The organism is Paenibacillus sp. Lou8.1 (assembly GCF_024213565.1).
Classification (GTDB): Bacteria; Bacillota; Bacilli; order Paenibacillales; family Paenibacillaceae; genus Paenibacillus; species Paenibacillus polymyxa_B.
Genome location: NZ_JANAVN010000012.1, coordinates 115,343 through 215,255, shown reverse-complemented (window position 1 = coordinate 215,255; position 99,913 = coordinate 115,343). Strand labels below are relative to the sequence as shown.

At 45.8% G+C, this 99,913-nt stretch carries 97 protein-coding genes, 2 pseudogenes and 2 riboswitches (1 of these 101 only partly in view); of the genes and pseudogenes, 73 read left to right on the top strand and 26 right to left on the bottom strand.

All coding sequences use genetic code 11. The annotated features are described in order from the left end of the window. The first annotated feature begins 286 nt into the window (after positions 1-286). The 3 genes from NLX78_RS18320 (at position 287) to NLX78_RS18310 (ending at position 3,792) form a co-directional block, all read left to right on the top strand. Positions 287-1,279, top strand: coding sequence for a ketoacyl-ACP synthase III (locus NLX78_RS18320; RefSeq protein WP_254351192.1), 993 nt, complete (start codon positions 287-289; stop codon positions 1,277-1,279). 130 nt (positions 1,280-1,409) lie between these two features. After that, entirely contained in the window at positions 1,410-3,545 is a 2,136-nt protein-coding gene (locus NLX78_RS18315; protein ID WP_061832067.1) for a DNA topoisomerase III, read from the top strand. A gap of 109 nt (positions 3,546-3,654) precedes the next feature. Continuing rightward, positions 3,655-3,792: a hypothetical protein gene (locus NLX78_RS18310; protein WP_016819760.1), complete on the top strand. Its 138-nt coding sequence runs from the start codon at positions 3,655-3,657 to the stop codon at positions 3,790-3,792. Between the two features lie 181 nt (positions 3,793-3,973). Here the strand turns inward: NLX78_RS18310 and NLX78_RS18305 are convergent, their stop codons facing one another. Then, positions 3,974-5,140, bottom strand: coding sequence for a type II asparaginase (locus NLX78_RS18305; protein ID WP_254351191.1), 1,167 nt, complete (start codon positions 5,138-5,140; stop codon positions 3,974-3,976). A 351-nt stretch (positions 5,141-5,491) separates the two neighbouring features. Beyond that, complete coding sequence (locus NLX78_RS18300) at positions 5,492-5,620, bottom strand: DUF4023 family protein (RefSeq protein ID WP_081112528.1); 129 nt, start codon at positions 5,618-5,620, stop codon at positions 5,492-5,494. Positions 5,621-5,814: 194 nt separating this feature from the next. Between NLX78_RS18300 and NLX78_RS18295 the strand changes: the two genes are divergently transcribed. The 11 genes from NLX78_RS18295 to NLX78_RS18245 all read left to right on the top strand — a co-directional run bounded on the left by NLX78_RS18295 (position 5,815) and on the right by NLX78_RS18245 (position 16,758). After that, positions 5,815-6,078, top strand: coding sequence for a DUF1294 domain-containing protein (locus NLX78_RS18295; RefSeq protein ID WP_025719814.1), 264 nt, complete (start codon positions 5,815-5,817; stop codon positions 6,076-6,078). Positions 6,079-6,223: 145 nt separating this feature from the next. Further along, positions 6,224-6,658: a universal stress protein gene (locus tag NLX78_RS18290; protein ID WP_061832065.1), complete on the top strand. Its 435-nt coding sequence runs from the start codon at positions 6,224-6,226 to the stop codon at positions 6,656-6,658. 351 nt (positions 6,659-7,009) lie between these two features. Further along, positions 7,010-7,111: riboswitch (purine riboswitch) on the top strand. 148 nt (positions 7,112-7,259) lie between these two features. Beyond that, positions 7,260-7,745: a 5-(carboxyamino)imidazole ribonucleotide mutase gene (gene purE / locus NLX78_RS18285; protein ID WP_013308792.1), complete on the top strand. Its 486-nt coding sequence runs from the start codon at positions 7,260-7,262 to the stop codon at positions 7,743-7,745. Beyond that, positions 7,742-8,917, top strand: coding sequence for a 5-(carboxyamino)imidazole ribonucleotide synthase (purK, locus tag NLX78_RS18280; protein ID WP_254351190.1), 1,176 nt, complete (start codon positions 7,742-7,744; stop codon positions 8,915-8,917). Before purE ends, purK begins: the two co-directional genes overlap by 4 nt. Before the next feature lie 2 nt (positions 8,918-8,919). Then, positions 8,920-10,218, top strand: coding sequence for an adenylosuccinate lyase (gene purB, locus NLX78_RS18275; RefSeq protein ID WP_013308794.1), 1,299 nt, complete (start codon positions 8,920-8,922; stop codon positions 10,216-10,218). Positions 10,219-10,925: 707 nt separating this feature from the next. Beyond that, positions 10,926-11,807, top strand: a complete 882-nt coding sequence (locus tag NLX78_RS18270; RefSeq protein ID WP_025719826.1) for a phosphoribosylaminoimidazolesuccinocarboxamide synthase — start codon at positions 10,926-10,928, stop codon at positions 11,805-11,807. A 58-nt stretch (positions 11,808-11,865) separates the two neighbouring features. Next, positions 11,866-12,111 carry a phosphoribosylformylglycinamidine synthase subunit PurS gene (purS, locus tag NLX78_RS18265; protein WP_013308797.1) on the top strand — a complete coding sequence of 82 codons (246 nt, stop codon included), beginning with the start codon at positions 11,866-11,868 and terminating at the stop codon, positions 12,109-12,111. A 4-nt stretch (positions 12,112-12,115) separates the two neighbouring features. Then, a complete protein-coding gene (gene purQ / locus NLX78_RS18260) occupies positions 12,116-12,805 on the top strand; it encodes a phosphoribosylformylglycinamidine synthase subunit PurQ (RefSeq protein ID WP_069291119.1) in 690 nt (229 codons plus the stop codon). Then, positions 12,783-15,026 carry a phosphoribosylformylglycinamidine synthase subunit PurL gene (gene purL, locus NLX78_RS18255; protein WP_254351189.1) on the top strand — a complete coding sequence of 748 codons (2,244 nt, stop codon included), beginning with the start codon at positions 12,783-12,785 and terminating at the stop codon, positions 15,024-15,026. The genes purQ and purL overlap by 23 nt, the downstream gene beginning before the upstream one ends. After that, positions 15,011-16,492: an amidophosphoribosyltransferase gene (gene purF, locus NLX78_RS18250; protein WP_254351188.1), complete on the top strand. Its 1,482-nt coding sequence runs from the start codon at positions 15,011-15,013 to the stop codon at positions 16,490-16,492. The genes purL and purF overlap by 16 nt, the downstream gene beginning before the upstream one ends. After that, entirely contained in the window at positions 16,489-16,758 is a 270-nt protein-coding gene (locus NLX78_RS18245) for a hypothetical protein (RefSeq protein ID WP_254351187.1), read from the top strand. Before purF ends, NLX78_RS18245 begins: the two co-directional genes overlap by 4 nt. Before the next feature lie 70 nt (positions 16,759-16,828). Here NLX78_RS18245 and NLX78_RS18240 read toward each other — a convergent pair whose 3' ends face one another. Continuing rightward, complete coding sequence (locus tag NLX78_RS18240; RefSeq protein ID WP_254351186.1) at positions 16,829-17,152, bottom strand: hypothetical protein; 324 nt, start codon at positions 17,150-17,152, stop codon at positions 16,829-16,831. A gap of 59 nt (positions 17,153-17,211) precedes the next feature. Between NLX78_RS18240 and purM the strand changes: the two genes are divergently transcribed. From purM to NLX78_RS18160, 16 genes are all read left to right on the top strand, one after another. After that, entirely contained in the window at positions 17,212-18,252 is a 1,041-nt protein-coding gene (gene purM / locus NLX78_RS18235; protein WP_068938538.1) for a phosphoribosylformylglycinamidine cyclo-ligase, read from the top strand. Beyond that, positions 18,252-18,866, top strand: a complete 615-nt coding sequence (gene purN / locus NLX78_RS18230) for a phosphoribosylglycinamide formyltransferase (protein ID WP_069012413.1) — start codon at positions 18,252-18,254, stop codon at positions 18,864-18,866. Before purM ends, purN begins: the two co-directional genes overlap by 1 nt. A 130-nt stretch (positions 18,867-18,996) precedes the next feature. Beyond that, positions 18,997-20,544: a bifunctional phosphoribosylaminoimidazolecarboxamide formyltransferase/IMP cyclohydrolase gene (gene purH, locus NLX78_RS18225; RefSeq protein ID WP_013308804.1), complete on the top strand. Its 1,548-nt coding sequence runs from the start codon at positions 18,997-18,999 to the stop codon at positions 20,542-20,544. Between the two features lie 70 nt (positions 20,545-20,614). Beyond that, entirely contained in the window at positions 20,615-21,880 is a 1,266-nt protein-coding gene (gene purD / locus NLX78_RS18220) for a phosphoribosylamine--glycine ligase (protein ID WP_250267466.1), read from the top strand. A gap of 216 nt (positions 21,881-22,096) precedes the next feature. Beyond that, entirely contained in the window at positions 22,097-22,558 is a 462-nt protein-coding gene (locus NLX78_RS18215) for a DinB family protein (RefSeq protein ID WP_250259394.1), read from the top strand. Positions 22,559-22,960: 402 nt separating this feature from the next. After that, positions 22,961-23,539 (top strand): TetR/AcrR family transcriptional regulator, encoded by a 579-nt coding sequence (locus NLX78_RS18210; RefSeq protein WP_254351185.1) that lies wholly within the window; start codon positions 22,961-22,963, stop codon positions 23,537-23,539. Positions 23,540-23,900: 361 nt separating this feature from the next. Next, complete coding sequence (locus tag NLX78_RS18205; protein ID WP_250259391.1) at positions 23,901-24,602, top strand: SDR family oxidoreductase; 702 nt, start codon at positions 23,901-23,903, stop codon at positions 24,600-24,602. Then, positions 24,599-25,384 carry an SDR family NAD(P)-dependent oxidoreductase gene (locus tag NLX78_RS18200; protein WP_250259389.1) on the top strand — a complete coding sequence of 262 codons (786 nt, stop codon included), beginning with the start codon at positions 24,599-24,601 and terminating at the stop codon, positions 25,382-25,384. Before NLX78_RS18205 ends, NLX78_RS18200 begins: the two co-directional genes overlap by 4 nt. Positions 25,385-25,433: 49 nt before the next feature. Beyond that, on the top strand, positions 25,434-26,516 hold the full coding sequence (locus NLX78_RS18195; RefSeq protein ID WP_250259388.1) for an alkene reductase: 1,083 nt from the start codon (positions 25,434-25,436) through the stop codon (positions 26,514-26,516). Positions 26,517-26,602: 86 nt separating this feature from the next. After that, positions 26,603-27,625, top strand: coding sequence for an NADP-dependent oxidoreductase (locus NLX78_RS18190; protein ID WP_254351184.1), 1,023 nt, complete (start codon positions 26,603-26,605; stop codon positions 27,623-27,625). A gap of 189 nt (positions 27,626-27,814) precedes the next feature. Continuing rightward, the gene (locus tag NLX78_RS18185) at positions 27,815-28,492 is read left to right on the top strand and encodes a TetR/AcrR family transcriptional regulator (protein WP_254351183.1); all 678 of its coding nucleotides are present in this window, start codon (positions 27,815-27,817) and stop codon (positions 28,490-28,492) included. Between the two features lie 99 nt (positions 28,493-28,591). Continuing rightward, the gene (locus tag NLX78_RS18180) at positions 28,592-29,449 is read left to right on the top strand and encodes a substrate-binding periplasmic protein (RefSeq protein ID WP_254351182.1); all 858 of its coding nucleotides are present in this window, start codon (positions 28,592-28,594) and stop codon (positions 29,447-29,449) included. A gap of 85 nt (positions 29,450-29,534) precedes the next feature. After that, complete coding sequence (locus NLX78_RS18175) at positions 29,535-30,182, top strand: amino acid ABC transporter permease (protein ID WP_039272371.1); 648 nt, start codon at positions 29,535-29,537, stop codon at positions 30,180-30,182. A 14-nt stretch (positions 30,183-30,196) separates the two neighbouring features. After that, positions 30,197-30,946: an amino acid ABC transporter ATP-binding protein gene (locus NLX78_RS18170; RefSeq protein ID WP_013308809.1), complete on the top strand. Its 750-nt coding sequence runs from the start codon at positions 30,197-30,199 to the stop codon at positions 30,944-30,946. 54 nt (positions 30,947-31,000) lie between these two features. Next, a complete protein-coding gene (locus tag NLX78_RS18165; RefSeq protein WP_023987060.1) occupies positions 31,001-31,426 on the top strand; it encodes an OsmC family protein in 426 nt (141 codons plus the stop codon). Between the two features lie 183 nt (positions 31,427-31,609). Next, positions 31,610-32,848, top strand: a complete 1,239-nt coding sequence (locus tag NLX78_RS18160) for a serine hydrolase (protein ID WP_254351181.1) — start codon at positions 31,610-31,612, stop codon at positions 32,846-32,848. A 63-nt stretch (positions 32,849-32,911) separates the two neighbouring features. Here the strand turns inward: NLX78_RS18160 and NLX78_RS18155 are convergent, their stop codons facing one another. The 5 genes from NLX78_RS18155 to NLX78_RS18135 all read right to left on the bottom strand — a co-directional run bounded on the left by NLX78_RS18155 (position 32,912) and on the right by NLX78_RS18135 (position 38,442). After that, positions 32,912-33,889 carry a FecCD family ABC transporter permease gene (locus tag NLX78_RS18155; RefSeq protein ID WP_254351180.1) on the bottom strand — a complete coding sequence of 326 codons (978 nt, stop codon included), beginning with the start codon at positions 33,887-33,889 and terminating at the stop codon, positions 32,912-32,914. Beyond that, entirely contained in the window at positions 33,886-34,890 is a 1,005-nt protein-coding gene (locus NLX78_RS18150; RefSeq protein WP_069012865.1) for a FecCD family ABC transporter permease, read from the bottom strand. The genes NLX78_RS18155 and NLX78_RS18150 overlap by 4 nt, the downstream gene beginning before the upstream one ends. Then, positions 34,887-35,867: an ABC transporter substrate-binding protein gene (locus NLX78_RS18145; RefSeq protein ID WP_069291128.1), complete on the bottom strand. Its 981-nt coding sequence runs from the start codon at positions 35,865-35,867 to the stop codon at positions 34,887-34,889. The genes NLX78_RS18150 and NLX78_RS18145 overlap by 4 nt, the downstream gene beginning before the upstream one ends. A 201-nt stretch (positions 35,868-36,068) precedes the next feature. After that, positions 36,069-36,797, bottom strand: coding sequence for a response regulator (locus tag NLX78_RS18140; RefSeq protein WP_254351179.1), 729 nt, complete (start codon positions 36,795-36,797; stop codon positions 36,069-36,071). Beyond that, on the bottom strand, positions 36,790-38,442 hold the full coding sequence (locus NLX78_RS18135) for an ATP-binding protein (RefSeq protein WP_483311686.1): 1,653 nt from the start codon (positions 38,440-38,442) through the stop codon (positions 36,790-36,792). Before NLX78_RS18135 ends, NLX78_RS18140 begins: the two co-directional genes overlap by 8 nt. 182 nt (positions 38,443-38,624) lie before the next feature. On the opposite strand from NLX78_RS18135, the gene NLX78_RS18130 reads away from it, so the two are divergent. Both NLX78_RS18130 and NLX78_RS18125 read left to right on the top strand, forming a co-directional pair. Next, the gene (locus NLX78_RS18130; RefSeq protein WP_250259376.1) at positions 38,625-38,918 is read left to right on the top strand and encodes a putative quinol monooxygenase; all 294 of its coding nucleotides are present in this window, start codon (positions 38,625-38,627) and stop codon (positions 38,916-38,918) included. Between the two features lie 44 nt (positions 38,919-38,962). Beyond that, positions 38,963-39,787 (top strand): aldo/keto reductase, encoded by an 825-nt coding sequence (locus NLX78_RS18125; protein WP_235307288.1) that lies wholly within the window; start codon positions 38,963-38,965, stop codon positions 39,785-39,787. A 132-nt stretch (positions 39,788-39,919) separates the two neighbouring features. On the opposite strand, the gene NLX78_RS18120 is transcribed toward NLX78_RS18125, so the two are convergent. After that, on the bottom strand, positions 39,920-40,576 hold the full coding sequence (locus NLX78_RS18120; RefSeq protein WP_254351178.1) for an SdpI family protein: 657 nt from the start codon (positions 40,574-40,576) through the stop codon (positions 39,920-39,922). Next, on the bottom strand, positions 40,573-40,884 hold the full coding sequence (locus NLX78_RS18115) for an autorepressor SdpR family transcription factor (RefSeq protein WP_061830867.1): 312 nt from the start codon (positions 40,882-40,884) through the stop codon (positions 40,573-40,575). Before NLX78_RS18115 ends, NLX78_RS18120 begins: the two co-directional genes overlap by 4 nt. A gap of 216 nt (positions 40,885-41,100) precedes the next feature. Between NLX78_RS18115 and NLX78_RS18110 the strand changes: the two genes are divergently transcribed. From NLX78_RS18110 to NLX78_RS18065, 10 genes are all read left to right on the top strand, one after another. Then, the gene (locus tag NLX78_RS18110) at positions 41,101-41,712 is read left to right on the top strand and encodes an alpha/beta hydrolase (protein ID WP_061830865.1); all 612 of its coding nucleotides are present in this window, start codon (positions 41,101-41,103) and stop codon (positions 41,710-41,712) included. A gap of 73 nt (positions 41,713-41,785) precedes the next feature. Continuing rightward, positions 41,786-42,010: a small acid-soluble spore protein Tlp gene (gene tlp, locus NLX78_RS18105; RefSeq protein WP_013308822.1), complete on the top strand. Its 225-nt coding sequence runs from the start codon at positions 41,786-41,788 to the stop codon at positions 42,008-42,010. A 240-nt stretch (positions 42,011-42,250) separates the two neighbouring features. Then, on the top strand, positions 42,251-43,543 hold the full coding sequence (locus tag NLX78_RS18100) for an ABC transporter substrate-binding protein (RefSeq protein ID WP_061830863.1): 1,293 nt from the start codon (positions 42,251-42,253) through the stop codon (positions 43,541-43,543). Positions 43,544-43,570: 27 nt separating this feature from the next. Next, positions 43,571-44,533 carry a carbohydrate ABC transporter permease gene (locus NLX78_RS18095; RefSeq protein WP_023987071.1) on the top strand — a complete coding sequence of 321 codons (963 nt, stop codon included), beginning with the start codon at positions 43,571-43,573 and terminating at the stop codon, positions 44,531-44,533. Between the two features lie 3 nt (positions 44,534-44,536). Next, on the top strand, positions 44,537-45,376 hold the full coding sequence (locus NLX78_RS18090; protein WP_029517136.1) for a carbohydrate ABC transporter permease: 840 nt from the start codon (positions 44,537-44,539) through the stop codon (positions 45,374-45,376). A gap of 211 nt (positions 45,377-45,587) precedes the next feature. Continuing rightward, positions 45,588-46,874, top strand: coding sequence for a threonine ammonia-lyase IlvA (gene ilvA / locus NLX78_RS18085; RefSeq protein WP_254351177.1), 1,287 nt, complete (start codon positions 45,588-45,590; stop codon positions 46,872-46,874). Between the two features lie 188 nt (positions 46,875-47,062). Then, the gene (gene abnA, locus NLX78_RS18080) at positions 47,063-48,037 is read left to right on the top strand and encodes an arabinan endo-1,5-alpha-L-arabinosidase AbnA (protein WP_250259370.1); all 975 of its coding nucleotides are present in this window, start codon (positions 47,063-47,065) and stop codon (positions 48,035-48,037) included. A 259-nt stretch (positions 48,038-48,296) separates the two neighbouring features. Next, positions 48,297-49,316, top strand: a complete 1,020-nt coding sequence (locus NLX78_RS18075) for a FecCD family ABC transporter permease (protein ID WP_483311687.1) — start codon at positions 48,297-48,299, stop codon at positions 49,314-49,316. Further along, positions 49,316-50,341 carry a FecCD family ABC transporter permease gene (locus tag NLX78_RS18070; protein ID WP_254351175.1) on the top strand — a complete coding sequence of 342 codons (1,026 nt, stop codon included), beginning with the start codon at positions 49,316-49,318 and terminating at the stop codon, positions 50,339-50,341. Before NLX78_RS18075 ends, NLX78_RS18070 begins: the two co-directional genes overlap by 1 nt. Positions 50,342-50,470: 129 nt before the next feature. Next, positions 50,471-51,418, top strand: a complete 948-nt coding sequence (locus NLX78_RS18065; RefSeq protein ID WP_254351174.1) for an ABC transporter substrate-binding protein — start codon at positions 50,471-50,473, stop codon at positions 51,416-51,418. A gap of 161 nt (positions 51,419-51,579) precedes the next feature. Here the strand turns inward: NLX78_RS18065 and NLX78_RS18060 are convergent, their stop codons facing one another. Then, the gene (locus NLX78_RS18060; RefSeq protein ID WP_254351173.1) at positions 51,580-52,011 is read right to left on the bottom strand and encodes a hypothetical protein; all 432 of its coding nucleotides are present in this window, start codon (positions 52,009-52,011) and stop codon (positions 51,580-51,582) included. A 197-nt stretch (positions 52,012-52,208) separates the two neighbouring features. Here NLX78_RS18060 and NLX78_RS18055 point away from each other — a divergent pair, with 197 nt between their 5' ends. From NLX78_RS18055 to NLX78_RS18045, 3 genes are all read left to right on the top strand, one after another. Beyond that, entirely contained in the window at positions 52,209-52,508 is a 300-nt protein-coding gene (locus NLX78_RS18055) for a hypothetical protein (protein WP_250259363.1), read from the top strand. A 273-nt stretch (positions 52,509-52,781) separates the two neighbouring features. Then, positions 52,782-53,606 (top strand): alpha/beta hydrolase, encoded by an 825-nt coding sequence (locus NLX78_RS18050; protein ID WP_068938549.1) that lies wholly within the window; start codon positions 52,782-52,784, stop codon positions 53,604-53,606. A 92-nt stretch (positions 53,607-53,698) separates the two neighbouring features. Continuing rightward, on the top strand, positions 53,699-54,490 hold the full coding sequence (locus tag NLX78_RS18045; RefSeq protein WP_061830852.1) for a dioxygenase family protein: 792 nt from the start codon (positions 53,699-53,701) through the stop codon (positions 54,488-54,490). A gap of 105 nt (positions 54,491-54,595) precedes the next feature. On the opposite strand, the gene NLX78_RS18040 is transcribed toward NLX78_RS18045, so the two are convergent. Continuing rightward, on the bottom strand, positions 54,596-55,114 hold the full coding sequence (locus NLX78_RS18040; RefSeq protein ID WP_023987083.1) for a DoxX family membrane protein: 519 nt from the start codon (positions 55,112-55,114) through the stop codon (positions 54,596-54,598). Between the two features lie 249 nt (positions 55,115-55,363). Here NLX78_RS18040 and NLX78_RS18035 point away from each other — a divergent pair, with 249 nt between their 5' ends. The 7 genes from NLX78_RS18035 to corA all read left to right on the top strand — a co-directional run bounded on the left by NLX78_RS18035 (position 55,364) and on the right by corA (position 62,603). Then, positions 55,364-56,458: a DUF3048 domain-containing protein gene (locus NLX78_RS18035; RefSeq protein WP_250267477.1), complete on the top strand. Its 1,095-nt coding sequence runs from the start codon at positions 55,364-55,366 to the stop codon at positions 56,456-56,458. Positions 56,459-56,646: 188 nt separating this feature from the next. After that, positions 56,647-57,261: a DUF47 domain-containing protein gene (locus tag NLX78_RS18030; RefSeq protein WP_007428879.1), complete on the top strand. Its 615-nt coding sequence runs from the start codon at positions 56,647-56,649 to the stop codon at positions 57,259-57,261. A gap of 14 nt (positions 57,262-57,275) precedes the next feature. Then, on the top strand, positions 57,276-58,265 hold the full coding sequence (locus NLX78_RS18025) for an inorganic phosphate transporter (RefSeq protein ID WP_039272398.1): 990 nt from the start codon (positions 57,276-57,278) through the stop codon (positions 58,263-58,265). A gap of 239 nt (positions 58,266-58,504) precedes the next feature. Beyond that, on the top strand, positions 58,505-59,953 hold the full coding sequence (locus NLX78_RS18020) for an amino acid ABC transporter substrate-binding protein/permease (protein WP_250267478.1): 1,449 nt from the start codon (positions 58,505-58,507) through the stop codon (positions 59,951-59,953). Next, positions 59,946-60,674: an amino acid ABC transporter ATP-binding protein gene (locus NLX78_RS18015; protein ID WP_061830844.1), complete on the top strand. Its 729-nt coding sequence runs from the start codon at positions 59,946-59,948 to the stop codon at positions 60,672-60,674. Before NLX78_RS18020 ends, NLX78_RS18015 begins: the two co-directional genes overlap by 8 nt. Positions 60,675-61,044: 370 nt before the next feature. Then, positions 61,045-61,473, top strand: coding sequence for a GNAT family N-acetyltransferase (locus NLX78_RS18010; RefSeq protein ID WP_254351172.1), 429 nt, complete (start codon positions 61,045-61,047; stop codon positions 61,471-61,473). Positions 61,474-61,643: 170 nt separating this feature from the next. Beyond that, positions 61,644-62,603: a magnesium/cobalt transporter CorA gene (corA, locus tag NLX78_RS18005; RefSeq protein WP_250259358.1), complete on the top strand. Its 960-nt coding sequence runs from the start codon at positions 61,644-61,646 to the stop codon at positions 62,601-62,603. A gap of 6 nt (positions 62,604-62,609) precedes the next feature. Here corA and NLX78_RS18000 read toward each other — a convergent pair whose 3' ends face one another. Continuing rightward, entirely contained in the window at positions 62,610-63,125 is a 516-nt protein-coding gene (locus NLX78_RS18000) for a hypothetical protein (RefSeq protein ID WP_061830840.1), read from the bottom strand. A gap of 228 nt (positions 63,126-63,353) precedes the next feature. On the opposite strand from NLX78_RS18000, the gene NLX78_RS17995 reads away from it, so the two are divergent. From NLX78_RS17995 to NLX78_RS17965, 7 genes and pseudogenes are all read left to right on the top strand, one after another. Then, positions 63,354-63,644, top strand: coding sequence for a YerC/YecD family TrpR-related protein (locus NLX78_RS17995; protein WP_007428885.1), 291 nt, complete (start codon positions 63,354-63,356; stop codon positions 63,642-63,644). Next, positions 63,644-64,432 (top strand): sirohydrochlorin chelatase, encoded by a 789-nt coding sequence (locus NLX78_RS17990; RefSeq protein WP_081112480.1) that lies wholly within the window; start codon positions 63,644-63,646, stop codon positions 64,430-64,432. The genes NLX78_RS17995 and NLX78_RS17990 overlap by 1 nt, the downstream gene beginning before the upstream one ends. Before the next feature lie 173 nt (positions 64,433-64,605). Next, positions 64,606-65,487 carry a diacylglycerol kinase gene (locus NLX78_RS17985; protein WP_013308843.1) on the top strand — a complete coding sequence of 294 codons (882 nt, stop codon included), beginning with the start codon at positions 64,606-64,608 and terminating at the stop codon, positions 65,485-65,487. Positions 65,488-65,695: 208 nt separating this feature from the next. Beyond that, positions 65,696-67,291, top strand: a complete 1,596-nt coding sequence (rlmD, locus tag NLX78_RS17980) for a 23S rRNA (uracil(1939)-C(5))-methyltransferase RlmD (protein ID WP_254351171.1) — start codon at positions 65,696-65,698, stop codon at positions 67,289-67,291. A 16-nt stretch (positions 67,292-67,307) separates the two neighbouring features. Beyond that, positions 67,308-67,570: pseudogene (locus NLX78_RS17975) on the top strand (N-6 DNA methylase); the annotation flags it as partial. A 360-nt stretch (positions 67,571-67,930) separates the two neighbouring features. Then, the gene (locus NLX78_RS17970) at positions 67,931-68,920 is read left to right on the top strand and encodes a tRNA dihydrouridine synthase (protein ID WP_254351170.1); all 990 of its coding nucleotides are present in this window, start codon (positions 67,931-67,933) and stop codon (positions 68,918-68,920) included. Positions 68,921-68,973: 53 nt separating this feature from the next. Next, positions 68,974-69,543: an SF0329 family protein gene (locus NLX78_RS17965; RefSeq protein ID WP_250259340.1), complete on the top strand. Its 570-nt coding sequence runs from the start codon at positions 68,974-68,976 to the stop codon at positions 69,541-69,543. 240 nt (positions 69,544-69,783) lie between these two features. Here NLX78_RS17965 and NLX78_RS17960 read toward each other — a convergent pair whose 3' ends face one another. Both NLX78_RS17960 and NLX78_RS17955 read right to left on the bottom strand, forming a co-directional pair. Further along, complete coding sequence (locus NLX78_RS17960) at positions 69,784-71,223, bottom strand: pyridoxal phosphate-dependent decarboxylase family protein (protein WP_254351169.1); 1,440 nt, start codon at positions 71,221-71,223, stop codon at positions 69,784-69,786. A gap of 305 nt (positions 71,224-71,528) precedes the next feature. After that, the gene (locus tag NLX78_RS17955) at positions 71,529-72,470 is read right to left on the bottom strand and encodes an AraC family transcriptional regulator (RefSeq protein ID WP_254351168.1); all 942 of its coding nucleotides are present in this window, start codon (positions 72,468-72,470) and stop codon (positions 71,529-71,531) included. Positions 72,471-72,787: 317 nt separating this feature from the next. On the opposite strand from NLX78_RS17955, the gene NLX78_RS17950 reads away from it, so the two are divergent. From NLX78_RS17950 to NLX78_RS17940, 3 genes are all read left to right on the top strand, one after another. Next, positions 72,788-73,807 (top strand): glycoside hydrolase family 88/105 protein, encoded by a 1,020-nt coding sequence (locus NLX78_RS17950; RefSeq protein WP_061831614.1) that lies wholly within the window; start codon positions 72,788-72,790, stop codon positions 73,805-73,807. A gap of 12 nt (positions 73,808-73,819) precedes the next feature. Then, the gene (gene gnpA / locus NLX78_RS17945; protein WP_254351167.1) at positions 73,820-75,994 is read left to right on the top strand and encodes a 1,3-beta-galactosyl-N-acetylhexosamine phosphorylase; all 2,175 of its coding nucleotides are present in this window, start codon (positions 73,820-73,822) and stop codon (positions 75,992-75,994) included. 159 nt (positions 75,995-76,153) lie between these two features. Then, positions 76,154-76,525, top strand: coding sequence for a hypothetical protein (locus NLX78_RS17940; RefSeq protein ID WP_231109497.1), 372 nt, complete (start codon positions 76,154-76,156; stop codon positions 76,523-76,525). Positions 76,526-76,616: 91 nt separating this feature from the next. On the opposite strand, the gene NLX78_RS17935 is transcribed toward NLX78_RS17940, so the two are convergent. Beyond that, a complete protein-coding gene (locus tag NLX78_RS17935) occupies positions 76,617-77,555 on the bottom strand; it encodes a helix-turn-helix transcriptional regulator (RefSeq protein WP_254351166.1) in 939 nt (312 codons plus the stop codon). A gap of 112 nt (positions 77,556-77,667) precedes the next feature. On the opposite strand from NLX78_RS17935, the gene NLX78_RS17930 reads away from it, so the two are divergent. Next, entirely contained in the window at positions 77,668-78,114 is a 447-nt protein-coding gene (locus tag NLX78_RS17930; RefSeq protein WP_254351165.1) for a VOC family protein, read from the top strand. A 100-nt stretch (positions 78,115-78,214) separates the two neighbouring features. Continuing rightward, on the top strand, positions 78,215-79,693 hold the full coding sequence (locus tag NLX78_RS17925; protein ID WP_254351164.1) for a protein adenylyltransferase SelO: 1,479 nt from the start codon (positions 78,215-78,217) through the stop codon (positions 79,691-79,693). 104 nt (positions 79,694-79,797) lie between these two features. Here NLX78_RS17925 and NLX78_RS17920 read toward each other — a convergent pair whose 3' ends face one another. The 6 genes from NLX78_RS17920 to NLX78_RS17895 form a co-directional block, all read right to left on the bottom strand. Then, positions 79,798-80,214: a DUF4280 domain-containing protein gene (locus NLX78_RS17920; protein WP_013308879.1), complete on the bottom strand. Its 417-nt coding sequence runs from the start codon at positions 80,212-80,214 to the stop codon at positions 79,798-79,800. Between the two features lie 5 nt (positions 80,215-80,219). Next, the gene (locus tag NLX78_RS17915; RefSeq protein ID WP_196765479.1) at positions 80,220-80,750 is read right to left on the bottom strand and encodes a hypothetical protein; all 531 of its coding nucleotides are present in this window, start codon (positions 80,748-80,750) and stop codon (positions 80,220-80,222) included. Further along, on the bottom strand, positions 80,747-82,009 hold the full coding sequence (locus tag NLX78_RS17910) for a pentapeptide repeat-containing protein (protein WP_254351163.1): 1,263 nt from the start codon (positions 82,007-82,009) through the stop codon (positions 80,747-80,749). The genes NLX78_RS17915 and NLX78_RS17910 overlap by 4 nt, the downstream gene beginning before the upstream one ends. A 12-nt stretch (positions 82,010-82,021) precedes the next feature. Then, positions 82,022-83,437, bottom strand: coding sequence for a phage baseplate assembly protein V (locus NLX78_RS17905; protein ID WP_254351162.1), 1,416 nt, complete (start codon positions 83,435-83,437; stop codon positions 82,022-82,024). After that, entirely contained in the window at positions 83,434-84,114 is a 681-nt protein-coding gene (locus tag NLX78_RS17900; RefSeq protein ID WP_250259333.1) for a hypothetical protein, read from the bottom strand. The genes NLX78_RS17905 and NLX78_RS17900 overlap by 4 nt, the downstream gene beginning before the upstream one ends. 166 nt (positions 84,115-84,280) lie before the next feature. Beyond that, the gene (locus tag NLX78_RS17895; protein ID WP_254351161.1) at positions 84,281-85,156 is read right to left on the bottom strand and encodes an SDR family NAD(P)-dependent oxidoreductase; all 876 of its coding nucleotides are present in this window, start codon (positions 85,154-85,156) and stop codon (positions 84,281-84,283) included. Positions 85,157-85,354: 198 nt separating this feature from the next. Here NLX78_RS17895 and NLX78_RS17890 point away from each other — a divergent pair, with 198 nt between their 5' ends. From NLX78_RS17890 to NLX78_RS17870, 5 genes and pseudogenes are all read left to right on the top strand, one after another. Further along, positions 85,355-85,822, top strand: a complete 468-nt coding sequence (locus tag NLX78_RS17890; protein ID WP_250267494.1) for a MarR family winged helix-turn-helix transcriptional regulator — start codon at positions 85,355-85,357, stop codon at positions 85,820-85,822. 74 nt (positions 85,823-85,896) lie between these two features. After that, a pseudogene (locus tag NLX78_RS17885) lies at positions 85,897-86,040 on the top strand (N-acetyltransferase); the annotation flags it as partial. Positions 86,041-86,575: 535 nt separating this feature from the next. After that, entirely contained in the window at positions 86,576-87,955 is a 1,380-nt protein-coding gene (locus NLX78_RS17880) for an amino acid permease (RefSeq protein WP_235307357.1), read from the top strand. A 622-nt stretch (positions 87,956-88,577) separates the two neighbouring features. Beyond that, complete coding sequence (locus NLX78_RS17875) at positions 88,578-89,297, top strand: hypothetical protein (RefSeq protein ID WP_254351160.1); 720 nt, start codon at positions 88,578-88,580, stop codon at positions 89,295-89,297. Positions 89,298-89,680: 383 nt separating this feature from the next. Next, positions 89,681-92,545 (top strand): S-layer homology domain-containing protein, encoded by a 2,865-nt coding sequence (locus NLX78_RS17870; RefSeq protein WP_254351159.1) that lies wholly within the window; start codon positions 89,681-89,683, stop codon positions 92,543-92,545. A gap of 107 nt (positions 92,546-92,652) precedes the next feature. Here the strand turns inward: NLX78_RS17870 and NLX78_RS17865 are convergent, their stop codons facing one another. Further along, positions 92,653-93,327: an NAD(P)H-dependent oxidoreductase gene (locus NLX78_RS17865; RefSeq protein ID WP_254351158.1), complete on the bottom strand. Its 675-nt coding sequence runs from the start codon at positions 93,325-93,327 to the stop codon at positions 92,653-92,655. 143 nt (positions 93,328-93,470) lie between these two features. On the opposite strand from NLX78_RS17865, the gene NLX78_RS17860 reads away from it, so the two are divergent. Together NLX78_RS17860 and NLX78_RS17855 are read left to right on the top strand one after the other, a co-directional pair. Beyond that, positions 93,471-93,863, top strand: a complete 393-nt coding sequence (locus tag NLX78_RS17860; RefSeq protein WP_165179453.1) for a winged helix-turn-helix transcriptional regulator — start codon at positions 93,471-93,473, stop codon at positions 93,861-93,863. A 193-nt stretch (positions 93,864-94,056) separates the two neighbouring features. Further along, a complete protein-coding gene (locus NLX78_RS17855; RefSeq protein WP_254351157.1) occupies positions 94,057-95,049 on the top strand; it encodes an ABC transporter substrate-binding protein in 993 nt (330 codons plus the stop codon). Positions 95,050-95,169: 120 nt separating this feature from the next. On the opposite strand, the gene NLX78_RS17850 is transcribed toward NLX78_RS17855, so the two are convergent. The 3 genes from NLX78_RS17850 to NLX78_RS17840 all read right to left on the bottom strand — a co-directional run bounded on the left by NLX78_RS17850 (position 95,170) and on the right by NLX78_RS17840 (position 98,364). After that, positions 95,170-96,672, bottom strand: a complete 1,503-nt coding sequence (locus tag NLX78_RS17850) for a stalk domain-containing protein (protein WP_254351156.1) — start codon at positions 96,670-96,672, stop codon at positions 95,170-95,172. Between the two features lie 193 nt (positions 96,673-96,865). Continuing rightward, positions 96,866-97,501 (bottom strand): cyclodeaminase/cyclohydrolase family protein, encoded by a 636-nt coding sequence (locus NLX78_RS17845; RefSeq protein WP_254351155.1) that lies wholly within the window; start codon positions 97,499-97,501, stop codon positions 96,866-96,868. After that, positions 97,498-98,364, bottom strand: coding sequence for a bifunctional 5,10-methylenetetrahydrofolate dehydrogenase/5,10-methenyltetrahydrofolate cyclohydrolase (locus NLX78_RS17840; RefSeq protein WP_069291169.1), 867 nt, complete (start codon positions 98,362-98,364; stop codon positions 97,498-97,500). The genes NLX78_RS17845 and NLX78_RS17840 overlap by 4 nt, the downstream gene beginning before the upstream one ends. 111 nt (positions 98,365-98,475) lie before the next feature. Then, positions 98,476-98,560, bottom strand: a riboswitch (ZMP/ZTP riboswitch). A 213-nt stretch (positions 98,561-98,773) separates the two neighbouring features. Between NLX78_RS17840 and desA the strand changes: the two genes are divergently transcribed. Together desA and NLX78_RS17830 are read left to right on the top strand one after the other, a co-directional pair. Continuing rightward, on the top strand, positions 98,774-99,835 hold the full coding sequence (desA, locus tag NLX78_RS17835) for a Delta(5) desaturase DesA (protein WP_302057425.1): 1,062 nt from the start codon (positions 98,774-98,776) through the stop codon (positions 99,833-99,835). Between the two features lie 67 nt (positions 99,836-99,902). After that, a protein-coding gene (locus tag NLX78_RS17830; protein WP_069291170.1) for a sensor histidine kinase crosses the window boundary here: on the top strand, positions 99,903-99,913 show its beginning. 1,123 nt of this gene lie beyond the right edge of the window; the window shows 11 of its 1,134 coding nt (coding positions 1-11); the start codon lies at positions 99,903-99,905; its stop codon lies beyond the right edge, outside the window.

Sequence of the window (99,913 nt, the reverse complement as noted above, 5' to 3'; positions counted from 1 at the left end):
CGACCGTTAAGCCCTCCAGCGCCGATGGTACTTGGACCGCAGGGTCCTGGGAGAGTAGGACGTCGCCAAGCAACAAGCAAGAGAGACCATGATCTTCTGAAGATCTTGGTCTCTTTTTTTGCGTTAAAAGACAGTGGAATTTTATTTAAAGTGAGTTTGTTATAAGTTCAACTGGATAAGTGGATATTAACTAATAAATAAGAAGACGGTTTTAAAATAATTTAGTACCAGGTATTAGTATCTGGTGTTATAATATGAATAAGGATTACAAAGGAGAGTGATCAGATTGTTGAATTCAAAAGCTAAGCTTACGGCCTTTGGCACTTATGTACCTGAACGGATTTTGACGAACGCTGACTTGGAGAAGCTTGTGGATACGAGCAACGAGTGGATTGTACAGAGAACGGGTATGCATGAAAGACGCATTGCGGCTGAAGATCAATATGTATCTGATTTATGTATACAAGCTATTACTCGTATGATTAACCTGTATGACGTAAATATAAACGATGTTGAGATGATCATTGTAGCGACGAGCACACCTGATTACTATTTTCCAAGCACGGCTTCACGTATTCAGGCTCATTTTGATATTCCAAACACAGGGTCAATAGATGTTAGTGCAGCATGTGCAGGTTTTTCCTATGGACTTCATTTGGCAAATGGCCTTATTACGAGTGGTCTGCATCGTAAGGTGCTGGTAGTAGGAGCCGAAACGTTGTCCAAAATTACAGATTATACGGATCGGACGACGTGCATACTTTTTGGAGATGGTGCAGGAGTTGCACTTGTTGAATATGACGAGGATGAAGGAGCATTTTTAACTTCAGATATAGGTACCTATGGGCAAGGGGGAGCACATCTTTACCGTGTGGGATTATCTGATCATTTGGATGGAGAGAAGCTGCAAGACCATGGATTTATTGCTCAAAATGGACGAGAGGTTTATAAATGGGCTGTTCGCTCTGTCCCAACGGGAATCGAACGATTATTGGATAAGGCAAATATGAAGAAGGCGGGTCTTGATTGGTTTGTACCTCATAGCGCTAATTTGAGAATGATCGAGTCCATATGTGAAAGAAGTACAGTACCTTTGGAAAAAACGCTGACAAGCGTAGAATTGTATGGTAATACATCTGCGGCATCCATCCCGTTGGCTTTGCAGTGTGGTTTGGATGATGGGCGTTTACGGTATGGACAACATGTGTTGTTATATGGATTTGGGGGAGGCCTCACCTATGCGGGTCTGCTATTAAAATGGAGTGTGCCTGATTTGTAAGTTATTCTAACCCATGTAGAAGCAATAGCACTAGTATGTACGATCATGTTAATTAAGAGCCGTTGGCATTAGAATTTATCGTAAGTTGGCAGGATGGTATAATTAACACTATGAGAGAAAGGAGCGTAACATGAAGGTACTGGTATTGGCAGAAAAACCGTCCGTGGCCAGAGAGATTGCACGTGTGATGGGTAGCCGCGAGAAGCATAAAAGTTATATAGAAGGACCCCAGTACGTGGTGACGTGGGCACTGGGACATTTGGTCGGCTTAGCAGAGCCAGAGGATTACGATTCTAAGTATGCGACCTGGAATTTGGAGGACCTGCCTATTCTTCCGAAGAGTTCAAAGTTAAAGGTGCTGCGCGAAAGTAATCATCAGTTCAAAGCTGTGCAGCAGCTCATGAAGCGGCAGGACATTGGAGAGCTTATCGTGGCAACAGATGCTGCCCGCGAAGGAGAATTGTTGGCACGCTGGATCATCCAAATGGCAAACTGGAAAAAGCCCTTCCGGCGCTTATGGATCTCCTCGCAGACGGACAAGGCGATTAAGGCAGGTTTCGCAAAGCTATTGCCTGGTCAGCAGTTTGATCGTTTATATGAATCGGCTCGCTGTAGAGCTGAAGCAGACTGGATGATTGGTCTCAATGTAACTCGCGCGTTGACTTGTCGTTATAACGCCCAACTTTCGGCTGGAAGAGTGCAGACACCAACACTGGGGATGATTATGGAGCGTGAGAAGGAGATTACCGAATTCCGTTCTCAGGAATATGATACTCTGACGGCGGATTTTGGCGATTTTCAGGCAACTTGGCGGGCAGAAAGCGGGGATTCACGCATGTTTGACCGCACTCAAGCAGAGGCTTTGCGCCGTAGACTTGAGGGGGCCAAAGGCACAGTTGCCAGTGTTAAAAAGAGCGAAAAGAACGAGCCTCACCCGCTAGCGTATGATTTAACGGAACTGCAAAGAGATGCTAATCAGCGCTATGGCTTTTCGGCTAAACAGACGTCTAATCTGCTTCAGCGTCTGTATGAGCAGCATAAGCTGGTGACGTATCCACGTACAGACAGCCGTTATTTGACATCCGATATGGTGGATACACTTAAGGAAAGGCTCAGTAGTGTAGCAGTAGGTCCGTATGCTTCCTTGGCACGTCCGCTATTGCGTAACAACTTACCAATCACAAAGCGAATTGTGGATGACAGTAAAGTCACGGATCATCATGCGATTATTCCTACTGAGCAGACATTATTGCTTAATCAGTTGAGCCCTGAGGAACGGAAGCTGTATGATCTGATTGCACGACGTTTTATCAGTCTATTCTATCCACCTGCACGTTATGATGCTGTAGCCGTATCAATAACGGTGGAGCAGGAGACGTTTCAGGTAAAAGGCACAACGGTAAAAGATAGCGGATGGCGTGCTGTATATGACGCGAACCATTATGATATGGATGATGAAGAAGCAGAGGATCGGGAAAACAATGGACGAGGCGTTATTTTACCTGAGCTGCAAAAAGGAGATTCCGTCCGGTTACAGCGTTGCCTTGTACGAGCTGGGCGAACGATGCCGCCGAAGCGGTATACAGAAGCAGCCCTGCTCGCTCAGATGGAAAAGCATGGACTGGGTACTCCTGCTACCCGTGCAGATCTGATTGAGAAGCTTGTCAGCTCGGATACGATTGAGCGTCAGGGGAACGTGATGCATCCAACCGGGAAAGGTAAGCAATTGATTGAACTGGCGGCTCCACAGCTTCGAACGCCCGAATTGACGGCACGTTGGGAAGCGGAGCTGGAACGGATTGCTCGTGGTCAAGGACAACCGGAACCGTTTTTGAATTCTATTCGTGCTATGGCGAAAGAGCTGGTTTCCACTGTGAAAAATAGCAGTGCGGAGTACAAGCCCCATAATGTGACGAATAGTCATTGCCCAGATTGTGGTACAAAGCTATTGGAGAAGAAGGGCAAGAAAGGCAAGTTCCTTGTATGTCCAAGTGCGGATTGCGGTTACCGTCGTTCAGGGGAAAAACGTTTGTCCAATCGACGTTGCCCGCAGTGTCATAAGAAAATGGAAATGAAAGAGGGCAAAGCAGGATTGTATGTAAGATGCCTGCCCTGTGGCATTACCGAGACGTTGGATAAGGACAAGCAGCGGGTAAACAAACGGGAACAGCAAAAGCTAGTAAGACAATTTGAAAAGCAGGAATCTTTTGGCTCCAGTTTGGGTGATTTGCTTAAAGCAGCGATGGAACAAAAGCAGGGCAAATAGCAGGGCAAATAACGGATGACCAAAAGTGCTACAGTCACATAATCAGCAGGTATACGTCGGTATAAAAACGATCACTCCTTGGCATGGTAAGCCGAGGAGGTGAGTATTTATGCCCAAACATAAACCGCTTAAAATCAATAATCAGCAAAATAAATCAAGCATACTGGAGGAGGAAATTGCAGCTCACCCAGAGAAGCAAGCGAAATATCCTCCAAGCTTGAATGGGATTCCCAAACAGCAGTCTTGATGCTGCGTGGGAGGGACAACGAATTACTGTATAGAACCAAGACGATTGATCGTCAGATGAAGTAGTTACTATGCTAGACCTGTCTCGCAAAAAAAAGAAGCAGCAGTTACGGTGGTTAACCGTAATCGCTGCTTCTTTTTCATAATAGAATGTTGATTTATTTGATTTGAGATAACTACTTTTAGTATTCATTAAAAAAAGATTGAATTTGGTTAACATCGTGTGTTTGGGTCAAAGCAAGCATGAGCAAAATCCGTGCTTTTTGCGGATTAAGCGAATCGGTCGATACAAAGTTCGATGCCGCGTCTTTTGTTGACGGGGACACCACTCCACTTCCCACGCGGCTGGAGCGGGCAATGATCACTCCTTTTTTACCAGCGGCCTCTGCGCCTTCTGAGGAGGTCTTGGACAAGGAGCCATTACCGGAACCAGCTACGACAATACCCTTGGCACCAGCTGCTACGGCTGCATCATACAGATAGCGACCATTGTTTTGATATTCGTATAAAATATCTACTTGTGGCAGTTGAGTCAGGTTAGAGATGTCGAATACAGAAGAAGTCGTATGCTTGTGTGTGGATTTGTTGTAGTAGTACACTTGATCGCCCACAACAGCTCCAAGGTATCCCTGCTCCACAGACTTGAACGTATCGACTGCTGTTGTGTTCGTTTTGGTGATGTATCTTGCTGCACCGATACGGTCGTTCAACAGGACGAGTACACCCTGACCTTTAGAGGCCGAAGCCCCAGCGACTTTCACTGCATTATAAAGGTTGAAGGGACCATCGGCACTGATGGCAGTAGCTGGACGCATAGAGCCAACGACAACTACTGGCTTATCGCTTTTGATAACAAGATTGAGGAAATAAGCTGTTTCTTCTAATGTATCTGTACCATGTGTAATGACAATGCCATCTACATCGTCTCTGACAAGCAGTTCATTGGTGCGTTTGGCAAGTTTTAAGAGGATCTCATTATTAACGTCGGGGCTACCTACATTAACAACTTGCTCACCACTGACATTTGCAATACTTTTCATCTCAGGAACGGCATTGATCAGAGTTTCCACACCCAACGCGCCTGCTTTGTAGCCGGTTGTATCCGTATTGACGGAAGATGATCCTGCGATGGTCCCTCCTGTGGCAAGTATTTTAATATTGGGTAAATGATTGGTTTGAGGATTTTCGGATTTGTCCGACGTTGTAGTGGTAGAAGCAGGTGCAGTTGTGCTGGTTGTAGCTGCTGCCGCAGCCGCAGCGTTGGCGGTAAATCCACCACTCCATAAGGTACTACCGAGAATAAAGCTAGCCAACAGGGGAATCATCGTCATTTTTTTCATGTTAGTCATATAAAGCTCCTCTCCAATCTTAAACCTCAAATATAAATGATAGATTAACTGACAAATATTTTGTCGAATTACGTTAATATCACGAATTATAGGGTGTAAAATTACTTTTAGTCAACACTTATGTTAGGAAATATGACTTTAGAACTTATTTATTATAAATGTAATCGATTTCAAAAAAGACATTTGCAAAACAAAACAACAAGCAGATATCTCATAAGGAGTCTGCTTGCTGTTATTGTGGAAGCTAAACAATAGAGTTTACCCCGTAATCAATTCGCATAAAAGGCTGCAGGGTTAAGTTGATACTTTAGGTTAATAACGCGGCTATACAGCTTAATGCAGATTCGTTGATCAAGGATTGTTGGAATGCTGTTTTGTCGGCAAGCTGGCGCTGGGAGTTCCTTTTCCTCGTTTACGGTTGCGTTCTGCCTTTTTTGCATTTTCTCGCAGCTTTTCAACGTATTCATGGGTGCTTTCCATCGCAGTTCCTCCTTTAAGACGAAATAGATGCACTCGGGGATCGCCCTTATGCCACCTTACTATTTCCGCAAAAGCGCTATCCAAGTCAGAAGAGGCGTTGTTTCTGTAAAAGGGGTGGGGTTATAATGAGGGGGAGAGCGCTATATAAGGCCTAATACCTGAACTTGGTACGGTGTGCAAAAGGAGGAGAGACATTGCAGACAGGCTTGTTGGTATGGCTGCTGTTTATCAATGCAGTAGGCTATCTGGTAATGTCGGAGGATAAAAAGAGAGCACGTAAACATCGTGATCGTGTACCTGAACGGACGTTGTTTTTCCTGGCCCTGATCGGGGGAGCATTAGGCGTTCTAATTGCCATGTACCGTAAACGCCATAAAACACGGCATATGAGCTTCAGACTAGGTATTCCTGCGTTGCTATTCATGAACGCATTGCTGTATGGGTATTTTTTACGGTAAAGGGGAGGAGTTTAGGTTCTCATAGGGAAGTTTAATGATGAGTGAGAAGACTATTCCAGCCATCCGGTGACATGGAATGAACAACCACAGGAATACATATTTCAGGCTTTGAATCAATAAACTGAATGAGGAAGAGGTGCAAATTATGATATTTTCAAAAGTATTGCTTGCTTATGACGGTTCGGATGCATCCAACAAGGCTTTGTTAAAGGCGGCTGAATTGGTCAAGGCATCACCGTCCTCGAAGCTTGAGGTGGTAACGGCATTCGATTTTCCTCGGATCTTTATGGGCGAAGGTTTGGCTCCAATTCCGGCTTCAATAAATAAAGAATATTACGATTTGGCCGAACAAACTACGGATGAAGTTAAAAAACGACTTGCTGAGCAGGGTGTAGATGCCAAGGTGGAACTGATTCAAGGTTCTCCAGCCGAAGTCATTTTGGATTATGCCAATGAGAATGGCTTCGATGCGATCGTGATCGGTAGCCGAGGTTTAGGTGGTATCCGTGAATTTGTATTGGGTAGCGTAAGTCACAATGTGGTGCAGCATGCGCGTATTCCTGTGCTGGTCGTAAAATAACTGAATAAAAAAGTAAAAGTCGGTTTACTGCCTGTATAGGGAGTGCCGACTTTTATTTTTTTTCAGAGGGATGCGTTGCGGTCGCTGTTATCAGGGGAGGGGAGCGATAGCTAAATATAATACAATAGTCCTGACCTGTGGGTATATAAGGGTACTGATTTCACTAAACACGAACATTCTATTGTATGATTATTCTAATGTTCGTTTTCAAGTTGACATAAGGTGTAGGGAATTGTTAAACTAGGAAGTGTATTGTCGATAAAAAATGAACTTAAGGTACAATTTAATAAGGTACACATGTTTGAGCCGAAACAAACCACGATCATACTTGTAAAGAATATCGATTGGGATGGAATAGGCACAATGCTAACTCGTATAATGCCGGGGATATGGCCCGGAAGTTTCTACCTGGAAACCTTAAATTTCCGGACTACGGGAGACATACGGCTGAAGCCGCATTGGATGCGGTGGAAGAGGCTTGCTTTTGGCATGCCTTTAAGAAGCTCTGTCGTTTGTTTTTTCGTAGTCCGGTGTCTTGAAAATAACGTTATTTTCGAGTGCCGGATTTTTGGCGCTTATTGATAAACAGGGAGTGAAGGACATGTCAGTGCAGGTCGCTGTCATTATGGGCAGCACATCAGACTGGGACACCATGCAGCATGCATGTGCTGTGCTGGACGAGCTTGAAATCGGATATGAGAAAAAAGTAGTTTCAGCCCATCGTACACCGGATTTAATGTTTCGTTTTGCAGAAGAGGCCGCTGGGCGTGGACTAAAGGTCATTATTGCTGGAGCGGGTGGGGCTGCGCATCTGCCAGGAATGGTGGCTGCGAAGACAGCATTGCCGGTCATTGGTGTGCCTGTTCAGTCGAAGGCTCTGAACGGTCTGGACTCCCTGCTCTCCATTGTGCAGATGCCGGGTGGTATTCCGGTTGCCACTGTGGCAATTGGTAAGGCAGGCGCTACAAATGCAGGGCTGCTGGCAGCACAAATATTAGGCGCTTTTGACGAAAAGATAAGCCAGCGGGTTTTGGCGAGACGCGACCGTATTCGTGATGAGGTGCTGGAAGGCAGTGACTCGCTATGAATGGGGCATGTGAATCCGCAGGCCGTATCCGACCTCCTGGTACAACGATTGGACTTTTAGGAGGCGGGCAATTAGGAAGAATGCTTGTACTGGCTGGAACCAATCTAGGATATCGCTTTGTGACACTGGACCCTGCACCGGATAGCCCTTGTGGACAGGTGTCAGAACAAATCCGCGCTGCCTATGATGATGAGCATGCGGCCAGAGAGCTGGCTGAGCGGTGCGATGTGATCACGTATGAGTTTGAAAATGTGGACGCAGGTGTGGCTGCACTTTTGGAACAGGAATCCAGCGTGCCGCAAGGCAGCAGTCTTTTGTACACAACACAGCACCGTCTGAGAGAAAAGCGTTCTATTGAAGCTGCTGGTGTCCCTGTCGCTCCGTATCGTGAAATCAGCAGTCTTGCGGATATGGTGCAAGCGGTAGCTGAACTGGGTGTACCGTGTGTGCTTAAGACAGCAGTCGGTGGTTATGATGGCAAGGGACAAGTGGTCATTCGCCAACCGGAGCAAGCCACGGCTGCCTACGAACAACTGGCAGGAGGCGGTGCGGAACTGGTATTGGAACAGTTCATCCGTTTTCGCTGCGAAATCTCGGTGATTGTAGCTCGCAGTACGAACGGTGAAGCCAAAGCCTTTCCACCTGCCGAAAACATTCACGTGAACAATATTTTGCATACGTCGATTGTGCCTGCACGTGTGCCAGAACCTGTCCAGGAGGAAGCACGCAAGTTGGCGCTGGCTGTGGCAGAGTCGCTGGGTGCGGTGGGACTGCTCGCTGTAGAGATGTTTGTCACCGAAGACGGACAATTGTACGTTAATGAGTTAGCACCACGACCGCATAACTCCGGTCATTACACGATGGAGGGGTGCGCGACGTCGCAATTCGAGCAGCACATACGTGCGATTTGCGGTTTACCCTTGGGCAGCACGAAGCTGCTGACTTCCGTCGTGATGGTCAATGTGCTAGGTGAGCATTTGGAGGATGTGGTTCGGCGGTTTGCGCAAGCGGATGTTGAAGCTGAAAGATTGGATGTTGTACCCAAGCTGCATTTGTATGGAAAAAGTGAAGCCAAGCCAGGCCGAAAGATGGGACATATTAATCTATTGTGCCAGGATGCGGAACAAGCGCTGGAATGGATTGAACAAACCAATATTTGGGGGAATAAATAGTCATGATCGAACGCTATAGCAGACCGGAAATGAGAGCGATTTGGACGGAAGAAAATAAATTTAAAGCATGGCTGGAAGTAGAACTGTGTGCCTGTGAAGCTTGGGCGGAATTAGGGGTTATTCCAAAAGAGGATACCGTGGCTCTGCGTAAGAATGCAAGTTTTGATATTGAACGGATCTATGAAATTGAGCAGGAGACAAGACATGATGTCATTGCATTTACCCGCACGGTATCCGAAAGTCTTGGAGACGAGCGCAAATGGGTACATTACGGTCTGACCTCCACAGATGTAGTTGATACGGCACTGGGCTACCTGTTAAAGCAGGCGAATGAAATCCTGGAGCGCGATATCTTGAATTTTATTGAAATTTTGAAGGAAAAGGCATTGGCTTACAAGCACACACCGATGATGGGACGTACACACGGAGTACATGCTGAGCCAACTACGTTTGGACTGAAGATGGGATTGTGGTACGAGGAAATGAAGCGCAATCTGGAACGCTTTCGTTTTGCGGCTGACCAAGTACAATACGGTAAAATGTCCGGTGCAGTTGGGACATATGCCAACATTGACCCGGCTGTAGAAGAATTTGTATGCCGCAAGCTGGGCACCAAGCCTGCACCCATTTCTACACAGACGCTTCAGCGCGACCGTCATGCCGAATACATGGCAACATTAGCGTTGATCGCCACATCGTTGGACAAATTTGCTACAGAAGTCCGTGCTCTGCAAAAGAGTGAGTTCCGTGAGGTGGAAGAAGCTTTTGCCAAAGGTCAAAAAGGTTCTTCCGCGATGCCGCATAAACGCAATCCGATCGGCAGTGAAAACATCTCCGGTCTGGCGCGTGTGATTCGTGGGCATATGGTATCTGCGTATGAGAACGTAACCCTGTGGCATGAACGCGACATCTCGCATTCTTCTGTGGAACGTATTATCCTGCCGGATGCAACCATGCTGTTGAACTACATGCTGAACCGTTTTGGCAATATCGTGAAAAATCTGACGGTCTTCCCTGAAAATATGAAGCGCAATATGGCACGTACGTATGGTGTACCATTCTCCGGCCGTATTATGACGAAGCTGATCGACAAAGGCTTTAGTCGTGAAAAAGCCTACGATACCGTGCAGCCGCGTGCTATGCAGGCGTGGGAAGAGCAACGCCAGTTCCGCGAAATCGTCGAGGCGACCCCGGAAATTACTGCCGTGCTCAGCGCAGACGAAATCGAGGATGCGTTCAACCCAGCCTGGCATCTGAAGAACGTGGATACGATCTTCAAAAAGCTGGGATTAGGGGAGTAGGAGGGAAGGTTGCTGCGTGGTGAGGCCGCTGCGCGAACGGATCATTCTTCCGATTGCTGTTGCCCCTGGATTCCTATGATTGTATAAGACCAGATATTGGTTGGAATCCAGAGGCAAAGGCAAGCGCTGACGCTTCTCCAGAACGATTCCGTCCGCTCCGCTGCACCCAGCATCAACCCTCATGTGGGAGCAGAACTATGGGAAGGTGCGGCACATAAGATGCCGCACCTCCCCAAAGGCGATGGAAAAGCGTGTTCCACTGCTTTCTATCACAGGCCACGTTCTCGGGAGGGCTGCCGAATTTGCGCAGCAAACAGCCCGCTGCCCTCCCGAGAACGCGCAGGCTCAAGAAGCGAAGCCTTGAGCCACCGTATCCGTGCGCAGCGTAGCACATGTGCACAACAGGGCGAAGCCAGAATGCTCGCTGCACGGCATGCCGTGCTACGGCCACGGGCCGAATGGTATTGCGGCGACATGCACGTAAAAACGTTTTTTTGTACCAACGTAAAAGCGTTGCTGGATGAGAGTTTGTACCAACAAGCCTTTATCCAGCAAAACGCGCTCACATCACTCTAGCCACATAATAAACGCCCCCATCCCGCTCACCAGCCAACCCTTGCGGGAGTCCCGAGGGCAGCAGCCCTGGGGGTCCTCCCCGAGGGGAGGATTTAGGAGGGGGAATACTCTTTTGAAAGAGGTGTAATGAAATGTCATTGTCTACTGCCGAAGGTCTGATCCATGCGCCGCTCTTGTATAAAGGCAAGGTGCGTGAACTGTATGATCTCGGAGAGCATTTTCTGATTGTGGTGACAGACCGAATTTCGGCTTTTGATTATGTGTTAGAGCCACCCGTGCCCGAAAAGGGGAATGTGCTGAATAAGCTCAGCGCTTTCTGGTTTGAGCAGACGAAAGACTTGTTGGAAAACCATGTCGTGCACACTGATGTGAACAAGCTCGGGCATGTGATCGACGAACAGAATAAAGAGTTGCTGAAGGACCGGATCATGGTCACGCTGAAGGCTGAACGCATCGACATTGAGTGTGTGGTGCGCGGATATATTACCGGAGGCGGCTGGCGTCAGTATGAGCAGAACGGTGAGGTGAACGGCATTCCATTGCCAGAGGGGCTGCGTAAAAACGAGCGTTTTCCCAAGCCATTATTTACACCAGCTGCAAAAAATGATGTTGGACACGACGAGGACATTTCCCTTCACCAAATGAAAGAACTGGTCGGGGTTGAACTAACAGGTGAGCTTGAGGAAAAGAGCTTGGCGTTGTACGAATTTGCACGTGCTTTCTGCGAGAAGCGGGGGATTATTTTAGCCGATTGCAAGTTTGAGTTTGGTCTTGTTAACGGTAAGGTGATTTTGATTGACGAAATTTTCACTCCAGATTCATCCCGTTTTTGGGCGCAGGAAAAGTATGAGCTGGATGTTGAGATTGACAGCATGGACAAGGAGCCGGTACGAAGCTATTTGGCATCATCCGGTTGGGACAAGAATAGCAAGCCCGATCCATTGCCTGCTGAGGTCGTAGAAGAAACAACTGCAAGATATACGGATATTTGGCGGCGTCTGACGGCACAGTAAATAGTAATCATAATTCAACCAATAGGATTCACTCATTCGGAGGAGGAACTGAAGGAACATGATGAAAGCAACAGTCTATGTCACGATTAAGCAAAGCGTTTTGGACCCGCAGGGGGTTGCCGTGCAAGGCGCACTACATTCTATGGGTTTCGGAGAAGTGGACAGCGTCAGAATTGGTAAGTATATGGAATTGAATCTGGATACAACAGACCGCGAGAGTGCTGAAAAGCGCATCATTGAGATGTGCGAAAAGCTGTTGGCCAACACGGTCATTGAAGACTACCGCTACGAACTGGAGGGCTGATTCCATGAAATTTGCAGTTCTGGTTTTTCCGGGCTCCAACTGTGATATTGACTGCTATAAGGCGGTAGAGGACACGGTCGGTGAACCTGTCGATTATGTTTGGCATACTGCGACGGATCTGTCGCCTTATGATTGTATTCTTGTTCCAGGAGGCTTCTCCTACGGGGATTACCTGCGTTGCGGTGCGATTTCCCGGTTTGCTCCGGTGATGAAGGAAGTTGCCAAAGCGGCTGCCGAGGGCAAATATATTTTAGGGATTTGCAACGGATTTCAAATTCTGACCGAAGCAGGGTTGTTGCCAGGGGCTTTACGCCGTAATCTGTCGATGAAATTCCTATGCCGGGATACGGTGTTGCAGGTTGCGAATAACCAAACACCTTTTACAAGAGATTATGCTGCTGGTGAAGAGATCATTATTCCGATCGCCCACGGTGAAGGCAACTATTACTGTGATGATGAGACGCTGGCTCGTTTGCAGGCGAACAATCAGATTGTATTTAAGTATAAAGATAATCCTAATGGTTCCATGACGGATATTGCAGGGATTTGTAATGAGCAAGGTAATGTGCTGGGCATGATGCCCCACCCGGAACGCGCGGTGGATGCATTGCTCGGGACGGATGATGGCAAACGTATGTTTACATCTATTTTGAACGCTTGGAGGGATCGACATGGCGCAGCAAGTGTCCGCTAAGGAACCGACGGCAGAGCAGGTTGCCGAACATAAACTGTATCAGCAGATGGGTGTATCGGACAGTGAATATGCGTTGATCTGTGAATTCATGGGACGTCAGCCCAATTATACGGAGATAGGCGTGTTCAGTGTCATGTGGTCAGAGCATTGTGCTTACAAAAACTCCAAGCCGTTGCTACGTCGTTTTCCAACGAGCGGTCCGCGAGTTCTGATGGGACCCGGCGAAGGCGCAGGCATTGTAGATATTGGTGACAACCAAGCGGTTGTATTTAAAATCGAAAGCCATAACCATCCGTCGGCTGTGGAGCCTTTTCAAGGGGCAGCGACTGGGGTAGGCGGTATCATCCGTGATATTTTCTCCATGGGTGCAAGACCAGTTGCGGTGTTGAACTCTCTGCGTTTTGGCAAGCTGGAGAGCGACCGTGTGAAATATTTGTTCGAGCATGTGGTATCTGGTATTGCGGGATACGGGAACTGTATCGGTATTCCGACTGTAGGTGGCGAGGTTGTATTTGATGAAAGCTACGAAGGCAATCCGCTCGTTAATGCAATGTGTGTCGGACTGATTGACCATGATAAAATCCAGCGTGGTGTTGCTAAAGGGGTCGGTAACCCGGTGTTCTACGTGGGGCCGCCGACAGGTCGTGATGGGATTCATGGAGCGACATTCGCATCGGTTGAGCTGACAGAAGAATCTGAAGCGAACCGGACTGCGGTTCAAGTAGGCGATCCTTTTATGGAGAAGCTGGTTATGGAATCATGTCTGGAATTGATCGACAGCGGTATTGTGCTGGGTATTCAGGATATGGGTGCCGCGGGACTTACCTGCTCCAGCGCGGAGATGGCGAGTAAGGCTGGCAACGGTCTGGAGCTGTATCTGGATCAGGTACCGCAGCGTGAAGAGGGCATGACACCTTATGAAATGATGCTGTCTGAATCACAGGAACGGATGCTGTTCGTAGTAGAGCCTAAGGATGAAGCACAGGCACTGGAAATTTTCGAGCGCTGGGGTGTTATTTGTGCAAAGGTCGGTAAAGTGACGGATGACGGTCGTTTGCGTTTGTTCCATCACAATGAAGTGGTCGGAGATATGCCAGTGACGGCGCTGGTTGACGAGTGTCCGATTTATGACAAGCCTTCCGAAGTCCCTGCTTATTATGAGCAAAATGCTGCTATTGACACACTTCGTTATGCAGAAGTGACGGATTTGAACGGTGCGTTGAAAAAGGTACTGTCATCACCAAGTGTAGCCAGTAAGAAATGGGTATACGAGCAGTATGACTACATGGTACGCACGAGTACAGCCGTTCGTCCGGGATCGGATGCAGCTGTTGTGACTGTACACGGAACTCGTAAGGGACTCGCCATGACGACAGATTGTAACGGACGTTATGTATACCTTGATCCAGAGGTAGGCGGACGGATTGCAGTTAGCGAAGCAGCGCGTAACATTGTATGCTCCGGCGGCGAGCCGTTGGCAATTACGGATAACCTGAACTTCGGTAACCCTGAAAAGCCAGATATTTTCTGGCAAATGGAAAAAGCCGTGGACGGTATGGCAGAAGCTTGCCGTATACTGGATACACCTGTCATCGGGGGCAATGTCAGCTTGTACAATGAAAATGCTAAAGGCTCCATCTATCCGACGCCTGTTGTCGGTATGGTAGGTTTGGTACATGATACAGATCATATTACGACACAAGGCTTCAAAGCCGAAGGCGATGTGATTTTTCTGGTGGGGGAAACGAAGGCTGAGCTAGGAGGCAGTGAGTTCCAAGCTGTCGTACACGGTGTATCCGAGGGACGCCCGCCTGAGCTGGATTTGAACGTAGAGAAAAAACTGCTGACTGCGGTACTGGGAGCGATTCAGGGCGGATTGGTACAATCTGCGCATGATTTGGCAGAGGGCGGATTGGCTGTAGCGCTTGCGGAATCTGGGATTAGCAGCGGATTGGGAGCACAGGTCAACGTAGAAACGACTTTGCGTCCTGACCATGCTTTGTTTAGCGAAAGCCAATCCCGTATTTTGTTATCTGCATCGCCGGATAAAGCGTCAGCTCTGGAAGCACATCTGCGTAGTTTGGAAGTGCCAGTTACTGTATTAGGAAAAGTTGAAGGATCACAATTGACAGTTGAGGTGAACGGACAACCCGCTTTGAATGAGGCAGTCGCCAGTTTGAAGCAAATCTGGGAGGATGTCATTCCATGTCTGATGAAATAACAGCACGGACGTTGTGGACTGGAGATTATTATAATGAAGGCTCTGGTAAAGAGGGGCTGTTTGATAAATTAAAAGAGGAATGCGGTGTGTTTGGAGTGTATAGGCACTCCGATGCCGCTTCCCTAGCATATTACGGATTGCATGCACTCCAGCATCGCGGGGAGGAAAGTGCAGGCATCTGTGTGAGCAGTGGCGACGAGTTCCATTATCATCGTGGAATGGGGCTTGTAAAAGAAGTATTCAATAAAGATTTGATGGCTTCGCTGACAGGCGATATTGCCATAGGACATGTGCGCTACTCGACAAGTGGAGACAGTAAGCTAACGAATGCACAGCCTTTGGTGTTCAAGTATCGTGATGGCGATCTAGCGGTAGCTACGAACGGGAATATTGTGAATGCTTTGCAAATCCGGCATGAGCTGGAGCAGGGCGGGTCTATTTTTCAAACGACCAGCGATACAGAAGTAGTGGCGCATTTGATCGCACGATCATCCAAGGATTTAGTGGAGGCCGCGAAAGATGCATTGAAGCGTATTGTCGGCGGATTTGCCTTTCTGATTATGACCAACGATAAATTGCTGGTCGCCTCTGATCCCAATGGCTTGCGTCCGTTGACGATGGGCAGATTAGGTGATGCATATTTGTTTGCTTCTGAAACCTGTGCTTTGGAAACGATTGGGGCAGAGCTGTTGCGCGATATCGAGCCGGGTGAACTGTTGGTGTTGGACAAAAATGGTCTGCACGAAGACCGTTACAGTGAAGGCAAGCATCGTAAAGCACTGTGCGCGATGGAATATATTTATTTTGCCCGTCCTGACAGTGATTTGAATGGTTCCAATCTTCATGCTGCGCGCAAGAGAATGGGTAGCCAGATGGCGCTGGAAGCTTTTGTCGATGCGGATCTGGTGACAGGAGTGCCGGATTCCAGTATTTCGGCTGCGATTGGTTATGCTGAACAGACAGGTATTCCTTATGAGCTGGGTATGATTAAAAATAAATACACTGGACGTACCTTCATTCAGCCGAGTCAGGAGCTACGCGAGCAGGGTGTGAAAATGAAGCTGAGCGCTGTACGACGTGTTGTTGAAGGTAAACGAGTCATTATGATCGACGATTCTATTGTCCGGGGCACTACATCCCGCCGAATCGTGAATATGTTGCGGGATGCAGGGGCACTGGAGGTACATGTACGTATTACCTCACCGCCTTTCAAAAACCCGTGCTTCTATGGCATCGACACACCGGATCGCCGAGAACTGATCGCTTCGTCCAAAACCGTCGAGGAAATTCGTGAGGAAATTAACGCCGATTCGCTTTACTTTATGAGCGCCGAAGGTTTGATTGCCGCTGTAGGTGGATATAACGAACAGGATTACAAAGGCGGCTTGTGCCTAGCCTGTTTCGATAATGATTACCCGACTCAGGTAGATTTCAAAGGTGAAGAAAAGTTAGGATGTAGTTGTTGAGAAAAGGGAACAAAAGAGGCACAGTGGTGCATGGCAGGAATGGGGATGGTGGTTCTGAGGGGGCACTCCGCGTGTGGAAGGTTCTTCCGATCGCTGTTGCCGCTGGATTCCTGGATTGGAATAACCCCTTAGAGGGTTGGAATCCAGCGGCAAAGGCGAACGCTTCGCTTCTCCAGAATCCTTCCACCCGCTCCGTTCCTCAGATGTGCAGCATTTTGCAGCAGTGCCTGTACCTCTTTGGTTCCCACCGGGAAGAGGATAGGTAAGGTCGTTAAAAACTCATGGCATAACTATTTCATGCCATGAGTTTTTAACGGAGCGGTGACTCATAAAAAGTCACCCTGCTCTTATAAGGTTGAGCCAGCGAAGCTCAACAGCAGGCAAGGCGAAGCTGCCTGCCTCAAAGGGCAAAGAAGCGAGCCGCTCGTAGGCGCCGTTCACTTCTTGCCCGGCACGTCCCCGCCTTTGCGAAGCAAACAGCCCGGGACGTGCCCGCCGCCGTGAAGGCGGCCACGCACCAAAGCGTGTCTTTGTGAATTGCGGGAATGACCCGCAATTCACAAAGGACAACACGCGACTCACAGCACGAACCAACCACCAAGCAGCACCCAACCTACACATCTGACCGATTCTTGAGGGGTCCAGGGGGAGCAGCCCCATGGAATCCTCCCTACTAGGGAGGACTTAGGAGGGTCAATCATTTGAAGGAGTGTTCATGAATGTCCGAAGCATACAAAAACGCAGGGGTAGATATCGCTGCCGGTAATGAAGCAGTAGAACGGATGAAAAAGCACGTTAAACGTACCTTCCGTCCCGAAGTGCTGACGGACTTGGGCGGATTCGGTGCATTGTTCGGCCTGAATAAGGATAAGTACGAGGAGCCTGTACTCGTTTCCGGTACCGATGGTGTCGGCACGAAGCTAAAGCTTGCTTTCGCAATGGATCGTCATGACACCATTGGTATTGACGCGGTTGCGATGTGTGTAAACGACATTGTCGTCGGGGGAGCGGAGCCACTCTTTTTTCTGGATTACCTCGCTTGTGACAAGGTTGTGCCCGAGAAAATTGAAGCTATAGTCGCTGGAATCGCAGAGGGATGCCATCAATCGGGCTGTGCGCTGGTCGGCGGTGAAACCGCAGAAATGCCAGGCATGTACAGCGAGGGTGAATATGATATTGCCGGATTCACTGTCGGCATTGTAGATAAAAGCAAAATCATCAACGGCAGCTCCATTGCTCCCGGAGACACAGTGATCGGTCTGGCCTCCAGTGGAGTTCACAGTAACGGCTTCTCACTGGTGCGCAAGCTATTATTGGAACAGCAGGGCTATGATTTGCATGAAGAAATCGAAGGCTTGAACGGCAAACTGGGCGATGTACTGCTGGAGCCGACGAAAATTTACGTGAAATCCGTTTTGGCATTACTGGACAAGGTAAAAGTAAAAGGTATGGCGCATATCACAGGTGGCGGTTTTATTGAAAATATCCCTAGAGTGTTACCGGATCACGTCAATGTGGATATAGAATACGGCACTTGGCCGATTTTGCCAATCTTCCAGCTCATGCAGGAAAAAGGCGCAATCTCCAACAAAGACATGTTCACAACCTTTAATATGGGAATTGGGATGGTAATCGTTGTAGGCGAAGAGCATGCACAGACTGCACTGGAAGTTCTGAAGGAACAGGGCGAAGCCGCATATGTGATCGGAAAAGTAACGGAAGGCAGTTCTATCGTGACCTTTACGGGAGCAGAGGTGTAATGAACGAGTACCGGATTGCTGTTTTTGCATCAGGCGAAGGGACGAATTTTCAGTCATTGGTGGATGCGGCTGCGCGAGGAGAACTGGGCGGCGCCTCGGTAGAATTGCTTATCTGTGACAAGCCTGCGGCTCCTGCCGTAGCTAGAGCCCAGAAAGCTGGAATTGCGTGCCATACTTTTCGACCCAAGGAATATCCTTCTCGAGAAGACTATGAGCGTGAATTGGTGGCTTTACTGGAGCAGAAATCGATTGATCTCATCGTGTTAGCTGGCTACATGCGTTTGCTATCCAGCGTCATGGTCGATGCCTACGCAGGAAAAATTATTAATATTCATCCGTCACTACTTCCGGCATTTCCAGGGAAAGATGCTGTTGGACAGGCATTGACCTATGGGGTCAAGGTAAGTGGCGTCACCGTTCATTTTGTGGACGGGGGCATGGACACGGGAGCCATTATTGCCCAGCGTGTCGTGGAAGTTGACGACCATGATACAGCGGAATCCTTATCCGCAGCCATTCAATCCGTGGAACGTCAGCTATATCCAGAGGTAGTTGGCAAATTGGCCCAAGGTAAAATTCAATTAAATGGTCGCAAAGTGATTTCACTTCTCTAAGAATGATTGTAATTTGTCATATCATTGTCATATCAAGGATGCTGTACAGGCATTTTCCGATATTTCTCGGGAAATAAAATGATAAAAGAGAATTTTGCAAAATTCTGAAAGAGCTAAAGGAGGAGACAGGGTGAGTATTAAAAGAGCGCTCGTCAGCGTATCGGATAAGCGGGGGATCGTGGAATTTTGCCGCGAGTTGTCCAAATTGGGTGTGGAGATCGTTTCGACAGGGGGAACGAGCAGCTTGTTGTCGAAGGAGGGCATTCCCGTCATCGGTATTTCAGAGGTAACGGGTTTTCCTGAAATTATGGATGGACGTGTTAAAACACTCCACCCTGCGGTACACAGCGGCTTGCTGGCTGTTCGGGATAATGAAGAGCATCAGCGTCAGATGAAAGAACTTGGATTGGGTTATATTGATCTGGTCGTTGTGAATCTGTATCCTTTTGCGGAAACGATCGCCAAACCCGGTGTAACTTATGAGGACGCGATTGAAAATATCGACATCGGCGGTCCAACGATGCTTCGTTCTGCGGCAAAAAATCATGCTTTTGTCAGTGTGGTAGTCGATGCTGATGACTATAGCACAGTGTTGGAGGAGATCCGTAAGGATGGCGATACGGAACTGAATACCCGTAAGCGTTTGGCCGCAAAAGTTTTCCGTCATACGGCGTCATACGACGCTTTGATATCCGATTATTTGTCGAATGTGACAGGCGAGCCGTTGCCTGAGCGTTACACTGTAACCTATGAAAAAATTCAGGATTTGCGTTATGGCGAAAATCCACATCAGCAGGCGGCATTTTACCGTGAGCCATTGGCGGCAAAGGGTACGCTGACAACAGCGAAACAACTTCACGGCAAAGAGCTGTCTTACAATAACATCAATGATGCTAATGCCGCTTTGCAAATCGTCAAAGAATTCAGCGAACCTACCGTAGTAGCAGTTAAGCATATGAATCCTTGCGGTGTGGGAATTGGCGGAAGTATTTATGAAGCGTACAGCAAGGCGTATGCAGCTGATCCAACCTCGATTTTCGGTGGCATCGTAGCGGCTAATCGGATTATTGATGGTGATACAGCGAATAAACTGAGTGAGATCTTTTTGGAAATTGTACTGGCACCGGGCTTTACGAAAGAAGCATTGGAGATTTTAACGAAAAAGAAAAATATTCGCTTGCTTGATCTGGGTGAGCTTTCCCGGTCTGAACAGGCAGAGAGCCGTTTCGTCGTGACTTCCATTGAAGGGGGTATGGTAGTTCAGCAAAATGACATTCACGCTGTAGACTCGGATGCACTTACAGTTGTAACAGAGCGGGCACCATCCGAGGAAGAACTGAAACAGCTTTTGTTTAGCTGGAAAGTGGTTAAGCATGTGAAATCCAACGCCATCGTACTGGCGGCAGATAATATGACCATTGGCGTAGGCGCAGGACAAATGAACCGTGTCGGTGCGGCCAAGATTGCTATCGAGCAGGCCGGTGACAAAGCAAAAGGTGCCGTACTGGCATCCGATGCATTTTTCCCGATGGGCGATACGTTGGAGTTGGCAGCTAAAGCAGGCATCACAGCAGTTATTCAGCCGGGCGGCTCCATCAAAGACGAAGAGTCCATCAAGGTTGCTAACGAATACGGCATTGCCATGGTCTTTACAGGCGTACGTCATTTCAAGCACTAACTTGTATGAGTTGAGGATGCAGCAGCATTTTCACCTGAACAATCTTAATGGGAGCGGAGGAATCACCTGAATGGATATTTTGGTTGTCGGAGGGGGCGGCCGCGAACATGCAATTGTATGGGCGCTGAAGAAAAGCCCCAAGGCTGGGCAAATCTATTGCGCACCAGGCAATGCTGGTATCGGACAGTTAGCGGAGTGCGTGCCGATTCCGGTGAGTGACTTTGACGCGCTAACAGAGCTGGCGGAATCCAAAAAGGTAGGACTTGTCGTGGTTGGTCCCGATGATCCGCTGGCAGATGGTATTGTGGATGCTTTTGAAGCGAAAGGCATTCCAGTATTCGGACCGCGTAAAAATGCAGCGGAAATTGAAGGTAGCAAAATCTTCATGAAGGATTTGCTTCATAAATATCATATTCCGACAGCAACCTATCGCAAGTTTTATACTTATGAGGAAGCATATGCATACTTGAAGGAACAACCGATTCCGGTTGTCATTAAGGCAGACGGACTCGCGGCAGGTAAAGGGGTAACGGTCGCTTACTCGATGGAGGAAGCGGAAAAGGCTCTCTCCGACATTATGGTGACCAAGGTGTTTGGTGAAGCCGGGGCACAGGTCGTGATCGAGGAGTTTCTGGCTGGCCAGGAAATGTCGATTCTCTCCTTTGTCGACGGTGAAACGGTTCGTCCGATGGCCGCGGCCCAAGACCACAAGCCCATTTTTGATGGTGACAAAGGGCCGAATACAGGTGGCATGGGTACGTATTCTCCGTTGCCTCACATAGCCAATTCTATTATTGAGGAAGCTATTGAGACGATTATTAAGCCGACGGCCAAGGCCATGGTTGCTGAAGGGCGTCCATTCCGAGGTGTATTATTTGCCGGATTGATGATTTCGCCGGATGGCAAGCCAAAGACCATTGAGTTTAATGCACGTTTCGGTGATCCGGAAACTCAAGTGGTTCTGCCTCGTTTAAAATCCGATCTGCTCGATATTTTTCTTGCTGCTATAAATGGCACGCTGGATCAGGTGGAGATCGAGTGGAAGGATGAAGCGGCGGTATGTGTGGTGCTGGCATCTGGAGGTTATCCTGGAGCTTACGCTAAAGGTGTACCTATCCACGGATTGGAACAGGTAGACGAAGCTATCGTGTTCCATGCTGGAACGGGCATCAACGAACAGGGCGAGTGGGTAACGAACGGCGGACGTGTATTAGGTGTGGTCGGCTTGGGACGTGATATTGCCGGGGCACGGAACAAAGCTTACGAACAGGCGGATCGTATTACCTTTGAAGGTAAACAAAACCGTACGGACATTGCGTCAAAAGCATTGCTGTAGCAGCGATATAAAGGAAAAAGAGAACCCCTGTGGAGGTTCTCTTTTTGTTCAAAGGAAATAAAGTTGTAGACTGAGAAAATAAAGCGTTTTCTTAGTGCTTAGATTACAGCAACAAGGAATTCACCCAAAAAAGGTTGTTTTAGTTCATTCACATGATTAAACTAACGGTTAATAGTAGGTTCAAGTAATCGATGAGACGAAGAGGGGGAAACCGAAATGAAGACGATCAAGTGCATGATGGACCACCTGTACTGGGCGGACGGACGCATCTTGGACGCACTCGAGGAGAGTGAGACGAAGAACAAGGACCTTCTGAAGCTGGTTCGGCACGTCGCGGTCGCGGAACGAGTCTGGCTGTCCCGATTGCAGGGCAAGGGTAGCGCGCAATATTCGTTGTGGGAGGAAGCAGAAGACCTGACGACGATTCGGACGATGTTCGAAGAAAACGCCGAACAATACCGCGTCTATATCGAAGGGCTCGAGGAATCCGAGTTGGACGAGATGATCGACTATGCGAACCAGAGCGGGGTTCCGTTCCGAACGTCCGTCCGGGACATCCTGTCGCAGGTCCTCTTACATGGGCAATATCACCGGGGACAGATCAACCGGGCGCTTCGGATCGAATCGGCAGAGCCTGTCCAAATCGATTACATCACGTTCGCGAGGCTCAGAGCCTAATAATCACCATTACTCGGAATGGGATTGACATTGAACGACGGTATGATAGCTCAACAAATTGCTTTTACCATATAAGAACAATATGCTAATGTATATTAGCAGACGATGATATTTTATAAGTGATAAGAACCTACACTGCCTTATTTAGGATCAAAGAGAGCCCATACCCTTATAAATTGGAAAATTAATTTACCTTCCAAATACGGTTATGGGCTTATTTACTTTTCATAAGCACTACATTAGACTGCCGGTAATTGTTTAAGCTAACGGGCAGGGGAGTTACAATATGTAGAATTGTATGATAACCAACTCGATGGAAATATTATGTCATTCAAAAAGAGCATAACGATTCTTTACTGATCGTTCTCAATATGTTATATTAATTGAGGGAGGGAGATGGGAATGGCGAGAAGCAAGGAGTTTGAAGAGAAAGAAGTCTTGGATAAGGCGATGCGGCTCTTTTGGGAGCAGGGGTACGAGAAAACGTCCATGACCGAGTTGGTTGAGCATATGGGTATTCATCGAAGAAGCTTGTATGATACTTTTGGAGATAAGCATAGTCTGTTCCTGAAAGCGATGGATCGGTTTGACGACAAAATCATCGCCGCGCTTGCAGGAGGGGTTAAAGGATCAAAGACCGCATCGGAGGCATTACAGTTTATTTTTAGCTTCATGATCGACGGGGATGAGGACTCGCCAGCCGGATGCTTAATGGTGAATTCGGCCGTAGAATTGGCGGCGCGCGACGTCGAGGTGGACAACAAGGCCACGAAAGCATTCACGACAGCAGAGCAATTGCTCAAGGAGATTATTCTTTGGGGACAGCGTGAAGGTGAATTCACCTTCACATACAATGCTGAGGAATTGGCGGAATACCTGCATAATGTATGGATTGGGTTAAGGGTAATGGCAAGAACCTCGGCTTCCAGAGAAAAGCTTCACCGTATTACTCATATTTCGATGAAGCTCCTTGAAGAATAAGGGTAGTTGTGGTAGTCAGTTCAGATGTGAAGTGTTCCTTCTGCTAATCCATGCTCTTTGCGATCGAGTTATCTTACGCTTAATTTAGAATGAACATTCTAAAAACGCCGAAAGAAGCTCTAAAGCATAGTTTACAATGAAGTTTATCAGCGCAGTTAAAACAACAAACAACACAACACATAAAAACAACAGAGTAAGGCACTCAGTATTTTTTTTAACGATTTTGAGAATGAACGTTCTCGTTAGAAAACAAGTATCGAGTAAAACTCGCTTACCGTAATTACTACGTATCAAAACGCAGACCAAATAGCTTCAAGAAAACAATTTCATAAACAAAATACAATAAAAGGAGCACATGAAAATGAATATTTCTCAACAAGTTGTATTTGTCACTGGCGCGAACCGAGGTTTTGGTCGCCATCTTGCCCTTGAACTTCTATCCAGAGGGGCTAAGGTGTATGCCGGAGCAAGAAATCCGCAGTCCATTGACATTCCCGGTGCAATTCCTGTAAAGCTTGATATTACGAACCCTCAAGAGGTAGCGGCAGCTGCTATGGCCGCTCAAGATGTTACGCTTCTGATCAACAATGCAGGCTCGGCTACAGGAGCTACTTTGCTTGACGGTGATCTCGATCAAATACAGTTGGAATTTAATACGCACTTCTTTGGCACATTATCCATGATTCGCAATTTCGCACCTATTCTTATTAATAATGGTGGGGGATCCATACTGAATATCCTTTCCGCATTATCATGGTTCAGTAGTGGCGGGAGTGAAGGCGCTTATTCGGCTGCAAAGGCGGCTGCGTGGGCAATGACGAACGAGTTGCGCTTAAATCTGTATCCTCAAAATGTGAGAGTAGCTGGCTTGCATGTGGGCTTTATGGATACAGACATGACGTCAGGCGTTGAAGCTCCGAAGTCCAACCCTGCTGATATTGCAAAAATTGCAATTGATGGAATAGAGTCCGATAGCTTTGAAATTCTTGCTGATGAACCGAGCCGTCAACTCCAGCGTGCTCTCGCTGGCGGTGTAGCTGCTATTTACCCACAGCTTAAATGATGAGCAAAACTGTACTAATTACCGGAGTGTCGGGCGGAATTGGAAAAGAGCTGGCGGATCGTTTCGCCAAAGACGGATACGATTTGGTGCTGGTCGCACGCAGCGAGGACAAGCTCGTGGATCTCGCGAGGGAATATCGGAAAAAGTACCGTGTCCAAACGACATACATCGCCAAAGATGTTGCATTACCTGGCGTGGCAGAGGAAATCTACAGGGAGCTTAAAGAAAAAGGGATCACCGTCGACTTTCTTGTTAATAATGCGGGCTTCGGCTTGTACGGGGAATTCTTGGAGACACAGTTGGAGCAAGAGATGAATATGATCGACATTAATATCAAGGCTCTGACTGTAATGACTAAGGTGTTCTTACCGGATATGGTCAAAAGGCAGCAAGGGGGCGTGCTGAATGTGGCTTCGTTGGTGGCTTTTTTTCCTGGACCACTGATGGCAGTTTACTATGCGACAAAAGCGTACGTACTATCGTTCACTGAGGCTTTGGAGAATGAGCTGCGCGGCACAGGCGTGACTGTGTCCGCACTCTGTCCGGGAGCGACAGCGACTGGCTTTGTCGATCGTGCTGGGCTAGCCACCTCAAAGCTGTTTAGAAGCGGCGTCATGGAGGTTGGGCAGGTGGCTGACATAGGATATCGCGAATTCTTGCGGGGCAAGACTTTAATCATAACAGGGGGGCGCAACAAGTTCATGGCGTTCTTGCCGCGGTTGCTGCCTCGCAAGCTCATGACAAATGCGGTCAGATCCGCACAGGCTAAAGTGGAGCGATAATCGAAAGACATTGGAGTTAATAAACTCAATTCAAAGAGGGGGTTTTAAAATGGAAAAACTGTGGAGCAAAACGAAAATTGGCAACCTGGAATTACCCCATCGGTTAGCGATGGCACCAATGACACGTAGTAGAGCGCAAGAGGATGGTACGCCGGGAGAGCTAACTTCCCATTATTATGCTCAAAGAGCATCGACGGGTTTAATTATTACTGAAGGCACACAACCTTCTGATGATGGTCAAGGTTACTTAAGGTCACCGGGCATCTATACGGAAAAGCATATTGAAGGTTGGAAAAAGGTTACGGATGCGGTACATGAAGAAGGTGGATTTATATTTATCCAATTAATGCATGTCGGTCGTGTTTCGCACCCCGACAATACACCACATCATCGTCAACCCGTTGCACCATCTGCGATCGCACCGGGTGTAGAAATGTTTACGGCTAAAGGGATGCAGGAAATACCCGTTCCAAGAGAGTTAAGTGAAGAAAATATCCAGACGACAATTGCAGACTTCCGGAAAGCAGCAGCGGCAGCTATTAAAGCAGGAGCCGACGGCGTTGAAATTCATGGAGCAAATGGTTATCTGATTAATCAATTTATTGGGGAGAATTCTAATATACGATCGGATAAATACGGTGGATCGATAGAGAACCGTGCTCGCTTTGCAATTGAAGTAACGAAAGCAATCGTTGAAGAAATTGGAGCAGAACGAACAGGCTTCCGTATTTCGCCGGGAACACCTCTTAACGGAATTGATGAGGGCGAACACGGTCTTGAAGTTTATCTTCACCTTGTAAAAGAATTAGCTCAATATAATTTAGCTTACCTCCATGTTATGCATTTAGGGAACGAAACACTGCTCCGTGAAATTCGCAACATCTGGCCAAATCCATTATTAGTCAATAGAGCTGGACGGGCTCTAGAAGATCTTAGTGTAGATATTGATAATGGCCTTGCTGATATGGCGCCAGTCGGGGTATGGTCATTAGCTAATCCGGACTTAGTTGAACGTCTTAAAGAAGGCTTTCCTTTGAATGAAGCAGATCGTAAAACATTGTACTCTGGTAACGGAAGCGAGGGTTACACAGATTATCCTACGATGAAAGAACTTCAATCTCAACATCAGTAAAGAATAACATGGATATTGCTTTATGATGGCGTACAAGTTAAAGTACGCCATCAATTTTTCCAATAAACGAATGTGGAATAAGATAAATGAGAAAAGGAGAAGATGAAGAATTGAAAGCTGCGCAAATGCAAAAATATTCAAAACAAATCCAATTAGAGATAAACAATATAAAAATACCGGAAATCAATAACCATGAGGTTCTTATCAAAGTAAAAGCTGCAGGTGTAAATCCCTTAGACATTCTTATTTTAAATGGTAGTATTCGCATGATTGCCGATTATGACTTCCCTTTAACTTTAGGAAACGAACTATCCGGCGTTATTGAGGCTGTTGGAAAAGATGTTGTGAAATTCAAGGTTGGAGATCCCGTTTATACGAGGCTGCCAATAAATAAAATCGGAGCTTTTGCTGAGTATGCGGCAGTCCATGAGGATGCGATTTCCGTTATGCCTAAAAATCTTTCTTTTATTGAGGCCGCCGCGGCACCCCTCACGGCTTTGACTGCATATCAAGCCTTGCATGATGTACTTCATGTTCAACCCGATAAAAAACTATTTATTTCTGGAGGAACCGGCGGCTTTGGTACAATGGCTATCCCGATTGCCAAATCGATGGGGTTATATGTGATTACGAGCGGCAGTGAAAGAGGGAGATCACGAACACTGTCCATCGGCGCTGATCAATTCATTAACTATAAAGAGGAAAATTATTTTGATTTGCTATCTAATATCGATTATGTTATCGATACATTGGGGGCAAAAGAAATTAAAACGGAACTTGCTATTCTCAAACCTCAAGGGAAATTGGTATCATTGAAGGCTTTACCCAATTACCGCTTTGCTGCTGAAAATAACTTTCCAATATGGAAAAAGCTATTGTTTGGTTTAGTAGGTGCTCGTTTAGATCGATTAGCAGTTAAACAGAATAAAGAATATCGCTTCTTATTCGTGTCCGCTAATGGCAGGCAATTACAAAAACTGACGAAACTAGTTGAGGATGAAGATATTAAGCCCGCTATAGATTCAGTTTATAATTTTGATGACATTAACATGGCTTTAAATAAAGTTTCTACTGGCCACTCCGAAGGAAAAGTGATAGTAACCTTCTAAGGAGAGGATATATGAATTTTGGAAATACGCTCGAAAGGTGCCTTGGCATAATACCACATTCACGCTTCGTAGCATGGAGCAGCAAAACTTTATTTTCTTCTGACACTTTTTTCTTTGACAAAAGTATACTTATCCTATAGGATTAAAAATACAAAACTGACTGACTGATCAATCGGGAGGAGGGAACCCATGCAGCCACGAAAGGCGAAGCAGTCCGAGACCGTCTCAAATGACCAACCTGCTGAGCACACGGGGGAAGAAACAGACCGCAGAACACAGCTTCTTCACATTGCATTGAAGCGGTTCGCCGAGCAGGGTTACCATCAAACAAAGATTTCAGATATCGTGGTAGAGGCTGAAGTAGCCCAAGGCACGTTTTATTGGCATTTTAAAAGCAAAGAGGCACTGGCGCTGGAGATTATCGCTACCGGTCGTGAACAACTACTGTCAGCGGTTGGACAGGGATATCGCCGTGATGCGGGAACGCTGGCTGATATGGTTAAGGCATCGGAGGCGCTGTTTGTTCGGTTATTTGATTTTGCATTGGAGAACCGCTATCTGATGGGTTTGCTGCTGATCGGTAGTGGTGTCGATGAACCGGTGCGCCAGAGTATCCGAGAGACAAGGGCCGCGATGGAGCTGGCATTCCGGCGCAATATGGAAAGAGCGATCGAGCTGAACATGTTGCCTGCTGAATTGGATGTCGAATTAAGGGCGGCACTACTCATGAGTATGATCGAAGGTGTCATTACACGCTGGCTATTCGGTTCAGAGGGAACATATGACCACATCACGCAGATAACTGCTAAAAGATTGGCAGCAGAGGCGGCTAATTTTGAGTTTTATGGACTATTAGGTCAAAGCTAGAGGGTCAACATCGCATGAATGGGTAGTTGGCAACAAATAATATAGCCAAATCACATATATGAACTCAATCATTTACATCCAGACAGGAGAGAAGGATACATGAAAATACGTAAAAAAGGGTTCTTGGTAACTACACTCATGGCTGTGGCATTGTTCAGCCTTGTGCTGAGCGCTTGCGGTACTAAGCCAGAAGCTTCTAATACTAGCAATGGAGCGGGTAGCAGTAATGTGGCAGCGAGTAACCAGCTCGAAGCAATCAAGAAGGCTGGTGTAATTAAGGTAGGCATGATGGGCACCTATCCGCCGTACAATTTCCTGAACGATAACAAGGAATTGGACGGATTTGATGTGGATATCGCCAAAGAATTGGCGAAGCGGATTGGAGTGAAACCGGAGTTCACGGCACAAGAATTCTCGGGACTGGTTCCAAGTTTGCAAAAGAAAAAATTCGATGCAGTGATTAGTCAGGTGACGATTACAGAGGATCGTAAGAAGGCTATTGACTTCACAGAGCCTTATATCACAAACAATGTAAATATTATCGTAAACAGCAAAACAAATGATATTACCAAGCTGGAGGAGTTTAAAGGCAAAACCATTGGTGTCGGCTTGGGAACGAATGATGAATCTTATCTGCGGAATGAAGTACTGCCGAAGGTTGGCGATTTTGAGATTAAAACGTATGATGATGTCATTACTTCCTTAAAGGATCTAAACTCTGGTCGTATTGACGCAACAATTAACAATCTGTATGCTCTCAAGCCCATTATCGATAAAAACGGGTTCCAAATTAAAGCCGTAGGCGAGCCGATTAAATCGGATCAAGCGGGTGTAGCCATTAACCAGAAAACTCCTGAGCTCAAAGAAGCCTTGAACAAGGCTTTGAAGGAAATGAAGGAAGACGGCACTTACAAAACAATTTTCAAAAAATGGTTTGGCGAGGAGCCAAAAGAATAACGTAAGCCTGTTAGAGGCGTCTGGCTCCAGTCTTGGCTTTCATGCTGACATGGGGCCACTCGTCTGAAAGAAGGGAATATAACCAATGCTTGAATTAATGTGGGAGAACGTCCCTTTTTTATTAAAGGGTGCTTATTATACACTATATATTACGATTGTCTCTATGTTTTTTGGCCTAATCATTGGTTTGATTGTTGCTGTGGCCCGGTTGAAGGGGAATCGACCTGTTCGATGGCTGGCGCGCATGTATGTATCGATCATTCGGGGGACGCCGGTTTTGGTGCAGATTGCGGTCATTTATTATGGACTGGATGATTATGGAATATCATTCGGATCGCTGACAGCTGCTTGTCTGGCACTTAGCATTAATACAGGGGCGTACTTATCGGAGACGTTCCGTGGAGCTATTTTAGCCGTACCCCAGGGACAGACCGAGGCAGCTTATGCAACGGGAATGTCGCCTGGTCAAACGATGTGGCGTATTATTCTTCCTCAGGCGGTACGGATCGCAATTGCACCGATGGGGAATACATTTGTAGGTATGCTTAAAGAAACGTCGCTGGTGTCGGTTATCGGGGTCAGTGAATTGATGCGGCAGGCACAGCTTTTACAGGCGCAGTATTTGCTTTACATGCCGTTTCTGCTCGAAATTGGCCTGATGTACTGGATTATGAGCATTGGATTCTCCGCTATACTGGAGCGGGTGGAAAAGCGTCTGGCTCGAGCTTATTAAGGTGGAGATGATAGATGATGATAACAACTAACGGATTAGGTAAACGATTCGGACAGGTAGAGGTTCTGAAAAGCATTGATTTTCAGGTTGCCGCTCGTGAAATCGTCGTATTACTCGGCCCGAGCGGTTCAGGTAAAAGTACCTTGCTGCGCTGCCTGAACGGTCTAGAAGAGCTGTCTTCCGGCAAGTTTGAGGTGAATGGGATTGAGGTCGATGCTACGGCTCCCGTTCGTGTCCGCCAAGCAGCCATTCGTGAGATTCGCAAACAGACAGGGATGGTGTTCCAGCAATTCAATCTGTATCCGCACAAAACCGCAATCGGCAATGTCATTGAAGGACTGCTGACAGTAAAAAAAATGCCGCGCGACAAGGCTATGTCCATCGGACAACGGTTGTTGGAGCGGGTAGGGTTATCGGACAAGCAGGATGTACATCCTTCTCGTCTGTCCGGTGGACAACAGCAACGAGTAGCCATTGCGCGTGCGCTGGCGATGGACCCGGCGATTATGCTGTTCGACGAGCCGACATCGGCGCTTGATCCCGAGCTGGTAGGGGAAGTACTGGGAGTTATGCGAGAGTTGGCTCAAGACGGAATGACGATGGTCGTCGTTACTCACGAGATGAAATTTGCTCGCGAGGTGGCGGACAAGGTCGTATTTATGGCAGATGGTATCATTTTGGAGGAGGCAGCGCCACAGGCGTTTTTTGACACTCCCCAGCATGAGAGAACACAGAAATTTTTACGCCAAATCAGTGAATTTTAAAGTAAGATCGAGGATAAATCATAGATTATTAAGATGGAAAGAAGGCCTTTAAACATGAAAGTATCTACAACTTGGCACGGCAAACGCGCGTTTACTTCGGAGGGACCATCCGGTTATTCCGTTGGGATGGATGCTACGGCGGCTTATGGCGGTGATGGTAAAGGGATGACACCCATGGAACTGCTGTTGGCGGGTCTGGCGGGATGTATGGGCATTGATATTACGATGATTTTGGATCGTTTCTTGTCGGACATTACTCGCATCGATATTGACGCAGAAGGTACGCGCAAGGAAGAAATGCCGACAGGCTTTACCGCGATTGATCTGACATTCCACGTAGATGGAGATATTCCAGATTACCGCGTATGGAAAGCGATTCAGATGGGTAAGGAAAAATATTGTGCGGTATCCGATTCCTTAAAAGCGGAAATTCGGATGCACCTCATATTGAATGGAACCGAAGTACCCTATCCAGCATAAGTGTCGAAGGGTAGTGAAAGAGAGTCAGCCTGTGTTATATACAGGAGGCTCTCTTTTTTATGTTATTTGAAAATATGACACGTAATGAAACTTTTTGTACTGTGTTTTCGTTTAAAATAGAAATTGAAATATAAAAATGGGAAAATAAACCTGTGTGTGAAGTGCATACGGGGGGAGGTAATAGTGAAACGAAAGCGCCTTATCGTGGTAGCAACTAGTTTGGCTACAGTACTCATCGTTATGGGTGTAGCGGCAGGCTTACTATCTTTCATGCAGAATCAAGTGGCTAATCCCCCGAATACCGTCCGGCCCACATCTGCGATTGCAGCTGACGTTAAGGAAGAAACGAAGGAACAGGATGCTGCCCGCCGTTTACTTCATTTTGTGGAAGCGAATGCAGAAAAAGTTTCGATTACGATTCTGAGAGATGGAAAAAAGTTGGCAGGCCAAGAAGAAAATCGGATGATGCCTTTGGCGAGCACCGTCAAAACAATCATTGCGATCGAATATGCCAAGCAAGCGATGGTGGGTAAGATTAATCCGGACGGGAGAGTGAAGCTGATTTCGCTGGAAAGGTTTTATTTGCCGGGTTTGGATGGGGGTGCTCATACGGCGTGGCTACAGAATATGGAGGCTAAAGGGCGGATACAGAATGAAACTGTATCTGTACGAGACGTCGCCAAGGGGATGATTCAATTCAGTTCCAACGCCAATGCGGAGTATTTAATGGACAAACTGGGGGTGGATGCGATCAATCGGACGAGAGCCAAAATGGGGCTGCAAAATCATGATCCCATTTATCCGTTTGTATCCTCCATTTTGATTCCCTACGAATGGATGAAGGAAAGACAAGGTGAGAATTGGAATAATACAAAGAATAATATTTCTGCCAAAGAAGCCATTCAGGCGATGTCTGATACGGAATTTCGCCGATATGCCCGCGTAATTCATAACAAGCTGCGCCGTGATGTGAGTGGTTCTTACAAGAGAAACGCAGATATTACGACTTGGTATGATCAGGATTATGATCGTATCAATACGGATCGCTTTATAGCTTCAACGACAGCCGATTATGCCTCTTTAATGAGTAAGCTAAATCGTCGTCAAGGGTTCACAAAAGCTGAGCAAAAGTTATTGTCCGAGGTGTTGGAGGAACCATTTATGGTTCTTCCTGAAAACCAGCAATCCCTGAAACATACTGGGCAAAAAGGTGGCTCTACAGCTTATGTTTTGACACTGGCCATGTATGCGACAGATAAGGAAGGGCATTCGACAGAGCTAGCTGTCTTTTTTAACGATTTGGACCCAAGCACAAATGCCAGCTTTCCCGAAATGATAAATGATTTTAAAAAGAGGTTACTGCATGATGAATCGTTTAGAAAAGAAGTTAATCGGCGTATCGGTGTACAGGTGGAGAGGTAGCACAGCTAAACGCTAGGGTATAGTACTGCGTTTAGCTGCGCTGCGCAACTTCTTATCCTCAGCCTATCCGCTGTCTTTTTGTTTGCGTTCCCGCAGCAATAGATACAGAAAATATGGCGCGCCAATGACGGCTGTCACGATGCCAGCGGGAATTTCGAGCGGCGGCTTCAGACCTCGTCCCAGCGCGTCAGCGAGGACGAGAATCAGAGCGCCGATCATCGCCGAACCGGGCAATAGATAGCGGTGGCGATTGCCAAATAACCGCCGTGCCAGATGCGGTGCCAGCAGTCCAATAAATCCGATGGAGCCGATGGCAGCGACACAGGAGGCAGCCAAGGCGACTGACACGGCTAGCAGTCCTGTACGCACACGCTTCACGCTAAGTCCCAGCCCAGCAGAGCTTTCCTCATCTAGGCTCATAATGTCCAGCTTGCGCTGTAGTGTATAGGCGAGAGGCAGCAACACGATTAACCACGGCAGTAGCCCATACACTTCGTCCCAGCCTTTGCCCCACAGACTTCCAGCTAGCCAAGTGAGCGTATCGCTGGCTTCGAGTGGATACTTGACCAGTATATAATCGGTCGCAGCCTGAAAAATAGCGCCCACCGCCAGTCCGGTCAAGGCTAGCATATTGGGACGCATGCCTCCCTTCATCGAAAGCTGTACGAGCAACAGTGCAGCTAGCCCAGCCCCGACAAAGGCGGCTACAGGCAGCAGTGCCACTGGGGATGAGGGCAGCAGCACGATGACGAGAACCGCCGCAAAGCCGGCCCCCTTGGATACACCTACCACATCTGGCGAGGCTAGCGGGTTGCGGATCATGCCTTGCAGCAGAACACCGGCTACTGCCAGCCCAGCTCCGGCCATGATGGCCAGCAGACCGCGTGGCAGCCGATAATGATGAACGATGAACCAGGGAGAGGCATTCCGATCCGTCAGAGCCTTGATCAGCTCAGAGGGCGTAATGTAGGTGCTGCCCACGCCTATAGCTATAAAAGCAACACCCAGCATGAGCGCGAGTAAAATCCACAGTTTTTTCATCGTGAAGCCCTCCCGTTCTTATGCGCCAGATATAAAAAGAAGGGCGCACCCACCAGCGCGGTTACAATGCCAACGGGTGATTCATAAGGAAATGCAATAAATCGTCCAAGCACGTCTGCATATGTCAGCAGCAGAGCTCCGCAGATTGCAGACAGGGGAATGACCCGTTTGTAATTGTCGCCTGTAAACATCTTGATGATATTCGGTACCATCAGGCCCACAAAGCCGATGGACCCGGCTACCGCTATGGCAGAGCCTGCCAGCATAATCACTGAGGCCGAGGCCAGTAGACGGACAAGACGTACGTTTTGTCCCAATCCCTGTGCGACCTCCGTCCCGAGGCTCAGCACAGATAGCGAGGGGGCCAGCGCCAGCGCAAGGATCATACCCACGGCGAACCATGGCAGCACCAGACGCGTGTCGGCCCAAGTGGACCCGTCGATGGCTCCGGCGAGCCAATACAGCACATCGGATATTTGCTCGTTGAACACGAGCAGTCCCTGGGTGATGGAGGCCAGCAACAGATGCACGGCCATCCCGGCAAGGGCCAGCTTGACCGGCGTCATGCCCGCCGTTCCGGCCAGCGCGTATACGAAGGAGCCGCCTGCGATGGCCCCGGCAAAAGCAAAATAAATGCTGCCGGACGATCCGATATTCGGCAGCAGCACGACGGACAGCACGACAGCCAGCGAAGCGCCTGAGCTGACCCCGAATACCTGCGGCGAAGCCAGCGGGTTGCGTGTGATGGCCTGCATCAGGGCTCCAGCCACGGCAAGCCCGGCCCCGACGATTAGGCCAATAACGGCACGCGGTAGGCGTACCGTCAAGACAATGAGCTGATCCTTAGACGGATGCTCAGTGAACAGCGCAGTCAGCATGGTGGGGATGTCCATCCTGACTGGGCCAATCGCCACGCTAAGCAGCAATCCAGCCAGCAACGCAGCGATAAGTGCAAAGAAGACCGGCTTATTCAGCCGGTCGCGTGAGGCTTGTCCGATCAACGGGAGCCGTCTCCTTTACTTTGCGCGGGATACAGAAGCGAAATGGCTTGCTCCAGTATTTTTTCGGCTGAGCCGAGTCCACGGTACCGGGTCCACAGTGCCCGGTTTACTTCGTAAACTTCCCCTTTTTTGACGGCCGTAATGTTTTGCCAAAGCGGGTTCTGCTTCCATTCCGCAATCAGCTTCTCATCGGCTTCCACCAAAAAGATCACATCAGGATCCGCTTGTGAAATTTGCTCCAGCGTCAGCTTGACGGTAGGCTCGCTTGTATTTTGAAGGGCATTGTGGATACCCGCTTGCTCCAGTAGTTGTCCATCAAAGGATGAAGCGCCGTGAGCCGATAGTGAATCAGAACGGAATACCCCTAGCAATACGCTGCGTGGCTCACCAGCTTTGATGCCTTCTTTCAACTTTTCCATTGTAGCTTTATGCGTAGCGAGAATTTGCTCGCCTTTTTCCTTCTCACCCAACGCATCGGCGATGACACCGAAGGATGCCAAGTTTTGTTCATAGGAGGAATTGCGGCTCTTTAGAACAATGGTCGGAGCAATCTCACTAAGTTCTTTGTATATGCTTTTATGACGATTCAGATCAGCAATAATCAAATCCGGCTTCAAGGAGCTGATCGTTTCCAGGTTTGGCTGTTTGCGTGTGCCTACTGGTGTGAAGTCGATTTTCTTGCCGAGCAGCCCATCAATATCATCGTCATTTTCCTGAGCTATACCGACAGGAGTTACGCCCAGTTGGGTTGTGGCATCGACAAAAGAGAATTCCAGGGTTACGATTCTTTTGGGTGTACCTGTAACTTTGGTTTCTCCCATCTCATGTTTAATGATTCGAGTGTCGCCTGTTGCTTGAGGTGCTACTGCGCTGTTATCTTGTGACTGGCTTCCACATCCCGCCATAATGACCGTCAGTAGTGCCAGGACCGCTGCAAGCAGCATACCTGTGCGCAGTGGTTGTTTCGGTGTTGCCATATGTTATCCCCCGTTCCAGTATGATTATCAGAGAAACTGATAATCATTATCAATCAACTAACTGTTGATCATTCTAGCAATCGGGAAGGAGGACGTAAATAATGTGGTTATTTAAACCGTTTTGATCGATTAAGTGAATTAAATTCAATAAAATTATGAATAGGAGGAGGGGGAAGTACCAGGACATCAGAGTTGGACGGTTTATGCATCCCTCCGCTGTCGGCGATAGATACGCTCCGGTCTGCCGACGGTTCCGTACACCTGATCGTGGTGCGCGTCGCCACTTTCCACTAAATACTCCAGATACCTTCTGGCTGTAGAACGGCTCATACCCAGCTCAATTCCCATTGTACCCGTAGTCACCTCACCCCGTCGATTCAGGAGATCTAGCACTTTGTCGCAAGTTACTTTATCAATGCCTTTGGCCCATAGTTCTCCAACTCCGTTCCCCGCCATCCGACCGGTGCCCGCGCTTTGAAGCAAACTGTCAATTTCAGATTGTTCGACTGTGGATTGTTCCTCTTGCCATGTTGTGATTTGTCGCCGAAATCGGGCATATTCCTCCAAGGTCGCACGCAATCTCTCGAATATAAGCGGCTTTACGATAAAATCAAACACGCCTGCTCGAACGGCTTGTACCACTGTTTCAGCTTCTTTGGCGGCAGTCAGCATAATAACATCTGTACCCGGATAGTGTTGCTTGATGAACGATAGCAGGGTTAGACCATCCGTGTCAGGAAAATAAACATCCAGCACGACTAGAGGAGGACGGAGCACGTCCAGTTGAAGTTTTGCCTCAAATTCGTTCGTCGCGATTGCACATACGGTGAACCCGTCCACCTTTTCAATAAATCGGCGGTTAATCTCCGCAATTCGCGGATCATCTTCAATAATAAGAACCTCAATGTCCGATACAACCCGCTCATTCATGGGCATAACCTCCTTTTGCATCATTACTCGTATCTGTCCTAATTAAAGGAATGTATACCTCAAAAATACTTCCTCCACCAGGACGCTTGTGCACTTCTATAGAGCCGCCCATTCGTTCAGTGTACTCCAGCACGAGAGCAAGGCCATATCCATGTCCTGCTTCTGCTTTGGTCGAAGCTCCTCTGACAAACAACTTTTCTTGGATATCGTCCGAAATTCCCGATCCGTTATCCGCAACTTCGACGATGATGGCTTCAGTCGTTTCTTCAAGCCGGAACCAGACCTGTCCGTCAGAGATGGAGGACATCGCAACAGCTTCCATGGCATTGTCCAGCAGGTTTCCGGCTATGGAAGCGAGAAAGGACCACTCCAACGTAGGGGACTGGGTTGAGAATGCTCCTTTAATATCAGAATGGAGTAAAACCCCTTTTTCCAGCGCCTGTTTCTTCTTACCGATCAGTAGGCTGGCGATGATTGAATCGGTTAGGAGAGCTGTGCCAATCGGCCTGTGTACACGATATTCCTCTGATTCCTGGGTGATAAAGTCCACCGCTTCGTCATAACACTCCAACTGAATCAGGCCGGATATGAGATACAGCCGATTGGCGTATTCGTGTGTTTGTGATCGCAGTACTTCCGCGTAATCTTTGACCTCTGTCAACTGTTGTGTCATGTGGAGCAGTTCGGTCTTGTCACGCAGACTGGCAACCGTGCCCATGATGCGACCGGAACGATCCTGGATCGGCACACGGCTGACGACTACAATTCGCTGCTGGACCTCAATTTCCTTATTCCATATGTCCTGTCCCTGATCTTGCCCCATCGTTGAATGCTCTACTGTGTAATCGGCAACAAGCATATCAACCAGTACATCTGGAACACCTGTCAAGTGGCGAAGGTCGCATCCGTAGATAGAGGTTTCCGCGGGGAGTCCGATCAAGCGAGCTGCCTGTGGATTGGCAAGTGTGATTTGTCCGTTACTATTCACCGCGATAATTCCTTCGCCGATGGACTCAATAATAGCTTGCTTTTCCTGGTACAGCCGTCCGATTTCCACTGGCTCCAGTCCATGCAGTGCGCGGCGTACCCGTTGCGCTATAACCAGGCTTCCCAATATGCCGATCATCAGCGCGCCCACCATAAACCAGAGCCATGCATATGTGTATGTACGAATATTTTGCTGCACATCTGTCATTAAAAAACCTACAGAGACGAGCCCGATGGCCTTACCTTGCGTATCATAAACGGCTGTTTTGGCGCGTATTGACGGTCCGAGAGAGCCCGTCGATTCAGTGATAAAGGACTGCCCTTGCAGTACCTTATCATTCATGGGGTCTATCATAGGCGTGCCGATGCGCTCTGGGTTTACATGCCACTGCCGGATGAGATGACGATCAGCAATAGTAATAAAATCAGCGCCGCTGCTGGCTTGGACAGGTTTTATGACCTCGTTGATACGCGAACGCAATTGCGTCGTCTCAGTCTGCTCCAGAGCGTCTCTGACCTGCGCATCTACGGCGAGGGTATTGGCGACGGTGAGCGCCCTTTCTCCGATTTCATCATATAGAGCGGAGGTGATCATATATCGAAAGGATAATCCCAACAGCCCGGTAACTACCAGTACTAAAAGGGATATAAATACCATTAGTTTTGTCTGAAAACGCATATGCCTTCACCGCCGTTAAACAAAATATAGGAGGAACGGATCTGCCGATCTTCTCCCCCATACGATCTATTTTACTGTATTACAGAAACGCCCGCACTTTTATTCTTTCGAAAGAATGGTCTATAATAGAAATAGTTACATAATACGAGGAGGAACATAAAATGATTATTATTCATGCCGATATGAAAGTTTTACCTGAAAAAAGAGAGGCTTTTTTGCAACAAACCGAAGGGCTGATCAGCGCATCCCAAGCTGAAGAAGGCAATGTACGCTACACGTTAATGCAGGATCTGAATGATCCCAACGCATTTACGATGGTTGAAGAGTGGAAAGATGCTGCTGCTGTAGATTTCCATAATAATTCTGCCCATTTCCAGGCATTTGTTGCCGCGGCTAAAGAATTGTTGGCTGCTCCGCTTCAAGTGAATGCTTTTCAGGATGCAACTAAACTGTAATCATCCCGTTGGATCATTCATAATCAGGAACAGGAGGAATAGACATGGGGAACATTGCGGATACAACTGTACTGAATAACGGAGTTCAGATGCCTTGGCTCGGTTTTGGTACTTACAAGGCGGAAGGCAATGAGGTCTACGAAGCGGTCAAAACAGCTATTGAGGTCGGTTACCGTCACATTGATACAGCGGCGATCTACGGTAACGAGGAACTGGTTGGACAAGCCATTCGTGATAGTGGGACGTCTAGAGAAAATCTGTTTGTAACCACCAAGCTATGGAATCAGGATCAGGGCTACGATTCAACACTGCGTGCCTTTGAGGAAAGCCGTAAGCGGCTGGGTCTGGATATCATTGATCTGTATCTCATTCATTGGCCTGGCAAGGATAAGTACAAGGAAACCTGGAAGGCATTCGAACGACTGTATGAAGAAGGAAGCGTACGCGCTATCGGAGTTAGTAACTTCCAAGTTCACCATCTCGAAGACCTCCTCAAAGACAGCAACATGGTTCCTGTCATCAACCAAGTGGAGCTTCACCCTCGTCTGACTCAACAAGAACTGCATCAATACTGCCGGGAGCACCAGATTCAGCTTGAATCGTGGAGTCCACTGATGAAGGGGAAATTAACCGAGCAAGCGGACATCGTTGAGATTGCTGCCAAATACGGTAAAACCTCTTCGCAGGTTATTTTGCGTTGGCATCTGGATCGGGGGATTGTGACGATTCCCAAATCTGTAACCCCGCATCGTATTCGCGAAAATGCTGATTTATTCGACTTTGAATTGACGGCTGAGGATATTGAACGAATCAATGGTCTTCATCTTGATGAGCGTGTAGGCACGCATCCCGATAAGCTGCTGTTCTAATATTAAAGATTAAATGTACAAAGAACCTCCTATTCTACGTTAATCGTGGATGGGAGGTTCTTTTTTTATTTATGCATTGGGATCATCTCATACGCTTTTGTCCGTTTGGACAGAGTTACCACGTCCTGTATCCTACTGTTGATTTAATTTGCGATGCAGGAGGAAGGAGTAGAGGATGGGGGTGACGACGGATATACCCAGCCCGGTGAGAAAAATGACCGTCCCGGCCACTCCACCGACCCATGCCGCTACCAAACCCGAAGCACCACCGAGCATCATCATAGGTCCGCCGAAACGGTGCGTTTTACGCCACACCTCGGGGTTAGACAGAGTCCACGGCGTGCGGATACCGAAGGTATAGTTCGGCTGTACCTGAGTCAGAAAATTACCCATCACCAGCAGCAGCAGGCCTATTATCCCTAAAATTACAGAATTCATTTGCAGTCGTATGTTCAGGTTATACAGCAGCATTCCCCAACCAGCTATAGCGAGGATCAGGGAAGTACCTATACGCGTAACTTCATAGGCTTTTGAAAATTTCTCATAATTTGCTCTGTTGGGGTCCATGTAGCGGGCTAATCGAATGACCAGTGGTACTAGACCCAACAGCACGAGCATGATAATAGAACCACTTTTGCTCATATACCCGTCTGCTGTATTGTCAAAGCTAAAATGAGAGGCCAGCACATCGGGAAGTTGGTTATACAGTAGTAAAGCGCCTATAGCAGGTGATAAGGCAATCAAAGTCGTCAAAACATCCGTCAAGCTCCAAGGTGTTCGCAATTTCATTCAGATTCCTCCGCATCTTTAATATGATTCACATTTTTCTTGGCAGGGGTATCAGAGTGGGCGATACTGAACATCCAACCGATGACATCCGCCACAACCGTTGTATGCAGGGTGTAGATAATGTTTTGCCCCTGTCGTTCATCCAGCACCAGCCCAGCCTGCTTCAGGATATTGAGATGGTGGGAGATACTGGGCTTACTAATTTGAAAATGTTCAGCCACTTCGCCTGCGCTCATACTTTTCTCCTTTAAAAGCTGTAAGATTGTACGCCGGGTCGGATCAGCCAAAGCTTTGAAGGCATCGTTCAAAATACATTTCCTCCTTTAGATATTTAGATAATATTCTAAATATCTAACATCATAGTAAAATAGAGCTATACTACATGTCAATGGAACAAGTCATCATTTTAGAAAAAAGATTTAGATCAGACTCATTAGGTTTGTAAAAGGCAGCGAAGTTGGCTATAATTAATTTATAATAAAAATAAGAATCTTAATTTAAAGAAAATTGAGGAGGAAATATAAATGAAACACGTATTTCGTAAAGGAACTCATCCGCAAGCCCCAGTTATTTTGCTGTTGCATGGTACAGGCGGGAACGAACAAGACCTGATACCTTTGGCTGAGATGGTAGCACCGGGAGCTTCTGTATTAGGCGTGAGAGGAAATGTGCTGGAAAATGGGATGCCGCGTTTCTTTCGCCGTTTGGCAGAAGGAGTGTTCGACATTGAGGATCTCGTATTTCGCACCAAAGAATTGAGCGAATTTGTGGATACAGCTGCAGAGCAATACGATTTTGATCGTAATAACGTGGTGGCTCTTGGCTATTCCAATGGTGCAAACATAGCCGCCAGCATGCTCTTTCACGATGCAAAAGCGTTACGTGGAGCTATTTTACACCATGCAATGGTGCCGTTGCGTGGGCTGGATTTGCCCGCTTTGAATGGTATCCCTGTATTTTTATCTTCCGGTGAGAATGATCCCATTGTTCCGATTTCGGAATCTCAGGAGCTGCAAGCATTATTGGAAGGGGCCGGAGCGCAGGTGGAAGCATATTGGGAACGCAATGGTCATCAATTGACGCGGACTGAAGCCGAAGCCGCAGGAAAGTGGTTTGGGGAGCATTTTAATGCATAAAATGATCCGATAGCGATCAAGCTACGGATTAGCGCTCTACTGAGCGACCCCATTATTAGGAGGCGACAAACGAATGGCAAAACCAGATAATCGAGCCGACAATGTTGAACATTTGCAACAAAGTATTCAGAACACACAGCAGAACCTGCATGAAGCTGAAGGATATCTAAACGAATTTTCCTCTGAAATCAGCAACGAGGAGCGTAAGCAGATCGAAGAAAAAAATAATCGTCGTAAAGAAAGTATTAGATCATTTCGGGAAGAAGTGAAGGACGAAGCAGCACATTCGCAAGAATAATTTAAAAAGCGCGACCCAATTCCGAGTTTCAATTGGAATTGGGTCGTTTTTTTATGCAAAAATCATCATAGCCTCATACAATTCATTTTCCCCCTATAATGCAAGGGGGACGCTAATCTGCATTGAAAATAAATATTTTATAAATAATGTTGTTGTAAACTAATTTGTATTGATGTTAAATAATAAAAGAAAGCGCAATCATTTATGAATTAGGATTTCATCATGCGAAGGGGGAAGGATATGCTGCTGCAAAGAAAAAGCATGGCTTTGATGCTTATGGCGGTGGTTTTGATGGCTGGACTGCTGCAAGGCTGTTCTTTCAAGACCGATGAAAAGGATGGGCCGGGAACAGAACTTGTATTATGGACGTTCAATGAACTGCATGAGAAGTTTTTTCTGCAAATGGCTGACCAATGGAACCAACAGCACCCTGATGAACTGATTAATTTGAAAGCGAATACATTCCCCTATGACAACCACCACAGCAAGCTGTCGATTGCGCTGCAATCAGGGGTGGGAGCGCCGGATATCGCGGATATCGAGGTGAACAAGATCGGTAATTTCCTCAAAGGGATACCGCAACTGGTCCCACTCAATCCGGTGATTGACCCAGAGATCAAAAACATTGTGCCTTCCAGAGTACAGATTTACGGTAAAGACGGGAAGTATTACGGTATTGATTTCCATGTCGGGGCCGAAGTGATGTATTACAATAAAGAAATTTTGGATCAGGCGGGGGTAGACCCGGATTCCATCGTCACCTGGGCAGACTATGCTGCTGCAGGCAAGCAAGTGCTGGCGAAAACAGGCAAGCCGATGGCGACCCTGGAAACGAATGACCTGTGGAACTATTGGCCGATGATCTCCCAGCAGAATTCGGATTTTCTGGATGACAAGGGCGAGTTAACGCTGGATAACGAAACGAATATTAAAACACTCGAGTTTCTTCAGCAGATGGTAAAAGACAAAATCGCTATTCCCGCACCAGGCGGCGGGCACCACATGGAGGAATACTACGGGTTTATGAACAAAGGTGGGGCCGCTTCGGTATGGATGCCGATGTGGTATATGGGACGTTTTACGGATTACATGCCTGACCTGAAAGGGAAAATCATCATCAGACCCATGCCAGCGTGGGAAAAAGGCGGTTTTCGCTCAGCGGGTATGGGCGGAACGGGAACAGTAGTCACGAACCAATCAGAGCACCAAGATCTGGCGATGCGCTTTCTAGCCTTTGCCAAGCTATCCAAGCAAGGGAATGTGGAGATCTGGAAGCAGCTTGGTTTTGATCCCATCCGCAGTGAAGTGTGGACCATGCCGGAAGCCAAAGCCAAGAATAAATTTACGGAGTATTTCGGAACGAATATTTTTGACACGCTCATCGAAGTCAAAGATGAAATCAATGCGGTGCATATCGGACCGAAAACACCTGATATTGCCAGTGCTGTGCGCAATAAAATACTTTATCGGACACTACAGAATGGCGAAGATCCAGCCACGGTGCTACATGAGCTGGCAGATGAACTGAGATAGACCCCAACAGGAAAGGGAGTGAGATTCATGGCAACGCCCGTTCATACGAACGCTAATGTACCGACAGGTCAGCCGCCACAACCTCAGCGTCCGACCAGAAGCCGATGGAGTCGCTTTATTCATTCCAGCCGTACGGCACCGTATGTGTTTGTCCTTCCATTTTTACTGTCCTTTGCGCTATTTTTTGCCTATCCAGTCATCTCGACGGTCATTATGAGCTTTCAGGAAGTCCTGCCAGGGATAACAACTTATGTTGGACTGGAAAATTATAAGGACTTAATCAATCCTACGTTTGGAAAGGCGATATTGAACAGCGTACTGTATACGCTGCTTACACTAGTCGTGCTGATTCCTCTGCCGCTGGTATTGGCAGTATTGCTGAATTCGCCTAAAATGCCGGGCAGAGGGTTGTTTCGCTCCGTGATGTTTATACCTGCACTAACCTCGGTGGTGGTAGCAGGAACGATCTTCCGCCTCATGTTCGGGGAATTGGATGGTTCGCTGATGAACTCCCTGTTGGGGGTATTCGGTCTGGAGCCTTACAAATGGCTAATGAATGCGAACACCGGCTTTTTAGCGTTGATTGTGCTGGCCTTGTGGAGATGGTTGGGCGTAAATATGTTGTACTACATGTCGGGACTCCAGAACATTCCTCCTGAGTTGTATGAGGCTGCGCAGATTGATGGAGCCAGTCGTTTCGATTCATTTTGGCGGATTACGATTCCTATGCTGAAACCAGTAACGATCTACGTATTTACGATTAGCATTTATGCGGGGTTGTCCATGTTCACGGAGAGCTACATGTTGTGGAACGGAAATAACTCCCCGAACGATATTGGTTTAACAATTGTTGGCTATCTCTATCGCCAAGGTCTGGAGCAGAACAGTATGGGCTTCGGAGCTGCAGTGGGCATTGTATTGCTCGTATTTACACTAGTGCTGAACCTGATCCAGCTCAAATTTTTCGGCATGTTCCGGAAGGAGGATTAAGCGATGGCTCAGAAACAAAAAGGCTCGTTATCCGCATTGCTCGTTGTCCTATTCATTCTGTTTGCCGGGTTTGCCCTGTTTCCGCTATTTGCTGTGACGCTTGCCTCGTTCAAGCCATCGACGGAGCTATTGCGCTACGGATTGAATCTTAAGCTGGAGTGGGACATCATGTCCCTGAAAAACTATGCGTTCATCTTTCAGGGGACGACGGATTATTTTCAATGGTACTGGAACAGTATTGTCATTACCGTCTTGTTTACGGTGTTATGTCTGATATTGTCCGCGATGGTAGGTTATGGTCTGGAGATGTACCGTTTTAGATTGAAAAATGTGATTTTCACACTGGTGCTGGTTGTGATGATGATCCCGGTAGAAATTATCATGCTGCCGCTCTACAAGCTAATGATCGGCATGAAGCTGATCAATACGGTATGGGGTGTAATTCTACCATTTGTCGTTGCGCCGATCCCGATCTTTTTCTTCCGTCAATATTTGAGTGGTGTTCCCAAGGACTTCATGGATGCTGCGCGGGTTGACGGCTGTTCAGAATATGGCATTTTCGTACGGATTATGATGCCTCTGATGGCGCCTGCATTTGCGGCAATGGCTATTTTGCAGGCGATGAACAGTTGGAATAACTTCCTCTGGCCGATGATTGTATTGCGTACCAACGACATGCTGACACTGCCAATTGGACTGTCCAGTCTGCTGACGCCATATGGCAACAATTATGATGTGCTGATCGCGGGGTCCGTTTTGGCTATTTTACCGATTCTCGTCGTGTTCCTGTTCTTCCAGCGTTACTTTATTGAAGGGATGACGGCAGGCGGAGTAAAAGGATAATCGGAAAGGTATTAAATAGAGCAACGGAGTACAAGAAATGTGCAACGTCAAAAAAGGCTGATCGGGCATTGTCCCGGTCTGCCTTTTTTTGGATTCGATTGATTTTCATTCTCATTTTCATGGCTATCATCTGCACAAGCTATGGGTAAACGTGGTATGATATTTGAAAGATTTCAAATACAGAAATATTCAGGCGGAGCGTGGAGAACCTATGGAACCAACAGAAACCCAGAAAACTGACCCGGCCATGGCGTCAGCCGTTGGCATGGAGGATATTGTACGAGCGCATCATATGCTGCGTGAGGTGATTGTACGTACACCTTTACAGAGGGATGCCGTCCTATCGGCCAAATATAACTGTAATGTGTATCTGAAAAGAGAGGATCTCCAAGTCGTGCGGTCCTTTAAAATCCGTGGAGCTTACAACATGATCCGCAGCTTGACTCCTGAGCAAATGGAAAAAGGCATCGTGTGTGCGAGTGCGGGGAATCATGCGCAAGGTGTGGCTTTTTCATGTAACGCACTTGGTATCCACGGTAAAATATTTATGCCGAGTACAACGCCTAATCAGAAGGTGAAGCAGGTTCGTCGCTTTGGCGGTAACAGTGTAGAGGTCATTCTGACCGGAGACACGTTTGACGATGCTTATGATGAGGCCATGAAGGTGTGCAGCGAGCAGGCAATGACCTTCATCCATCCGTTCGATCAGCCGAAAATTATTGCGGGCAATGGTACGATTGCGATGGAAGTGATGGAGAGCCTAGATACACCTATGGACTATGTGTTCGTAACGATTGGCGGCGGCGGTTTGGCGGCAGGCGTAGGTACGTATGTTAAAACCGTGAGTCCGTCCACCAAGGTAATTGGCGTGGAGCCCCTCGGCGCGGCGTCGATGACGGAAGCGATGCGTTTGCACAAGGTGGTTACACTGGATCAAATAGACAAGTTTGTTGACGGAGCTGCGGTGAAGCGTGTGGGTCAGCTGACATACGATATTTGTAAACGCACCTTGGACGATATTGTGAAGGTACCGGAAGGCAAAGCATGTACCGCGATTCTGGAACTGTATAATGAAAATGCGATTGTTGTGGAGCCTGCGGGTTCACTGCCTGTGGCAGCACTTGATCTGTATCGCGAGCAAATTCAAGGCAAAACGGTTGTCTGTATCGTCAGCGGTGGTAACAACGATATAGATCGTATGCAGGAGATTAAGGAACGGTCCCTAATTTACGAAGGACTGAAGCATTATTTTATGGTGAATTTCCCGCAAAGAGCCGGGGCACTGCGTGAGTTTCTACAGGATGTGCTTGGACCGGACGACGATATTACTAGGTTTGAATATACGAAAAAGAATGATAAGGAAAATGGACCAGCTCTGGTCGGCATTGAGCTGTTCCAGAAGGAAGACTATCTTCCTTTAATTGAACGAATGAACCGCAAGGGGCTTAAATATACGGAACTGAACAAAAACGAAAATCTATTTAATATGTTAATTTGAAAAGGAGCCTACGGGCTCCTTTTTATGTATAATGCATAGTTTATAAATTTCTTTTTATTTGAAATAAAGCGTTTACAAAAGTGAATATGATAGGTTAATATATGGGTAACTTCATAAGTATAAACACTAATGTAATAGGTGTGTCACCTGAATTTCATTATAAGATACTCATTCGGAGGTGCGAAGGAATGTTGAAAGCATGGAAAAAATCAGTACAGAGTAAATTGACCCGAACGGCGTTTGCTGCTGTAACCTCGGCTGCTTTAATGCTGTCAGTGATGCCATCTGCATCCGCAGAGCATTGGGCGTTAACTGGCGATGTAGCAGTGCATGATCCGTCCATTACGAAGGAAGGCAACGCATGGTATATTTTCTCCACAGGGCAGGGGATACAGGTTCAAAGATCGGACGACGGACGCAATTTTTACAGATTGCCGCAAATATTCCTGTCGCCGCCATCATGGTGGAAATCGTATGTACCTAAGCAAAAGCCTAACGATGTATGGGCACCGGATGCTCAAAAGTATAATGGACGGGTATGGCTGTACTATTCCATTTCTACTTTTGGTGCCCGGACCTCGGCTATCGGACTAGCCTCCGCAACGAGTATTGGCGCGGGGAGCTGGAGAGATGATGGACTAGTGCTGCGTACGACGGATGCTAACGATTACAATGCTATTGACCCGAATCTCGTCATTGACGCTTCTGGTAACCCGTGGCTTTCCTTTGGTTCATGGAATTCAGGCTTGAAAGTGACTCGACTGGACAAAAATACGATGAAGCCTACGGGCCAGATCTATTCTATCGCCAAGCGTACGGCTGGTGGTTTGGAAGCGCCACATGTTACATACCGCGACGGCTATTATTATCTATTTGCTTCCATTGATAACTGCTGCAAAGGCGTGGATAGTAATTATAAGATTATTTACGGTCGCTCTACTAGTATTACCGGACCGTATGTGGACAAGAGCGGAAAAAGCTTGATGGATGGCGGTGGAACGATACTGGATGCGGGGAATGACCGTTGGAAGGGACCGGGTGGACAATCTGTCTATAACAACAGTGTGATTGCACGTCATGCCTATGATGCCACTGATGGTGGAAATCCAAAGCTTCTGATTAGTGATTTGAAATGGGATTCGGCAGGCTGGCCTACGTACTAAAGAGAGGACCGTTTGGAGTCACCTGTGTAGTAAAATCATATAGATATATTCAAAAACTGTTCCTCCTAAGGGGAACAGTTTTTGGCTTGCAATGTCATAGAAACATGCTATTATGTATCAAGTTGATAATAATTATCATTATCGTTATGAAAGATGTGATGATTTTCAGGTACGGAGGGAGTGACCTCACCAAATGCAGTCTAAAGACAGCATGGACAAACATACAGATCTGACAGAGAGGGCGGTTCCTAAAGTAGTCATAACAGCACCTCCAGTGCTTCGAGCGGGTAGGATTCGGCAGGCGTTGTTGTTCACAGCTTCTGCTGTATTGTTGGCCTTGGCCATATTCGTCGCGATTTCTCTCGGAGCCAAGGACTTGACCGTAAGCACCGTGTGGTCGGCAGTATTTCACTATGATCGTTCGCTAATAACACATCAGATCATTCACGAGCTGAGATTACCGCGTGTACTGGGTGCAGCTGTTATTGGAGCTGCGCTGGCGGTGGCAGGCACTCTGATTCAGGGTATTACACGCAACCCGCTGGGAGATACAGGTGTGCTGGGCATTAACGCAGGAGCGATGTTTGTAGTTGCTGTGAGTTTTGCCTTTTTCCCCAATCTACCTTATGGGACGTTAATTGTATTGTCGTTCCTGGGGGCGCTGATGAGTACCTTACTAGTATTTGGTCTGGGAGCATCTGCACCGGGAGGATTGACACCTATGAGATTGACGGTGTCTGGAGCTGTGACGGCTGCCTTGTTAGGTTCCATGACTTCGGGGATTGCGATTTATTTTGATCTAAGTCAGGATTTAGCCTTCTGGTATGCGGGTGGTGTAGCCGGGATTAAATGGTCGCAGCTTGAGATTCTTGCACCGATTTTACTTATGGTGATCGCCTGGTCTATGGGGCTGGCACGTTCCATTTCGCTGATTTCGATGGGCGATGAGGTGGCGTTAAACCTTGGGTTGAATCTCAGGCGTATCCGGCTTTTGGGTCTGCTAACTGTAGTAGTACTGGCTGGACTCTCTGTATCGGCTGCCGGAGCCATCGGCTTTGTAGGTTTGGTTATCCCACATATCGCTCGCAAGCTAATCGGTGTGGATTATCGCCAGATCGTGCCGCTGTCTGCGTTATTGGGAGCCGTGCTACTGGTGCTGGCAGATTTGGGAGCGAGAATGGCAAATCCACCAGAGGAGCTAGCTATCGGAATTATGGTGTCTTTTATCGGAGTCCCCTTTTTCCTCTTTCTCGCCCGTAAGGAAAGGAGGGATTTATAGTGAGACGCTCTTTAGGGACCGGGGATACAAGGACGACAAAGGCTTGGCTCGTTTGTTTGGTATTGGCGGGGATCAGCTTTGCCGTCCTTGTTTTGGGTTTGAATACCGGAACGATTCGTATTCCACCGCTACGCGTGCTGGATACGTTGTTTGGCGGTGGCAGTGGACGTGATCATATCGTTCTGTTCGAGTATCGTTTGCCTCGTATCGTTGTAACGGTGCTGGCTGGAGCGGGACTAGGCGCAGCCGGGGCGGTCATGCAAGGCTTGTCACGGAACGCACTCGCTGATCCCGGAGTTCTGGGACTTCACGCAGGGGCAGCGTTGGGGCTGGTAATATTCGTTAGCTTTTTTCGCGATCTGGACGGATCAGCCGCCGTTCTGATCCCCTTGTTTACCTTTGCAGGAGGTGTCATTGCGGCCGTGCTGATTGTTTTGTTGTCCTATAGCCGCAGCAGAGGAATCGTGCCCGTGCGTCTGATTTTGTCCGGCATCGGTGTAGCCTCGGGTCTTAGCGCCATAACGCTGTATTGGTCGTTGCGGTTGGATGAGGATACGTACGCATTTACTGCACGTTGGTTGGCTGGCAGCGTTTGGGGCCGGGACTGGATACATGCAGCGGCTTTGCTGCCTTGGATAATCATTGTTTTACCCTACGTTCTGTCGCAGACGCGTAGTCTGAACAACCTGTCGTTGGGCGACGAGACCGCAGCTGGAATCGGCACAAGTGTGAAGCGCCAGCGCCTATTACTGCTGGGCGCAGCCGTGGCTCTATCCAGTGCCAGCGTATCCATGGCCGGAGGCATCGGTTTTATTGGGCTGATTGCACCTCATCTGGCTCGTCGTCTGGTTGGGCCGATGTACCAGCATTTGCTGCCAGTAGCTTGTTTGGTCGGGGTCGTCATTCTGGTCACCGCAGATACGATTGGGCGTTCGGTGTTTCAGCCGAATGCGATTCCCGCAGGTGTAGTGGTTGCTGTGGTAGGAGCTCCGTATTTTTTATTCCTGCTGTCCCGAACAAAATGACAGAAGGATCAGGTACATATGAAATCATATGGTGCAAATGATACAACCCGCTGAAATTAATAACTAAGTAGAAGCCTTCTATATTGATCGTTATAATGTAGAGTTTCTGTAGCATAGGAGAGAGTAATCATGAGAAAACACAAATTTGAGGGTTCAGGTTTTAAACGTTCATGGATAGTCACAACTCTTGTTGTATGCATGATCATGCTGTCCGCTTGCGGACAAGCAGCCGACAAGCAGGCTACCGATACGAAAGCGGCTGGCAGTGCGCAGACAACCATTAGTGCGGATTCGCGTATTGCTTCGATGTCTATTCATTTGACGAACAACCTGCTGGCATTGGGCATTACTCCGGCTGGTTCGGTCATTGGTGGAGATGTGAAGGATTTTCTTCCCCATGTAAAAGATCGTCTTCAAAATACCCGTAAGCTAGGTGTTGTCACAGACCCGGATATGGAAGCGGTACTGGAGCTTCAACCTGATCATATTTTCTTGGATAAAAAATATTCGGGAACCGATGTGGCCAAGTTTGAAAAAATTGCGCCAACCGAAGTTTTTGATCTGGATGAAGGCACATGGAAGGATCAATTGAAAAAAATAGCCGTTATGGTCAAACATGAAGCACAGGCAGACGCATTTCTAAAAGATTATGATACACAGAAGGAACGAGTCAAAAAGCTGATTCATTCAAAAATTGGGGACGGAACGGTTATGGCTGTACGTGTGACGGCGAAAGAGGTCCGTGTTATGGGGATGAAGCGTCCGGTAGGACCGCTGTTGTATCAGGACTTGGGCTTGAAGCCAGCCAAAGGTGTAGAAAAGATCAACAAGGCTTATCAGGTTGTTTCCCAAGAGGTTTTACCGGATTATGATGCTGATGCGATCCTTGTTATCATCAGTAAAGGTGCGGATGCCCAAAAGGTATACAAGCAGCTGGAAGGAAATACAGTATGGCAAGGTCTTAAGGCGGTGAAGCAAGGGCATGTCTACATGTTGGACGGACAACCTTGGCTGGACTATTCCGCGATGGGACATAAAATTGCTCTGGATAATGCAGAACAACTATTTTCCAAATAAGTTCTAAAGTATATCAAGCCGTATTCCCCCATGCAGCTTCTTGCAGGCCAGGAATACGGCTTTTTGGCGCACACCCAAGCTGTAAGTCGGTTGCCTGATCGAAATGAAAAGGAGCTGCTGCGATCCAAAATGAGGCAGCTCCATATAATGAGAATTGCGGGCTATGAACGTTTTTTACGCAGAAAAATCGGTTTGAGTCCAATAAATCCAATGGCGGCGAGAATTAAATTCACCCAAGGTGAGATTCTGAATACTGGCAGTACACTGCGCAGCGCCAGTCCGGCGACAAGAATCACGACAACTAACACAACATACATCAAGATGGATTTAAGATTCATCTGGGGCTCTACAGGGGCATGGTCTGGCTGTTGTGTCTCCTCGCCTTCTTCGGGACGGTCCATAAAATTCATCAAAGCTTCAACGAGTAGAATGGCTCCTGCGGCGATGATGATAAGGGTGGATAGGCTGATTTTTTCAAAGGGTTTGATATTCCCACCTGTAAAGGTGACAAACCATCCGATAATTGCCTGTGTCAAGAAAAACATAGACAAGGCAATCCATGCAATAAGCGTATAATTTTTTGCTTTATTCATTTCTTCCTCCTGCTTTATGAGCGTATCCCGGGCTGATGGAACCGCCATTTCGTAACAAAGACAGTATACGTGAGGAAGCGTCGGATGGCAAAAGACTTTATCTATAAAATGTATATTACCGCTGCATTCTCCTCAAACTGGATACAGGGTGAGCATATAGAGCAACCTGAATATAAACGTTAAGAGGGTGTGGCATCATGAAACTGGAGAACCAGGCAGATTATTCAGTCCAAAAACGACTGGCAAACGCTTCGAACGGGAATAGCGGGGTGGCCTCGTCTACAAATGTGAGTCACCGGAGCGTTCAAGGATCATCTCCAACGTACCGTATACTGGACGATATCGAAATGGCTGAGGATACAGAATTTGCGGGTGAACTAGGTGAACAGAACTACCGCAGCCTGTGGCATGAGGATGAACATAACAGCGCCTCTTGTAAGCTGGAGTGGGAGGGACGAACGGAGACCCACCAAATGTTTAGGAACAGCTACGAATAACGAATGTCTACTTTTAATGTAGTGGATTCACTCTAATAAATGTAGTATAGCGTTCTCCGGAATCGCATCGGGGAGCGCTATTTGTTTACTTTTTTTACGATGTGAACTGACAGGTTGACAAGGAAGCAGGGCGATGATAGACTGACTTTACTATAAAATCTTATTAAACTTATCGGAATTAAAGTGAATGAATACCCTGGATGGATATTCCACGTTACGATATGAGTTTGAATTCATAAATGTGTAGTGAAGCTTGAAACAGGGGGAATCAGGATGGAACGGCAAATTGGAATTCGCTTTGAACATGAAGAACTGGCAGCAACAATTCATTATCCAAACCGTACAAATGAGGGAGATCGTCAGAGAAGGGTTCCTCTCGTTGTTATATGTCACGGTTTTGTAGGCAATCGTATCGGAGTAGATCGATTATTCGTCAAGACTGCGCGTGAACTGGCCGAAGGGGGATACTTTGTCCTGCGCTTTGATTTTGCCGGTTGTGGAGAAAGCACGGGGGAATATGGCAAGCAGGGGTTAGAGTCCATGATTAATCAGACACGTACCGTGTTGGATTACGCCGTCAATTGCGCGGACATTGACCCGACCAAGGTGACGCTGATCGGTCACAGTCTGGGGGGCGCAGTTGCCCTTCTCACAGCCGTACGGGACAAGAGAGTACAAAATCTGGTTCTTTGGTCCGCAGTGGGCTATCCGTTCAATGACATCGTCAAAATTACGGAGCGAAGCGTGTACGATGAGTCTGTTAAAACCGGTCATGCCGACTATTTGGGCTATAAGTTTACGCCTGCTTATTTTGAGTCGTTAGCTCAATTTCAGCCGTTCCAGGAGGCCGTTAAATTTAACGGAGATGTGCTCGTTGTTCATGGCACCTCGGATGATATTATTCCTGTGGATTATGCATTTCTGTTTCAAAAGATATTCTGGATGCGTCCAGAGGGACGCTGTGATAAAGAGATTATTTTCCAGGGAGATCACACTTTCTCGTCAGGTAAAGAGCGGCAACGGCTGATTGATCGAACACTTGAATGGCTGGATGAACAGGAAAATATTCAACGGGATTGGCAGCACTGGATGATCTGATTTCAGTGTGTAACGGATTGTATTGGAAATTGCGCCTCCGCCGGAGTAAAATGGAAGAGTAACACTATACTGGCGTGTGGAGGTTGGCAGCGATGACATTACCCTCAATTTTTGTTGCGCATGGTTCACCGACACTGGCTGTAGAAAATAACGCATATACCAGCTTTCTTGCAAAGTTGGGCGCGAGCCTGCCCCGACCCAAAGGAATTGTCATTTTTTCCGCGCATTGGGATAGCCCCGATCAATGTATTGGCGCGGATGATCAGCATGCAGCGTTGCACGATTTCTATGGCTTTCCCGAAGAAATGTACTCAATTGATTACCCTGCACCAGGCGATCCAAAGCTGTATGAGGAGATAGAGCATCTGTTCAGTCAGCATAACCTGTTCCACCAGCCGGTTCGGAACCGAGGACTGGATCATGGAGCATGGGTGGTTTTGCGGCATATATATCCTGATGCAGACATACCGGTCGTACCCTTATCCATTGATTCTCGGCGCGCTCCCCAGGAGCAATACGAGATTGGGCGGATGCTGGCGCCGTTGCGAAAACAAGGAATTTTGATTATCGGTAGCGGTGGACTGGTCCACAACTTGCGGACACTCAAGCAGACGAGTGAGCCAGCCGATTGGGCCGTTCAATATGATGACTGGATTGCACAGCAGCTTCAAGACTGGAATTTGCGTCACCTATTCCAATATGACAAGAAGGCTCCATATGCCAAACAGGCGGTACCTTCTTATGGAATAGAGCATTTTTCACCTTTGTTTTATGCGATGGGGGCTGCGGATCATGAGCGCTCCGCGCGTAAGCTTTTTCAATCGTATGTCCTTGGTTCGTTAAGTCTCAATTGTTGGGCTTTTGGTCAAGAAAGTGATACGTAAATGTAAAAAAAGAACTTCCGAATCCACATGGTGTGTGGGAATGGAAGTTCTTTTGTGTATTTTGCGTCTTCGATTAATTAGAAGGCACGTTCTTTTTTAGCCAGTTTAAGCTATTTTTCGACTAGGGTCCGCTGGAAAGGTATCTTTATTTTTACGAAACAGTCCACGCAGGAAGGGCAGTACCCAACGGTCAAAGCCAATTCTTCCGGCATTTGCACCAGCAACTACAAGGAAGATTTCAAACAGCAGGTAGATTGCATTGGTGCTTACTGTACCCGAGAACAGGAACGAGAAGTTCATAACCATAGCCATTAAAGCAGCCAGTGTAGTCAATGTACCGAGAAGCAGGCCAACCCCGACCAAGAACTCACCCAATGGGATCAGGACGTTGAACAAACCTACATTCGGCAGGGCAAAGGCTTCCAGGAACGATCCCCACCAGCCTTGTACAGCGGGATGGTCTCCACCTGTTTTAGCAATGGCCCCCGAGATAAATCCGCCTGCATCGAATCCACCTGTCAGCTTTTCAAGTCCGTGGGTCATCCATTCATAACCTAGATAAACCCGTACTACAGTCAGCAACCACATTGCGACTTTGTTTTCACGTAACCAGCTGTTAAACATTCAAACCACTCCTCTTTCTTAATCTATAATGTTGGTTGTATTTCATTTTGTTGGGGATGATCATCTTTGCTACACCTTTATTGTAGTAGGTTCAGTTACAGTTATTTGTGATAAAAATCACAAAGTCCGAATATTTTTTAAATTTTAATGTCTTTAGATAAGTATTCTATAGAGTGGTTACGCTTCAATCAAGACAAAAACAGGAAATAAAGCTTATAATGAGAAAAATAACTAAGTGGAGGGATGAACTTGTCCGGGCCCATTTCCCAACGAAATCATTGGTTGCGTGTGATGGCCTCAGCTCTGTTATGCATGACGCTGATGTCTTGTACTGCTATGTCCAATACGGGTGAATCTGAATCCGTTCCCCAACCGACCAAGCAAGAAACAGAGAAGGAGGCACTTGAACCGCCGAAGGAGCAGTCTATTCCGGCATTTACAGCTCCGCTTACCGGTCTTCCGGTGGAGCAGCCTGTTTTGGAGCGGCCGCTCGCTGTCATGATTAACAATGCTCCGGCTGCACGTCCTCAGGCAGGACTTAGCCAGGCAGACATGGTATATGAAGTTCTTGCAGAAGGCGGGATTACCCGTCTGGTCGCTTTTTTCCAAAGTCATGGTGGAGATGTAAAGATCGGACCGGTCCGTAGCATTCGACCGTATTTGATTGAGCTGGGCGAAACCTATGGTGCGTTGCCGATACACGCAGGGGGAAGCACAGATGCCTATGCGATTTTACAGCAGCAACGGAAGGAACATCTGGATGAGATTTCAAATGGAGGGGCTTACTTCTGGCGAAGCAAAGATCGTCGTCCTCCACATAATTTATACACAGACGTGAACAGACTGCGCAAAGGAAGCGATAGTAAAGGGTATGCCAAGCATACGGACGTTCCAGTATATTCTTACCTTAAATCCGGTGAAACCCCAGTTATGGTGGACGAGACAGCAGCATCTTTGCAAATTCGGTTTTTGCTTAAAAGCTATCGAGTATCTTATACCTATGATCCAGCGAATCAACAATATAAGCGTTTTGTGAACGAAAAGTCACATGTGGATCAAAATAATAACCAACAGCTCTCAGCAGCCAATGTTATTGTAATGAGCGCTAGACATCGAACGTTGGATGATGTGGGCAGATTAGGTGTTGAGCTGGACGGCAGTGGAGAGGCCATGGTGTTTCAACAAGGACAGTTAATACAGGCTGAGTGGCAGCATACACCAGGCGATGCGATTCGTTTTATGAAAAATGGGGTTGAAATCCCGTTAACGCCAGGTACATCCTATATACATGTGGTACCTGCAGATACTTCACTAAAGGAACATGTAACCATAGCAGCAAATTAGAAAACGAAATACACCTTTTTAGGAAAAAATTGTCGGATAATGACCTTCCATGTCGGGCACTGTATACGTATGTCATGAAATTTGCTTTTACAAACATTACAAAAACATTGATGAGTGTGATAAGATAGCAAAGGTTGTCTATTGCAGTCGAAACAGGTTGCGGATATTTTCGTAAAGGGGTAATCGTTATGAGATTGAAGAAAAAGGATATATTCTTCGAGACGTTGGAAAATATGGCAGATACGATCGTGCAAGCAGCCGATTATTTTGCCCAACATACTTCAAATCTTCAGGATGTGACTTTGTTTACAAATGAAATGAAGAAGTATGAAAATAAGTGTGATGATTACACACACACGATTATTACTGAGCTGAACAAGACCTTCATTACGCCGTTGGAACGCGACGACATCATGGAACTGACAACAACCATGGATGATGTGTTGGACGGTCTTGAAGCGACGGCTTCCCGTTTTTATATGTACAACATTACGGAGCCGGACGAGTATATTGTGCAGTTCGCTGATATTCTGCGTCAATCAGCTTACGAAATTCAGAAAGCTGTACATTTGCTTTCACAGAAAAAATTGCTGGCCATTCGTGAATACACTATTCGCCTGAATGATTTGGAAAATCAGGGGGATGAATTATTGCGTATTTGCATCAAAAACCTGTTTGCAACTGTAACTGACCCTATTGAACTGATTAAACGCAAAGAATTGTACGAACGCCTTGAAACGACAACGGATTCATGCGAGGATGTTGCAAATATGCTGGAATCCATCATTATGCGTAACTCGTAAGGGAGTCCTTTTACATGGATACAAGTTTACTGGTATTGGGTATTGTTATTTTTCTTGCTCTGGCATTTGATTTTATTAATGGTTTTCATGATACGGCGAACGCGATTGCAACTTCGGTATCGACCCGTGCATTGACCCCGCGACGTGCGATTATTATGGCTGCAGTCATGAACTTTCTCGGGGCAATATTGTTTACAGGCGTTGCGAAGACCATTGGTGGAAGTGTCGCTGATCCAACCAAGCTTACGAATGGAATTGATATCGTCATTGCGACGCTGATCGCTGCGATTATCTGGAACCTCTTAACCTGGTGGTTCGGTATTCCTTCATCCTCTTCTCATGCACTAATTGGTGCATTGGCTGGAGCGGTGTATGTAGGTGCGGGATCGGATAAATTAAACTGGAGCGGCTTCATCGGGATTGTCGAAGGACTTATTTTCTCCCCGTTGATTGCTTTTGTTGTCGGTTACATCGTGATGATAATTTTAAAATACATCTTCGCTCGTCGTAGTCCGCATACGGTAAACAAAGGGTTTCGTACAATGCAGGTCATTACGGCAGCGCTTCAGTCGTTCACGCATGGTACGAATGATGCTCAAAAGGCGATGGGGATTATTACATTCGCACTCGTTTCGGCGGGGTATCAGGACCATTTGGAAGTACCCATGTGGGTGAAAATTTCAGCCGCAACAGCCATGGCGCTGGGTACGTCTATCGGGGGCTGGAAAATCATCAAGACGATGGGAACCAAGATTTTTAAAATCGAGCCAATTAACGGATTCGCAGCCGACATTTCGGGAGCCTCTGTTATTTTCACAGCTACATTGCTTCATTTGCCCGTAAGTACCACTCATGCCATTACTTCGGCTATTTTGGGTGTGGGTTCTGCGAAGCGTTTTTCCGCTGTGCGTTGGTCGCTGGCCGGTCGAATTATTATTACTTGGGTTATAACGATACCGATTGCTGCGCTGTTATCTGGATTGATTTTCAAAATTCTTTTCTAGTTCATTATTATTTCTTGAAAAATAGGTACACACTATAGAATACACAATAAGCTTCCGTCCGCTTTTTGCGGCAGGGGCTTATTGGCATTCTAGGGCAAAAAGGCTTCTTCAAAGTTTACACATCCAGATAGTTCCATGAAACGTTTTTCAAAAATACCTGACATCAAAGTAGTCAATTTTTAATAACTCCTGTAGAATAAACAGAAAACTTTGAACCGTTCAACTGACTGGAGGAAATTATGCAAAAATCTAGAAAACTAATAGCACTCATGATTTGTTTGTTTTTTGTGGTTGCCCTGTCCGGTAATTTCGGTGTAGTGGCACATGCAGAAAATAAAACAAAGTATGATATCGGCACGGATACAACGTTCGCGCCTTTTGAGTTTGAAGATGTAGATGGTAAATTTGTTGGAATCGACATGGATTTGCTGGCAGCCATTGCCAAGGATCAGAATTTTGAATATACGATTAAGCCTCTTGGCTTTAACGCGGCAGTGCAGGCCCTTGAAACGAATCAAGTGGATGGTGTCATTGCCGGGATGAGTATTACCGATGAACGTAAGCGGAAATTTGATTTTTCCGAGCCTTATTTTGATTCAGGCGTCGTCATGGCGGTCCGCAAGGATAATGATACGGTTAAACGCTATGAGGACTTGAAAGGACAGCGTGTTGCGGTCAAAACAGGAACGGAAGGTTACACATTCGCAGAATCCATTAAGGCCAAATACGGCTTTACTACAGTACCGTTCGATGATTCTTCTCAAATGTATGATGAAGTCAAAACAGGTAATTCGGTTGCCTGCTTTGATGACTATCCGGTACTGGCATATGGTGTAAACCAGAATAACGGCCTTAAGCTGGTAACAGATAAGGAAAAAGGTGCTTCTTACGGGTTTGCTGTTAACCAAGGCAAGAACCAGGAGTTGCTGGAGAAATTTAATGCAGGGCTTGTTAATCTGCGCAATAGCGGGGAATACGATAAAATTTTGGCTAAATACCTTGGCGAATCGGGCAAAGGTGTGGCGCCTGTAGAGACCAGCCGCTGGGGACTGATTTCCGCTTCGCTGCCTTCGCTGATTAAGGGCATGGGAAATACGTTGCTGTACACACTTGTATCTTTACTCGTAGCCTTTATCCTAGGGTTGGTGTTTGGCTTTATGAAAGTAAGCCATAACAAGGTGTTCCGTGGTATTGCAACTGTATTCGTCGATATATTCCGCGGTATTCCGCTGATCGTGCTTGCTTTCTTTATTTACTTTGGTATTCCACAGGCACTGGATTTCAAAATGCCGCTTTTTGTCGCGGCTGTACTGACATTATCCCTGAATGCGGGTGCGTATGTAACTGAGATTATCCGTGGTGGTATTCAGTCCATTGATCCTGGACAAATGGAAGCAGCTCGTTCGCTTGGTCTACCCTATCGGACGGCTATGCTTAAAATCATTTTGCCACAAGCTGTGAAAATCATGATCCCGTCGTTTATCAATCAGTTGGTTATTACGTTGAAGGATACGTCCATTTTGTCTGTTATCGGTCTGGTCGAGTTGACCCAATCGGGTAAGATCATTATTGCGCGGACATTCCAATCCTTTGATATTTGGCTGGTAGTAGCGGTGATGTATCTTATCGTCATTACAGTCCTGACCAAAATTTCCAACCGTCTTGAAGGGAGAGTTCGCCGTGGGTAAAATTATCGTTAAAAACCTGAAAAAAAGCTATGGTAGTAATCAAGTGCTAAAGGGCATCGACATGCAAGTACGTGAAGGCGAGGTTGTATGTGTCATTGGCCCCTCTGGTTCGGGGAAAAGTACGTTTTTGCGTTGTATGAACATGCTTGAAGAAATTACCGCAGGTGAGGTCATTGTTGATGACTACAACTTGAGTGACAAAAACGTGGATATTAACAAAGTCCGTGAAAATATAGGTATGGTATTTCAACACTTTAATCTGTTTCCGCATATGACCGTGCTCAAGAACATTATGTTCGCGCCGACTGAACTGGGGAAACAGTCCAAGGCAGAGGCCCGGGAAACGGCTATGAAGCTGCTGGATCGTGTAGGTTTGGCCGATAAGGCAGATGCACTGCCAGGACAGCTTTCCGGCGGTCAGAAGCAGCGTGTGGCGATTGCACGTGCGCTGGCAATGAATCCAGATATTATGCTGTTCGACGAGCCTACCTCGGCGCTCGATCCTGAAATGGTAGGCGAAGTGCTGGGCGTAATGAAAGATCTGGCGCGTGAAGGCATGACGATGATGATCGTAACGCATGAGATGGGTTTTGCACGCGAAGTAAGCGACCGTGTTGTGTTTATGGACGGTGGTTACATCGTAGAGGAAGGAACGCCACAAGAGGTATTTGGTAATCCGAAAAACGAGCGGACTATTAGTTTCTTGGAGAAGGTATTGTAAGTGGACAAGGTTTGCCGTGAGTGCAGGTAAGGACGTAGTGTTGACCACTCCGCGTTCCATTTGATCTTTCGATCGCTGTTGCCCCTGAATTTTTGGAATGTATAGGACCTTATAAGGTGAAAATTCAGAGGCAAAGGCGAACGCTGCCGCTTCTACAGATTCAAATGGACCGCTACGCTACTGCCGCTAAACCCGCTCCTTCTTGTTCTTACAAAAGTCTGTCCCATTCATTCGGGGGGAGCAGGAGGAGGAATTAGCACATCGCTTTGCTTGCTGCGTCGAGGGAAATAGCGAGACAAGCAACATATGACTGCGTAATGGCGCTTGTGTACATCTTTGATGTTTATTTTCATAAGTGGAGGGCTTGCTTTTGAAGATAAGGACTGCTCATCATGAGGATATTCCGGCTTTGGCTTATCTGATGGAGGAGCTTGGTTATCCTACATCTGTAGAAGATATGAAGATGAGATATGATCGTATCGCTTCTGACCCTAACTACCATACTCTGGTGGCTGAAGATGAAGGGGAAGTCGTTGGAATGGTTGGACTACATGCTGATATCTTTTATGAAAGAAATGAAGATTACGCGCGTATCGTCGTTTTTGTAATGGATTCAAAACATCGTAATAAAGGCATCGGGAAGGCGTTAAATGAGGAAGCGGAAGCTTGGGCTAAAGAGAACGGGTTGGTTGCCATTGCTTTGAACAGTGGTAATCGAAGTGAGCGACAGGATGCTCATCATTTTTATCGCCGATTAGGATATGAAGCGACAAGCACAGGATTTGTAAAAAAGATTTAATTTATAATGAATTGATTATTTTATAAGGATATCTTGGGAGGCATGTTGGCCCGGAGATATCCTTTTCTTTATTAAAAGGAATACAGGACTTGAGATTGGTATAATGTTAATTGGCTTATATAAAATATAAATAACATAACAGACGGAAGTGTAAGCGAGGGGGACGTACGGTGATACGTACATTGACTATAGGTCATGATCATCAGGTAACAGTGGGAAAACCATTGGATCAGATCGTCATGGAGGATTACATATGGATGTGGGTAGATTTTAGCGAGCCTACAGATCGCGAGACAGAACTGCTGACGAGTTATTTTCATTTTCACCCATTGGCTGTGGAGGATTGTATGCATGTTCTGCAACGTCCCAAATTGGATTATTACGAGGATGTGCAGTTTCTGGTCGTGCATGCGCTTGATGTAGATACGTTAGCTGCGGAAGAAGTGGATATGTTTATTAGCAGTCGTTTTTTGGTTACATATCACCATCATGAGTTAGAGGAGCTGGATCAAGCCTGGGAGCGGATTGTCCAGCATGCGAATGAACGTAAAATATGGTCGCGAGGGCCGCTGTCTGCAGCCTACACGGTGATGGACAAGCTGGTAGATAACTATTTTCCTAGCCTTTTTATGATTGAGGATGAATTGGCCGAGCTGGAGGGCTTGGGCGGTCGCGAATCCGTAGAGGAATTAATGAAGCAGGTGTTTGACCTGCGTGGCAGGCTGCTCAAGCTACGCCGTACCATCGTACCCATGCGTGATCTGATGTACCGAGTTTTGAATTCGCAGCATGTGCAGGGCCAAGGAGATCATATGGCTTATTTTACCGATATATATGATCATTTATTGAAGCTGACAGACATGCTGGAGGCCGACCGCGAGATGACAGCCGACCTGAGGGACAGTTATATATCGCTCAATTCCAATCGCATGAATTCAATTATGAAGACGCTGACCGTAATTACGACCGTCTTTATGCCCTTGACGCTGATTGCAGGAATTTATGGTATGAATTTTTCGAATATGCCCGAGTTGGGCTGGAAATATGGATATTTTGGCGTACTGTTCTTCATGTTTTTGTTGAGTGTTGCAATGGTGGTCTGGTTTATGCGCCGAGGCTGGTTCAAATAGTATAGTCTACTTTCTTTTGCGCTTGCGCGGACGTCTACGCGGGGTAGTGGTGCTTTTGCGCTGTGTCTTTTTCCGGCGTGGGCGTGGTGGTGTGTATTCATCCAATTCCTCGGTGATATCTGTGGCAGAATTTTTGCTCGCGGATTTGCCGAATGCTGGGAGCGAGCCCATAATCAGCTTCGCCATTGGAGCAAATTGCTGCACACTAGACATAACCTTTTGCACCTTGCCGACCGTAGCAACAATTCCATCAATACCGCCCATACGATCAATGAAGCCTTTGATTTCGTTAAGATTACCGAGGTTGCCAAGACCCCCAAGCAGTCCTCCTTTGGCTGGAACCGGGTCTGGTGTGACTACGGCAGAATCCGTAATACTCGCTGGCGCCTCGTAAGGAACCAGCCCGGAAGAACCGGCTTGCGGAACCTCGTTGTATGGATCGAGTCCGGGATAAGGAGATGAACTATACGGATCGGAAAGAGAACGCTGTAGCGGCCTCCGATGATAGTAGTGTCCAGGCATGAGATCACATTCCTTTGCAGGTTGATACTCTACTGTATGTTACAAACGCACAGTGGGTTTAGGCGCGTGCCCCGAAATCAGGTATAAAAGCGGATTTGGGCATTCGTACGGTACGTTTCTATGGTCATGTAATGTTGTTCTGTAATGCGTGAAACCGTTAATGCTTGAAAAACCGACTATTCCTCGGGTACAATGAGGAGAGATCGTAACCTTGGGAGATGATAATCCATGCAGCTTAAAAAGCTTAATGATAAAAGTATTGATCAATTGTTCGAAGCTATTTTAACTCTTAAAAATTTGGAAGAGTGCTATGTATTTTTTGATGATCTGTGCACGATTAATGAAATTCAATCCCTCTCCCAACGTCTAGAGGTTGCCCGTATGCTAGGCAAAGGCAGCACATATAATCAGATTGAAGCAGAGACGGGGGCCAGTACAGCTACCATTTCACGTGTTAAACGTTGTCTGAACTATGGTAATGACGGGTACAAAATGACTCTGGAACGTCTGGGACGCTAATGCGGAGCCCTGGGATACTGGTAATCAGCCATGGCTCTAGGGAGCCATATTGGGTGGAACAGGTGGATCAGGCAGTTGCGAAGCTTCATTTGTCGGAAGAAATGCCGATAGAGGTTTCATTTTTGGAAACGGTTAAAGGAAGATTGATTCAAAATGGTATTGACCGTCTGGAAGCCTTGGGTGTAACAGATATATTGGTTATACCTTTGTTTGTGTCATCAGGCAGTACGCATGTAGATGAGATTAGCTATGCGCTGGGTGTCAAAGATGCGCCGGACAAAGAAACAGATTTGGAGCCGTTTCGACTGAAGGCGCAAGTGCATTTTGGCAGCCCGCTGGATGACGGAGAAGATGTTGCCCGCATGGTATGGGACAAGGTTCGCCCGCTATCAGCCGACCCTGCGAGAGAGGTTATTTTACTCGTAGGTCACGGCAGTGTGCACAACGGCTTTTTTCAGCGCTGGGAGCAGGGGATTTCTTCGTTGGCCCGTACGGTGCAAAGCGTGAGCGGTATCATCACGGACCACGCTTTGCTAAACCCCGAGAGTGTGTACGACAAGGCAGCGTATTGGAATCAGGAGCGGGGTCATGATGTTATTGTGGCACCGCTATTTTTGAGTTCGGGATATTTTACAAGTCGTATGATTCCTAAACGCTTGCAGGGACTCGAATACCGTTATTCAGGAGACCCTTTATTACCGCATCCTTTGCTCACAAGCTGGATGGATAGACAAATTCGTGAATTATTGCAAAGTGTGCAGAAGCAAGCAAGGTCAAGTCATAGGTAGTCTGGTTCGGCTATAGCGTCATCTTAGCCTTAAATTTCCTTATTTGGGCAAAGTCTGGCTTCTTTTATTGTAAAAGAGGTCTTTTTCCAGTATGATGATATTTTGTACAGACTGAATGTGATGAACTGCTATGTGAATATAAATATCATTAAATATACGGGTGGCGTAACGGAATGAAAAGAGCTAGATTAATCTATAATCCGACCTCTGGGCGTGAGGAAATGAAGCGTCGTCTTGCGGATGTTTTGCAGCGCCTAGATGAAGGGGGTATTGAAGCCTCTTGCCATGCAACTACGGGTGAAGGGGACGCAACGCGTGCCGCAATAGAGGCCATTGAGCGTGGGTATGACATGATTATCGCCGCTGGTGGCGACGGTACATTGTATGAGGTCATTAACGGGATGGCTGAAAGAGAAAACCGCCCGCCCCTAGGTGTGTTTCCTCTGGGGACGACGAATGATTTCGCCAGGGCACTGGGCATCCCCAAGCACTGGGAGGATTATTGCGACCTCGTGATTCGTCAAAATCCGAAGCCGCTGGATATCGGAAAAGCGAACGACCGCTACTTTATCAACATTGCAGGCGGGGGGACTTTAACCGAGCTTACGTATGAAGTTCCGAGCAAGCTAAAAACGATGATTGGCCAGTTGGCGTATTATTTTAAAGGTATGGAGAAGATGGTCAGCCTTGCTCCACAGGAGCTGATCATCAAGGCATCGGGTCAGGAAGTGATTCACGACGAGTTTATGCTCTTCCTGATTGCGAATACGAATTCGGTGGGCGGGTTTGAAAAGCTTGCTCCTGGGGCGACAATAGATGATGGACTGCTCGACGTCATCGCTGTACGGAAATGCAATCTGGCGGAAATGATCCGATTGGTAACACTTGCGCTGCGTGGTGAGCATTTGCAGGACAAGAAGATTGTTTATTTCAAAACAGATTACATGGAAGTGACCTCACCCGGCTATGTCCAGCTTAATCTGGATGGCGAACTGGGGGGCACTTTGCCAGCGACTTTTCGGAATTTACCGCATCATTTGAATGTTTTCCGGTGAGGAAATACTTCTGCTTCCGGGAGGCAACGCAATATAGTATATGGAATGCAGAGTAGGTAGTTGTTTTTGTGAACATATTGGTTCTTGCCGTTCTCCGTGGGGAGTAACGGCATTTTCGAGTTGATGTTTGTATGTTTAGATGACCATTCTAATTAGACGTCCGAAAGAAAATATCGCATAAAAAGAAGATCAGAAAGAAGTGACAACCATGACGAATAACCGTAGCGGACGTGGAAAAAGCCGCCGGAATGCAGCAACAGCAACTCCATCCAATCGTATTCGATCCAGTGTAGAGCGTGCCGATCTGCCTGTGCAAAAGAATGATGAGGCCGTGATAGACATCATCGGCATGAACCACGATGGCGAGGGTGTAGGACGTGTCGAGGGTTTTACGCTGTTCGTTCCAGGTGCGTTACCGGGTGAAAAGGTTCGAGTTAAGGTGTTAAAAACGAAAAAGCAGTATGGGTATGCCAAGCTGCTGGATATCGCGCAGGCTAGCCCTGACCGGATTGCAGCTCCGTGCGCCATCTACGATCAATGCGGTGGCTGCCAGATCCAGCATATGAGCTACGAAGCGCAGCTTAGCTGGAAGCGACAGCATGTCGTGGACGTGCTGGAGCGTATCGGGAAGCTGAGTGTGGCTACAGAGCCCAGTGAGCATACTGCACAGGTTTTGGCTGCTTCTGCGGATACAGATGGTGAGGCCGATACAGTCACGACTTCTGATTCGGCCATGAATGCGGATGGAAATTCCGACAACATGTCGCGTGTACATGGTGTAGTCGTGCATCCTACACTCGGTATGAGTGAGCCTTGGCGATACCGCAACAAAGCCCAGGTGCCGATTGGTGTCACCGAGGGTGGGCTTGTCGGCGGTTTCTACGCACGTGGCAGCCATCGCATCGTGGATATGAACACCTGTCTCATTCAGGATGAGCGTAATGACGAAGTTGTCGCACGTGTCAAAGAGATTGGCCGAATGCTCGGCATCAGTGCATATAATGAAGAAACCGGACGCGGGCTGCTGCGTCATGTCGTTGTAAAGACCGCTTTTCGCACGGGTGAAATGATGCTGGTGCTCGTGACGAATGGGCGAGATATTCCGCATGCAGATGCGTGGATCGGCAGTATCTGTGAGCATATCCCACACGTGGCAAGCATATGCCAGAACGTGAATACGAAGCGAACGAACGTTATTTTTGGCGACGAGACTCGTGTACTGTGGGGTCGTGACGTGATCTACGACTACATTGGAAACGTACAGTTTGCGATTTCCGCGCGATCCTTTTACCAGGTGAATCCCGTACAAACGGAAATGCTGTATGGCAAAACCGTCGAATATGCTGGACTCACGGGCAAAGAAACGGTAATTGATGCGTATTGCGGCATCGGCACGATCTCTTTGTTTCTCGCTCAGCATGCGGACCAGGTGTATGGGGTGGAGATCGTCAAAGAAGCCATCGACGATGCACGGAGTAATGCGCTGTTGAACGAAATGCGCAATGTGAAATTTGAGGTAGGCGCGTCCGAGGACGTCATTCCTGCATGGAAAGAGCAAGGCATCACCGCCGACGTTATCGTCGTCGATCCGCCCCGTAAGGGCTGTGATCCACGTCTGCTCGACACCATTCTGGAGATGAAGCCAGAACGCGTGGTGTATGTATCCTGTAATCCAAGCACACTGGCGCGGGATTTAAGGATATTGGAGGATGGCGGGTATAGTACAGTGGAAGTGCAACCTGTAGATATGTTTCCGCATACGGTGCATGTGGAGTGTTGTTCACTATTAGTCAGAAAAGACTAATAGTTGAGGTGTATTGGCGTTTGAAAAAGGTAAAAATCAAAACAAACTTACTAATGAAATCGTGTAGATGTTGATAAATATGCTCACGTGGCATCACTTGAAGAAATCAAAGAAAACGAGTTTAACTTAAATATTCCTCGCTACGTGGATACGTTTGAAGAAGAGCAAGTCATTGACCTTGCCGAAGTGAGTAAGCTTTTAGAGCAAGATAAACAAGAAATCGCGGAACTTGAAGCTAAGATCAATGAACAGTTGAAAATTTTGGGTATTCATGTGTAGAAACTGACGAAAAGGGTCAAGGATATTATTCCTCGGCTCTTTTTTTAAACCATTCGCTTGGGAACGGCGTAGGCTGGGGGAAATTATGCTGTGCAGTATTTCTATGAACTGCGGCGCAGTACGTTATAGAAGATGGCAAGGAGGGGCGGCGCTCTTCCTTTTTTTGCGAGTCTTTTGGGGAGTCTGCTCCTCTCTTGGGTATGATATACTCATTTAGATGTCTATGCTTAACATATACTGCCGTTTGAACTACGTTGCTTAAACATGTTATATGTGAAGAAGAAGCAAGGACATGAACAGGTTAGCTTTACCATTTTGGGACCAAAGATTTGTCCTGGTATTTATAGAGGAGTTTTTGATATGACGAATAATTTTTGGCGTGATTTGCCACGACCTTTTTTTATACTGGCACCGATGGAGGATGTGACGGATGTTGTGTTTCGCCATGTCGTAAGTGAAGCAGCCAGACCGGATGTGTTTTTTACGGAGTTTGCGAATACAGAGAGTTATTGTCACCCGGAGGGGAACAAAAGTGTACGCGGGCGTTTGACTTTTACAGCGGATGAACAGCCCATGGTGGCCCATATCTGGGGAGATAAGCCGGAATATTTCCGTGAAATGAGCATCGGTATGGCGAAAGAAGGCTTCAAAGGCATCGATATTAACATGGGTTGCCCCGTAGCGAATGTAGCGGAGAATGGGAAGGGAAGCGGCCTGATCTGCCGTCCCGAAATCGCAGCGGATATCATTCAGGCCGCCAAAGCTGGGGGACTGCCCGTCAGTGTGAAAACAAGGCTCGGTTTCACTGCCGTAGATGAATGGCGCGACTGGTTAACTCATATTTTGAAACAAGACATCGTTAATCTCTCTATTCATCTGCGGACAAGAGAGGAAATGAGCAAAGTAGACGCCCACTGGGAACTGATTCCGGAGATTAAGAAACTTCGTGATGAGGTGGCACCAGATACACTGCTGACCATTAACGGAGATATTCCGGACCGTCAGACCGGCTTGAAGCTCGCTGAGCAATATGGAGTGGATGGCATTATGATTGGGCGTGGTATTTTCCAGAATCCATTTGCGTTTGAGAAGGAGCCGAAGGAACACAGCAGTGAGGAATTGCTTGAACTGCTGCGGCTTCATCTAGATCTCCATGATCATTATTCAGCGCAGGAGCCACGTTCGTTCAGCCCTCTCGCCCGCTTCTTCAAAATATATGTCCGTGGATTCCGAGGGGCAAGTGAACTCAGAAACAGCTTAATGAACGCCAAATCAACAAGTGAAGTGCGTACATTGCTTGATGAGTTTGGAAGCAAGGATCATGATGAGATAGAGGAACGTGGAAATTAAATTGCCAAGTTGGGAGATGGCTGTTAGTAGACATTGAAAACATAGGAGGATATATGTCCTGGAGTAAATTGAAGCAACAACTGGAGAGCTTCCGCTGTCCTGCGTTAGACGGAAGAGTCGAATACCGAGCGACCAGTTACCGTTATTTGCCTGATAAGTCTGGAATTTGTTATATAACTGTAGATAAGAAGAACATACTCAATATGAATGATATCACTAGTCCAATCAAATGGTATCAGACGGAGTTGGAAATTAAGAATGATCCAGATATCCAAGTTCCTATCAGCAATGAAGAAATTGAAGCGGTCAGAAAAGATACTAATGGGAACGTTCCGGAGGATCGTCTACAAGTAATTGCAAGAGGTAGAAAAATATCAGAGCATGCAAAGGAGCTTTTGTCAGCACAGGCCTCATTAAGCAAGTCTAATTTTAATGTTGTAGCTAATAAGTTTTTAACTACTTCTATAGAGGACAGCTTAGAGAGTAATGATATCTTATTGAATATTCTAGCTTTAGTGGACAGACGAGTTGGAAAAAAGCGAATATTAAACATGACCGAGAAGATGAAGTTAAAGCATCCCATTGTGCAGTATTTTTATGAACTACGACGTAGTACATTATGAAAATAAATAACTTCCATTGATGTGGGCACGTCGTGTCAGGGTCGTCCACACTGCAATTTGACTATATTCCTGCATTTCAAATAACGTTTTAGGATTGAGTGCTGTTCATTGTTACTGTATTGCACAATGGCAAATAGTTTGGAAGATGTACAGGAAAAAAGTTAAGAGGGGCGACAAGCCCCTCTTAATTGTGTGATGCTGATAATTTTCGTTTATTTACAGAAATCGTAGCAATTAGTTTCAAAATTTTTCATCGCAAAAAACTTTTTTCTCATTTAATGATCTTGCTATATTCGATAAAAGCTGAATTGTATTTCTTATCTCATGTTCCGTAGTGTCTGGGTGAATTGCGCAGATTCGGAGGACAGTTTTTCCATTGAGTTGTGTCGTAAGCACAGAGGCGTATCCGTTTGTCATCATTTCTTGGGAGATCCTTTTGTTGAGTGAATCTAATTCCTGATCCGATAGCCCAGTTGGCGCATATCGAAAATTAACAATCGCTAATTTAGCGGGGGTTACAATTTCCCAATGATTATGTTTTTTGATTTCATCTTCAGCCCATTCTGCGAGTTGAACTCCATGCTCTATAACTTCACTGACAGCATTCGTTCCTAAAGCTTGCAGTGTCACCCATAGTTTCAAACTTCGAGCAGGCCGGGTTAACTCAGGACCCAGATCCCAATAATTCATATGTTCTTCATCAGTCTCGGCATCTTTCAAATACTCTGGATGGGTGCTGAAGCAATTTTCGAGGTGCTGCTTTTCTTTGGCTAAAACCACACTACAGGAATAGGTCTGCATTAGCCATTTGTGTGCATCCCAGGTGATACTATCTGAACGTGATATCCCGCTCAAAAGAGACTTATATTTCGAAGAAGCCAAAATTGACGCACCGTAAGCTCCATCCACGTGTAACCAAATATTATGTTTTTCACATAGGTCAGCAATTTCGTTTAATGGGTCAATGCTTCCCGTATTGGTTGTGCCTGCCGTGGCAATGATTGCAAAAGGCTTCATCCCAGCCGCTTGATCATCCATTAATTTTTTTTCTAAGGCTGAAACATCCATACGAAAATTTGTATCACTTGGAACCTTCCTGATTTGATAACTGCGGAATCCGAGGATGCGTAACCCTTTGGCGACCGATGAATGAGTTTGATCTGAAACATAAGCAGTTCCAATGGCATATTCCTGCTCGGATAACTTTGCATTGCGTGCAGCTGCTAAAGCGGTCAAATTCGACAGCGATCCGCCCGACAGAAATAAGCCTCCAGCAGTATTGGGATATCCTGCTTGGTCACACATCCACCGGATCACTTCCCCCTCTAAAAGGCTTGCGCTCGAACTCAGCATCCAGCTTCCGGCATGGGTATTATAGGCGCTGGTCATGATATCTCCTAACCACGAGTAAAGAGACATTGGACCAGGAACCAATGCGAAAAAGCGAGGGTGTTGCATGAAGGTTTGGTGAGGATAGACGTTTTTCCTCATTTCATCGACGACCTCTTGTATCGGTCTTCCTTTTTTCGGAAAACCAATTCCCCTTAAATGAGCTATCGTATCCTCATCTGCAATGTTGATTACTTTTTGAGATCGAATGTTATTATTTTCTGCTATAAATGAATGTATGAACTGCTCAATAATCTCGCCTAATTGCTGATTTGGTTCTTGATTCATCATAAGCATCTCCATCTCCTTTGTTTAACTTCAACCAAAGTATAATATAACATCTGTTGTCATATTGTGAGATTCACCGATTTCATCATTACGTTTATTTTTAGGCACTTTGCTATTACATAAATTAATTTTCAAGGTCGAAGATGGCTATACAACGGGGCTTGCTGGAATGGAGTTGTTAAAAGATTTGAATTTTATGCTTTTTCTAGATCCATTGCAAAATGTGATTAATCATATAAAGCAGAAAATGGCTAGTTTGATATCCAGAATATTGAGTTCGTTTTATCAAGTTTATTTCTGCTGTAATGCTAAACCCACCCCGTAAACTCCAGTATAGACGCTTTCGCAGATTGCGCTTCGGATTGTGCCCCTTTACGCCATTCTTTGGGCGGCTTTCCCATAAGCCTGGAAAAGCAACGGTTGAAGCTGGAAATGGAGTGAAAACCGACTTGTTCGGAGATCGAAAGAATAGAATCCTCCGTGCTTTTTAACTGCTTGCAAGCCTCTTCGATTCGGGTGCTGTTTAGGAAATCGAGAGGCGACGTCCCCATAATTTCATGGAATTTTCTTCGGAAATGAGTTGTGCTTAAATGGCACAGATCGGCCAAAAAATCCATGGTAATGGGATTCATATAGTTTTTAGTGATGTACTCCAGAACTGGAGAAATGACAAAATCGCTTTTCAGGCTATGCTCTGTTTCTTGATCTGCCAACAGTTCATTCCTGGAATGAATTCTAAGGAGTTCTATGTAAAGGGATAGCAATAAGCCGTAGGCACTTTCCTGATAGTAAGGATTCTGCTGTTTTAATTCCTCTACGATTGAAGTCGCAAGTGTATAAACCTTGGGATGTTGCTCCTTATTCAATATACAGTTCATTCCCTTCACCACCCACAAATTCGGCTCGAAGTTGCTGTAAGCACTTTTAAATGAATGTTGAAAGAGGTCCTCTGGCGAAAAAAAGATATAAGACCAGAGACTGGCTGTATTTGGCGAACTATACGTGGTATGAGGAAGATACCTGGGGATGAAGGTCACATCGCCCGCTTTGAAGGGTACAGATTCTCCTTTGATCTCCATGATGCCGCTATCTGAATAGCATATACCAATCTCCAAATGGTTATGGAAATGGAGATGCTCACTTTTAATATCTGAAATCTTCCAACGATCACCGCTTAATAGCAAGACAGGGAAATTTATAGGCAAGCTGTAGTGCCGATATTCTATAACGGGTTTCTTTTTTCTGGGCATATTCAATACCCCCATGACTTTGATTTTAACCAGCAGATATACATCAGGATTTTGCAAAATTCGATTCCAATCGCTCCAAGGTGCAATATATAGACGAACTAGACCATTTCGATCTATATATTGTTTATTGGAAGTTGCTTATTGGATTTTTGCAAAATCCTCACATAAATGATTAGAATTGCGCAGTTTTGTTGCGAATATGCTTAGATGGAGACTATTTTACTGCGTACAATGGAGTAAGTAAAGCGTTTCCAAAATGGCGACAAACAGCTCTCAAGCGCCTTTGGGGGCGTGTGCGCTAGGAGAGGGGAATAAAGATGCTTCAATTGAATTGTGACAAGGAAGAGATATTAAAAGTTATCGACAAAGTCGTCAGAAAAACAATGGCGATGGATTTGACGTGGGACTGGCCTTGCGGTGTGGCTTATTATGGTGTATCCACGGCCTATACAAAAACAGGTAATAAAGACTATTTGAATATGCTTAAGCAGTGGGCGGATGAATATATCGAGCTGGGTCTGCCGCACTGGACGGTAAACACATGTGCTATGGGCCATATGCTGATCACATTGTATGAAGAAACAGGGGACCAGAAATATTGGGATATTGTGATGAGCAAGGTGGATTATATTCGGAACCATGCTCTCAGGTTTGGAGACCATGTTTTGCAGCATACGGTATCCGTTGCTAATGATTTTCCAGAACAGGCATGGGCGGACACGTTGTTTATGGCGGCATTTTTTCTGCTCCGTGTAGGAACCAAATTAAAGGATGAGGAAATGATCCAGGACGCCTTAAACCAATATTACTGGCATATCAAATACCTGCAAGACCCTAGTAGCGGTTTCTGGTACCATGGCTACAATAATGTCAAGCAGGACCACATGTCCGGATTTTTCTGGGGGAGAGCGAATGCTTGGGGAGCATATACCATGTCGCAAGTTAAAATTCATTTGAAAGACTGGTACTTGTATCCGCAGTGCATGGACGTGGAGTGTTCACTTCGGGATCAACTGGCGGCACTGAAGGGGGTTCAAACGGAGAACGGCCTGTGGCGGACGGTACTGGATGACGAGGAGTCCTACGAAGAAGTGTCTGCATCTTGCGGAATCGCGGCGGCCATGATCAATAACGGCAATCCGCTGCATACCAAATACGTGCAAAAGGCATTGGAGGGCATCTTGAACCATATTAGCGAGGACGGACGGGTACTAGGTGTGTCGGGCGGCACAGCGGTTATGAAAGATCGGGATGGGTATCGGAATATTCCAAAAGACTGGATTCAGGGCTGGGGTCAAGGCCTGGCATTGGCCTTTCTGTCTGATATGTTGAATTAGGAGGGAACCAAGTTGTCCAAACAAACTACGGGGAACTTTACACTACCGGGAGAATCCGGTTATGAGGCGCTGACCCTGAAATTAGCTGAACGGTGGGGTGCCGATGTCATCCGTGATAGTGACGGCACGCAATTGTCCGATGAGATTATTAACGCTGGGTACGGCATATATTCGACAATCTGTATCATCAGAGATCATAACGAGTGGGCGTCCCACCATCTGGGTAAGCTGCAGCAGTGTTTTTTAATTACAAATCCAAAGGTAGCTGTACAAGATTATGTATCCATCTATTTGATGGAGGATTTTTTTGCTGAACAATTCAAAGTTAATGATTCCAAAGAGGCGTTTAACTATTGGCAGGTTTTTGATAGAACGACCGGAGAGGAAGTTCCAAGAGAACAGTGGAATTATGAAAGGGAATCCGGAAATGTGGTCATTACCGGAATTGTTCCTTGGCATAAATACACGGTAAGCTTTATGGCCTACCGGATCTGGGAAGAGATTTCCATGTACAATCACACAACGAATCATTGGGACAAAGAGCATTTGATGCAGATTGATCCCATCTATGCAGAAACGCAAAATTATCTGCTGGATTGGATGGAAGATTGGTGTCTCCAGCATAAGGAAACCACGGTTGTTCGGTTTACCTCCTTATTTTATAATTTCGCCTGGATCTGGGGCAGTAATGAGCGCAATCGCCATCTGTTCTCTGACTGGGGTTCATACGATTTTACGGTAAGTTCAAGAGCACTTGATCTGTTTGCCAAGAAATACGGGTATTCGATGACTGCCGAGGATTTTGTGAATGGCGGGAAATACCGCGTCAGTCATATCCCGGCTGAGCAGCGCAAGCTGGATTGGATGGCATTTATCAATGATTTTGTAATCGAATTTGGCAAGAAATTAATTGACATTGTGCATAGGCACGACAAGCTGGCCTATGTTTTCTATGATGACAGTTGGGTTGGCATGGAGCCTTACAATGACCGTTTTCAAGAGTTTGGATTTGACGGGTTGATTAAATGTGTGTTTTCAGGATACGAGGCGAGGCTCTGTTCAGGTGTAAAAGTGAATACGCATGAGATTCGGCTGCATCCATATTTATTTCCAGTTGGTTTAGGCGGGCTTCCTACCTTTATGGAAGGGGGAAACCCCACGCTGGATGCCAAAAAGTATTGGATTAATATCCGGCGCGCCTTGCTGCGGGAGCCTATTGACCGGATTGGACTGGGCGGATATTTGCACCTTGTAGAGCCTTACCCGGATTTTTGTGATTATATCGAAAAAATTGCCAATGAGTTCAGAGAAATTAAAGAACTGCACCATGAAGGCCAACCCTATCACATGAAGACGAAGGTAGCTATTCTGCATAGCTGGGGAAAATTGAGATCGTGGACATTGTCCGGCCATTTCCATGAAACGTATATGCATGATTTGATTCATGTCAATGAAGCTTTATCCGGATTGCCGATTGAAGTGCAATTCATTGATTTTGAAGATATCCGTCAGGGAATTCTACAGGATTGTGATGTAGTGATCAATGCCGGCTCTGCCGGTTCAGCATGGAGTGGTGGGGAGTACTGGAATGACAACAAGTGTGTGGACTTACTGACGAAATGGGTTTATGAGGGTGGTACCTTTATTGGCATCAACCAGCCCTCTGCGGTTGAAGGCCACGACAGCTTTTTCAGAATGGCACATGTTCTTGGACTGGATGAGGATACAGGCTCCAGAGTAGGTCATGGAAGATGGGCATACGAGGCTAGGGATGAGCATGGTTTGGTGCCTGAGGGAGCCAGTATAACGCCAAAGAATAGCATTTATCTTACTGATGGGTCAGCTGCGGTAGTGGAGGAAACGAGTGGTATGATAGCATTGACTACTCATGCCTTTGGTAAAGGAAAGGGGATCTACCTTCCTTCTTTCGAATTCAGCTGGGAAAACACAAGGTTGCTGCTGAATATAATTCGGTTTGCAGGCAATGAGTTACATGAAACGAAGTACATTACAGATAACCTATATACAGAGTGTGCTTATTATCCAGAAAGTAAAATATTGGTTGTTATTAACAATAGCGATCAACTTCAAAGAACGACGATTGAAACGGAATATGGCAAACAAACCATGGAATTAGATCCGTATGACACCATGATCACCCATATCGGCTTAACAAAATCGGTATAGGAACGGAAATAATGAGAAGTAGCGGTATCAAGCCCTCCTTTATTTTAAGGAAGGGCTTTTTGTTTCAGCACCTCCAGAAAATCAAGCTAATTTACCGGGGATTTTGTCCATTCAAAAGTATCTACCCCATCATTAAATATAAGTAGAACAATTAAGGAGATGATTTCTTTGAGAAAGGCAACCTTAATGAAAATTAAAAATGCGGAAGCAAAGTTGGGAAGAAAGCTAAAGAAAAGAAGTCACGTGGTTATGAATCTTAAAAAAGCCATTCGTGTAACTCAACTTGGAGATGGATTTGCACGTTTCACTTTCGCTCCGATCACTATTTCTCCTAATAGCTTTAGAAGCACTACGATTAACGGTAACGCCTACAATCTGATTAGCGGTGCATGGACTTTCTCTGGAAATGAACAAGGGTTTCTTCTCAATAATTATTCCGCGGCCGAAGACAGATGGGTATTTACTGCATGGAATCCAACTGGATTCACAAGAACGGTATCCTATGCTGTTATCGCCAAACGGAAGCCATAATTCAAATGTCATCGTTAGCAAGGAAAAGGAGCGTGAGCCTTCTTTTCCTTGCTAAAATGTAGAGAAAATTTTGAACAAACCTTCGATGATCTTATAATTTTTGATAGTGGTTTAATAGGTGCTCAACTCTATCTTTAATAATCTGTTTTAAAGATTCTGGCTTCACTGATCGTACATAATGACCATATCTCATAAAATAATGAGCGATAAACTCCTCTTCTCCAGGATTATAAAATCCCTTAATGACTGTCTTATCACCATTTTCTATTTTCATAGAAGGATAATGTTCTTTATAAAAAATATCCTTGGCTTGTTCTACAATCTCTACTTCAAAGTCAATGCTCTTCTCAGTTTGATACATTTCCAATGAACGATTAAGGAGTTCATCTATAGAAAAGCGAGAATTGTTCTCCTCTTCTTCTACAAAGGTGATTCGATCACATCTGAAAACTCTATATTTATTCGTATGTAACTCTATTCCAGTAGCATACCATTGGCCAAACTTAGCGGAAATTTTGAAAAATTGAACATAGTAACTTTTGTTCTGATTATTTTTTACATATTTAACTTTACACGTACTCTCATTAAGAATGCTTGTTAGAATTTTATCTAAATAGCGACTAACATGATTATGCTGATATATTTCAAATTGTAGAACCTTTTTCATTTTATGAATCTGGTTTATTTGTATTTTAGAAAGACAGTGTTCAAACTTTTCATTGAGTTGATTAACACTTAAGTGAAAGGGGGTGGATTGATAAGCTTCTAACGTCAACATTGCAAAGTACAGAGCATACACTTCATCCATCGTAAAAATAATGGGGGATAACAATCTATTTTTTAGGATACCATATCGTCCATGTCTGCCATGTTCCGAAAAAATAGGCATACCTAATTGTTCCAATGAACTAATATCTCGTAGAGCTGTACTTTTCGAGATATGGTATTTATCCATTAGGTCATTTAAATTAAAAAACTCTCGACTGTTTAAGTATCTGATCATGTCATTTAATCTTTCTGATTTCTTCATCTAAATCTCCTTATAAAGGTGTCATGTTTTGATACCTTTTTATATAATAATAAGTTCAAGGGAATAGATCAAATTCATAAGATATCTACACATATAAAAGGAGATTGATACCATGAGTACAACATTAGAAGTAGCTATTTTCTTATCCATGAACGGAAAGGCAAAAGAAGCTGTACATTTTTACAAAAAACACTTCAGCGCAAAGGAATTGTTTCTTGTTACCTATCAAGACATGGCCCAACGTGACAGCTCCATACAGCTTACTGATGAAAATAAAAATTATATTTCTCATTCTGTCTTATCCATCGGAAAATCAAAAGTAATGATAGCAGAAGATACAATGAACATCAGTGAAAAATATACAGTGGGTAATAACACTTCATTATGTATTCAAAGTGCTGATTTAGAAGAAATTAAACGTTTTTATAATAGCTTGATTACGGATGATCGAGTGAAAATTATTGTGCCTTTATCTAATAATGTGTTTAGCCAAGCCTACGGTATTATTGAAGACCCGTTCGGTATTCAAATACAATTAATGTTCGATAATCGATTATAATAAAAAAGCATGTTCGATGTTTCATAATTGGATAATAAATGGGCAGAAGTAAAAACTAAAATGGGAAAACCTAAGATACCGCAGCAGAAAAGGAGACACTATGACGGAGAAAAAAGAAATAGCAGATCAAATAGGGTGGAACTTCGACAACAGTTATTCTCGTTTGCCGGAATCATTGTTTACAAAGCTTAAACTGACTCCTGTCCGCTCACCCAAGCTGATTATACTTAATCATCCGTTGGCAGCATCACTGGGGTTGAACGGTACAGCGCTGCAAAGGAATGATGGCGTAGCGGAGCTGGCTGGAAACCAGGTTCCAGAAGGAGCCGTACCTCTTGCTCAAGCTTACGCAGGGCATCAATTTGGGCATTTTAACATGTTAGGAGATGGGCGTGCTCTGCTGCTTGGCGAACAGATCACTCCCTTGGGTGAACGGGTTGATATTCAGCTCAAGGGCTCAGGCAGAACGCCATACTCCCGTGGTGGTGACGGCCGTGCGGCACTTGGTCCGATGCTTCGCGAATACATCATCAGTGAGGCGATGCATGCGCTGGATATTGCTACCACCCGCAGCTTGGCGGTGGTATCCACGGGTGAGTCGATCATCCGGGAGACCGAGCAGCCCGGAGCCATTCTGACCCGTGTGGCTGGCAGTCATCTTCGCGTCGGAACCTTTCAATACGTCTCAGCATGGGGCACGTCCCAAGATCTCCGTGCTCTGGCTGATTATACCTTGGAAAGACACTACCCGGAAGTTGCCAATGACGAAAACCGTTACCTTTCACTGCTTCAGGAAGTGATTAAGCGTCAAGCCGAGCTGATTGCCAAATGGCAGCTAGTTGGTTTTATTCACGGGGTGATGAACACCGACAATATGACCCTTAGCGGAGAAACCATTGATTATGGTCCTTGCGCCTTCATGGATACCTATGATCCTGAGACGGTGTTCAGTTCCATCGACAGGCAGGGACGCTATGCTTATGCCAATCAGCCGCATATTGCTGCGTGGAATCTCGCGAGATTTGCTGAGACGCTCTTGCCACTGCTGCATGACAACAGGGAGCAGGCTGTCACACTGGCTGAGGATGCAATTTCAGATTTTGTAAAAATGTTTCACCATCATTGGCTTGCAGGAATGCGGGCGAAGCTAGGGATCTTTAACGAAGAGCAGGAGGATGAATCTCTTATTGAGGAGCTTCTGAGTATCATGCAGAAGCATCGTGCCGACTACACCAATACCTTCCGTGCCCTAACTTTGAACAAGCTGGAGGATACGGTTCTGTTCAGCACTGCGGAATTCACCCAGTGGCACGAGCAGTGGCAGGCGAGGCTAGGCAGACAGCAGGAATCACAAGCCTCCTCGCGTCAGCTGATGCGCAGCAGTAATCCTGCAATCATCCCACGCAACCACCGGGTAGAAGAAGCACTAGAAGCTGCGGTGGAACGAGAAGACTACCGTGTGATGGAACAGCTTCTTGAAGTTCTTTCGAACCCTTATGCCTACTCTACCGAACAGGAAATTTACTCTACATTGCCTGAGGAATCCACCTGTCCTTATCGAACCTACTGTGGTACCTGATGTGGAGCAAACGATTTGAAGATAACCTATATCATGCGTTGGTGGAGAAGATGGCCATTCTCTCACCAGCGCATTTTGTTTTTATAGGGGTAGGTTGCAACTGATTAATCCAGCTCCTGACCGTCATTTTCGATCTGTATGTGTCCGCAATAAAGACATTGATGCGTACAGTTCTGCGTAAGAGCAGGCTGGCCTTCGATGCGCATGTCGCTTTTTCCGTTCAACCAAGGCATCGTAAGGACAGGAATACACGGGGCCTTTTTCACCCCATAAATATCGACCATCTCACTGGCTTGCACAGCCGGATTCAGCGGACTGGAGCAATTCCCAAAAGATTTTATGTTCACCCCAGGTACATAATCTCCAATATTCATCTGTGCCTTATTTTTAACATACACCCCGTGGCTAAAAGGGCGCTTCAAACGCGTAGGCTGTGTACCGTAACTACAGCTTAAAATCGCACCTGCCACGACATAGCTTTTTTTCGCACCTGTTCCAGGCTGCACACTTGCTTCTTCCATACGGCTTATTCCTCCTTTGTGGCCATCTCCACTTTTTGCACACGAACACCTGTAAATGGACGACGCAGCAGACTTTCCGCTACCGCGAGATTGATATAGACATGTGCTTCCAACAAGCCGGCAATCCGAAATATAGACGGTTCGATTTTCCCGTACTTAAGTACCAGTTGCTTCAAGGTATGGTCGGGATACCACTCGGTTTGTGAGGAAAGACAGTCCACCACAGGTGGACGCAGTACCCAGTACACATCCTGCCTGGCTTGCTGAAAATCGGTAAGTATAGCGGCCTTCCATTCCAGCTCTGGCATGTATTTTTCCAACAGGGCTTTCATGGAGTCTGAAACCAGCGGCAAAGGGAACTCCAGAAAATCCGGATATACGGTTCGTGGATCTGTATGTACTGCTAAAAACAGGGGAGTGTCCTCTGTCTGAATGGTATGACCCGAAAGGATATCCTCCACCTGCAAGGGAGCTAGGGGCGCAGTCTCCACCCGATGCTTTACGCGCTCGTCCACCATGAGTCGGTAATACCTCATGACATCCACTCCCCTTTACTCACTGCATCTGTTATCTGTGTAGCCAGTGGCGCTTCTACAGCAGCAAGGCCAATAGCTTGGCTTAGTTGGTCATCTGTAAAGATTACCCGGTGTAGTTTTGCTCCTGTAAAATTAGCTTTTGCTAAACATGCACCTATAAACGAAGCGTCAGTAACATCGGCTCCTATAAAGCAGGCACCTGTTAGATCCGCGCCGTTAAATAAAGCTCTTTGCAGCGCGGCATCTTGGAAAGCAGCCCCTTGAAGCTGTGCATGTTGAAAGCTAGCTCCCTGTAAATTAGCTCTTGTAAAATTCACTCCATCCAATCCTAACGGTTCCCAATCCAGCCAAGCATCCGATCCATATTCGCTATTGCTTATAACTTCGTCCAGTACAGCCTCTTGCAGGGAACAGCTACTGAAATCGGCTCCGTGAAGCAGGCTGTGCGAAAAGTCGGTTCCATCTAGCTGAGTTTCTTGCCATACCGTGCCTACGAGGATACAGTGATGCAATCGACTTTGTTGCATCCCGATCTGGCGAAAGACTGTATAGCGAAAATCCAAGGAACTGTAATCTCCATCCGACAGTTGAACTTGAGACAGTGCTTGGTAGCTGTAGGCCGATTCTTCTTTTTCCTCCAGCCAAGACTTTATTATGTTTGCATCCATGGGTCTCCGATCTTCCCGGTACACAGAGATACTATGATCCATATACTCTCCGACGCGAATCTCAAAAGCTTCTTCACGATCCAACGCCTTAAACTCTGGTAGGTCGACTGCTTGCTTCATAGCCTGACGAACCAGACTAACGATCATCGTATGAAGATATCCCGCTGCTTCCAGCATGATCTGTTCCAGTTCAAGCTCGGAAAGGGAGACTTGTTGCTTCAAAGTTTCAGCCCCAAGCTGTTCACGTAATTGAGTCCAATAGAGAAAAATCCAACTTGCATCGTACTCCAACTGAACGGGCTCAGCATCAAGCATCCATAAGGCATCCGTAGCTTCAACAAGATAAACGGGCTTCTGTTCAAGCCATGTGGTGCGCAGCATAGAGTAGGTGATGTAACCAATATGACCTTTACGACCTGTGAGTTGTTTTTGCCGAACCAGCTCACAAAAGGCGCGAAAATGTTCTACTATATGTTGTAATCTTTGTGTTTGTGTTGATTTACATTTCAACGCCCATTCTTTGCGGATGAAAGACCAAGCCTGATGAAGGGCTGTTTGTTGCTGATCTAACACATCTGTTTGCTTTTCCATTTCTAATCATCCTTAATTTGACTTCACTTCGCTGCCTTTCATGTCTGCCGACCCACTTAATTCGATATGACTGCCATTACAATCCATACGGAGCTGACTACCTGCGGACAGGCTCATTGTCTTCCCCGCAGATAGGCTGAGATTGCCTCCCGCCGTAATATTCACCTGTTTGCTGCTCGCAATATGAATGCCTTCTTTATCGTCCAGTTTGATATAAATAGCGCCGTCCTTACCTGTAACGACCAGTTCATCCGGTCCTAGCCGAATTTCCTTGCCATGCGGGGTACGCCATATTTTCATTTGCGGATTGGAAAAATGGTTATGCGTACTCTTGCGATCTGCCCGTCTCACGGCACTACCTGCTACGCCGTCTTCTTCCCGACTACCGGGGAAATAGAGGGAAACTGAATCGCCTTTTTCTGGCATGACGTACCAACCGGTATGACCACCGCCACTGTACACGGTAGAATAGTTGAACCAGTGTGCTTGGTTTGTGTCCTGTTGTTCATCACAATCCAGATGAATGCGCACCTGATCCTGACGTACGTCCAGCACAATACCGCTTAATGAGGCTCCTGCCAGCTTATCCTGGTAGTAGCTTTTTTGCCGAAATCCCTGGTAAGAACCCAACACATACTGATGCCGCAGCAGTCCTTGACTCATGGCGGTGTAGGCTTCCATCACATATAGGTTATGCCCCTGAAAATTCAACTGAGCGCCCAAGTCGAGTACCTCATCCGTTTCTACCTCATAAAAAATAAAATCGTGTTCACTCAGTTGGGTTTGCTCATTCTCCTGAAAATAACGAAAAGGAAGCAATTGCTTACGTACGGTATAACGGGTATGATCCAGTATCGCCTGTGCAGGGCTGTCCTCAATACCAAAATAAAATTTGGGACTGTCAAAACGGGCTACAGGCATCAGACTCGTATGATAACGGGAGGCTATGCGTCTTAAAAATGCCCAGTCTGTCTCCTGATACTGAATGGCAAGTCGTCCGATGGCTTCTCCGCCGGTAGCCCCGTCGATCACATCCAGTCCTTCATAGTCCTTACCAATGTGCTCCAGCATTTGAGGAATCGTCATTTTCGTATACTGAAAAGAACGAGTACGCTGCTTCATGTCCATCCGGTATGTATGGGAAATGGCTTCCACCTCCAGATAGTACACACCTCGCACGACTTTTACCTCGACCGAGAGGGCAATCCCACTGAATAGCGGCTTGCTTGCGCCAGATTCATCTTGTTGGCTGACTTCAATGATGGTATTTTTTTCTGTCGTTTCCACGTAACTGTCTTGCAAGTCTTCGGGGATAACACCTGTAAAATAAAGCCGAGTATGCTCGTTAACTTTTTTCGTTAAGGTGAGCTCTTCTAGATCCATTTGTTCATAAGGGTGAATTTGAATTTGATCGTATCCCAGACTCATGGTGTAGTCATTCCTTTCTCATTTATAGAATAGGCGGAGGGTGGAAGGACAGAAAGGGATTGAACCCAGTATTCCGCTACAGGTAACCAGACTTCGAGATCTGCCTCCAGACAGCTAAAGGAACCTATGACAACTCGTCCTTTGTGGATAAAGAGCAGCATTTCGTTGTATAGATTACCGTCGATCCCCGCCGCCACAAAACGAATCTGTCCAACTGAAAGTCCGGAACAGTTGGTGACCATTTCGGTACCTAACCAGTTGCGAATCGGTTGTACAGACCGTAGAATATCCGCCATTTGCTCTACAAAATCGGGCAGTTCTTCCGCTTCCAGAGCGGTATCTGTAGGATTAAAAGTGATATTGATGGTCTCCTCAGATGAGGTATAAATGACCTTTGGTCGATGCTCTGAAGGATATTTGATTATAGCTTGCTCCATTGGCATAGGAGTAAAGGACTTGGGGATGTAGAAACCAATCTCTCCGTGTAGTATTGTAATGGGCTCCAACGTGAGATAATCATTTTCAACATGAAGTAGCTTTGTTTCTTCAAACATGGAACCGTCCTGTTCCGATTTCTGAGTTTGAGCTGGGATGGATTTCACATTATCGTTATTAGCTGTCTTCTGATCCACCATTTTAGCTTTGAGGCTAAGTATATGCTCGTCTAGATAGTTCATAGAAAGCCCCCTTTTAGGAAAAATACGCGTTTGTACTTGAATATGTAAAGATGAGAGGAGATATTTAAGTACAGAACCAACATATGTATTTATCGGTTAAAAGAGAGATTTAGTTTACAAAATGAACCATTCGTTGGAGGAGCATTGTTCAATATTAGATTCTATTTCATTCTATAACGCCTTTTTGCCGTAACAATTCGGTAGTAGTGCTCCAAAGTAGGTGTTGCATCTTGGTATCCCCACCAGGATATGTCGGCACAATCGGCTTACCAGTACCAACATTAAAATATCCGCCTGTCACTTCTTGATATGGGGATTCTGTTGCTAAGCGAATAATGATGTCTGCTCCTTTCCGTGGGTCTCCGATATGCAAAGCGTTCAATATCTTTGCAAGTATCGAAGAAAATCCTAACTCGCGACCAAGGCCGGTAACGTTAAAACCTGGATTAAGTGCGTTAACTACGATTCCAGTTCCATCCAGTTGACGTCCAAGTTCTTCTGTAAACATGATATTAAGAAGCTTGGTCTTTCCGTATATCTTAGATGAACCTCTTGCGTTAAATGCAGATGTATCTGTTAAATCCTCCGGTAATTTTAATTCACCATGGTTGCGTGATGCTTCAGAAGCCACATTGACGATCCTAGCATTTGTGGATTCCATGAGTGACTTGAGTAGTGTATGCGTTAAAAGCCACGGGGCAAGATAGTTTACGGCTATCATTTCTGCCAAACCCTCTGAGGTTATTCGCTGTTCAAATCCATGTAATCCAGCATTGTTCACTAATACATCAATCTTTGGATAATTAGCTTTAATTTCATCTCCCATACGTTTGACATCTTTCATAAGAGACAGGTCTCCGAAAAAAAAGTCCACCTTTGTATTGGGCGCCAGATCTTTTAAAATATTTTTAGTCGTTTCAGCACGTTTTTCATTTCTGGCTGTTAAGACTAGATGTGCTCCACGTTTGGCTAATTCAATTGCTACCCATTGTCCAAGACCGTTAGTAGCACCAGTGATTACAATAATCGGGTATATCGACATATAAATCATCCTCCGAATTCTCGATCCAATTACATCCATATTCATGTCTACGCTTTACGGTTGTGGATGCTTTATACTGTAGATCTTCTGCTTGACACTTACTAAAGTTGAAAATATGATTGATATATATCAAGTATATGTATTTTGATTGATATATGTCAAATATATATTCGAACTCATTCAAATAAGGTGGAGACTATGGAAAATAAAACTCAACATCCAGATTCTACAAGAGAGCAATTAGAACTGAATCTTGGTGAACAACTTAATGCACTTATAAGCGCGTCGCATGCACTCAATGTAAAAACTGCGGCACTTTTCGATCCATCATTACAACCTGCAGCTTTTCTGATTGTACGTTGTCTCCTGTCATACGGTCCGGCAAGCGCTACATTTTTGGCGGAATCCACCGCTATGGATCGAAGCTCTGTTAGTCGGCTTGTTACTCAGCTTAAACACTTGAATTATGTAAAAAGTGAAACTCATCCTGAGGATCGTCGGGGAGTGTTGATATCCCTGACAGCCAATGGTCGTGAAAAAGCCTTGGAAGCTTTAAAAGAAAAAGAAAAAGAGTTTTATCAACGAATTTCAACATGGGAGGATTCTAAACTTGAAGCGTTTATCGAGATGCTGAAGTGTTTTAACGGGTATGATTGCGAGGATTAATGATTCAACATAAAGCATCGTATGATGAAAAAAAGGAGGCATTTTAAAAGTGAAAGAAAAAAATGTTTAGGAAATTTGAACAGTGGGGGAAGTCCCATGGATTTTCCGGGATCAAACTGTTATCTCATCCAAGTCGGATACAGGCTCACAGGTTCTACGAACGACGTGGCTATATGTTTACCAAGGATCAAAAAAATTTTATAAAAAATCTCAAATAAATACATATTCATTCATCATTGAATAAGTGGGTTCAAAACTCTGATCTTCATCTCCTTGTTTGGAATTCATGCCTAGTTATATCACAAGGCAATGTTTGAAATGTTGCTCTTTCATTCGGATTTCATGTTTTCCACTGTATTTGAATACAGATTTCAAATAGGCTTAATATCGTGATATTTATCATTGAAAAAATATGTATGTTTAGCACTCTAATGCATTGCATTAAATTGACCATTGTTCAGAAAATATGAATAGCCTTCCTTTCCATTTCATGCCTAAAAATGTCTGCTAATTAGCAGTTGTATTTAGGCGTTTTTTGTCATACAATGCATCTAATGCTACGGACTCGGTCTTAGAAACAGTAAGGTTTGGACGGTAAATAGGACGTGGTTTCCTTGTATATTTACGAATCGTGGAACTACTTTGTAGTCGTTCACTCACGACCACGTCAGTCTGAAAAATTAATAATGTTTGGGGACAGTTTTCCGGATCATTAGCGTTTGATGATGAACATATACGAAGGGGAGCGTTCTTTTGGAATCGAAACAATTAACGAGAGGGCTAAAGCCACGGCACGTTGAGTTGATTGCGCTTGGAGGTACGATTGGCGTCGGTTTGTTTATGGGGTCGGCAAGTACGATAAAATGGGCAGGTCCCTCAGTGCTGTTGGCATATCTCTTAGCTGGGATTATTATGTTTTTTGTCATGCGGATCATGGGGGAAATGCTGATTCTTGAACCGGTGACAGGCTCATTCGCTACATTTGCTCATAAATATATCAGCCCTTTAGCCGGTTTCTTGACCGCCTGGAGCTATTGGTTTTTATGGGTTACCGTAGGGATGGCAGAAGTCACTGCGATTGGGGTATATGTGGGCTACTGGTTCCCAGATATCCCGCAATGGTTACCGGCTTTGGCAGGTGTAATTATTATTGCATTGGCCAATTTGGCGGCTGTGAAATTTTATGGGGAATTTGAGTTTTGGTTTGCGATGATTAAAATTGTCGCCATTATCTTCATGCTAGTAGTTGGTACGGGGATGATCTTCTTTGGACTCGGTAACGGTGGACAACCGATAGGTCTATCCAATCTGTACAGCCAGGGAGGCTTCTTTGCAGGTGGTTTGAAAGGGTTCCTATTTGCACTCTGCATTGTAACAGCGGCTTACCAAGGGATAGAGATGGTAGGTATTACGGCAGGTGAAGCTGAAAATCCGAAGATGACACTGCGAAAAGCCATTAAAAACATCATCTGGCGTATTTTGATTTTCTACGTGGGTGCAATCTTTGTCATTGTTACGATTTATCCTTGGAACCAAATAGGCGAGATCGGCAGCCCATTTGTTCTGACTTTTGCCAAGGTAGGAATTGTGGCTGCTGCGGGTATCATTAACTTTGTTGTACTTACAGCTGCGATGTCTGGTTGTAACAGTGGTATTTACAGTGCGGGCAGAATGTTATATACATTGGCTAAGAACGGACAAGCTCCTAAGTTCTTTGGGAAAGTTTCTCCAAGCGGCGTCCCTAGAAATAGTATAATAACGACCATTTCCTTGCTGCTGGTAGGGGTGTTATTTAACTATTTAATGCCTGATTCCAAACTGTTTCTGTATATTTACAGCGCCAGTGTTCTTCCAGGCATGGTACCGTGGTTTGCATTAGCCATCAGTCAATTTAAATTCAGGAAAAAGTGGAAGGACGAAATGAAGGATCACACCTTTAAGTCTCGTTTTTTTCCGATCAGTAATTACATCACCATTGTCTTTTTGTTGCTTGTGATCGTTGGAATGTGGTTTAATCCAGACACACGCTTGTCGTTGATTGTCGGGGCAACATTTATGGCGATCGTCGTTGTTGGATATTTTGTCTTTGGCATAGGAAAGCGGCAGAGAATTGAAGAATTAGAGGAAAACTAAAAGATTGCTAAATACGTAACATTTGCCGAGCGCAATTCAGATGATCCTGAGTTCGCTCGGCTTTTCTTTTATATGACGAGGGAGGGGCTACGAAAGGGTTGTTACTGAGGTATAGAACCGCGTGGTTATCCTGTTCGCACTACAAATGTAAATATAGATACAAAAAAAGTGAGAACGAAAATGGAGAAGTTTATTATTGCTACACTCTTACGATTGGCCTTAAACTCTGTAATTCCCGAAAATAAAAACATAAACGCTAAAAAAAAATGTGAGACTTTGTATAAGTCCTCGTAGGTGTCTGGGTATGCGAGTGATAAAAAGGAAGAGATCATAACAACTACAGCAAATATTAAAGTGAGGCGCTCGTTAGGTAAAGAGCGCATGCGGTAACTTCAAGAAGCAAAGTGAAGGTGAATCTGCAACCGGAATACGAGACAGGCCAGTATAATGCTACTGCGAGCAATACTGCAGACCAAGCCACAAGAGAGAATGCGCATACGTTTCATGTCCAAGTGTTTATGTTTGAATTTATATTTTTCTAATATTTAACTGTTAATAGAATTATTGAAAAGCTATAATGCTAATAATGATTTGAGTGTATTTGGAGAAAGAGGTTGAGGGTATGTTGTTGAAAAAATGGCCATTATTATTGATGATAGGTATTCTCATGGTGGCATCTGTGGGCTGGAACGGTGGAGTATCTTATGCAGCAGAATATACTTGGGATAAGTACAAGGGCACTGAGGTCAAGACATATAGATTGACTGCAGTACCTGGAAGAGTCGAATATATGGATCAGGAAAGGTTTTTTGCAGCTTTAAGCCAAACCCCAAATGTGTATGGAGATTTCAGCGGCTATAAAACGGGGAAAACAACTGGAGTTGTAATCGAGAGTATAACGGATGATGTGTACAAATTTACAGTTACTGATTTTCTTCGCGATCAAGAGCCTGAGGTTGTAGAGTATATAAATCCTAGAGGCGGAATTCCTCATAGATGGAATGGAACTAGTGATATTCAAATTTTTATGAGAGGGTCAGAAGCGGCTTCTTTGTCTGAGCTGTTTTATGAGGGGACACCCAGTGAAGGACGCTTTCAATTTAATGCTAACGATATATATTTAGTTACATTCTGGTCCAGTACCGTAAGACTTATCAGTGGGATGTCTGCTGAAGCGTTAATAGAGGAAGGTCCTCACACGTTTAACAATCGGGAGCTTGTAGGTCAAGTAACCAGCGAAGATCCTACAGCTTATCCGCAAGATGGGATTTCAGAAGGTTATTATTATGTTTTTAAGAGTACTGGGAACAAAGAATCAACTGATGATGGAGATAGCCAATAAAAACAAAAGAAGAGATAACATTGTGTAGGGTGCTTTATACATGATGTTATCTTTTTTATTGTGATGCTTGCATTAGGAAATTAAATATTGAAAAAATGCTGTAAATGTTAATTCCCAATGAAAACCATTTTAAAAGATCGGGATATATGCCTTTAAAATAATGACAATATTACGGATAGAACCGTAATCTATAATTACTTTTTTTGCTGTCTTTATTCAATCCTAGGGATATTATTCCGATAATTCAAGTATATACAGTTTGGTGTTAATTGAAATGAAATCCGTTTGAAAACAAAAGAAATAATTTTCAAAATTCACACAGAAGTCCAGGTGCAAGTAACCTGATGCTATATTGTAAAGGAGGTGCAAGAATCCAAAATAATATGAAATATGAAAAAAAGTTAAAACAAATTAGGCAGTACATCGCTGCTATACTGGCTGTTTGGTTGTTCTGTATACATACTGTGCCTGTTTTTGCAAACAGGGCCTTTAACGATATTGAACATTCATATGCAGCTGATGCAATTGAAGCCATGGCTGCTCAAGGGTATGTTACGGGTTATCAGGATGGTAGCTTTCGACCTGTACATTTTATTTCGCGACAGGAGTGGGCGAGTATTTTCGCTAAAACGTTAAAGCGAACTTCGGTTAACAAAAGCGTTGCTCCTTTTAGTGATGTGTCACCATGGGCTCTACCCTATGTGCAGACCTTGCAAGCAGAGAACATTACCAAAGGAATTAGTGATCAGTTATTCGGTGCAAAAAACAATATGACTCGTCAGGATATGGCAGTGTGGTATGCCAGGTATTTCGGTGTTACTGAAGATACCCGTGCTTCCAATAAATCCAGTTTTGTGGATCAGTCTGATGTATCAGCCTATGCACAAACGAGCGTATGGCTGATGGAACGTTTGGAGCTGATCGAGGGGGACACGAACCATTATTTCCATCCCAAAGAGTCTGTGAGACGGCAGGATGCTACACTGGTAGCATATCGGATATGGCTAGGTGGCGACGGTCTGAGAGAACGTGCCAAGCGTTTGTTGGAGTCATTAGGAAGTGGAGCTGCAACGATGAATCAGCCAGCCAGTCCACCGGAATCGAAGAAGATCGTGGTCGACCTAGCGCCAGAAATTAGTCACCAGCGTGCGAATCCGGAAATCGAAGAGCCTAAAAGCCACAGCCCAAGACCCGATTCACCGGTATCTCCGGTAACACCTACTGAGCCTAACCCGGAACCGCCAGTTGTACGACCAGATCCTGGGCTCAAACCACCAGTGACTCCGTCAGAACAACCGGACCATTCTTCGGATTTTCTAGTGGATGAGGTCGTAATCAAGGCGCCCGAGTTGGTAAATCAACCAGAAACGTATCCTTCGTATCAGCTGTCCTTTGACCTCTACAATAAAGGGCACTTGGTAAGCATTCCCGATGTTAGCGTCACAAGTGTTACTTACACATTTAGTGATACATTAGGTGTATTTGATGAACATGGGAAAATTGCGCATTCCGAAAATATACCTGCTGCTGATGATTACATTCCTGTAGAGATGGAAGTCATCATTGCTAAACCCCATCAGGTGCTTAAAGCACAGACCAAGCTGATCGTGAAAGGGAAGACTCCTCCGGTAGAGGAACCGAGTGTAATCAGGTCCGTATACTTGGCGACGTACTCCATTTCACAGGCGGCGACTCTAGACCCTAATGCCTGGAGCATGCCCTATGTATTTCAAAATGCAAAGGGAGAGGTCATACCGTCCGGTCTATTGCCGTCAGACTTGAAGCTTCGGATTGAGGATTCCAGAGGGATATTTGACGAGGATGGACATATTGCCAATCTGCATCTGATACCTGCATTGAACTCTGTCATTCCATTCAAGATTGAGGTTGAGTCACCCTCTCAGGGAATTCACTTCATATCCGATGCCGAGTTAACTGTAGTACCAGGAGCACGCAAAAAGCAATATTTTGCTATCTCTATGATGCTGCAGGGAAAAGATGCGGGCAGTACGACCACGATAGAGCAAATTGAGCAGTCACGTCAATTGCTGATGGATCACTTTGGTCCCAACGTAAAAGTGACGTGGGCCATGGAAAATAGATTTATTTTTGTGGAATCAAATCGTCCGCAGCTTAAAAAGGTTTTGGAATATGTGGATCAGTATGGCGATGAAGTCGGGATTTTGGATGGGTATCCGAATAATCTGTTTGGTCTCCCTGAATGGGAAGCACAGATGAACGAGTGGTTGTATATGTATCGTTATAATGCACTCAATGAGCTGCACCAATCTGGTTCGTTAGGATCACCTTCGGTGTTTGAAAGCATGGATACAGACCAATATCGGAAGTATCTGCCTAAATCATTGACTGGCTTTACGGTGAATCCTGAGCAGGCCCAATGGCTTAAGGATCATTTTAAGATCACCTCAGCGATGGGTTGGTCGGCTACACAGTATAATGTGAACAACATGTATGGTGAGGGTTCACCTTTGATGCCTTACTGGTCCCATAAGGATAATCCGATTGTTCCGGCACAGGGGCTTACAAATAATAGCGGTATCGTATTTATGAACTCGATTACGATTGATCCGATTGGATCACGTTATACCAAAGATTCCTCACGCTGGACTCTCCATCCGGGCGATCCATATGTGACCGAAACGGATGCGGCACCACAACTGTATATAGCGCAGCAGTATTTAGATAACCCGTATCAACGTTTGAATACAGTAAACTACATGTCCATTATTTTGGATGTCAACTGGCTTGCCAAAAACCATAACATGTCTCAAATATGGGAGAACTTTGTGAATCACTTCCCTGTTGACCGTGAGGTTGAGATTGTGGGCGTGGACGGGCTGAAACAGATTTATGAATCGGTAGCTGGATTGAGTAATGATCATACGGAGTTTTCGCTCATGTTTAGAGGCTCAGGCTTTAAGGCAGTTATGGACTCCAATAATTCACCAGCCAATCTGCGTTACTTGTGGACTGAAAACGCCTCACAGCGGATTATTTTATCCAAGGAGGATGGAGATGCGGCATGGTCCATTATTGACTTTACCGATTATACCCCAAAACCAGTTCCGAAGATGGCATACAATCTGGATAAGAACACGGATGTAAGCTATGTCACTGGAAGGAACTTTAAGCTGCATCCTACAGCTCCGTTAACAGCAGATGAAATTCAGCGCGTAAAGGATCGTTTGAAGGAGATTTACTTTGCAGAAGAAGTAAACTATCAGTAAGGATTTTGAATGACAGATTTTTTATAAGACTTGAGATTTTATGAAAAAGGGGCGCCCATAGCCATGGAAATGGCTGTGGGACGCCTCTTTGTTTTAGAGTAAAGGTTTTACACCCATTCAATAACCTGATCTACAGATCGCCGGGTTTTGCCGCGCGGCTCGTTCAGACGGTATCCAAATGCCACCATACAGGAAATACCGAAATGTTCGGCATCCATAATGCCTTCTACGGAGAGGATGCGTTCGATTTCCTGTTTATTAAAACCTTCGATAGGACAGGAATCAATGCCGATTTGAGCTGCGGCAGTCATCATGTTGCCCAGTGCGATGTAGGTTTGTCGGCAGCCCCACTCGAACAAGGCTCTTTTATTTTCCTCCAGCCCAAAATCAGATTTTAGAAAGGCATCATACACTTTCTCTCTGCCTTGAATCACTTCAGCGGGTAATTGTTGCACGTTCTCCATCATACTCTTGATATAATCGGAGGAGGCTACCATATCTTCAGGAAGTCTAGAGAGGATGAGTACAAAATGGCTGGCTGTTGGCAGTTGTTTTTGCGCCCCCCAAGAGTAAGGCAGCAGCTTCTCACGCATAGCTTTACTCTGAACGACAACAAATTTCCAAGGTTCAAAGCCAAATGAGCTTGGAGATAAACGACCGGTTTCAAGAATAAAATCAAAATCGGAATCGCTAATTTTCTTATGACTATCAAATTCCTTCGTTGCATGTCTGAACTCGTATGCAGATAAGATTTGATCTTTAGTAGTAGTTAAGGTTTCCATCGTTATTCCACTCCTTATGGATGTGATTAAAATTGACGCTTACCAAGTGACATGCTTAATATTAGAATATACATGATCGTTTTTGAAGTACGCACATTAATGTGCTGTAGTATATAAAATGATACCAAGGAGGAGAAAAGCCTATGCGCAATCGGAAAGGCGGCTTTGGGGAATGTACCGCTGGAAATGATCAGGCGTGTCCAGTTGAGTTCACGCTGGACGTGATTGGGGGCAAATGGAAAGGGATTATTCTATATCATCTTATGTATGGGACTAAGCGATTTAGTGATTTTCGGCGGATCTGTCCGGGAATTACTCAGCGTATGCTGACACTCCAATTGCGCGAGCTGGAAGAGGACGGAGTCGTTCACCGTGAAGTCTACCAACAGGTTCCTCCTAAGGTCGAATACTCTCTAACTGAATTTGGAAAAACGCTGATCCCGATTATTAACCTGATGAAGGATTGGGGAGAAGAATATAAAACAAAACAGCGATCATCAGAAAGCAGTCTTCAGCAGCCTAGCCCCAATGTGTAGGTTTTTGAGACGGCCCACGAAAAAAGACCTGGCCATCATTTTTTGGCAGGTCTTTTGTTTTTTAAAATGAAATGATGCAAAGTTCGTTTTTCAGTTGACAGCAAGGACGACGCTTGATATATTTCTTACGATATTGATAATCATTATCATCTGTATGGGAGATCATCTCCACAATATATAGGGGGCTAATCAGTTGAAAAGAAAATCGTATTTTATGATGACAGCTATGTTACTTGTATTGTCTGTATTCATCAGCGCTTGCGGCGGAAATAATAATGGAAGTAGTCCGGCTTCATCTTCAGAAGATAAGCAAGAGTCGGCTACTACTGGAGAGACTAGAAGCTTTAAAACGGTTAAAGGGGATATTCAAATTCCTGCTAAGCCACAGCGCATTGTAACGGATTTTTACGGCGGAGAATTGCTGTGCGTGGGTGCTAACGTGGTGGGTGTGGAGCCGACTGCGTTTCAAAATCCTTTTCTGACCGATTTGCTGAAGGAAAAAGGAACCAAAGAGGTGGGTGATCCGACCAATTTGGAAAAGACGCTGGAACTCAAACCCGATCTGATCGTGGTTATGAAGGATACGAATTATGAGGCTCTTTCTAAAATCGCACCTACCCTGTACATTCCGTACGGTACGACGACTAATATCTATGATACGGTCAAGCTGTTCGGCGATATCACTGGGGAAAAGGAGAAGGCCGAGCAATTTATTACTGCATTTGATAAAAAGGCCGCTGAAGGTCGCGCACGTCTTAAAGGTGTGATTGACGAAAAGGCAACTTTCGGTTTGTATGAGCTGACGGACAAGCACGCACTTTGGATCTTTGGTGACAATGCGGGTCGCGGCGGCCAAGCTGTATACAATGCGCTTAAACTGAACATGCCAAAGAAAACAGTGAACTCCAAGGAACAAACGGTGCAGCTTTCGATGGAGGTATTGCCACAGTATGACGCAGATTATATGTTCCTGACTACGTATGACCCCGAGAAAAAGGGTGACGCGCTCAAACAACTAAAGTCGTCCGCTGTGTGGGGGAATCTTCCAGCGGTGAAGAACAATAGAGTGTTCTTTAACGATTTTGATACGTATTATCGTTATGATCCAATCGCTATTACCGGGCAAATTGATATGATCGTAGATATGCTGGTCGAAAGAGAAAAAGAGAATAAAGCTAAACAATAGATGTGAGATTCTGCGTTGTAATGAATTGCCCAAAACAGATAGGGATTCGCATATTATACGCAGTATATAGCATTAAAAACCAGTTCAACATGAATCATGTTTGGACTGGTTTTTAATTTACTATTTTGTCGTAATTTCGATGGTATCTTCTTTTTGTATCCAATCTACTTTGGCCCCTAGCGTTTCGCTGAGTAGCCTTAATGGAAGATAACCAATACCATTCACCATGAAGGGCGGATTGGTGAGCTTTACAGCTTTATCGTTCACTTTTGTTTGGCTGGTTTTGAAATTTATTTCTAGAGAGACAGGATGGTCTTCTGTCTTAGACTGATTCATTTTCGCTATTTTGCTGTTGAAATCATAAGCGATCTCGGCCCCCAGTTTGTCAAAAACAGAACGAAGGGGAATAAACGCCTGCCCGTTGCGGGTAATGACACCATTACTCAGAGAGACAGGCGAACCATTGAGACGGACAAGAATCGGTTTTTGTACAGGAACTGGTGAACTATACAGAAACTCATAGTCCCCTATACCGAGCTGCGCGTGTTTGTTGACACCCCAGCCCCATAGGGCGCCATCTGTTTTTTGCATGATTACGTGCCGTGGACCTGCTTTGATGCTTTGAATATTTTTAGCAAGTAATGTAAAGGGTGCATTGGATGGTAACTTTTCACCATCTAGAGACGCAACATATACATTCCCAGCTGTGGTGAGGGCAAGTATGGAGCGTTCGGCGAAAAAGGCGTCTTTAACATCCTTTACTCCTGTTAATAGTACAGGGGTATTTTCGTTGTGATAGGTTGTATTATCTGAGTAACCCGTAACTGTAGCACCCCAGAACCATAGCCGACCTTGCTGATCAATTGCGAGATTGGAATACCTATTGGCCTTGATTGTCTTGATATCCGATAAGGCTTGAATTTGCGATACGGATAGAGTTTCGGACGGAGTTGCATTTTTATCAAATTCTTTGGGCCACGTCCACACGGTGCCATCTTTTTTTAAGGCTATGTTTTTAGCGATTGACGTAATATCCTTTAATGATGAAATAGGTTCGAAGCCCTGCAAGGCTTTTGTATTTTTCCATACACTGCCGTCTTTCTTTAGAAATATCCAGCGTTCCTCATCATCCGGTCTTTCCTCATAGTAACTATCAATATTGGCAACCTCGTCGATGCCAGATAGGGTTTGAAAAGGACTAGAGATGTTTCCATTGTCGAGCCGTTCAGCGGAAGATATGCTGCCTTCGCTGCTCAGAGCGAGCACATGATCATTCAAATTACTTACAGCTGCGAGGTTCTGTAATCCTTCCAGAGGAACGAATTTCACGGATTCAGCAATATTATTTCTAGGCACATACCAAGCAGAGTGGTCTTGTAAGGTAAATACCAGATCGCCCTCGTTGATGATATTAGAAAATGTTTTTACAACGTCCGGCTTACCCTCTACACGAGTCGGTACGGATTGATTATAACCCCACAGCCACAAGCTTCCATCAGACTGAATCAGACTCCCGGAATCATAGGCGCGAATATGGGATGTGGAGTTATCTCCGGCCGCCCATACACTGGGACTGAGCAGCAATAACGTGATTATACTGAGTAATAGAGCCCGTCTTTTCATACGATTTTCCTCATTTCTTGATCAATGTATCCCCCTATCCATAGACGTAGATTATATAGAAAAGTTTTCCAAAATGTATGAATTTCAATAAAATAACCTCCAAACCCACGATTAGAGATGGATTTGGAGGCTGTTTTTTAATGAGTAAGCAGAATATGTTGGTTCGAACAGGTTAAACACGGTTATGAGCAATCTAATTCGCTATTCGACTGCGCACCATCAACAAGGTTTGTTCTTTGATCTGTCCGATTTCACGGATGAGTGCGGCTGTCTTGGTCTCATAGCAGTATTTGACATCCAAATCTTTCAGCGAAGCAAGGTTAATGTCGACGGTAAGCAGGGCAGATTGAGCGGCGGCTTCGAACAGGATCGCGCCGAGGCCAAGATCCGAAATCACATTTTTATTGGACATTTCCACAATGTTGTAGGCTTGCGACAATCCGTCCCGGCATACTTCCAGCAGGCGCATGGGTACCTCAATGGCAGCGATCACCGCTGTCTGTAAGGAATGGGTACGATAGCGCTTTTCTTCGTCCGTTTCCTTGGGCAAACGCAGCGCGGTCATGTACTGTTCAAAGGATTGGATGTCTGCGACCATTAGTTCCTCACAATGTGCAGACAATCTTTCCATGCTGCTAATGACGTCCGTGATTTGTTCATGGATATGCGCATATTTTTCTCCTTGTGAAAGGTTGGCGGTCATGGAGGTCATAGCCGCGCCTAGTGCCGCAGCCAGTGCGGATACACTTCCTCCGCCGGGGGTAGGCGCTGCACTTGCAGCCTCTTTTAGAAAATGCCCGATGGAATGATTCCACGACAGTTCACTCATGAATAGACCACCTCTCTGGAGTAGTGTTGCAGATGTATTGCTTTGAGCAGATTTTTATACAAAATCGCAGTTGTTAAGGTGCCAACGCCGCCAGGAACCGGAGAAATGGCATGGACCTTTTCCCCAACGTCTAAAGCGGCATCCCCCACTATTTTTCCCTCTAGCGTCTCATTAATTCCCGCATCTACCAAAATCAGACCGGGATGAACCATATCCTGTGTAATCACATCAGGGCATCCGACTGCGACGAAGGCAATGTCTGCATGGCTCAGATGCTCTGCAATATCACGTGTTCCTGCATGACAGGCGGTAACGGTGGCATTTTCTCTTTGCAACATGTGGAAAAGGGGAAGTCCCACTGTCTGTCCGATGCCCACGAGAGTGACATTTTTGCCTGCCAATGTGTGACCGTAATGCTTGAGCAGCTCGATACAGGCTTGTGGTGTTGCGGGATATAGTCCTGCGTCACCTGTTACGGTAGCCAGCTTGTTATCAGGTGTAATCCCATCAATATCCTTGTAGGGGGCGATGGATTGTTTAATAACGGAGGCGGAAAGATGTTGGGGAAGCGGCAGTTCCAGCATAATGCCATGTACATGGGGTGCATTGTTCAGACTGCCGATCAGGTGCAGTAGCTCGGTTTCGCTAACATGACGATCAAAAGTATGAAGATGAAATGAGATGCCCAGCTTCTCCGCTATTTTTTGCTTGGTCCGGGCATAGTAGGCAGAAGCCGGATCGCCTTCTACCAATAGTGTCGCCAGATGGGGACGGTGTCCTTGCTGCTTCATTTCTTCTACCTGTGAACGGATCGTTGCATATACTTGCTCAGCTGCTTCTTTGGATTTCATGATAATAGCCATAGTCCGAGCCTCCTCTGAATTTATCGCATGATTTATCAACAGGGTGTCATGGTCTTGTAAACGAAAAAAAGTATTTGCACAAGGTCGTCAAGACAGACGAATCCTCTGCAAATACTTCTCCCAGGCGAACGGTACGCTTTTTTTGTATGCTCCCTCGTGGTTCATTCCACTGACTTCGCCAGTCACATACAGCGTTATTATGTCTTATATTTTAACAAATAATCCTCAGAAAAGAAACCCGCGAACATTTGGAAAACGGGTTATGTTACTTGTCTATATGACAAATGTCATATACCCGAGCTGACGTTTATGACTACAGCGTCTACAGTCTTCACCTTATACTGAGATTAGATCAACATGTACGCCTAACAGGATCAAGGTATAGGCGTCATTTTAAAGGAGGATCATAATGAGTATGACACAACTCCCATTAGCCCAATTGAAAAAAAATATGGCTCCCTACGAGAAAATAAACACGAAATCCAGCGTTCTGCAACTCATCAATACTTTGGGTCCACTGATCCTATTGTGGTATGCTGCTTATCTTAGCCTGTCGGTTTCGTACTGGCTGACGCTTCCCATTGCCATTGTTGCATCGGGGTTTGTGGTACGGACGTTTATTATTTTTCATGATTGTGGTCATCAATCCTTCTTCAAAAGCCGCAAGCTGAACGACATTGTGGGAACGATTACAGGTATTATTACGCTCTGTCCTTATCATCAATGGAAAAATAGTCACGCGATCCACCATGCAACCAGCAGTAATCTGGATAAAAGAGGCACAGGTGACATGTGGGTGCTTACGGTAGAAGAGTACACAGAGGCTTCCACTTGGACACGGCTGGCCTATCGCATATATCGAAATCCTTGGGTTATGTTCGGGCTAGGTCCGATCTATACTTTTTTGATTTCCTATCGCTTTAATATCAAGACAGCCAAACGCAAGGAAAAAATGAACACTCATGTGACGAATATATCCATCGTTGCATTGTATGCACTGTTGTGCTGGGCTATTGGATGGCAGGCCTTCCTTCTCGTACAGGCACCTATCTTTTTTGTATCCGGTATGTTGGGCATCTGGTTGTTCTATGTACAACATCAATTTGAGGATTCGTATTTTGAGCATGATGAAGAGTGGAGTTATATTAATGCAGCCGTAGAAGGCAGTTCTTACTACAAGCTTCCTAAAGTATTGCAATGGATTACGGGGAATATCGGATTTCATCACGTTCATCATTTGAGCCCCAAAGTGCCAAATTATAATTTGGAAAAAGCGCATGAAGCGACACCGTTACTTCAAAAAGCGACCACGATCACAGTAAGTAGCAGTCTGCAATCATTGAAGTTCCGCCTTTGGGATGAAAATACGAAAACCTTTTTGACCTTTAAACAAGTGAAACCGCTCCTCAGCAAACGTGTTGGAGTTACGAAACCCATCCCTACACCTGTTGTAAGCACAGAAAGAAAATAACGTTGTACAAAACTTGGTATGATATGATAAGAGATATAAGTCAAGTGAAGTAGAAGAGGGTGGCAGGATGCAAAAATG

Coding starts and splice junctions, on each gene's coding strand:
- NLX78_RS18315 (WP_061832067.1), top strand. CDS start 1,410: ATGAAGGTACTGGTATTGGCAGAAAAACCGTCCGTGGCCAGAGAGATT.
- NLX78_RS18310 (WP_016819760.1), top strand. CDS start 3,655: ATGCCCAAACATAAACCGCTTAAAATCAATAATCAGCAAAATAAATCA.
- NLX78_RS18305 (WP_254351191.1), bottom strand. CDS start 5,140: ATGACTAACATGAAAAAAATGACGATGATTCCCCTGTTGGCTAGCTTT.
- NLX78_RS18300 (WP_081112528.1), bottom strand. CDS start 5,620: ATGGAAAGCACCCATGAATACGTTGAAAAGCTGCGAGAAAATGCAAAA.
- NLX78_RS18290 (WP_061832065.1), top strand. CDS start 6,224: ATGATATTTTCAAAAGTATTGCTTGCTTATGACGGTTCGGATGCATCC.
- purE (WP_013308792.1), top strand. CDS start 7,260: ATGTCAGTGCAGGTCGCTGTCATTATGGGCAGCACATCAGACTGGGAC.
- purK (WP_254351190.1), top strand. CDS start 7,742: ATGAATGGGGCATGTGAATCCGCAGGCCGTATCCGACCTCCTGGTACA.
- purB (WP_013308794.1), top strand. CDS start 8,920: ATGATCGAACGCTATAGCAGACCGGAAATGAGAGCGATTTGGACGGAA.
- NLX78_RS18270 (WP_025719826.1), top strand. CDS start 10,926: ATGTCATTGTCTACTGCCGAAGGTCTGATCCATGCGCCGCTCTTGTAT.
- purS (WP_013308797.1), top strand. CDS start 11,866: ATGATGAAAGCAACAGTCTATGTCACGATTAAGCAAAGCGTTTTGGAC.
- purQ (WP_069291119.1), top strand. CDS start 12,116: ATGAAATTTGCAGTTCTGGTTTTTCCGGGCTCCAACTGTGATATTGAC.
- purL (WP_254351189.1), top strand. CDS start 12,783: ATGGCGCAGCAAGTGTCCGCTAAGGAACCGACGGCAGAGCAGGTTGCC.
- purF (WP_254351188.1), top strand. CDS start 15,011: ATGTCTGATGAAATAACAGCACGGACGTTGTGGACTGGAGATTATTAT.
- NLX78_RS18240 (WP_254351186.1), bottom strand. CDS start 17,152: ATGGGGCTGCTCCCCCTGGACCCCTCAAGAATCGGTCAGATGTGTAGG.
- purM (WP_068938538.1), top strand. CDS start 17,212: ATGTCCGAAGCATACAAAAACGCAGGGGTAGATATCGCTGCCGGTAAT.
- purN (WP_069012413.1), top strand. CDS start 18,252: ATGAACGAGTACCGGATTGCTGTTTTTGCATCAGGCGAAGGGACGAAT.
- purD (WP_250267466.1), top strand. CDS start 20,615: ATGGATATTTTGGTTGTCGGAGGGGGCGGCCGCGAACATGCAATTGTA.
- NLX78_RS18215 (WP_250259394.1), top strand. CDS start 22,097: ATGAAGACGATCAAGTGCATGATGGACCACCTGTACTGGGCGGACGGA.
- NLX78_RS18210 (WP_254351185.1), top strand. CDS start 22,961: ATGGCGAGAAGCAAGGAGTTTGAAGAGAAAGAAGTCTTGGATAAGGCG.
- NLX78_RS18205 (WP_250259391.1), top strand. CDS start 23,901: ATGAATATTTCTCAACAAGTTGTATTTGTCACTGGCGCGAACCGAGGT.
- NLX78_RS18200 (WP_250259389.1), top strand. CDS start 24,599: ATGATGAGCAAAACTGTACTAATTACCGGAGTGTCGGGCGGAATTGGA.
- NLX78_RS18195 (WP_250259388.1), top strand. CDS start 25,434: ATGGAAAAACTGTGGAGCAAAACGAAAATTGGCAACCTGGAATTACCC.
- NLX78_RS18190 (WP_254351184.1), top strand. CDS start 26,603: ATGAGAAAAGGAGAAGATGAAGAATTGAAAGCTGCGCAAATGCAAAAA.
- NLX78_RS18185 (WP_254351183.1), top strand. CDS start 27,815: ATGCAGCCACGAAAGGCGAAGCAGTCCGAGACCGTCTCAAATGACCAA.
- NLX78_RS18180 (WP_254351182.1), top strand. CDS start 28,592: ATGAAAATACGTAAAAAAGGGTTCTTGGTAACTACACTCATGGCTGTG.
- NLX78_RS18175 (WP_039272371.1), top strand. CDS start 29,535: ATGCTTGAATTAATGTGGGAGAACGTCCCTTTTTTATTAAAGGGTGCT.
- NLX78_RS18170 (WP_013308809.1), top strand. CDS start 30,197: ATGATGATAACAACTAACGGATTAGGTAAACGATTCGGACAGGTAGAG.
- NLX78_RS18165 (WP_023987060.1), top strand. CDS start 31,001: ATGAAAGTATCTACAACTTGGCACGGCAAACGCGCGTTTACTTCGGAG.
- NLX78_RS18155 (WP_254351180.1), bottom strand. CDS start 33,889: ATGAAAAAACTGTGGATTTTACTCGCGCTCATGCTGGGTGTTGCTTTT.
- NLX78_RS18145 (WP_069291128.1), bottom strand. CDS start 35,867: ATGGCAACACCGAAACAACCACTGCGCACAGGTATGCTGCTTGCAGCG.
- NLX78_RS18140 (WP_254351179.1), bottom strand. CDS start 36,797: ATGAATGAGCGGGTTGTATCGGACATTGAGGTTCTTATTATTGAAGAT.
- NLX78_RS18135 (WP_483311686.1), bottom strand. CDS start 38,442: ATGGTATTTATATCCCTTTTAGTACTGGTAGTTACCGGGCTGTTGGGA.
- NLX78_RS18130 (WP_250259376.1), top strand. CDS start 38,625: ATGATTATTATTCATGCCGATATGAAAGTTTTACCTGAAAAAAGAGAG.
- NLX78_RS18125 (WP_235307288.1), top strand. CDS start 38,963: ATGGGGAACATTGCGGATACAACTGTACTGAATAACGGAGTTCAGATG.
- NLX78_RS18120 (WP_254351178.1), bottom strand. CDS start 40,576: ATGAAATTGCGAACACCTTGGAGCTTGACGGATGTTTTGACGACTTTG.
- NLX78_RS18110 (WP_061830865.1), top strand. CDS start 41,101: ATGAAACACGTATTTCGTAAAGGAACTCATCCGCAAGCCCCAGTTATT.
- tlp (WP_013308822.1), top strand. CDS start 41,786: ATGGCAAAACCAGATAATCGAGCCGACAATGTTGAACATTTGCAACAA.
- NLX78_RS18100 (WP_061830863.1), top strand. CDS start 42,251: ATGCTGCTGCAAAGAAAAAGCATGGCTTTGATGCTTATGGCGGTGGTT.
- NLX78_RS18095 (WP_023987071.1), top strand. CDS start 43,571: ATGGCAACGCCCGTTCATACGAACGCTAATGTACCGACAGGTCAGCCG.
- NLX78_RS18090 (WP_029517136.1), top strand. CDS start 44,537: ATGGCTCAGAAACAAAAAGGCTCGTTATCCGCATTGCTCGTTGTCCTA.
- ilvA (WP_254351177.1), top strand. CDS start 45,588: ATGGAACCAACAGAAACCCAGAAAACTGACCCGGCCATGGCGTCAGCC.
- abnA (WP_250259370.1), top strand. CDS start 47,063: ATGTTGAAAGCATGGAAAAAATCAGTACAGAGTAAATTGACCCGAACG.
- NLX78_RS18065 (WP_254351174.1), top strand. CDS start 50,471: ATGAGAAAACACAAATTTGAGGGTTCAGGTTTTAAACGTTCATGGATA.
- NLX78_RS18060 (WP_254351173.1), bottom strand. CDS start 52,011: ATGAATAAAGCAAAAAATTATACGCTTATTGCATGGATTGCCTTGTCT.
- NLX78_RS18055 (WP_250259363.1), top strand. CDS start 52,209: ATGAAACTGGAGAACCAGGCAGATTATTCAGTCCAAAAACGACTGGCA.
- NLX78_RS18050 (WP_068938549.1), top strand. CDS start 52,782: ATGGAACGGCAAATTGGAATTCGCTTTGAACATGAAGAACTGGCAGCA.
- NLX78_RS18045 (WP_061830852.1), top strand. CDS start 53,699: ATGACATTACCCTCAATTTTTGTTGCGCATGGTTCACCGACACTGGCT.
- NLX78_RS18040 (WP_023987083.1), bottom strand. CDS start 55,114: ATGTTTAACAGCTGGTTACGTGAAAACAAAGTCGCAATGTGGTTGCTG.
- NLX78_RS18030 (WP_007428879.1), top strand. CDS start 56,647: ATGAGATTGAAGAAAAAGGATATATTCTTCGAGACGTTGGAAAATATG.
- NLX78_RS18025 (WP_039272398.1), top strand. CDS start 57,276: ATGGATACAAGTTTACTGGTATTGGGTATTGTTATTTTTCTTGCTCTG.
- NLX78_RS18020 (WP_250267478.1), top strand. CDS start 58,505: ATGCAAAAATCTAGAAAACTAATAGCACTCATGATTTGTTTGTTTTTT.
- NLX78_RS18000 (WP_061830840.1), bottom strand. CDS start 63,125: ATGCCTGGACACTACTATCATCGGAGGCCGCTACAGCGTTCTCTTTCC.
- NLX78_RS17995 (WP_007428885.1), top strand. CDS start 63,354: ATGCAGCTTAAAAAGCTTAATGATAAAAGTATTGATCAATTGTTCGAA.
- NLX78_RS17990 (WP_081112480.1), top strand. CDS start 63,644: ATGCGGAGCCCTGGGATACTGGTAATCAGCCATGGCTCTAGGGAGCCA.
- NLX78_RS17985 (WP_013308843.1), top strand. CDS start 64,606: ATGAAAAGAGCTAGATTAATCTATAATCCGACCTCTGGGCGTGAGGAA.
- rlmD (WP_254351171.1), top strand. CDS start 65,696: ATGACGAATAACCGTAGCGGACGTGGAAAAAGCCGCCGGAATGCAGCA.
- NLX78_RS17970 (WP_254351170.1), top strand. CDS start 67,931: ATGACGAATAATTTTTGGCGTGATTTGCCACGACCTTTTTTTATACTG.
- NLX78_RS17965 (WP_250259340.1), top strand. CDS start 68,974: ATGTCCTGGAGTAAATTGAAGCAACAACTGGAGAGCTTCCGCTGTCCT.
- NLX78_RS17960 (WP_254351169.1), bottom strand. CDS start 71,223: ATGATGAATCAAGAACCAAATCAGCAATTAGGCGAGATTATTGAGCAG.
- NLX78_RS17955 (WP_254351168.1), bottom strand. CDS start 72,470: ATGCCCAGAAAAAAGAAACCCGTTATAGAATATCGGCACTACAGCTTG.
- NLX78_RS17950 (WP_061831614.1), top strand. CDS start 72,788: ATGCTTCAATTGAATTGTGACAAGGAAGAGATATTAAAAGTTATCGAC.
- NLX78_RS17940 (WP_231109497.1), top strand. CDS start 76,154: ATGATTTCTTTGAGAAAGGCAACCTTAATGAAAATTAAAAATGCGGAA.
- NLX78_RS17935 (WP_254351166.1), bottom strand. CDS start 77,555: ATGAAGAAATCAGAAAGATTAAATGACATGATCAGATACTTAAACAGT.
- NLX78_RS17930 (WP_254351165.1), top strand. CDS start 77,668: ATGAGTACAACATTAGAAGTAGCTATTTTCTTATCCATGAACGGAAAG.
- NLX78_RS17925 (WP_254351164.1), top strand. CDS start 78,215: ATGACGGAGAAAAAAGAAATAGCAGATCAAATAGGGTGGAACTTCGAC.
- NLX78_RS17920 (WP_013308879.1), bottom strand. CDS start 80,214: ATGGAAGAAGCAAGTGTGCAGCCTGGAACAGGTGCGAAAAAAAGCTAT.
- NLX78_RS17915 (WP_196765479.1), bottom strand. CDS start 80,750: ATGAGGTATTACCGACTCATGGTGGACGAGCGCGTAAAGCATCGGGTG.
- NLX78_RS17910 (WP_254351163.1), bottom strand. CDS start 82,009: ATGGAAAAGCAAACAGATGTGTTAGATCAGCAACAAACAGCCCTTCAT.
- NLX78_RS17905 (WP_254351162.1), bottom strand. CDS start 83,437: ATGAGTCTGGGATACGATCAAATTCAAATTCACCCTTATGAACAAATG.
- NLX78_RS17900 (WP_250259333.1), bottom strand. CDS start 84,114: ATGAACTATCTAGACGAGCATATACTTAGCCTCAAAGCTAAAATGGTG.
- NLX78_RS17895 (WP_254351161.1), bottom strand. CDS start 85,156: ATGTCGATATACCCGATTATTGTAATCACTGGTGCTACTAACGGTCTT.
- NLX78_RS17890 (WP_250267494.1), top strand. CDS start 85,355: ATGGAAAATAAAACTCAACATCCAGATTCTACAAGAGAGCAATTAGAA.
- NLX78_RS17875 (WP_254351160.1), top strand. CDS start 88,578: ATGTTGTTGAAAAAATGGCCATTATTATTGATGATAGGTATTCTCATG.
- NLX78_RS17870 (WP_254351159.1), top strand. CDS start 89,681: ATGAAATATGAAAAAAAGTTAAAACAAATTAGGCAGTACATCGCTGCT.
- NLX78_RS17865 (WP_254351158.1), bottom strand. CDS start 93,327: ATGGAAACCTTAACTACTACTAAAGATCAAATCTTATCTGCATACGAG.
- NLX78_RS17860 (WP_165179453.1), top strand. CDS start 93,471: ATGCGCAATCGGAAAGGCGGCTTTGGGGAATGTACCGCTGGAAATGAT.
- NLX78_RS17850 (WP_254351156.1), bottom strand. CDS start 96,672: ATGAAAAGACGGGCTCTATTACTCAGTATAATCACGTTATTGCTGCTC.
- NLX78_RS17845 (WP_254351155.1), bottom strand. CDS start 97,501: ATGAGTGAACTGTCGTGGAATCATTCCATCGGGCATTTTCTAAAAGAG.
- NLX78_RS17840 (WP_069291169.1), bottom strand. CDS start 98,364: ATGGCTATTATCATGAAATCCAAAGAAGCAGCTGAGCAAGTATATGCA.
- desA (WP_302057425.1), top strand. CDS start 98,774: ATGAGTATGACACAACTCCCATTAGCCCAATTGAAAAAAAATATGGCT.